Annotated in this window: 98 protein-coding genes and 2 riboswitches (1 of these 100 running past the window's edge); of the genes, 55 read left to right on the top strand and 43 right to left on the bottom strand. The window is 74.5% G+C overall.

Annotation, left to right across the window (positions count from 1 at the left end; translation table 11 throughout):
- Positions 1-236: 236 nt before the first annotated feature.
- Complete coding sequence (locus tag NRO40_RS07560; RefSeq protein ID WP_079047530.1) at positions 237-1,187, bottom strand: TIGR01777 family oxidoreductase; 951 nt, start codon at positions 1,185-1,187, stop codon at positions 237-239.
- 34 nt (positions 1,188-1,221) lie between these two features.
- Here NRO40_RS07560 and NRO40_RS07555 point away from each other — a divergent pair, with 34 nt between their 5' ends.
- Entirely contained in the window at positions 1,222-1,716 is a 495-nt protein-coding gene (locus NRO40_RS07555) for a GNAT family N-acetyltransferase (RefSeq protein WP_058945256.1), read from the top strand.
- 60 nt (positions 1,717-1,776) lie between these two features.
- On the opposite strand, the gene NRO40_RS07550 is transcribed toward NRO40_RS07555, so the two are convergent.
- Positions 1,777-2,295, bottom strand: a complete 519-nt coding sequence (locus tag NRO40_RS07550; RefSeq protein WP_058945254.1) for a DUF4240 domain-containing protein — start codon at positions 2,293-2,295, stop codon at positions 1,777-1,779.
- Positions 2,296-2,515: 220 nt separating this feature from the next.
- On the opposite strand from NRO40_RS07550, the gene NRO40_RS07545 reads away from it, so the two are divergent.
- Complete coding sequence (locus tag NRO40_RS07545) at positions 2,516-3,457, top strand: SDR family oxidoreductase (protein ID WP_058945253.1); 942 nt, start codon at positions 2,516-2,518, stop codon at positions 3,455-3,457.
- Between the two features lie 28 nt (positions 3,458-3,485).
- On the opposite strand, the gene NRO40_RS07540 is transcribed toward NRO40_RS07545, so the two are convergent.
- The 6 genes from NRO40_RS07540 to NRO40_RS07515 form a co-directional block, all read right to left on the bottom strand.
- Entirely contained in the window at positions 3,486-4,451 is a 966-nt protein-coding gene (locus NRO40_RS07540; protein ID WP_058945252.1) for a helix-turn-helix transcriptional regulator, read from the bottom strand.
- Positions 4,452-4,517: 66 nt separating this feature from the next.
- On the bottom strand, positions 4,518-7,211 hold the full coding sequence (aceE, locus tag NRO40_RS07535) for a pyruvate dehydrogenase (acetyl-transferring), homodimeric type (protein ID WP_058945251.1): 2,694 nt from the start codon (positions 7,209-7,211) through the stop codon (positions 4,518-4,520).
- Between the two features lie 613 nt (positions 7,212-7,824).
- Entirely contained in the window at positions 7,825-8,454 is a 630-nt protein-coding gene (locus NRO40_RS07530; RefSeq protein ID WP_058945250.1) for a GntR family transcriptional regulator, read from the bottom strand.
- 143 nt (positions 8,455-8,597) lie between these two features.
- Positions 8,598-10,490, bottom strand: a complete 1,893-nt coding sequence (gene sucB, locus NRO40_RS07525; protein ID WP_257375355.1) for a 2-oxoglutarate dehydrogenase, E2 component, dihydrolipoamide succinyltransferase — start codon at positions 10,488-10,490, stop codon at positions 8,598-8,600.
- A gap of 59 nt (positions 10,491-10,549) precedes the next feature.
- The gene (gene lpdA, locus NRO40_RS07520) at positions 10,550-11,938 is read right to left on the bottom strand and encodes a dihydrolipoyl dehydrogenase (protein WP_058941307.1); all 1,389 of its coding nucleotides are present in this window, start codon (positions 11,936-11,938) and stop codon (positions 10,550-10,552) included.
- A 374-nt stretch (positions 11,939-12,312) separates the two neighbouring features.
- Positions 12,313-13,833, bottom strand: a complete 1,521-nt coding sequence (locus tag NRO40_RS07515) for a leucyl aminopeptidase (RefSeq protein WP_058941308.1) — start codon at positions 13,831-13,833, stop codon at positions 12,313-12,315.
- A gap of 305 nt (positions 13,834-14,138) precedes the next feature.
- Between NRO40_RS07515 and NRO40_RS07510 the strand changes: the two genes are divergently transcribed.
- From NRO40_RS07510 to NRO40_RS07490, 5 genes are all read left to right on the top strand, one after another.
- Positions 14,139-16,190, top strand: coding sequence for a hypothetical protein (locus tag NRO40_RS07510; RefSeq protein ID WP_058941309.1), 2,052 nt, complete (start codon positions 14,139-14,141; stop codon positions 16,188-16,190).
- A 55-nt stretch (positions 16,191-16,245) separates the two neighbouring features.
- Positions 16,246-17,772 (top strand): GT4 family glycosyltransferase PelF, encoded by a 1,527-nt coding sequence (gene pelF, locus NRO40_RS07505; protein WP_058941310.1) that lies wholly within the window; start codon positions 16,246-16,248, stop codon positions 17,770-17,772.
- Positions 17,772-19,352 carry a hypothetical protein gene (locus NRO40_RS07500; RefSeq protein WP_058941311.1) on the top strand — a complete coding sequence of 527 codons (1,581 nt, stop codon included), beginning with the start codon at positions 17,772-17,774 and terminating at the stop codon, positions 19,350-19,352. The genes pelF and NRO40_RS07500 overlap by 1 nt, the downstream gene beginning before the upstream one ends.
- A 231-nt stretch (positions 19,353-19,583) precedes the next feature.
- Positions 19,584-20,201, top strand: coding sequence for a spherulation-specific family 4 protein (locus tag NRO40_RS07495; RefSeq protein ID WP_058941312.1), 618 nt, complete (start codon positions 19,584-19,586; stop codon positions 20,199-20,201).
- Positions 20,198-21,031: an endo alpha-1,4 polygalactosaminidase gene (locus NRO40_RS07490; RefSeq protein WP_058941313.1), complete on the top strand. Its 834-nt coding sequence runs from the start codon at positions 20,198-20,200 to the stop codon at positions 21,029-21,031. Before NRO40_RS07495 ends, NRO40_RS07490 begins: the two co-directional genes overlap by 4 nt.
- 46 nt (positions 21,032-21,077) lie before the next feature.
- Here NRO40_RS07490 and NRO40_RS07485 read toward each other — a convergent pair whose 3' ends face one another.
- Positions 21,078-21,878, bottom strand: coding sequence for an adenosylcobinamide-GDP ribazoletransferase (locus NRO40_RS07485; protein WP_232790999.1), 801 nt, complete (start codon positions 21,876-21,878; stop codon positions 21,078-21,080).
- An 80-nt stretch (positions 21,879-21,958) separates the two neighbouring features.
- Here NRO40_RS07485 and NRO40_RS07480 point away from each other — a divergent pair, with 80 nt between their 5' ends.
- Positions 21,959-22,813: a hypothetical protein gene (locus NRO40_RS07480; RefSeq protein WP_408056980.1), complete on the top strand. Its 855-nt coding sequence runs from the start codon at positions 21,959-21,961 to the stop codon at positions 22,811-22,813.
- An 844-nt stretch (positions 22,814-23,657) separates the two neighbouring features.
- On the opposite strand, the gene cobT is transcribed toward NRO40_RS07480, so the two are convergent.
- Entirely contained in the window at positions 23,658-24,749 is a 1,092-nt protein-coding gene (gene cobT / locus NRO40_RS07470; protein ID WP_058941314.1) for a nicotinate-nucleotide--dimethylbenzimidazole phosphoribosyltransferase, read from the bottom strand.
- Between the two features lie 30 nt (positions 24,750-24,779).
- Positions 24,780-25,979 (bottom strand): bifunctional adenosylcobinamide kinase/adenosylcobinamide-phosphate guanylyltransferase, encoded by a 1,200-nt coding sequence (locus tag NRO40_RS07465; RefSeq protein WP_058941315.1) that lies wholly within the window; start codon positions 25,977-25,979, stop codon positions 24,780-24,782.
- Between the two features lie 92 nt (positions 25,980-26,071).
- Here NRO40_RS07465 and NRO40_RS07460 point away from each other — a divergent pair, with 92 nt between their 5' ends.
- Complete coding sequence (locus NRO40_RS07460) at positions 26,072-26,278, top strand: hypothetical protein (RefSeq protein ID WP_058941316.1); 207 nt, start codon at positions 26,072-26,074, stop codon at positions 26,276-26,278.
- Between the two features lie 218 nt (positions 26,279-26,496).
- Here the strand turns inward: NRO40_RS07460 and NRO40_RS07455 are convergent, their stop codons facing one another.
- The 4 genes from NRO40_RS07455 to NRO40_RS07440 all read right to left on the bottom strand — a co-directional run bounded on the left by NRO40_RS07455 (position 26,497) and on the right by NRO40_RS07440 (position 31,140).
- Complete coding sequence (locus NRO40_RS07455) at positions 26,497-27,597, bottom strand: S1C family serine protease (RefSeq protein WP_058941317.1); 1,101 nt, start codon at positions 27,595-27,597, stop codon at positions 26,497-26,499.
- A 164-nt stretch (positions 27,598-27,761) separates the two neighbouring features.
- Positions 27,762-29,624: an ABC transporter ATP-binding protein gene (locus NRO40_RS07450; RefSeq protein ID WP_232791001.1), complete on the bottom strand. Its 1,863-nt coding sequence runs from the start codon at positions 29,622-29,624 to the stop codon at positions 27,762-27,764.
- A gap of 125 nt (positions 29,625-29,749) precedes the next feature.
- Entirely contained in the window at positions 29,750-30,484 is a 735-nt protein-coding gene (locus NRO40_RS07445; RefSeq protein ID WP_079046921.1) for a class I SAM-dependent methyltransferase, read from the bottom strand.
- Positions 30,485-30,543: 59 nt separating this feature from the next.
- Positions 30,544-31,140, bottom strand: a complete 597-nt coding sequence (locus tag NRO40_RS07440) for a DUF3043 domain-containing protein (RefSeq protein WP_079046915.1) — start codon at positions 31,138-31,140, stop codon at positions 30,544-30,546.
- 265 nt (positions 31,141-31,405) lie between these two features.
- On the opposite strand from NRO40_RS07440, the gene NRO40_RS07435 reads away from it, so the two are divergent.
- The 5 genes from NRO40_RS07435 to NRO40_RS07415 all read left to right on the top strand — a co-directional run bounded on the left by NRO40_RS07435 (position 31,406) and on the right by NRO40_RS07415 (position 38,240).
- A complete protein-coding gene (locus NRO40_RS07435) occupies positions 31,406-32,206 on the top strand; it encodes a PspA/IM30 family protein (RefSeq protein WP_079046916.1) in 801 nt (266 codons plus the stop codon).
- A gap of 13 nt (positions 32,207-32,219) precedes the next feature.
- Entirely contained in the window at positions 32,220-32,501 is a 282-nt protein-coding gene (pspAA, locus tag NRO40_RS07430; RefSeq protein ID WP_058941321.1) for a PspA-associated protein PspAA, read from the top strand.
- Between the two features lie 549 nt (positions 32,502-33,050).
- Positions 33,051-34,301: a sensor histidine kinase gene (locus NRO40_RS07425; RefSeq protein WP_058941322.1), complete on the top strand. Its 1,251-nt coding sequence runs from the start codon at positions 33,051-33,053 to the stop codon at positions 34,299-34,301.
- Complete coding sequence (locus tag NRO40_RS07420; RefSeq protein ID WP_058941323.1) at positions 34,298-34,999, top strand: response regulator; 702 nt, start codon at positions 34,298-34,300, stop codon at positions 34,997-34,999. Before NRO40_RS07425 ends, NRO40_RS07420 begins: the two co-directional genes overlap by 4 nt.
- A gap of 145 nt (positions 35,000-35,144) precedes the next feature.
- Positions 35,145-38,240, top strand: coding sequence for an efflux RND transporter permease subunit (locus NRO40_RS07415; protein ID WP_058941324.1), 3,096 nt, complete (start codon positions 35,145-35,147; stop codon positions 38,238-38,240).
- A gap of 388 nt (positions 38,241-38,628) precedes the next feature.
- On the opposite strand, the gene nadA is transcribed toward NRO40_RS07415, so the two are convergent.
- Positions 38,629-39,807, bottom strand: a complete 1,179-nt coding sequence (gene nadA / locus NRO40_RS07410) for a quinolinate synthase NadA (RefSeq protein WP_079046922.1) — start codon at positions 39,805-39,807, stop codon at positions 38,629-38,631.
- Positions 39,808-40,051: 244 nt separating this feature from the next.
- Between nadA and NRO40_RS07405 the strand changes: the two genes are divergently transcribed.
- Positions 40,052-40,408, top strand: a complete 357-nt coding sequence (locus tag NRO40_RS07405; protein WP_058941326.1) for a HesB/IscA family protein — start codon at positions 40,052-40,054, stop codon at positions 40,406-40,408.
- Positions 40,409-40,524: 116 nt separating this feature from the next.
- Here the strand turns inward: NRO40_RS07405 and NRO40_RS07400 are convergent, their stop codons facing one another.
- Complete coding sequence (locus NRO40_RS07400; RefSeq protein ID WP_058941327.1) at positions 40,525-41,955, bottom strand: hypothetical protein; 1,431 nt, start codon at positions 41,953-41,955, stop codon at positions 40,525-40,527.
- 317 nt (positions 41,956-42,272) lie between these two features.
- On the bottom strand, positions 42,273-42,479 hold the full coding sequence (locus tag NRO40_RS07395; protein WP_058941328.1) for a hypothetical protein: 207 nt from the start codon (positions 42,477-42,479) through the stop codon (positions 42,273-42,275).
- A gap of 134 nt (positions 42,480-42,613) precedes the next feature.
- On the opposite strand from NRO40_RS07395, the gene NRO40_RS07390 reads away from it, so the two are divergent.
- Positions 42,614-43,588 carry a carbohydrate kinase family protein gene (locus tag NRO40_RS07390; protein WP_058941329.1) on the top strand — a complete coding sequence of 325 codons (975 nt, stop codon included), beginning with the start codon at positions 42,614-42,616 and terminating at the stop codon, positions 43,586-43,588.
- Positions 43,589-43,595: 7 nt separating this feature from the next.
- Here the strand turns inward: NRO40_RS07390 and NRO40_RS07385 are convergent, their stop codons facing one another.
- Positions 43,596-44,984, bottom strand: a complete 1,389-nt coding sequence (locus NRO40_RS07385; RefSeq protein ID WP_058941330.1) for a cysteine desulfurase/sulfurtransferase TusA family protein — start codon at positions 44,982-44,984, stop codon at positions 43,596-43,598.
- A 314-nt stretch (positions 44,985-45,298) separates the two neighbouring features.
- Here NRO40_RS07385 and ctaC point away from each other — a divergent pair, with 314 nt between their 5' ends.
- The 4 genes from ctaC (at position 45,299) to NRO40_RS07365 (ending at position 49,770) form a co-directional block, all read left to right on the top strand.
- Positions 45,299-46,267 carry an aa3-type cytochrome oxidase subunit II gene (ctaC, locus tag NRO40_RS07380; protein WP_058941331.1) on the top strand — a complete coding sequence of 323 codons (969 nt, stop codon included), beginning with the start codon at positions 45,299-45,301 and terminating at the stop codon, positions 46,265-46,267.
- Positions 46,264-48,012, top strand: a complete 1,749-nt coding sequence (ctaD, locus tag NRO40_RS07375) for an aa3-type cytochrome oxidase subunit I (RefSeq protein WP_058941332.1) — start codon at positions 46,264-46,266, stop codon at positions 48,010-48,012. The genes ctaC and ctaD overlap by 4 nt, the downstream gene beginning before the upstream one ends.
- Positions 48,009-48,407, top strand: a complete 399-nt coding sequence (locus tag NRO40_RS07370; RefSeq protein ID WP_058941333.1) for a cytochrome c oxidase subunit 4 — start codon at positions 48,009-48,011, stop codon at positions 48,405-48,407. Before ctaD ends, NRO40_RS07370 begins: the two co-directional genes overlap by 4 nt.
- Positions 48,408-48,516: 109 nt before the next feature.
- A complete protein-coding gene (locus NRO40_RS07365; RefSeq protein ID WP_058941334.1) occupies positions 48,517-49,770 on the top strand; it encodes a L,D-transpeptidase in 1,254 nt (417 codons plus the stop codon).
- Positions 49,771-50,024: 254 nt separating this feature from the next.
- Here NRO40_RS07365 and NRO40_RS07360 read toward each other — a convergent pair whose 3' ends face one another.
- Entirely contained in the window at positions 50,025-50,426 is a 402-nt protein-coding gene (locus NRO40_RS07360; RefSeq protein WP_058941335.1) for a response regulator transcription factor, read from the bottom strand.
- Positions 50,427-50,627: 201 nt separating this feature from the next.
- Here NRO40_RS07360 and ctaE point away from each other — a divergent pair, with 201 nt between their 5' ends.
- The 6 genes from ctaE to NRO40_RS07330 all read left to right on the top strand — a co-directional run bounded on the left by ctaE (position 50,628) and on the right by NRO40_RS07330 (position 57,904).
- Complete coding sequence (gene ctaE / locus NRO40_RS07355; RefSeq protein ID WP_058941336.1) at positions 50,628-51,248, top strand: aa3-type cytochrome oxidase subunit III; 621 nt, start codon at positions 50,628-50,630, stop codon at positions 51,246-51,248.
- A gap of 74 nt (positions 51,249-51,322) precedes the next feature.
- Positions 51,323-52,132 carry a cytochrome bc1 complex diheme cytochrome c subunit gene (gene qcrC, locus NRO40_RS07350; RefSeq protein WP_058941337.1) on the top strand — a complete coding sequence of 270 codons (810 nt, stop codon included), beginning with the start codon at positions 51,323-51,325 and terminating at the stop codon, positions 52,130-52,132.
- Positions 52,129-53,178 (top strand): cytochrome bc1 complex Rieske iron-sulfur subunit, encoded by a 1,050-nt coding sequence (gene qcrA / locus NRO40_RS07345; RefSeq protein ID WP_058941338.1) that lies wholly within the window; start codon positions 52,129-52,131, stop codon positions 53,176-53,178. Before qcrC ends, qcrA begins: the two co-directional genes overlap by 4 nt.
- Positions 53,175-54,800 carry a cytochrome bc1 complex cytochrome b subunit gene (gene qcrB, locus NRO40_RS07340; RefSeq protein WP_058941339.1) on the top strand — a complete coding sequence of 542 codons (1,626 nt, stop codon included), beginning with the start codon at positions 53,175-53,177 and terminating at the stop codon, positions 54,798-54,800. The genes qcrA and qcrB overlap by 4 nt, the downstream gene beginning before the upstream one ends.
- Positions 54,801-54,952: 152 nt before the next feature.
- Positions 54,953-56,017 (top strand): anthranilate phosphoribosyltransferase, encoded by a 1,065-nt coding sequence (gene trpD / locus NRO40_RS07335; protein WP_058941340.1) that lies wholly within the window; start codon positions 54,953-54,955, stop codon positions 56,015-56,017.
- Between the two features lie 120 nt (positions 56,018-56,137).
- Positions 56,138-56,255, top strand: a riboswitch (SAM riboswitch).
- Positions 56,256-56,464: 209 nt separating this feature from the next.
- Positions 56,465-57,904 (top strand): aminotransferase class V-fold PLP-dependent enzyme, encoded by a 1,440-nt coding sequence (locus NRO40_RS07330; RefSeq protein ID WP_232791002.1) that lies wholly within the window; start codon positions 56,465-56,467, stop codon positions 57,902-57,904.
- Between the two features lie 32 nt (positions 57,905-57,936).
- Here NRO40_RS07330 and NRO40_RS07325 read toward each other — a convergent pair whose 3' ends face one another.
- Both NRO40_RS07325 and NRO40_RS07320 read right to left on the bottom strand, forming a co-directional pair.
- The gene (locus NRO40_RS07325; protein WP_058941341.1) at positions 57,937-58,218 is read right to left on the bottom strand and encodes an Lrp/AsnC family transcriptional regulator; all 282 of its coding nucleotides are present in this window, start codon (positions 58,216-58,218) and stop codon (positions 57,937-57,939) included.
- Positions 58,215-58,934: a rhomboid family intramembrane serine protease gene (locus tag NRO40_RS07320; protein WP_058941342.1), complete on the bottom strand. Its 720-nt coding sequence runs from the start codon at positions 58,932-58,934 to the stop codon at positions 58,215-58,217. The genes NRO40_RS07325 and NRO40_RS07320 overlap by 4 nt, the downstream gene beginning before the upstream one ends.
- Positions 58,935-59,148: 214 nt before the next feature.
- On the opposite strand from NRO40_RS07320, the gene NRO40_RS07315 reads away from it, so the two are divergent.
- The 5 genes from NRO40_RS07315 to NRO40_RS07295 all read left to right on the top strand — a co-directional run bounded on the left by NRO40_RS07315 (position 59,149) and on the right by NRO40_RS07295 (position 64,804).
- Positions 59,149-59,391 carry a hypothetical protein gene (locus tag NRO40_RS07315; RefSeq protein ID WP_058941343.1) on the top strand — a complete coding sequence of 81 codons (243 nt, stop codon included), beginning with the start codon at positions 59,149-59,151 and terminating at the stop codon, positions 59,389-59,391.
- 62 nt (positions 59,392-59,453) lie between these two features.
- Positions 59,454-60,818 (top strand): NYN domain-containing protein, encoded by a 1,365-nt coding sequence (locus tag NRO40_RS07310; protein ID WP_058941344.1) that lies wholly within the window; start codon positions 59,454-59,456, stop codon positions 60,816-60,818.
- A 314-nt stretch (positions 60,819-61,132) separates the two neighbouring features.
- Positions 61,133-62,158, top strand: coding sequence for a C40 family peptidase (locus NRO40_RS07305; protein ID WP_058941383.1), 1,026 nt, complete (start codon positions 61,133-61,135; stop codon positions 62,156-62,158).
- Between the two features lie 245 nt (positions 62,159-62,403).
- Complete coding sequence (locus NRO40_RS07300) at positions 62,404-63,432, top strand: C40 family peptidase (protein WP_058941345.1); 1,029 nt, start codon at positions 62,404-62,406, stop codon at positions 63,430-63,432.
- An 82-nt stretch (positions 63,433-63,514) separates the two neighbouring features.
- Positions 63,515-64,804, top strand: coding sequence for a hypothetical protein (locus tag NRO40_RS07295; RefSeq protein ID WP_408056979.1), 1,290 nt, complete (start codon positions 63,515-63,517; stop codon positions 64,802-64,804).
- Here the strand turns inward: NRO40_RS07295 and NRO40_RS07290 are convergent.
- Positions 64,777-66,036, bottom strand: a complete 1,260-nt coding sequence (locus NRO40_RS07290) for a glycosyltransferase family 87 protein (protein WP_058941346.1) — start codon at positions 66,034-66,036, stop codon at positions 64,777-64,779. The two genes, NRO40_RS07295 and NRO40_RS07290, sit on opposite strands and share 28 nt — an antisense overlap.
- A 92-nt stretch (positions 66,037-66,128) precedes the next feature.
- On the opposite strand from NRO40_RS07290, the gene NRO40_RS07285 reads away from it, so the two are divergent.
- A complete protein-coding gene (locus tag NRO40_RS07285; RefSeq protein WP_058941385.1) occupies positions 66,129-67,271 on the top strand; it encodes a glycosyltransferase family 4 protein in 1,143 nt (380 codons plus the stop codon).
- Between the two features lie 134 nt (positions 67,272-67,405).
- On the opposite strand, the gene NRO40_RS07280 is transcribed toward NRO40_RS07285, so the two are convergent.
- Positions 67,406-69,202, bottom strand: a complete 1,797-nt coding sequence (locus NRO40_RS07280) for an AMP-dependent synthetase/ligase (protein ID WP_058941347.1) — start codon at positions 69,200-69,202, stop codon at positions 67,406-67,408.
- A 272-nt stretch (positions 69,203-69,474) separates the two neighbouring features.
- On the opposite strand from NRO40_RS07280, the gene NRO40_RS07275 reads away from it, so the two are divergent.
- From NRO40_RS07275 to NRO40_RS07250, 6 genes are all read left to right on the top strand, one after another.
- Positions 69,475-70,251 (top strand): metallophosphoesterase family protein, encoded by a 777-nt coding sequence (locus NRO40_RS07275; RefSeq protein ID WP_058941348.1) that lies wholly within the window; start codon positions 69,475-69,477, stop codon positions 70,249-70,251.
- 58 nt (positions 70,252-70,309) lie between these two features.
- Positions 70,310-70,759 carry an SRPBCC family protein gene (locus NRO40_RS07270; RefSeq protein ID WP_058941349.1) on the top strand — a complete coding sequence of 150 codons (450 nt, stop codon included), beginning with the start codon at positions 70,310-70,312 and terminating at the stop codon, positions 70,757-70,759.
- A 279-nt stretch (positions 70,760-71,038) separates the two neighbouring features.
- Positions 71,039-72,184 (top strand): ArsA family ATPase, encoded by a 1,146-nt coding sequence (locus NRO40_RS07265; protein ID WP_058941350.1) that lies wholly within the window; start codon positions 71,039-71,041, stop codon positions 72,182-72,184.
- Between the two features lie 33 nt (positions 72,185-72,217).
- Positions 72,218-72,721: a DUF5304 domain-containing protein gene (locus NRO40_RS07260; protein WP_058941351.1), complete on the top strand. Its 504-nt coding sequence runs from the start codon at positions 72,218-72,220 to the stop codon at positions 72,719-72,721.
- A gap of 86 nt (positions 72,722-72,807) precedes the next feature.
- Positions 72,808-73,749, top strand: a complete 942-nt coding sequence (locus NRO40_RS07255; protein WP_058941352.1) for an ROK family glucokinase — start codon at positions 72,808-72,810, stop codon at positions 73,747-73,749.
- 79 nt (positions 73,750-73,828) lie between these two features.
- Positions 73,829-74,587 carry an endonuclease/exonuclease/phosphatase family protein gene (locus NRO40_RS07250; RefSeq protein WP_058941353.1) on the top strand — a complete coding sequence of 253 codons (759 nt, stop codon included), beginning with the start codon at positions 73,829-73,831 and terminating at the stop codon, positions 74,585-74,587.
- 78 nt (positions 74,588-74,665) lie between these two features.
- Here the strand turns inward: NRO40_RS07250 and NRO40_RS07245 are convergent, their stop codons facing one another.
- Positions 74,666-75,484 (bottom strand): hypothetical protein, encoded by an 819-nt coding sequence (locus NRO40_RS07245; RefSeq protein ID WP_058941386.1) that lies wholly within the window; start codon positions 75,482-75,484, stop codon positions 74,666-74,668.
- Between the two features lie 208 nt (positions 75,485-75,692).
- A complete protein-coding gene (locus NRO40_RS07240; protein WP_058941354.1) occupies positions 75,693-76,496 on the bottom strand; it encodes an alpha/beta hydrolase in 804 nt (267 codons plus the stop codon).
- A 191-nt stretch (positions 76,497-76,687) separates the two neighbouring features.
- Between NRO40_RS07240 and NRO40_RS07235 the strand changes: the two genes are divergently transcribed.
- From NRO40_RS07235 to NRO40_RS07225, 3 genes are all read left to right on the top strand, one after another.
- Positions 76,688-77,422 carry a lysophospholipid acyltransferase family protein gene (locus NRO40_RS07235; RefSeq protein ID WP_058941355.1) on the top strand — a complete coding sequence of 245 codons (735 nt, stop codon included), beginning with the start codon at positions 76,688-76,690 and terminating at the stop codon, positions 77,420-77,422.
- Between the two features lie 76 nt (positions 77,423-77,498).
- Positions 77,499-78,776 carry a MacS family sensor histidine kinase gene (macS, locus tag NRO40_RS07230; RefSeq protein WP_058941356.1) on the top strand — a complete coding sequence of 426 codons (1,278 nt, stop codon included), beginning with the start codon at positions 77,499-77,501 and terminating at the stop codon, positions 78,774-78,776.
- Positions 78,773-79,450 (top strand): response regulator, encoded by a 678-nt coding sequence (locus NRO40_RS07225; protein ID WP_058941357.1) that lies wholly within the window; start codon positions 78,773-78,775, stop codon positions 79,448-79,450. The genes macS and NRO40_RS07225 overlap by 4 nt, the downstream gene beginning before the upstream one ends.
- A 170-nt stretch (positions 79,451-79,620) precedes the next feature.
- Here NRO40_RS07225 and NRO40_RS07220 read toward each other — a convergent pair whose 3' ends face one another.
- Together NRO40_RS07220 and NRO40_RS30740 are read right to left on the bottom strand one after the other, a co-directional pair.
- Positions 79,621-81,672 carry an anthranilate synthase family protein gene (locus NRO40_RS07220; RefSeq protein WP_079046918.1) on the bottom strand — a complete coding sequence of 684 codons (2,052 nt, stop codon included), beginning with the start codon at positions 81,670-81,672 and terminating at the stop codon, positions 79,621-79,623.
- Between the two features lie 91 nt (positions 81,673-81,763).
- Positions 81,764-81,820 (bottom strand): trp operon leader peptide, encoded by a 57-nt coding sequence (locus NRO40_RS30740; RefSeq protein WP_408057077.1) that lies wholly within the window; start codon positions 81,818-81,820, stop codon positions 81,764-81,766.
- A 327-nt stretch (positions 81,821-82,147) separates the two neighbouring features.
- Here NRO40_RS30740 and NRO40_RS07215 point away from each other — a divergent pair, with 327 nt between their 5' ends.
- Complete coding sequence (locus tag NRO40_RS07215) at positions 82,148-83,503, top strand: class II 3-deoxy-7-phosphoheptulonate synthase (RefSeq protein ID WP_058941358.1); 1,356 nt, start codon at positions 82,148-82,150, stop codon at positions 83,501-83,503.
- Positions 83,504-83,695: 192 nt separating this feature from the next.
- Positions 83,696-83,968, top strand: coding sequence for a (2Fe-2S)-binding protein (locus tag NRO40_RS07210; protein ID WP_058941359.1), 273 nt, complete (start codon positions 83,696-83,698; stop codon positions 83,966-83,968).
- Between the two features lie 10 nt (positions 83,969-83,978).
- On the opposite strand, the gene bfr is transcribed toward NRO40_RS07210, so the two are convergent.
- Positions 83,979-84,458 carry a bacterioferritin gene (bfr, locus tag NRO40_RS07205; RefSeq protein ID WP_058941360.1) on the bottom strand — a complete coding sequence of 160 codons (480 nt, stop codon included), beginning with the start codon at positions 84,456-84,458 and terminating at the stop codon, positions 83,979-83,981.
- Positions 84,459-84,615: 157 nt separating this feature from the next.
- Between bfr and NRO40_RS07200 the strand changes: the two genes are divergently transcribed.
- Positions 84,616-85,248: a sulfite oxidase-like oxidoreductase gene (locus NRO40_RS07200; protein ID WP_058941361.1), complete on the top strand. Its 633-nt coding sequence runs from the start codon at positions 84,616-84,618 to the stop codon at positions 85,246-85,248.
- A 29-nt stretch (positions 85,249-85,277) separates the two neighbouring features.
- Here NRO40_RS07200 and NRO40_RS07195 read toward each other — a convergent pair whose 3' ends face one another.
- From NRO40_RS07195 to thiO, 6 genes are all read right to left on the bottom strand, one after another.
- Positions 85,278-85,769 carry a DUF4396 domain-containing protein gene (locus NRO40_RS07195; RefSeq protein WP_058941362.1) on the bottom strand — a complete coding sequence of 164 codons (492 nt, stop codon included), beginning with the start codon at positions 85,767-85,769 and terminating at the stop codon, positions 85,278-85,280.
- Between the two features lie 195 nt (positions 85,770-85,964).
- Entirely contained in the window at positions 85,965-86,813 is an 849-nt protein-coding gene (locus tag NRO40_RS07190; protein ID WP_058941363.1) for a deoxyribonuclease IV, read from the bottom strand.
- A 9-nt stretch (positions 86,814-86,822) separates the two neighbouring features.
- Complete coding sequence (gene pknB / locus NRO40_RS07185; RefSeq protein ID WP_198549290.1) at positions 86,823-88,811, bottom strand: Stk1 family PASTA domain-containing Ser/Thr kinase; 1,989 nt, start codon at positions 88,809-88,811, stop codon at positions 86,823-86,825.
- Positions 88,812-88,943: 132 nt separating this feature from the next.
- Entirely contained in the window at positions 88,944-89,738 is a 795-nt protein-coding gene (locus tag NRO40_RS07180) for a thiazole synthase (RefSeq protein ID WP_058941364.1), read from the bottom strand.
- Between the two features lie 3 nt (positions 89,739-89,741).
- Entirely contained in the window at positions 89,742-89,966 is a 225-nt protein-coding gene (thiS, locus tag NRO40_RS07175; RefSeq protein WP_058941365.1) for a sulfur carrier protein ThiS, read from the bottom strand.
- Positions 89,963-91,264, bottom strand: a complete 1,302-nt coding sequence (gene thiO, locus NRO40_RS07170; RefSeq protein ID WP_079046925.1) for a glycine oxidase ThiO — start codon at positions 91,262-91,264, stop codon at positions 89,963-89,965. The genes thiS and thiO overlap by 4 nt, the downstream gene beginning before the upstream one ends.
- Positions 91,262-91,373: riboswitch (TPP riboswitch) on the bottom strand. It overlaps the preceding gene by 3 nt.
- Positions 91,374-91,581: 208 nt before the next feature.
- On the opposite strand from thiO, the gene NRO40_RS07165 reads away from it, so the two are divergent.
- From NRO40_RS07165 to NRO40_RS07145, 5 genes are all read left to right on the top strand, one after another.
- Complete coding sequence (locus tag NRO40_RS07165) at positions 91,582-92,835, top strand: NAD(P)/FAD-dependent oxidoreductase (protein WP_058941390.1); 1,254 nt, start codon at positions 91,582-91,584, stop codon at positions 92,833-92,835.
- Between the two features lie 128 nt (positions 92,836-92,963).
- Entirely contained in the window at positions 92,964-93,329 is a 366-nt protein-coding gene (locus NRO40_RS07160; protein WP_058941366.1) for an Rv2175c family DNA-binding protein, read from the top strand.
- A gap of 130 nt (positions 93,330-93,459) precedes the next feature.
- A complete protein-coding gene (gene thiE, locus NRO40_RS07155) occupies positions 93,460-94,155 on the top strand; it encodes a thiamine phosphate synthase (RefSeq protein ID WP_058941367.1) in 696 nt (231 codons plus the stop codon).
- A gap of 355 nt (positions 94,156-94,510) precedes the next feature.
- Complete coding sequence (metF, locus tag NRO40_RS07150; RefSeq protein ID WP_058941368.1) at positions 94,511-95,425, top strand: methylenetetrahydrofolate reductase [NAD(P)H]; 915 nt, start codon at positions 94,511-94,513, stop codon at positions 95,423-95,425.
- Positions 95,426-95,476: 51 nt separating this feature from the next.
- Positions 95,477-96,499 (top strand): hypothetical protein, encoded by a 1,023-nt coding sequence (locus NRO40_RS07145; protein ID WP_058941369.1) that lies wholly within the window; start codon positions 95,477-95,479, stop codon positions 96,497-96,499.
- A 31-nt stretch (positions 96,500-96,530) separates the two neighbouring features.
- Here the strand turns inward: NRO40_RS07145 and NRO40_RS07140 are convergent, their stop codons facing one another.
- The 4 genes from NRO40_RS07140 to NRO40_RS07125 form a co-directional block, all read right to left on the bottom strand.
- A complete protein-coding gene (locus NRO40_RS07140; protein ID WP_232791003.1) occupies positions 96,531-98,054 on the bottom strand; it encodes a phytoene desaturase family protein in 1,524 nt (507 codons plus the stop codon).
- A 530-nt stretch (positions 98,055-98,584) separates the two neighbouring features.
- On the bottom strand, positions 98,585-99,193 hold the full coding sequence (locus NRO40_RS07135) for a TetR/AcrR family transcriptional regulator (protein ID WP_058941371.1): 609 nt from the start codon (positions 99,191-99,193) through the stop codon (positions 98,585-98,587).
- 38 nt (positions 99,194-99,231) lie between these two features.
- Positions 99,232-101,319 carry a YhgE/Pip family protein gene (locus NRO40_RS07130; RefSeq protein ID WP_058941372.1) on the bottom strand — a complete coding sequence of 696 codons (2,088 nt, stop codon included), beginning with the start codon at positions 101,317-101,319 and terminating at the stop codon, positions 99,232-99,234.
- The gene (locus NRO40_RS07125) at positions 101,291-102,358 is read right to left on the bottom strand and encodes an ATP-binding cassette domain-containing protein (RefSeq protein WP_058941373.1); all 1,068 of its coding nucleotides are present in this window, start codon (positions 102,356-102,358) and stop codon (positions 101,291-101,293) included. The genes NRO40_RS07130 and NRO40_RS07125 overlap by 29 nt, the downstream gene beginning before the upstream one ends.
- 356 nt (positions 102,359-102,714) lie before the next feature.
- Between NRO40_RS07125 and NRO40_RS07120 the strand changes: the two genes are divergently transcribed.
- The 3 genes from NRO40_RS07120 to NRO40_RS07110 all read left to right on the top strand — a co-directional run bounded on the left by NRO40_RS07120 (position 102,715) and on the right by NRO40_RS07110 (position 104,626).
- Positions 102,715-103,185, top strand: a complete 471-nt coding sequence (locus tag NRO40_RS07120; RefSeq protein ID WP_107115044.1) for an SAV_6107 family HEPN domain-containing protein — start codon at positions 102,715-102,717, stop codon at positions 103,183-103,185.
- Between the two features lie 23 nt (positions 103,186-103,208).
- On the top strand, positions 103,209-103,985 hold the full coding sequence (locus NRO40_RS07115) for a methyltransferase (protein WP_058941375.1): 777 nt from the start codon (positions 103,209-103,211) through the stop codon (positions 103,983-103,985).
- A 248-nt stretch (positions 103,986-104,233) separates the two neighbouring features.
- The gene (locus NRO40_RS07110; RefSeq protein WP_058941376.1) at positions 104,234-104,626 is read left to right on the top strand and encodes a DUF3040 domain-containing protein; all 393 of its coding nucleotides are present in this window, start codon (positions 104,234-104,236) and stop codon (positions 104,624-104,626) included.
- 936 nt (positions 104,627-105,562) lie between these two features.
- Here the strand turns inward: NRO40_RS07110 and NRO40_RS07100 are convergent.
- The 4 genes from NRO40_RS07100 to NRO40_RS07085 form a co-directional block, all read right to left on the bottom strand.
- Positions 105,563-107,983, bottom strand: a complete 2,421-nt coding sequence (locus NRO40_RS07100; RefSeq protein WP_058941391.1) for a transglutaminase TgpA family protein — start codon at positions 107,981-107,983, stop codon at positions 105,563-105,565.
- Positions 107,980-109,308 carry a DUF58 domain-containing protein gene (locus NRO40_RS07095; protein WP_058941377.1) on the bottom strand — a complete coding sequence of 443 codons (1,329 nt, stop codon included), beginning with the start codon at positions 109,306-109,308 and terminating at the stop codon, positions 107,980-107,982. The genes NRO40_RS07100 and NRO40_RS07095 overlap by 4 nt, the downstream gene beginning before the upstream one ends.
- On the bottom strand, positions 109,308-110,336 hold the full coding sequence (locus NRO40_RS07090) for an AAA family ATPase (protein WP_058941378.1): 1,029 nt from the start codon (positions 110,334-110,336) through the stop codon (positions 109,308-109,310). The genes NRO40_RS07095 and NRO40_RS07090 overlap by 1 nt, the downstream gene beginning before the upstream one ends.
- A 217-nt stretch (positions 110,337-110,553) precedes the next feature.
- Positions 110,554-111,099 (bottom strand): beta-class carbonic anhydrase, encoded by a 546-nt coding sequence (locus NRO40_RS07085; RefSeq protein WP_058941379.1) that lies wholly within the window; start codon positions 111,097-111,099, stop codon positions 110,554-110,556.
- 477 nt (positions 111,100-111,576) lie between these two features.
- On the opposite strand from NRO40_RS07085, the gene rsmH reads away from it, so the two are divergent.
- The 3 genes in view from rsmH to NRO40_RS07070 are tightly spaced (at most 47 nt apart) and all read left to right on the top strand, a layout consistent with a single transcriptional unit that may run on beyond the window.
- Positions 111,577-112,503: a 16S rRNA (cytosine(1402)-N(4))-methyltransferase RsmH gene (rsmH, locus tag NRO40_RS07080; RefSeq protein ID WP_408057076.1), complete on the top strand. Its 927-nt coding sequence runs from the start codon at positions 111,577-111,579 to the stop codon at positions 112,501-112,503.
- 47 nt (positions 112,504-112,550) lie between these two features.
- Entirely contained in the window at positions 112,551-113,126 is a 576-nt protein-coding gene (locus NRO40_RS07075) for an FtsB family cell division protein (protein ID WP_408057075.1), read from the top strand.
- A 3-nt stretch (positions 113,127-113,129) separates the two neighbouring features.
- A protein-coding gene (locus NRO40_RS07070) for a peptidoglycan D,D-transpeptidase FtsI family protein (RefSeq protein ID WP_257375352.1) crosses the window boundary here: on the top strand, positions 113,130-114,765 show its 5' portion. The gene runs 359 nt beyond the window's last position; only the first 1,636 of its 1,995 coding nucleotides appear in the window; it begins with the start codon at positions 113,130-113,132; the stop codon falls past the right edge of the window.

Below are 114,765 nucleotides of genomic sequence, written 5' to 3'. Positions count from 1 at the left end.
TCCCGCCCCGGCGCACGGCCGGATCCCGCCCCCGGGCCCCGGAGGCGGCGTCCTGCCCGTCGGGTGCCGGGGCGCCGGGTGCGCCGGGCACGCCCGCCGGGGTGCCGGGTGCGCCGGCCGGGTGCCGGGTGCGCCGGGCACGCCCGCCGGGTGCCGGGTGCGGCCTCACGCCGCCGGGGTGCCGGGTACGCCAGGGGGCGGGGTCACGCCCGGGCCCGGCACCGGGTGCGCGGGCGTCACGCCGCCGCGCGGATCGCCGCGTCCACCGTCGGGAAGGCGAAGCGGAAGCCCGTCCCCAGCAGGCGCCCCGGCAGCACCCGCTGGCTGCCCAGGACGTCGGCGGCGAAGTCACCGAGGGCGATCCGCAGGGCGGGCGCGGGGACGTGCAGGAACGCCGGGCGGCGCAGGACCCGGCTCATCGCCTCCGTCACCTCGCGGTTCGTCACCGGCTCCGGGGCGGTCAGGTTCACCGGCCCGGCGAGCCCCGGCGTGTCGACGAGGTGCCGCAGCGCCGCCACCTCGTCGTGCAGGGCGATGAAGCTCCAGTACTGGCGCCCGTGCCCGAGGCGGCCCCCGAGGCCCGCGCGGAACAACGGGAACAGCCGCCCCCACGCGCCGCCCTCCCTGGCGACCACCAGGCCGGTCCGGGCGTACGCGACGCGGATCCCGGCCTCCTCGGCCGGCGCGGCCGCCGCCTCCCACTCCACGCACACCGACGGCAGGAACCCGTCGCCCGCCGGCGCTGACTCGTCCACGGCGCGCGCCCCGGTGTCGCCGTAGTAGCCGAGCGCCGACCCGCACACGAGGACCTTCGGCGGTTCGTCCAGCGACGCCACCGCCTCCGCGACGGCGGCCGTGCCGAGCACCCGGCTGTCGCGGATCTCGCGCTTGTACGCCTCCGTCCAGCGCCGCTCGCCCACCCCCGCGCCCGCCAGGTGCACGACGGCGTCGCACCCGGCGAGGCCCGACACGTCGACGTACCGGCGCCGCGGATCCCACGCGACCTCGTCCGCGCCGCGTGCGGGCCCGCGGACCAGCCGGACGACCTCGTGCCCGTCCGCCCGCAGGGAGCGCACCAGGGCGGAACCGATCAGTCCGCCGGCGCCCGTGACGGCGACGCGGGAGCGGGCCGGGGGCGACGCGGGCGGGGGTGGGGCGGGCGAGGGGCCCGGGCGGGAAGGAGACATGACCCCATCCTGCCCGCGTGGCACAGTGACGCCCATGACGCCCTCCCCGATACGCCCCGCGCGCCCCTCGGACGCCGACGCGCTCAGCCGCCTCGACCACGACACGTGGTCCACGCTCCACGCCGTCATGCCACGCCCGCTGCCACCGTTCGACCCCTTCTTCGACGCCGACCACCGCCCGGAGGACTACCTCGTCGCGGACCTCGGCGACGGCCCCGTCGGATACGTCAGGATCGGCTTCGCCACGCGGCTCGCCTGCAACACCCACGTGCGCCAGGTGCAGGGCCTCGTCGTGGCGGAGTCCGCCCGGGGGCGCGGGCTCGCCCGCGGATTGCTGCGCGCCGCCTGCGACGAGGCGCGCCGCCGCGGGGCAACCCGGATCACCCTGCGCGTCCTCGGCCACAACAAGCCCGCCCGCGCCCTGTACGAGTCGGAGGGGTTCGCGGTCGAGGGCGTCCTGCCCGGGGAGTTCCTGTTGGGCGGCGCGTACGTCGACGACGTCTTCATGGGCCGCGCCCTCACCCCCTGACGCCCGGCCGCCGAACCCCCGCAGCCGCGGCCCGGCCGCCGAACCCCCGTGGGGCGCCGGTCAGCCGCCGAAGCGGTCCCACAGCCGCGGCAGCCGTCCCGCCAGCGCCGTGTCGTCGTCCACGTCGAGCGGCTCGCCCGCCGGGTCCGCCGGCTGCGGCGGGATCCCCAGGTCGGGTGCGTCCGTACCGGTGAGCTGCTCGTACGCCTCGTCCGCCGCGTACCCCAGCTCCTCGCCGTCCCCGTCGAGCTCCGGGTCGAAGTCCTCCAGCAGCTCCGCGAGCGCCTCCGCGTCGTGGACCGCGCCCTCGAACACCTCCCGGCCCTGGCCGATCAGCCAGCACCGGAAGTAGTCGAACGCCTCGTCGCCCGCGCCGCCCAGCAGGACCGCCGCGGCGGCCCACAGGTCCCACGTGTACGCGCGGTTGTAGCGGACCTCGAAGTGGCGGGCGAAGTCGAGCACGGAGTCGGGGTCGAGCCGCACCAGCCGCTCCACGAGCAGCTCGGCGTGGTCCTCGGGGTCGCCCTCGGCGGCCTCGCGGGTCGAGTCGACGATCTCCCAGAACTCCGTCTCGTCCATCACGGGACCAGCATCCGGTGTGCCGGGGGACGGCGCACGCCGGGGCGGGCGGAACGGGAGGGTCGGGAACGGGGCGCCGCCGGCGAGCCGCGGGGCCGCCGGGGATCCGCGAGCGGCCGCCGCGGGTCGTCCGGGCCGCCGGGATCCGTCAACGGCCACCGGAGGGAACCGGGGCGAATACCGGACAGGAGATGTCGCCTTTGCGTGCGACGGTCGTCCCATGACCACCAGCGACATCGACCACCAGCAGACGCGCCCGCTCACCGGAACCGTCGCCCTCGTGGCCGGGGCCACGCGGGGCGCGGGACGCGCCATCGCCGTCCAGCTCGGCGCCGCGGGCGCCACCGTCTACGCCACCGGACGCACCACCCGCACCCACGCCAGCGAGGTGGGCCGGCCCACCGAGACCATCGAGGAGACGGCCGAGCTCGTCACCGCCGCGGGCGGCGAGGGCATCGCCGTACCGGTCGACCACCTGCGGCCCGAACAGGTGCGCGCGCTCGTCGCCCGCATCGACGAGGAGCGGGGCCGGCTCGACGTCCTCGTCAACGGCCTGTGGGGCGGCGACCACCTCATCCCGTGGGGCAAGAAGATGTGGGAGACCGACCTCGACCAGGGCCTGCGCATGCTGGACCTCGGCATCCGCAGCCACGCCATCACCAGCAGCTGCGCCCTGCCCCTCCTCATCCGCAACCCGGGCGGGCTCGTCGTGGAGATGACGGACGGGACGGCCGAGTACAACACGCGCTTCCGGGAGAACTTCTACTTCGACCTCGCCAAGTACGCCCCGCTGCGCATGGCGTTCGCGCTGGGCGAGGACCTCAAGGAGGTCGGCGCCACGGCCGTGGCGCTCACCCCCGGCTACCTGCGCTCCGAGGCGATGCTCGACCACTACGGCGTAGGTGAGGAGAATTGGCGCGACGCCCTCGCCGACGAGCCGCACTTCGCCATCGCCGAGTCACCGGTGTACGTCGGCCGGGCGGTCGCCGCGCTCGCCGCCGACCCCGAGCGGCACCGGTGGAACGGCCGGTCCCTCTCCAGCGGCCAGCTCGCCCGCGAGTACGGCTTCACCGACGCCGACGGGTCGCAGCCGGACGGCTGGGCGTACTTCATCGAGGTCGTCCACGGGGGCAAGGACGCCACCGCCGACGACTACCGGTAGGACCGGCGGCGGAGCCCCGACGGCCGCGCTACCGGTAGAGCTCCGCCATCCGGGCCGCCGCGCGGGCGAACAGCTCCCGCAGCGGGGCCGGTTCCAGCACCTCCGCCTCCGCCCCGAGGCGGAGGAGCTGGCCGTACGCGACCTCCTCGGACTCCACCGGGAGCGTCACCGTCACCCGGCCGTCCCCGTCCGGTGGGCCGGCCGCCTCCAGCGCCTCCCGCGCGGCGGCCCGGTCCGTCACGTACGGCAGCTCCCGCGCGCCGGCCTCCGTCAGCCGCACCACCGCCCGCGCGCGCAGGAGCGAGCGGGCGAACCCGGCCGCCCGCTCCTCCCAGAAGGCGGGCAGGTCGAACTCCGCGTCCCGGTCGAACCGCGCCCCGTCGAGCGCCACGGCCGTGAAGCGGTCCACGCGGTACACGCGGAAGTCCGTGCCGACGCGGGCGCACAGGTACCAGACGCCCGCCTTCAGCACGAGCCCGTACGGGGCGAGCTCCCGCTCCACCTCCGTGTCGCCCCGGCGGTAGCGCGCCCGGACCAGCCGGTCGTCCCACACCGCCTCCGCGACCGCCGGCAGCAGTCCGGGCGTCTCCGGCTCCTGGTACCAGCCGGGCGCGTCCAGGTGGAAGCGCTGCGCCACCGCGACCGGCGCGTCCCGCAGCGACGGCAGGAGCGCCGCCGAGACCTTCAGCCGGGCCGCCGACGCCGCGTCGTCCAGCCCCATCTCCCGCAGCGCCCCCGGCACCCCGGAGAGGAACAGCGCCTCCGCCTCGCTGCGCGCCAGGCCGGTCAGCCGGGTCCGGTAGCCGCCGACCAGCCGGTAGCCGCCGGCGCGGCCCCGGTCGGCGTACACGGGCACCCCGGCCTCCGAGAGGGCGAGCGCGTCGCGGGTGACGGTGCGTTCCGACACCTCCAGTTCGGCGGCCAGTTCGGCGGCGGTCATCGACGGCCGGGACTGGAGCAGGAGCACCATCTTGATCAGCCGGGCAGCGCGCATGGGCCCATCCTGCACGAAGCCCCCGCCCGGCTCGGCCGGGCGGGGGCCTCGGGGTCGCGCGTACGCCTACAGGCCGTAGCGCTCCCGGGCGTCCTTCACCGCGGAGGCCGGGACCTCGCCGCGCTTGGCGAGCTGGGCCAGGGCGGCGACCACGATCGAGGGGGCGTCCACGCCGAAGTGGCGGCGGGCGGCCTCACGGGTGTCCGACAGGCCGAAGCCGTCGGCGCCGAGCGAGCTGTAGTCCTGCTCGACCCACTGCGCGATCTGGTCCGGTACCTGGCGCATGTAGTCGCTGACCGCCAGGACCGGGCCCCGGGCGTCGGCCAGCGCCTGGCGCACGTACGGCACCCGCTCCTCGCCGCGCAGCAGGGCCGCGTCGGCCTCCAGCGCGTCGCGCCGCAGCTCCGTCCAGGAGGTCGCGGACCACACGTCGGCGGTCACGCCCCAGTCGGCGGCCAGCGTCTGCTGGGCCTGGAGCGCCCAGTGGATCGCCGTGCCGGAGGACAGCAGCTGGATGCGCGGCGCGTCCTCGGCGCCCGAGCCCTCGCGGAACCGGTACAGGCCCTTGACGATGGCCTCGTCGATGCCCTCGACGGCCGGCTTGGCGGGCTGCGGCATCGGCTCGTTGTACACGGTCAGGTAGTAGAAGACGTTCGGGTCCTCGCCCGGGGCGCCCTCGCCGTACATCCGGCGCAGACCGTCCTTGACGATCACGGCGACCTCGTAGGCGAACGCCGGGTCGTAGCTGAGCGCCGCCGGGTTGGTCGCCGCGATGACGGGGGAGTGGCCGTCGGCGTGCTGGAGGCCCTCACCGGTCAGCGTGGTGCGGCCGGCCGTGGCGCCGACGAGGAAGCCGCGGCCGAGCTGGTCGCCGAGCTGCCACATCTGGTCGGCGGTCCGCTGCCAGCCGAACATCGAGTAGAAGATGTAGAAGGGGATCATCGGCTCGCCGTGCGTCGAGTACGCGGTCGACGCGGCGATGAAGTCGGCCATCGAGCCGGCCTCGGTGATGCCCTCGTTCAGGATCTGGCCGTTGACGGCCTCCTTGTAGTACATCAGCTGGTCGCGGTCGACCGGCTCGTACGTCTGGCCCTTCGGCGAGTAGATGCCGAGCGAGGGGAAGAGCGACTCCATGCCGAACGTGCGGGCCTCGTCCGGGACGATCGGGACCCAGCGGCGGCCGGTCTCCTTGTCGCGGACCAGGTCCTTCACCAGCCGGACGAACGCCATCGTCGTGGCGACCGACTGGGAGCCGGAGCCCTTGTCGAAGGCGGTGAACACCTTCTCCGCCGGGGCCGGCAGCGGCGCGACGGGGTGGACGCGGCGGGCCGGGGCGGGGCCGCCGAGGGCGGCGCGGCGCTCCTGGAGGTAGCGGACCTCGGGGGCGTCGGCGCCCGGGTGGCCGTAGGGCACCTGGCCGTCGGCGAAGGCGCTGTCCGGGATGGGCAGGCCGAGCAGGTCGCGCATGTCCTTGAACTCGTCCACCGAGAGCTTCTTCATCTGGTGGTTGGCGTTCTTGGAGGCGAAGCCGCGGCCGAGGGTGTGGCCCTTCACCGTCTGGGCGAGGATCACCGTCGGCGCGCCCCGGTGGCCGAGCGCGGCCTTGTACGCGGCGAAGACCTTGCGGGCCTCGTGGCCGCCGCGCGAGGTGTGGAAGCACTCGACGATCTTGTCGTCGGACAGCAGCTTCGCCATCTCGACGAGCGCCGGGTCCTTGCCGAAGAAGTCCTCGCGGATGTAGGCGGCGTCACGGGTCTGGTACGTCTGCACCTGCGCGTCCGGCACCTCGCGGAGGCGGCGGACGAGCGCGCCGGTGGTGTCGAGCCGGAACAGCTCGTCCCACGCGGTGCCCCACAGCGACTTCACGACGTTCCAGCCGGCGCCGCGGAACTGGGCCTCCAGCTCCTGCACGATCTTGAAGTTGGCACGGACGGGGCCGTCGAGGCGCTGCAGGTTGCAGTTGATGACGAAGGTGAGGTTGTCGAGGCCCTCACGCGCGGCGAGCGCGAGTGCGGCGGTCGACTCCGGCTCGTCCATCTCGCCGTCGCCGAGGAAGGCCCACACGTGCGAGGCGGAGACGTCCTTGATGCCGCGGTTGGTGAGGTAGCGGTTGAACCGCGCCTGGTAGATCGCGGAGAGGGGGCCCAGGCCCATGGAGACCGTGGGGAACTCCCACAGCCACGGCAGGCGCCGCGGGTGCGGGTAGGAGGGCAGGCCGTTGCCGCCGGACTCCTGACGGAAGTTGTCCAGCTGCGCCTCGGTGAGCCGTCCGTCGAGGAAGGCGCGGGCGTAGATGCCGGGGGAGGCGTGGCCCTGGATGAACAGCTGGTCGCCGGAGCCGTCCCGCTCCTTGCCGTGGAAGAAGTGGTTGAAGCCGGTCTCGTAGAGCCACGCGGCCGACGCGAAGGTGGCGATGTGACCGCCGACGCCGTACTTCGCGCCGCGGGTCACCATGGCGGCGGCGTTCCACCGGTTCCAGGCGGTGATGCGGGCTTCCATCTCCTCGTCGCCGTCGAAGCCGTAGCCGGCCTCGGCGGAGGTGGGGATGGTGTTGACGTAGTCGGTCTCCAGCAGCTTCGGCAGCGCCAGACCGGCGCCCTCCGCCCGCTCCAGGGTGCGGCGCATCAGGTACGCGGCGCGGTGCGGCCCCGCCGCGGCGGTCACGGCGTCGAGGGACGCCTGCCACTCGGCGGTCTCCTCGGGGTCGCGGTCCGGGAGCTGGTCGAGCTCGCTCGGCTGGATGCGGGTCGGGTCGGTCATAGTCGCCGCCTTCCGGAGTCGAAGGGGTGGGGAGCCCTTGGTCTTGGCAGGACAGGGCGAAGGACCTCTGTTGAAGTCCGCCGACGACTGTACGGCCGTGATCGATGATCGATCAAAGGGGGAGGGGCAAAATCTTATGTCAACGGCAAAGTCGGCATCGGGTGCCATGATTGTGGGCACCGGGTGCCGTGTTTTCGCAGGGATGGGCGTACGGGTGAGCGCGGTCACCGCAGGATGAGCGCGAGCCTGCCGGGCCGCCGGCCGGCACCGGTCGTCGGCCGGCACCGGTCCGCCGGGCGGCGCCGGGCGGCGCGGGCGCTGCGGGCGCTGCGGGCGCTGCGGGGGTGCGGCCGATCCGGGGGCGGCGGGCACGGCGGCGGCCCCGCCGGCCTTGACGGGGTGCGTGCGCCGGCCGGGGGGAGCCGGGGGTCGTGGGCCGCCTGCGGGCCGTGTGTGCCGGTGAGGGGGGGTGGGGGCGCCGGGGCGCGGGAAGGCCGCGTGCGGGCCGGTGTGGGGCCCGTACGGCCCCGGTGGGGTCTCCCCGGAGGTTCCCCCCGACCGGGTCACCCGGCCGCGAGGGCCTCGTGGGGGCCGGGGGAGCCGGGTGCCCCGTCTACGCCCGGGGGGCGCAGCCCAGGACGTGGGCCTTTACCAGCCCGCCGATCTCCGGGTCCCGGCGGCGGAAGGCCGCCACGAGGTCCTGGTGCTCCTGCGCGTACTCCTTCTGCACCGTGCCGAGCCAGCGGATCGACAGGGCCGTGAAGACCTCGATCCCCAGCCCCTCCCAGGTGTGCAGCAGGACGGCGTTGTGCGCGGCTCGGACGAGCTCGCGGTGGAAGGCGACCGTGTGCCGCACCTGCGCTGTCCCGTCGCCGTGCGCGTCCGCCTCGTACAGCGCCGCCACGTGCGGTTCCAGCGCCGAGCAGTCCGCCGCCAGGCGCTCCGCCGCCAGCTCCGCGGCGATCTGCTCCAGGCCCGCCCGCACCGGGTAGGACTCCTCCAGGTCGGCGGCCGTGAGGTTGCGTACGCGCACGCCCTTGTTCGGCGCCGACTCGATCAGCCGCAGGCTCTCCAGCTCGCGCAGCGCCTCGCGCACCGGGGTCTGGCTGACCTGGAGCTCCGTCGCGATGCGGCGCTCCACGATCCGCTCGCCCGGCTTCCACCGGCCGCTGACGATCCCCTCCACGATGTGCTCGCGGATCTGTTCGCGCAGCGAGTGCACGACGGGGGGCGGGGTGGTCATGGAGGGGGCTCCTTCGCTGCCGCGGCGGTCGACGCCATCGCGGCCATTATTCCGCCCGGCCCCCGCCCGGACGACGACGGCGCCCCCGCGCCGGCAACTGCCGGGCGGGGGCGCCGTGTTGGACGCGTGTCAGCCGAGGGGGCTCACAGGCCGAGGTCGACCTCGAACTCGCCGGCCTCCAGGATCGCCTTGACGGCCGTCAGGTAGCGGGCCGCGTCGGCGCCGTCCACCAGGCGGTGGTCGTAGGAGAGCGTCAGGTACGTCATGTGGCGCACGGCGATCGTCTCGCCGAGCTCCGGGTGGTCCACGACGACCGGGCGCTTCACCGTGGCGCCGATGCCCAGGATGGCGACCTGGTTCGGCGGGACGATGATGGTGTCGAACAGCGCGCCGCGCGAGCCGGTGTTGCTGATGGTGAAGCTCGCGCCGGCCAGCTCGTCCGGGGTGATCTTGCCGGCCCGGACCTTGCCGGCCAGGTCGGCCGTGGCCTTGGCGACACCCGCGATGTTCAGGTCGCCGGCGCCCTTGATGACCGGCGTCATCAGACCCTTCTCGGAGTCCACGGCGATGCCGATGTTCTCCGAGTCGAAGTACGTGATGGTGCCCTCGTCGTCGTTGATCCGGGCGTTGATGACCGGGTGGGCCTTCAGCGCCTGGGCCGCCGCCTTGACGAAGAACGGCATCGGGGAGAGCTTGACGCCCTCGCGGGCGGCGAAGGCGTCCTTCGCGCGGTTCCGCAGCCGCATCAGCTTGGTGATGTCGACCTCGACGACCGAGGACAGCTGCGCCTGGCCGTGCAGGGCCTTCATCATGTTGTCGCCGATGACCTTGCGCATGCGGGTCATCTTGACCGTCTGACCGCGCAGCGGGGACGCCTCCAGGGCCGGGGCCTTGGCGGCGGGCGCGGCGGCCTGGGCCGGGGCGGCAGGGGCCTTCGCGGCCTCGGCGGCGGCGATGACGTCCTGCTTGCGGATGCGGCCGCCGACCCCGGTGCCCTTGACCGAGCCGAGGTCGACCCCATGCTCGGAGGCGAGCTTGCGGACCAGCGGGGTCACGTACGCGCCCTCGTCCGTCGCCTGGGCGGCGGGAGCGGACGGGGCCGGAGCGGCCTGCGCCGGAGCGGGCTGGGCCGGCGCGGCGGCGGCCGGAGCCGGAGCCGGAGCCTGGGCAGCCGGAGCCGGAGCGGGCTGCGCCGGGGCGGGCTGCGCCGGAGCGGCGGGGGCCGGAGCCGGAGCCGCCGGAGCCTGGGCAGCCGGAGCCGGAGCCGGAGCGGTCTGCGCCGGGGCGGCCGGAGCCTGGGGCGCGGGCTCGGGCTCGGCGGCCGGGGCGGGCGCGGCCTGGGCGGGCTCGGCGGCCGGAGCGGCACCGGCCTCACCGATGACGCCCAGCTTGGCGCCGACCTCGGCCGTCTCGTCCTCACCCACGACGATCTCCAGCAGCACGCCGGACGTCGGGGCGGGGATCTCCGTGTCCACCTTGTCGGTGGAGACCTCCAGCAGCGGCTCGTCGGCCTCGACCGACTCGCCGACCTGCTTCAGCCAGCGCGTCACGGTGCCCTCGGTCACCGACTCGCCCAGCGCGGGCAGGACGACCTCGGTGCCCTGCGCGCCACCGGCCGGGGCGGCGGGCGCCTCGGCCTGCGCGGGGGCGGCGGGGGCCTCCTCCGCCTGGGCGGGGGCGGCCGGGGCCTCGGCCTGGGCCGGGGCGGGCTCCGGCGCGGACTCCTGGGCGGGAGCGGCGGCCGGCGCCTCGGCGGCAGGGGCCTCGGCAGGGGCCTCGGCCTGGGCGGGGGCGCCCGAGCCGTCGTCGATGACGGCCAGCTCGGCGCCGACCTCGACGGTCTCGTCCTCGGCGACCTTGATGGAGGACAGGACGCCGGAAGCGGGGGCGGGGATCTCGGTGTCGACCTTGTCGGTGGAGACCTCGAGCAGCGGCTCGTCGGCCTCGACGCGCTCACCCTCGGCCTTCAGCCAACGGGTGACGGTGCCCTCGGTGACGCTCTCGCCGAGCGCCGGCAGGGTTACGGAAACCGGCATGGTTTCACTTGCTCCTAACGAACTTGTGCGGTGTGTGGTCGCGCCCGGTGACTGGTGCGTCAGTCGTGGGAGTGGAGGGGCTTGCCGGCCAGGGCCAGGTGGGCCTCGCCGAGCGCCTCGTTCTGCGTCGGGTGGGCGTGGACGAGCTGGGCGACCTCGGCCGGCAGCGCCTCCCAGTTGTAGATCAGCTGGGCCTCGCCGACCTGCTCGCCCATGCGGTCGCCGACCATGTGGACGCCGACCACCGCACCGTCCTTGACCTGCACGAGCTTGATCTCGCCCGCGGTCTTGAGGATCTTGCTCTTGCCGTTGCCGGCGAGGTTGTACTTCAGGGCGACGACCTTGTCCGCGCCGTACAGCTCCTTGGCCTTCGCCTCGGTGATGCCCACGGAGGCGACCTCGGGGTGGCAGTACGTCACCCGGGGCACACCGTCGTAGTCGATCGGGACCGGCTTCAGACCGGCCAGCCGCTCCGCCACCAGGATGCCCTCGGCGAAGCCGACGTGCGCCAGCTGCAGGGTGGGGACGAGGTCGCCCACGGCCGAGATCGTCGGCACGTTGGTGCGCATGTACTCGTCGACCAAGACGTAACCGCGGTCCATGGCGACGCCCTGCTCCTCGTAGCCCAGGCCCTGCGAGACCGGGCCGCGGCCGATCGCGACGAGCAGCACCTCGGCCTCGAAGGTCTTGCCGTCCGCGAGGGTGACCTTGACTCCGGCGTCGGTGTACTCGGCGCTCTGGAAGAAGGTGCCCAGGTTGAACTTGATGCCGCGCTTGCGGAAGGCGCGCTCCAGCAGCTTGGAGCTGTTCTCGTCCTCGACCGGGACCAGGTGCTTGAGGCCCTCGATGATCGTGACGTCGGCCCCGAAGGACTTCCACGCCGAGGCGAACTCGACGCCGATGACGCCGCCGCCCAGGATGATGGCCGACTCGGGGACCCGGTCGAGGGTCAGCGCGTGGTCCGAGGAGAGGACGCGGTTGCCGTCGATCTCCAGGCCCGGCAGCGACTTCGGCACGGAGCCGGTCGCCAGCAGCACGTGGCGGCCCTCGACGCGCCGGCCGTTCACGTCCACCGAGGTCGGGGAGGAGAGGCGGCCCTCGCCCTCGATGTAGGTCACCTTGCGGGAGGCGACCAGGCCCTGCAGGCCCTTGTACAGGCCGGCGATCACGTCGTCCTTGTACTTGTGGACGCCCTTGATGTCGATGCCCTCGAAGGAGGCCCTCACACCGAACTGGTCCGCCTCGCGGGCCTGGTCGGCGATCTCACCGGCGTGGAGCAGGGCCTTGGTGGGGATGCAGCCGTTGTGCAGGCAGGTGCCGCCGAGCTTGTTCTTCTCGATCAGTGCGACGTCCAGGCCCAGCTGCGCACCTCGCAGGGCCGCGGCGTAACCGCCACTACCACCGCCGAGGATCACTAGGTCGAAAACGGTGCTGGCGTCGTTCGCCACGTCACGTCCTCCATGCATGTGCGCCGGTCGCCGGAACCGTGTCCCCTCGGCGGGGATGACCGGTCGGTCGGCTGGTGTGCGGCCGCTGTCTCTTCGGCCCTGTGGTGGGGGCCCTGTCCTGCCGGGAACCCATCTTCGCACTTGTCGCGGACGTGCGGGACGCGGGGCCGGTTCCCGGGACGGGCCGCGCGTCCGGAAGCGGAGGTCGCCGCCGCGTACGCGCGTGCGGATTTCGTCGTGGGCGAACGGGGACGGCGACGGCCCCGGACGGGTGACGTCCGGGGCCGTGTGCGGTGACCGCCCGCCGGGCGGCCGGTTCCGTGGTCCCGTACCGCCGGCCCTCGAGGCCCGGCGGCCCTCCCCGGGACCCGGCGTCAGCCCAGGTCGCCCGCGGCGGTGCGCTCGGCCAGCCGCACCAGGGTCCGCACGGCCGAGCCGGTGCCGCCCTTGGGGGTGTAGCCGTAGGGACCGGACTCGTTGAACGCCGGGCCGGCGATGTCCAGGTGCGCCCAGGTGATGCCCTCGCCGACGAACTCCTTCAGGAACAGGCCGGCCACGAGGCCGCCGCCCATGCGCTCGCCCATGTTGGCGATGTCGGCGGTGGGGGAGTCCATGCCCTTGCGCAGCTCCGCCGGGAGCGGCATCGGCCAGGACTGCTCGCCGGCCTCCTCCGCGATCTCGTGGACGGCGGTGCGGAACGCGTCGTCGTTCGCCATGATCCCGAACGTGCGGTTGCCGAGCGCCAGCACCATCGCGCCGGTCAGCGTCGCCACGTCCACGATCGCGTCCGGCTCCTCCTCCGAGGCGCGGGTGAGGGCGTCCGCGAGGACGAGGCGGCCCTCCGCGTCGGTGTTGAGCACCTCGACGGTCTTGCCGCTGTACATGCGCAGCACGTCACCCGGGCGGGTGGCGGAGCCGGAGGGCATGTTCTCGGCGAGCGCGAGCCAGCCGGTGACGTTGACCGGCAGGCCGAGGCGGGCGACGGAGACGACCGCGGCGAAGACGGCGGCGGCGCCGGCCATGTCGCACTTCATGGTCTCGTTGTGGCCGGCCGGCTTCAGGGAGATGCCGCCCGAGTCGTAGGTGATGCCCTTGCCGACCAGGGCGAGGGTCTTCTCCGCCTTCGGGTGGGTGTAGGCGAGCCTCACCAGGCGCGGGGGGTTCTGCGAGCCGGCGCCGACGCCGAGGATGCCGCCGTAGCCACCCTTGGCCAGGGCCTTCTCGTCGAGGACCTGGACCTTGACGCCGTTCTCCTTGCCGGCCGCGGTGGCGACGGCGGCGAACGCCTCGGGGGTGAGGTCGTTGGGCGGGGTGTTGACGAGGTCACGGGCGCGGTTGACCTCCTCGGCCACGGCCAGCGCGCGCTCGGCGGCCGCCTTGTACGCCTTGTCGCGGGGCTTCCCGCCGAGCAGGACGACCTCGGCGAGCGGGCGGCGGGCGTCCTCGCCCTGCTCCTGGTAGGCGGTGAAGGCGTACGCGCCGAGGAGCGCGCCCTCGGCGACGGCCTCCGCGTCCTCGACCGCCTCGACGGGCAGGGCGAAGGCGGCCTTCTTCGTACCGGTCAGGGCGCGGGCGGCCGCACCGGCGGCGCGGCGCAGGGCCTCGGTGCCGTACGCCTCCTCCTTCGACGGGGCGCGGCCGAGGCCGACCGCGAGGACGAGGGGTGCCTTCAGGCCGCCGGACGTCGGCACCTTGGTCACCTCTCCCTCGGCACCCGAGGCGCCGAGGGTCTCCAGGACGGCGGCGAGCTTTCCGTCGAACGCCGCGTCCACGGCCTCGGCGCCCGGCGCGGCGACGAGCCCCTTGCCGCCGTCCGCGGGCTTGGCGACACCGACCACGAGGGCGTCGACGCGCAGCGTCGCGGCACCGGCGGTGCTGAGAGTGAGAGCAGTCACGGTGGTGAAATCTCGCTTCCGTTGAGTTCTTTCGCGGTCGAGGGGTGGGCCGACCGTGCCCGCCGCATGGTAGTTCGGCCCGTTGGAGCGTCACGCACGAGCCTACGCGCGCGCGTGGTTTTCGCTCACGAGGGCGGGAGTTCACTCTTCCGAGGCGTCTCTTTCATTTTTTGCGGATCACCGCATGAGAGCTGCGTCACACTCCGAGCATTCATGCAAGGCGACCACGTACCCGTTTGCATCATCTCCACAGATCCTCCCGGTGCGGGCACGTCGCTCGGGAGCACCCGTCAGGGGGAAATCCCATGCACCACCACCGAGTCCGGGCCCGCGCGACGGCCGGCGCCCTGCTCGCCGCCGCCCTGCTCACCACCCTCCCGCCGGCCGCGCCGGCCGGCGCGGCCACCACCGTCGCCCCCCGCGTGGACCTCACCGTCCTCGTCGTCGACGACGGCGGCGGCGGCGTCGCGGCCCTCACATCCGAACTGCGCGCCTCCGGCGTCCCCCACCGGCGGATCGCGCTCGACGACCCCGGACGGCCCGTCATCGACGCGGCGTTCCTCGCCGACCCCCGCGACCCCGCCACCGGCCGGCCCCGGGCCCGCTTCCAGGGCGTGATCCTGCCGAACGAGGCCCCCGCCGGCCTCGGCGCCGCCGAGCGGGCCGCCCTCGCCGACTACCGGCGCGCCTACGCCATCCCGCAGGTCGACGCGTACACCTGGGCGCACCCCGGCGTCGGCCTCGACCACACCGACCAGGGCGGCTACGCCGGCACCCTCGACGGCACGGCCGCCGCGGTGACCGCGGCCGGGCGCACGGGCCCCTTCCGCTACCTCGACGGGCCCGTCGTCTTCGAGGACAACGACCCGGCCGTCCCCGAGAGCCACGGCTACGCCGGCCGGCCCCGCGAGGGGTACACCAGCCTCCTCGACGTGCCCGTCGCCGGCGGCGGCCGCGCCAGCCTCATCGGCGAGTACGTCCGCGACGGCCGCCGCGACCTGGTCGTCACCTTCGCCTACAACGAGCACCAGCGGCAGTTCCGCGCGGTCGCCCGGGGCATCGTCGAATGGCTCACCGGCGGGGTCCACCTCGGCCTCAGCCGCTACCACTTCGCCGTCCACGTCGACGACGTCTTCGCCCCCGACTCCCGCTGGAACACCGAACGCAACTGCACCCCCGGCGACTTCGACTGCCCCGGCGGGGACGGCGAGGACGCCTCGACCATCCGCATGACGGCCGACGACGCCCGGTACGCCGCCGCGTGGCAGCGCACCGCGGGCCTCACCCTCGACATGGTCTACAACGCCGGCGCCGGCGAGGAGTGGAAGGCCGCCCACGGCGGTGACCCGCTCACCGACCAGCTCCTCGCCGACCGCGCCCGCCACCGCTGGGTCAACCACACCTACACCCACCCCTTCCTCGGGTGCGTGCAGGACACCTCCACCGTCCCCTGGCGGTGCGCCACCGACGCCACCGGCGCCACCCGCTGGGTGAGCCGGGCCGAGATCGCCGCCCAGATCCGCGACAACCACGCCTGGGCCGTCGCCAAGGGGCTGCCCGTCGACCGGACGGAGCTCGTCACCGGCGAGCACTCCGGCCTCGCCACCCTGCCCCAGCAGCCCCGGGACAACCCGAACCTCGCCGGGGCGCTCGCCGACACCGGCGTGAAGTGGATCGCCTCCGACAACTCCCGCGAGCCCGCGCAGCGTCCCGTCGGCACCGCCCTCACCGTGCCGCGCCACCCCATGAACGTGTACTACAACGTCGGCACCGCCGCCGAGATGACCGACGAGTACAACTGGATCTACACCCGCCGCTCCGACGGCGGCAGCGGCGTCTGCGAGACGAACCCCGCCTCCACCTGCCTCGACGCCCCCCTCGACCCGGCCACCGGGTACGCGGAGCACATCGTCCCGCAGGAGGCCCGCACCGCGCTGCGCCACGTCCTGGCCGGCGACCCGCGGCCGCACTACGCCCACCAGTCCAACCTCGCCGAGGAGCGCCTCCTCTACCCCGTCCTCGACCGGGTCCTCGCCGACTACCGGGCCCTCTTCGCCGACAACACCCCCCTCGTCACGCCCCGCCACCGCGACGTCGGCGTGGAGCTGGCGCGCCGCGCCGCCTGGGACCGGGCGCTCGCCGGGGGCCGGATCATCGCGTACCGCGTCGGCGGTACCGTGACCGTGCAGGCGCCGACCGGCGTGGCCGTCCCCGTGACGGCGCCCGAGGGCACGCGCAAGCGCGCCCTGCTCGGTTCGAGCGCCTTCGGCGCCCCCTACGCGGGCGCCCGCTCCGCCTGGGAGACTCCCGGCACGTTGCAGACCGCCCTCACCCTCACGCTGCCGACGACCACCTGACCACACCGGACGGGACCCTCCGCACCGGCCGGACCGTCCACACCGGGGGAACACCATGCCCAGCAGCGGCCGTCACGTCACCCTGCTCACCGAAGGCACCTACCCGCACGTTCACGGCGGCGTGAGCACCTGGTGCGACCAGCTCGTCCGCGGCATGCCCGAGGTCGACTTCCAGGTCCTCGCCCTCACCGGCAGCGGCCGCGAACCCGTCACCTGGCAGCTGCCGCCCAACGTCCGCCGGCACACCTCCTTCCCCCTGTGGGGGCCGGCCCCCGGCCGCTCCCGGCCCCTCCTGGGCCGGGAGCGGCGGCGCTTCGTCGACACCTACGAGCGGTTCCTGCTCGCGATCCTCGACCCGGCGGCGCCCCGCAGCCACTTCGCCGAGGGCCTCTTCGGCCTCGCCGAACTGGCCCGCCGCGGACGGCTCTCGGCGGCCCTGCGCTCCGAGGCCGCCCTGCGCTCCCTGATATGGATCTGGACCATGCCGCACCTGGACACCGCGGCGGCCCGGCCCACCGTCCACGACGCCCTGACCGCCACCGACCTGCTGGAGCACGCCCTGCGCCCGCTCGGCGCCCGGATACCCGACGACTGCGTCGCCCACGCGGTCTCCAGCGGCCTCGCCACCCTCCCCGCCCTCGTCGCCCAGCACGTCGACGGCGTACCGTTCCTCCTCACCGAGCACGGCATCTACCTGCGCGAGCGGTACCTCGGCTACCGCACCGAGGCCCAGCGCTGGCCCGTCAAGGCCCTCGTCCTCGGCTTCTACCGCGAGCTGAACTGCCTCGGGTACCGCAAGGCCGACCTCATCACCCCCTGCAACCGGTACAACCGGCGCTGGGAGGAGCGCGGCGGTGCCCCCGCCGACCGCATCCGCACCGTCTACAACGGAGTCGACCCGCACGCGTTCCCGCTCGCCGGACCCGAGCCGCGGACCCCCACCCTCAGCTGGTGCGGCCGGATCGACCCCATCAAGGACCTGGAGACCCTCGTCCGGGCCTACGCCATCGCCCGCGCCGAGGTCCCCGCCCTGCGCCTGCGCCTCTTCGGCCCCGTCCCCGCCGGCAACGAGGACTACCGCACCCGCCTGGAGAAGCTCGCCGCCGAACTCGGCGTGGGCGACGGCATCAGCTACGAGGGCCGCGTCGAGGACGTCGCCGGCGCCTACGCCGCCGGCACCCTCGTGATGCTCTCCTCCATCAGCGAGGGCTTCCCCTTCTCCCTCATCGAGGCCATGTCCTGCGGCCGCGCCACCGTCTCCACCGACGTCGGCGGCGTGCGCGAGGCGGTGGGGGACACCGGCCTCGTCGTCCCGCCCCGCGAACCCGCCGTCATGGCCGAGGCCGTCCTCACCCTCCTGCGCGACGACGCGCGCCGCGCCGAACTGGGCCGCCGCGCCCGGCAGCGGGTCCTCGACCGGTTCACCCTGCGCCGCTCCGTCGACCGGTTCCGGCGCATCTACCGCGAGCTGGCCGGCTTCCCCGAACCCGAGCCCGCCACCGTCGAGTCCGGCGACTGGACGCTCCAGCTCCGTATCACCGACCCCTGGTACCGGGAGCTCGCCACGGAGGGGACGGTCTGATGAGCGGTTCCCTCTGGCTCACCCCGCCCGGCGCCGCCGGCCCCGGCGCGCCCGTCGACACCCTGCCGCGCATACCGCGCGCCCCCCGGCAACGCCCCGCCTGGGCCGCCGCCGACCCCCTCGACGAGCTGACCACCCGGCTGGAGGACCTGATAGCGCGGGCGGTCCACCCGGACGAGATAGCGGCCATCCTGGAGTCCGACGGGATGACGGACGACCACATACGGCTCACCTACGGCCGCGAGGACTCCTTCGCCCTCGCCGAGGAGCTCTACGCCCGCGTGGAGCGCCGCCACCCCGAACCGGCCGGGACGCCCACCACCCCCGGCTCCGCCGGGGGGACCCCCGGGCACCTCCTGAGGGACTGCGTCCTGCGCGGCCTCGTCTTCGCCCTGCCCGGCCTGGCCTACGTCCTGGGCGCACCCCTGCTCGCCGGCCCGCCCGGCGCCCTGGGACTGCCCGCCGGCACGGTGCCGCTGCTCGCGGGCGCCGTCACCGGATGGGTGTGGAACCAGGCGCTCTCGCACCGCGCGTACGCCTGGCTCGGCCTCGGCGACCGGCCCGCGGCCGCCCGCACGCTCCTCGTGGGCGCCCCGCTCGGCGGACTCCTGGGGGCCCTCGTCGCCGTGGCGGCGGCCCGGCCGGGCGAGTGGGGAGCCGTCGTGTTCGCCGCCGGGCAGGCCCTGTACCTGGCGGCCGCCACGGTGCTCCTCGTCCTGGGCCGGGAGAGGTCCTTGTTCGGCGCCCTGCTGCCGCTCGCCGGCGGCGCCCTCGCCGTGCCGGTCACGGCACTCCCGGCGGCCGCGCGGACCGCGCTGATCCTGGCGTCGCTGCTCGCGGCCGTCGCCCTGGCCGCCCGCGCCCTGGCCGTCGAGACCGCGCCCGGCGCACCCGAGGGCCGTACCGGCCGGTCCGGGGGCCGGGGTCGTACCGGTGCGGGCGCCGGCGGGCCCGCGGGCCGTACCGGTGCGAACGTGGGGAGCCGTGCGGCGCCCCGGTTCGCCGCCTCCCTCCCGTACGGGCTGTTCGGTCTCGGTACCGGCCTGCTGGTGCTGTACACCGCGATCGGCGACGTCCTCGCGTACGGCCCGTCCGCCGCGGTGGCCGCGCCGTCCGCCGTCGCCCTGACCCTGTCCATGGGACCCGCCGAGTGGCTGCTGCACCGCTTCCGCGGCGAGAGCCTCGCGGGGCTGCGCGCCTCCACCAGTCCGGCCGCCTTCCGCCGGGCCGCGGGCGGCGTCCTCGCGCTCTGCCTCGCCGCGTACCTGACGGTGCTGCTGGTCCTGGCCGCCGCCGGGACGGCACTCGTACCGGGCGCGCCGGAGCTCGGGGGCGTACGGCTGGTGACGCTGCTGCTCATCGGCGCCGTGCTGTGGACCGCGCTGCTGCTCCAGTCGTTCGGCTCGGTGCTCAGCGCGGCCGTCGTCTGCGCGGCGGCGGCCGGCGTCCAGACCGCGGCGCTGGTCACCGGGGCCGGCGAACCACGGGCCGTGGGCGCGGCGGTGGCGGGCGCCGCGGCTCTTGTCCTGGCCGCGCTCTGCGGGATCCTCCTCGGCCGCGCGACCGCCCACCGCCACTGACCCCGACCGGGGCCTCCGCCCCCCGGCCCCCGTGACCGCCCCCGACCGACCGCCCCCCGCCCCGTGACCGCCCCCGTCGTGACCGCCCCCGGCCCGTGACCGCCCCCGACCGACCGCCCCCCGCCCCGTGACCGCCCCCGTCGTGACCGCCCCCGACCCCGACCGACCGCCGCTCCCGCCACGCCCGCCCCAGGACCACCAGCCCGTCCCGAACCACCCCGAGGCCCGCGCATGAACCTCCTCGTGCCGTACTACGAGCACCCCGCCGACCGCCCGGCCGAATGGGACGCCCTCATCGCCGCCGCCCCACTGCTGTACGGCGTCGTCCTCAACCCGGCCAGCGGCGCCGGCACCGCCCCCGACCCCGCCTTCGCGGACGTGGCCGTGCGGCTGCGCGCCGCCGGCGTGCGCGTCCTCGGCTACGCCGACACCGACTACGGCCGCCGCCCCCACGCCGACGTCGTACGGGACCTGCTGCACCACCGCGACTGGTACGGCACGGACGGCGCCTTCCTCGACCAGGTCGCCGCCGACCCCGCGCCGCTCCCGCACTACCGGCGCCTCGCCGTCGCGGCCCGCGCCGCCGGGGCCACGACGCTGGTCCTCAACCACGGCACCCCGCCCGACCCGGCGTACGCCGCCCTCGCCGACCTCCTGGTCACGTTCGAAGGCCCGTGGGAGACCTACCGGGCCGGCGAACGCGACCGGCCCGTCGCCGACCACCACTGCCACCTCGTGTACGCGGCGCCACCGGACGCCCGGCTCACCGCGCCCGTCCGGTGCGCCGTGCCCGGTGACGGGGCACATCCCTGGGGAACCCTCCCGCACGTACTGGAGCACCGCCGATGAGACGCCCGCCCCTCCTCCTGGTCGCCGCGGCCGCCCTGGCCCTCCTCCTCGCCGGGTGCACCGACGCCCCCGACGACGACCCCGAACCGCCGCCCCGCTCCAGCGCCGCCCCCACCCCGGGTGCGACGGGCGGCGTGTGGCGCCCCCGGCAGGGCGCGGCGTGGCAGTGGCAGCTCAGCGGCCGGCTCGACCCGCGGGTGGACGTGCCGGTGTACGACATCGACGGCTTCGACCACCCCGCGTCCGCCGTCGCCGACCTCCACGCGCGCGGCCGCAAGGTCATCTGCTACCTGTCCACCGGTGCCTGGGAGGACTTCCGCCCCGACGCGGCGAAGTTCCCGAAGGCCGTGCTCGGCAAGGGCAACGGCTGGGAGGGCGAGCGCTGGCTCGACATCCGCCGCACCGACGTGCTGGAACCGCTGATGGCGGCGCGGATCGACATGTGCCGCGACAAGGGCTTCGACGCCGTCGAACCGGACAACATGGACGGCTACGACAACGACACCGGTTTCCCGCTGACCGCCGCCGACCAGCTCCGCTACAACCGCCTCATCGCCCGCCTCGCCCACCAGCGCGGCCTGTCCGTCGGGTTGAAGAACGACCTGGACCAGATCCCGCAGCTGGTACGGGACTTCGACTTCGCCGTCAACGAGCAGTGCGCCCAGTACGACGAGTGCGACGCCCTCGCGCCCTTCCTCGACGCGGGAAAGGCGGTCTTCCACGTCGAGTACGAGCTGCCCACCCGCGCCTTCTGCCCGCTGGCCGAGCGGACCGGGATGAGCTCGATGCTGAAGAAGTACGACCTGGGGGTCTGGCGCCGAGCCTGCTGACCGCTCCTCGTGCGCCGGCCCCGCCGCATGCCCGCCCGCCGGGACCTCAGCCGAGGGTGAGGGCCACCAGCGCGGCCGTCGCGGCCGTCTCCGCCACCGCGCCGAAGACGTCGCCCGTCACCCCGCCGAGGCGGCCGACGCAGCGGCGCAGCAGCACCTCCGCCGCCCCCAGGGCGACCAGCGCGGCCAGGGCGTGGCGCACGGCGCCGTACGGCCCCGCCACCGTCCCGGCCGCCGCGCAGGCGGCCACGGCGAGCAGCGCGGCGGCGAGCGCGGCGCGCGGCGGGACGGTCCCGGCGACCACCGCGCCCAGACCCTCGGGGCGGGCCGCGGGGACGGTGGCGCGGGAGGCGAGGGTGAGCGCGACCCGGGCGACCGTGCCGGCCAGCACGGCCGCGACGGCGCCGCGCCCCCAGCCCTCCGCGTACAGCTGGTGGAGCGCCGCCACCTGGGCGAGCAGCGCGAACAGCAGGGTGACGACGCCGAACGGGCCGATGTCCGACCGCTTCATGATCCGCAGCGCGTCCTCGGCGGGCCGGCCGCTGCCCAGCCCGTCGGCCGTGTCGGCGAGCCCGTCGAGGTGCAGCCCCCGGGTGAGCAGCGCCGGTACCGCCGTGGAGGCGACCGCGGCGAGCAGCGGACCCGCGCCGAGCAGCAGGAGCAGGGTGCCGGCGGCGGCCGCGCACACCCCGACGACGAGCCCGGCGACGGGCGCGGACAGCATCCCGGACCGGGCGGCGTCGCGGTCCCAGCGCGCGACGCGCGCGGGCAGCACCGTGAGCGTGCCGAAGGCGAAGCGCAGTCCGTGCAGGGGAGGGAGCGGGTCGGTGGTGGTCACCGCGCGCACACTAGTCGCCGCTGCCGCGCCCCGCCGCGCCCCCTCCGGCGTTACCTTGCACATGACGGTGCATACCGGACGGAGGTGGCATGGACTGGTTCACCCGCAACGTCGTCGAGCCGGGCAAGCTCCCGCTCCTCGTGGCGCTCGCGTCCTTCGTGCTGACCTTCCTGATCACCCGGACCGTCACCCGGCTCATCCGGGCCGGCCGCGGACCCTTCCGCAACGTCACCACCGGCGGGGTGCACATCCACCACGTCGTCCCGGGCGTCGTCCTCACCCTGGTGGGCGGCTTCGGCGCGCTGGGCGCGCTGGGCGCGGGCCGCCACACGGCGGCCGGCCTCGTCTGCGCGGTCGCGTTCGGGGCCGGCGCCGGGCTCGTCCTGGACGAGTTCGCCCTGATCCTGCACCTCGACGACGTCTACTGGACCGAGCAGGGCCGCAAGAGCGTGGAGGCCGTCGTCCTCACCGCCGCCCTCGTCGGCCTCGTCCTCGGCGGCTTCTCACCGCTCGGCGTGGACGCGCTCACCCCCGAGGAGCGGCAGGACCGGGCGAACCTGCTCGCCACCCTGGGGCTGAACGTCCTGTTCGTGGCGGTCGCCCTGCTCAAGGGCAAGTTCCGCATGGCCGTCCTCGGCACACTCCTGCCGTTCGTCGCCGTCGTCGGCGCCCTGCGGCTGGCCCGCCCCGGCTCCCCGTGGTCCCGGCGTGCCTACCGCAACCGGCCGCGCGCCCGGGCCAGGGCGGGGCTGCGGGCCTACCGTCACGACCGCCGCTGGGTCCGGCTCGCCCGCAGGTTCCAGGACGTGGTCGCGGGCTTCCCCGACCGGCTGCCGTCCGTGACCCGCGACGGCGACGGGCCGGGCACCAGTGGCGGCGACGGCGACGGGCGGGGGACCGGTGACGGCGGCCGGCGGGTGACCGGTGACGGTGACCGGCGCTGACGCCAGAGCACCACCCCGTACCCGGCGACGACCACCGCGATGGCCACGAGGTGCTCCTTGCCCGCCAGATTCGGCTTCACGACCACCTCGACCACCATGGCGGCGATCACCAGCCAGCCCGTCAGCCGGGCCCGGTACCGCCAGCACACGAAGACGGCGAGTCCCACCACGGCCGCCGAGGGGCCGGTGTCGACGACCCGGGCGTCCGACGCCGGCAGGCCGAGCCCCAGTGGGGCGTCGGGCCCCAGCGCGATCCCCACCCGCGCGTATGTCGTCCCCGCCAGCGTCGCCGTGTACGCGATGAGCAGCGTGCGCGCCCGGCCCAGGCAGACCTCCGCGATGCCGAACACCACCAGCACCTGGGCGAGCGCCCCCCACACCGGCAGGTCGAGCGCGGGCACGAAGAGCGACAGCGGGGTGCGCAGCAGCGCCTGCCACAGGGGGTCCTCGGCCCGCACCGAGCCGACGGCCTGCACCGGCCCGTACCCCCACGGCTGGTTCTGCACCAGCTGGAACAGCGACGTCAGGCACACCGCGCCGAGCGTGAGGGCCACCGCCCGCCAGCCGCGGTCGCGCAGGGCCGCCCGAACCGTGCCGAACAACGGGCCCCACTCCCGGCGGGCGAACCCCTCCAGGGCCGGTCTCACCGCACGCCCCCCGCGCAGCCGTCGCCGCGGAGCCCCGTCCGGCGTCCCCCTCGCCCGCCGGCGGTGTGCCGCGGGCCTCGTCGTTCGGTGCTCACACCGGGCCTCTCCGTGAAACGTGCGCCGTCGCGGGGCGTCGCGTTCCACGGCCGGTCCCCGGTGCGGCCGTCCCCGCTCCGCGAGGGGCCGCACCGGTGACGTCAGTCCGAGCCGCCCTCCGGGCCCGCGTCCGGCCCGGCGGGCTGGTCAGGCCGTACCGGCAGCTCCGCCGCGAGCGCCGCGGCGGCCTGGACGAGGGGGAGGGCGAGCAACGCCCCGGTTCCTTCCCCCACAGTGACGCCGTGGTCCAGCAGGGGGTTGAGCGCCATCCGGTCCAGCGCCTTCGCCTGCGCCGGCTCCCCGCTGACCTGGCCCGCGAGCCACCAGTCCGGTGCCCGGAACGCGGCCCGCTGGCCCACCAGCGCGCACGCCGCCGACACCACGCCGTCCAGGATCACCGGCGTCCGCCGCACCGCCGACTGGAGCAGGAAGCCGGTCATCGCCGCGACGTCCGCGCCGCCCACCGCGGCCAGCAGCTCCAGCTGGTCGCCCAGGACCGGCCGCGCCCGGCGCAGCGCGTCGCGGACGGCGGCGCACTTGCGCATCCACGCGAGGTCGTCGATGCCCGCGCCACCGCGTCCGGTCACCACCGAGGCGTCCGTGCCGCACAGCGCGGCGATCAGGGTGGCGGCGACCGTCGTCCCGCCGACGCTGAGGTCGCCCAGGACGATCAGGTCGGTCCCCGCGTCGGCCTCCTCGTCGGCGACGGCCATGCCGAGCCGCACGGCCCGCTCGGCCTCCTCCGCCGTGAGGGCGTCCTCGACGTCGATCCGCCCGCTGCCGCGCCGCACCCGGTGCCGCACGACCTCCTCGGGCAGCAGCTCCGGGGCGCAGTCCAGGCCCGCGTCGACCACGCGCACCGGCACGCCGGCCCGCCGCGCCAGCACGGCGACGGGGCTGGAGCCGTCCAGCACGGCGCGCACCAGCGTGTGCGCCGTCCCGGCGGACCGGCCGGAGACGTCGAGCTCCGCCACGCCGTGGTCGGCGGCGAACAGCACCACCCGCGGCCGCTCCACCGCCCGTACCGGAACGGCGCCCTGGGCGGCGGCCAGCCACTCGCCGAGCTCGTCGAGCCGGCCCAGCGCGCCGGGTGGGACGCCCAGCCGCTCCCGGCGTTCCTCGGCGTCCCGGCGGACGCCGCTGTCGGGACGCTCGATCAGTTCGGAGAAGTCGTCGAGATTCAGCCTGCTCATTCGCGGAACAGTACCGGGCGCGGACGACGCTCATCCGCGCAGCACGAGCACCTGCCCGGAGACGGCCAGCAGCACCTGCTCGCACTCGTCGGCGAAGGCCGCGTTGAGCCGCCCGAGCTCGTCGCGGAACCGCCGTCCCGCGGCCGTCGCGGGCACGACGCCGGCGCCCACCTCGTTGGTGACCGCGACCACCGTGCGGGTCGTGGCGCGGACCGCGGCGACGAGTTCGTCGACCCGCTCGCGCAGCGCCTTCTCGCCCGTGCGCCTCCACGTCTCGTCGTCCCACGCGCCCACCCGGTCCATCGCGTCGGTGAGCCACAGGGAGAGGCAGTCGACCAGCAGTGGGGGCCCGTCCGCGGCGAGCAGCGGCGCCACCTCGCAGGTCTCCTCGGTGCGCCAGGAGCCGGGCCGGCGGTCGCGGTGGGCGCCCACGCGCGCGGCCCACTCCTGGTCGCCGTCGCGCGTCCCGCCCGTCGCGACGTACACGACGTCGGGGTGGGACTCCAGACGCCGCTCCGCCTCCAGGGACTTCCCGGACCGCGCGCCGCCGGTGACCAGCGTGCGGCGGGGGAGCGGCGGCGCCTCCCGGTACGCGCCGACGGTCACCGTCGTCCCGTCGGTGAGGGCCCGCGCGCCCGCCGCGGCGAGCCGCCGGTCCAGCTCGCGCCCCTGCGGCACGTCGTGGTCGAGGTGGACGGCGACCACGTCCGTGTCCCGCCCCACCGCGCCCGTGGCCCGCAGCCGGGCGAGCGCGCCGGGCCGCCCGGTGACGTCGGCGGCGACGAGGTCGTACGGGCGCCGCTGCTCCACCGCCCCGGCCGGGGCGCCGCCCGGCGGCAGGTACAGCAGACGGGGGCCCTCGGGGGAGGTCACCTCGTACCCGGTGCCCGGGGCGTCGATCGCCACGGCGCGGACCCGGTGCCCGCTGATGAGCGTCAGCTCGCGGCCGTCGGGGACGCGGCCCGCCGCCGGCAGCCCGGCCGGCAGCTCAAGGGGCGGACCGTCGTGGGGGTGGGTCAGCAGCACCTGCCGCACCCCCGACAGGGTGTGCCCCGAGCGGGCGGCGGCCAGGGCGGCGCCCGGGGTGAGGTCGAGGAGCAGGGCGCCGTCCACGAGGAGGGACGTCGCGGCGCGCGCGTACGGTCCCCGGGCCGTGGCGCACACGGCGCAGGGGCAGCCGGGTCGGGGCAGTCCGGCGGGGGCGCCGGTGCCGAGCAGGGTCAGTTCCACGGTACCGATCCTCCCGCGACCCCCGCGCGGCTGCTCGCCCGGCTACGCTGCGGGCAGGAAAGACCACAGGTGGCTGTGATCGGGAGGCGCACATGGCGTGGACGTGGCGGTTCGAGAAGTCCGACGGCACGGAGGTCGAGCCGGCGGTCAGGCCGGAGGAGTTCACCACCCAGGGCGACGCCGAGTCGTGGATCGGCGAGCAGTGGAGGGACCTGCTGGAGGGCGGCGCGGACCAGGTCACCCTCTTCGACGACGGCACGAAGATCTACGGCCCCATGCCCCTGGACGCCGAGGGCTGACCGCGGGGCCCCCGGGGCGGTCGGCCCCGCGCCCGGGGCCGACCGCCCCGCGCCCGCGCCCGGGGTGACCCGCCCGACACCCGGGGCCGATCGCCCGCTCCTCGGAACCGATCGCCCGGCACTCGTGGCCGGCCACCGTTCCGCCGGGAGCCGCCGTTCCGCCGGGAGCCGCCGTCCCGCTCCGGCGGGGCGCGTGCCCGCGGCGCGGGAGGGCACCGTCACACCTCGCCCAGCGTCGCCGTGGCCGTGCGGCTGCGGCCCTCCCGCAGGTAGCGGACCTGCACCCGCTGCCCGGGTTCGAGCGCGGCGAGCGCCTCCAGCAGCGACGTGATCGTCGTGATCTCCGCGTCGCCCAGTCGGGTGATGATGTCGCCCACGCGCAACCCGGCCGCCTGCGCCGCCCCGTCCTCCATCAGCCGCTCCACCGCGACGCCCGTCGGACGGTAGTCGTCGTCGAGGACCGTGCGCCCGGAGATGCCGAGCGCCGCCCGCCCCGAGTCCCGCACGCTGCCGAACCGCACGATCTGGTCGGCGATCGTGCGCACCGTCGACACCGGGATCGCGAAGCCGATGCCGGCCGCCGGGCCGCCGCCCACCTCCGGGTCGACCGCCGCGAGGGTGGGGATGCCGATGACCTCGCCGTCGAGGTTGGCCAGCGCGCCCCCGCTGTTGCCGGGGTTGATCGGCGCGGACGTCTGCACCATGTTGGCGATCGTCGCGCCCGTACCGCCCCCGGAGCGGCTCTCGCTGACGGTCCGTCCGATCGCCGAGACGATGCCCTGGGTGACGCTCCCGGTGAGCCCGAGCGGTGACCCCATGGCGAGGACGATCTGCCCCACCTCGACCTTCGACGAGTCGCCGAACCGCGCGGGCCGGACGCCCTGGGGCGGGGGGCCCTCCAGCTTGATCACGGCGAGGTCCTGCTCGGGGTAGCTGGAGACGAGCCGCGCGGTGAGCGGCTGCTCGCGCGTGGCGACGGTCACCCGGAAGGTGCGCCCCCCACCGACCACGTGCGCGTTGGTCACGATGTGACCCTGGGTGTCGTAGACCACCCCCGAGCCGAGGCCCTCGCCCGCCTCGATGGTGACGACGGACGGCAGCACGTCCCGGATCACGGTCTGGTACTCGCTCTGCAGGTCGGCCGCCTGCCGCGGCGCCGCGGTCCGGGCCGTCGCCGGCGCCGGCGCCGTCGCCCGCGGGCCCGCGGCGGCCGGTCCGGCGGGCGGTGGGGTCGAGCAGCCGCCGAGCAGGGCGGCCGCGCACCCCGCTGCGACGAGGGACGGCACCAGCGCGCGGACGCGGGGAACGAGGGCTTCCATGTCCGGAGTATCCCTTTCGCCCCTCGACTCCTGCCCGCGCAGCGCATCCGATAGGGGCTCGCCCGCCGTGCGGCGGCATCCGGCCGGGTACCGCCGCCCCCGGCCGGAGCCCGTGCTCCCCGGAGGCGTCCGGGAAGCCCCGCCCGGCCGGCGGGCGGACGCCGCTACGTTCCGGACACCCCCTGGCCCCGCGACGCCAGGAACTGGGTCGCGGCCAACTCCCCGTACAGCGGGTCCCCGGCCACCAGCTCCTCGTGGGTGCCCACCGCCCGTACCCGGCCCCCGTCCATGACCACGATCCGGTCCGCCAGCGTCACCGTCGACAGCCGGTGCGCCACCACCAGGACGGTCACCTCCCGCGCCACCTCGGCGACCACGTCCCGCAGGGCCTGCTCGTTCACCGCGTCCAGCTGCGACGTCGCCTCGTCGAGCAGCAGCAGCCGCGGCCCGCGCAACAGCGCCCGCGCGACGGCCACCCGCTGCCGCTCGCCACCCGACAGCTTCGACCCCCGGTGCCCCACCACGGTGTCCAGGCCGTCCGGCAGCCGCTCCACCAGCCCGTCCAGCCGCGCCCGCACCAGCACCGCCCGGACCTGCTCCTCCGTGGCGTCCGGCGCCGCGAACAGCAGGTTCTCGCGGAGCGTCCCGGCCAGCACCGGGGCGTCCTGCTCGACGTACCCGATGGCCCCGCGCAGCTCGGCGACCGGCCACCGGCGCACGTCCCGGCCGTCCACCAGGACACGGCCGCCGGTGGCCTCGTAGAACCGCTCGACCAGCCCGAACACCGTCGTCTTGCCCGCGCCCGAAGGCCCCACGAACGCCGTCATACCGGGACCGGGCACCTCGAACGACACACCGCGGTGCACGTACGGCAAGTCGTCGCGGTAGCGGAAGGAGACGTCCTCGAAGACGACGGACGCCGGCCCCCGCCCGCCCCCCGCCACGCCCCGCGCGGCCCCTGCCGCGGTCCCCGCGACCGCCGCCGCGGCGCCCGTCGGCCCGGGGGCGGCGTCCTCGACCTCCAGCCGCTCCGCCTCCTCGATCCGGGCGATGGCCGCCGACCCCACCTGGTACTGCGTCACCGCCTGCACCAGCGCCGAGACCGGCTCGATCAGGTAGAAGAGGTACAGCAGGAACGCGATCAGCTCCGCGACGGTGATCGTCCCCGCGGCGACCCGCGCCCCGCCGATGCCGAGCACGGCCAGGAACGACACCTGCACCGCCAGACCCACCGAGGACCCGGCGACGGCCTGCCACTTCGCGGCCTTCACCCCGTGCCGCCACGCCTCCCGCGCCGCCGCCTCCACGACCGCCGTCTCACGCGCCTCCGCGCCCGACGCCTTGACCGTGCGGAACGCGCCGAAGACCCGCTCCAGACGGCTGGAGATCTCGCCGACCGCGGCCTGCGAGCGCCGCGTGGCCTCGGCGATCCGCGGCATGGCGAACGCGAACGCGCCACCGATCAGGACGATCACGCCCAGCGTGGTGCCGAGCAGCACGGGGTCCATCAGCGCCATCATCACCAGGGTGGCGACGAAGCCGAGCCCGCCGGTGACGGCGGAGACGACCGACTCGGTCGTGACCGCCCGCAGCAGTGTCGTGTCCGAGGTGATCCGGGACATCAGGTCGCCGGGCTGGGTCCGCTCCACCTCGGGCAGCCGCAGCCGCAGCAGCCGGCCGACGAGGGAGCGGCGGGCGGAGAGGACCACCGACTCGGCGGTGCGCTCCAGCAGGTACGAGCCGGCCGCCTGGATCGCCGTCCCGGCGACCACGAGCGCGGTGAGGCCCAGCAGGATTCCGGTGATCGGCTCGTCCCGGCCCAGCCGTTCGACGAGCGCCTTCGCGGCGAGCGGCTGCGCCAGCCCCGCCACGGTCCCGAAGAGGGCGAGCAGGGTGCCGAGGGCGACGACCGCGCGGTGCGGCCGGAAGTGCCGGTAGAGGGCCCGCCAGGTCTCCCGGGCGGGCAGCCGCGGGGTGGTGTCGGTGTCGGGCGGGACGGCGGCGGGTGCGGTGTCGGTGATGCTCACGCCGACAAAGACGCGGAAACGCGGCCCCCGCCTGCCCGGTGACCGGCATCAGGCCGGATCACACCCCCACGCGCCCCTCACGGCCGCCCCCGCGCCCCCGTGCGTCCGTCCGCGTCGCGCGCCCGTCAGCCGCGCACACCGCACAGGTGCAGCAGCGCCGCGACCCGGCGGTACGGCTCGGTACGGCCCGCCCGGTCCTCGGCCGCCAGCAGCCGCTCCAGCTCGTCGGCGGCGGGCAGTCCCCGGTCCGGCGGCACGGACTCGGTGAAGACCCGCACCCCGTACCACTCGTGCAGTGGCGCCGCGATGCCCGCGAGCGTCGCGGTGAGCGTCTCCAGCCGGTCGGCCCGCACCCGCGGCCCGGGGCCGCCCGCGTCGGTGTCGGAGTCGAACGCCGCCAGGGCGCCCGGCCAGTCCCCGGCCAGCCCGGGCCGCATGGCCAGGGCGTCGGCGTTCCGTACGAGCAGGGAGAGCAGACCGCCCGGCGCCAGCATCCGGGCGAGACCGGCCAGGACGGCGTCGGGTTCGTCCACGTACATGAGGACGCCGTGGCACAGCACCACGTCGAAGCTGCCCGGCAGGAAGTGGACGCCCGTCTCCCGGCCGTCCGCCTCGATCGTCCGGAACCGCTCGCGGATCCCGGCCGGCTCGGTCGCCAGCGCCTCGCGGACGGCGCCCAGCATCTCCGGGTCGGACTCCAGGCCGGTCACCGTGTGCCCGGCCCGCGCCAGGCGCAGGGCCTGTGTGCCGCGGCCCATGCCGACGTCGAGGATCCGCAGCCGCTGCCCCACCGGGTAGCGGGCGCCTATCTGCTCGTCCAGCTGGCGCGCCACGAGCTCCTGGCGGACCGTGTCGCGCAGCCCCCCGACCCCGTCCAGCCACCCGGCCGACGCGCCCCCGGGTTCCGACAGCGTGGTACTCAGGGTCGCTCTCCCCGTTTGACCTGCGGCTTCGGCAGCCGCAGCCGGCGCATCTGGAGCGAGCGCATCAGCGCGTACGCCACGGCGCCACGCTTCGGCTCGTTCGGGAAGCGCTGCTTGAGCTGCTTCTTCAACCGGATCGACAGACCGATCGAGTCGACGACGATCAGCACGATCACGCCCAGCCACAGCATGGTGGCGATCGTCTGCATCTGCCCGGCCTGGATCAGCGACAGGACGAGGATGACCACGGCGAGCGGGAGGAACATCTCGGCGACGAAGAACCGCGAGTCGACGAAGTCACGGACGAAGCGGCGCACGGGGCCGCGGTCACGGGCGGGCAGGAAACGCTCGTCGCCGGTGGCGAGTGCCTGCCGCTGGCGGGCCATGTCGGCGCGGCGCGCCTCGCGCTGGCGGCGCATCGCCTCCTTGCGGTCGAGGGTCGGCGTCGACGCACGGCGGCGCTGGGACTGGGCCTCACTCCGCTTCGGGGTAGGTCGGCCCTTGGGGGCCTGCGGGTCGCGGGGCTGCGTGGAGAGGTCCGCCGTCACCTTGCCGGTGGGGGCCTTCTCTTCCTTCGAACGGCTACGGAACACAAACCCCAAGGGTACGGGGTGCCGGGTGTGGACCCCACCCCCGTGGGGAACGATCCGGCAACGGCCCGCGTCCTCCATCCGGTACGTGCCCGCACCGGATCCCGGGGCCGTCTACTCCCCGGGCCGGAGACGGGTCGCCCCGCACTCGTCCTTGGGGAGGAGCCCATCGGCCCCCGAACAGTGCGGTAATGGATGCGGGGCCCGTACTGTGGGTTCTGTCGGAGTGCTGCAGCCGAAGTCGGTCAGAAGGGGGCGCGCGAAGCCCATGAGCGGTGTCATGAAGCGTATGGGGATGATCTTCCGCGCGAAGGCGAACAAGGCCCTGGACCGGGCCGAGGACCCGCGCGAGACCCTCGATTACTCGTACCAGAAGCAGCTGGAGCTCCTCCAGAAGGTCCGGCGCGGCGTGGCGGACGTGGCGACGTCCCGCAAGCGCCTCGAACTCCAGCTCAACCAGCTGCAGGGCCAGTCCGCCAAGCTGGAGGACCAGGGCCGCAAGGCGCTGGCCCTCGGCCGTGAGGACCTCGCCCGCGAGGCGCTGTCCCGGCGGGCCGCGCTCCAGCAGCAGGTCACCGACCTGGAGACGCAGCACCAGACGCTGCAGGGCGAGGAGGAGAAGCTCACGCTCGCCGCGCAGCGGCTGCAGGCCAAGGTCGACGCCTTCCGCACCAAGAAGGAGACGATCAAGGCCACGTACACGGCGGCGCAGGCCCAGACGCGCATCGCCGAGTCCTTCTCCGGGATCAGCGAGGAGATGAGCGACGTCGGCGTCGCCATCCAGCGCGCCGAGGACAAGACCGCGCAGCTCCAGGCGCGCGCCGGCGCCATCGACGAACTGCTCGCCTCCGGCGCCCTCGACGACCGGTCGGGACTGGCGAAGGACGACATCCAGGCCGAGCTGGACCGCCTGTCGGGCGGGACGGACGTGGAGCTGGAGCTGCAGCGCATGAAGGCCGAGCTCGCGGGCGGCACGACGCCGCAGCAGGCCATCGAGGGCGCCGACGGCACGCAGCAGGACCAGGGTCAGGGCCGGCCGGAGGCGCGGCCGAGGTTCGACAAGCAGTGAGGACGGGCGCGTCATGATCGTTCGGATCATGGGGGAGGGCCAGGTGAGGTTGGCCGACGGCCACTTCGCCGAACTGGACCGGCTCGACGACGAACTGCTCGCCGAGATGGAGACCGGTGACGACACCGGTTTCCGCCGGACCCTGCTTGCGCTGCTGGGCAGGGTCCGCGAGCTGGGCGAGCCACTGCCGGACGACTCCCTGGAGCCGTCCGAGCTCATCCTCCCGGCACCCGACGCGTCCCTGGAGGACGTGCGGTCCCTTCTCACGGAGGACGGCCTGATCCCCCCGGCGTGAGCCCCTGACGCCCCGGGCCCCGCGCCCGCACCACGGCGTGACCCCGGGCGGCGGGCCCCCGGGCGTCCGCCGCCTCGACCCGCGCCCTCGTGCCCGCCACGCTCCCGTACGCCACGGGACCGCGCCCACCGCACCGGCCACCGCACGGCATGGGCCGCCGCCGCCCACCGGGACCGCACGGGCCACCGCCGGCCCAGGGCACCGCACCAGCGCCGTCAGGCCACCGCGCGCCCCACCGCCTGCCCAGCGCACCGCATGGTCCGCCCACCGGGCCGCACCGGTCGCCGACCCGCCGGACCCACCGTCGCCCATCGCACGGCACCGGCCACCGCCGACCCGCCGGACCCACCGCCCCGGCCGCCGGTCCTCCGGGGCCCACCCGCCTCCACCGGCCCTCCGGACCGCGCCTGCCTCCGCCGGCCCACCAGACCCCACCCCCACCCCCACCCTCGCCTCCGCCGGGCCACGAGACCCCGCCCCACCCCGCCCCCGCCGGGCCAGGCGTACCGGCCCGGCGGCTATCGGAGCCGACTGGCTTACCCTCTCGGTGTGCCGGCACAAGGAAACGCCCTCACCCGCGCCCGCGACCGGCTGCGCGCCCACCCGGTGGCCTGTGACGCCCTGCTCGCCGCCGCCGTCCTCGCGGCGATGGTCCTCGGCTCCTTCGTCGACCCGCACGGTGACGGCACCGGCCCGACGTTCGGCATCCGCACCCCCGGCCCGGCCGGCGTCGTCCTCATGATGCTCGGCGCGGCCGCCCTCGTGGCCCGGCGCCGGGCGCCCCTGCGGGCGCTGGCGGTCACGGGCGCCGTGACCGTCGCCGAGTTCGTCGCGGGCGACCCGCCCGCGCCCGTCGCGATGAGCGCCGTCGTGGCCCTGTACACGGTCGCCTCCCGCACCGACCGCCCCACCACCTGGCGCGTCGGCCTGGCGACGATGACCGTGCTGACGGCCGTCGCCATGTCCTTCGGCTCGTCCCCCTGGTACGCCCAGCAGAACCTCGGCGTCTTCGCGTGGACGGGCATGGCGGCCGCCGCGGGCGACGCCGTCCGCAGCCGCCGCGCCTTCATCGACGCGATACGGGAGCGCGCCGACCGCGCCGAGCGGACCCGCGAGGAGGAGGCCCGGCGCCGCGTCGCGGAGGAGCGCCTGCGCATCGCCCGCGACCTCCACGACGTCGTCGCCCACCACATCGCCCTGGTCAACGTCCAGGCCGGGGTGGCCGCGCACGTCATGGACAAGCGCCCGGACCAGGCGAAGGAGGCGCTGGCGCACGTCCGGGAGGCCAGCCGGTCCGCGCTGGACGAGCTGCGCGCCACCGTCGGCCTGCTTCGCCAGTCCGGGGACCCGGAGGCGCCCACCGAGCCGGCGCCCGGCCTCGCCGTCCTGGACGACCTGCTGGACACCTTCCGCAACGCCGGCCTCCCGGTGCGGCTCGCCCGCACCGACCAGGACACCCACCTGCCCTCCGCCGTCGACCTCGCCGCGTACCGGATCATCCAGGAGGCCCTGACCAACGTCCGCAAGCACGCGGGCCAGGGCGCCACCGCCGAGGTGAGCGTCCTGCGGGTGGGCCGTACCGTCGAGGTCACCGTCCTGGACGACGGCACCGCCCCGGTGCAGGCCGTCGGCGCGCCGGGGGCCGCCGGGGCTCCGGGCGGGCACGGCCTCGTCGGCATGCGCGAGCGGGTCGGCGCGCTGGGCGGCGCGCTCACCGCGGGACCCCGCTACGGGGGCGGCTTCCGCGTCCAGGCGATACTGCCCCTCACCACGCGCGGCGGGGAGGACGGAGCCACATGACGACCACCGGGCCGATCAGGGTGCTGCTCGCCGACGACCAGGCGCTGCTCCGCAGCGCCTTCCGGGTGCTCGTCGAGTCGGAGCCGGACATGGAGGTCGTGGGGGAGGCGTCCGACGGCGCCGAGGCCGTGGCCCTGGCCCGCGCGACCGGACCGGACGTCGTCCTCATGGACATCCGCATGCCGGGCAGCGACGGACTCGCCGCCACCCGGGAGATCACCTCCGACCCGGCCCTCGACCACGTCCGCGTCGTCATGCTGACCACCTTCGAGGTCGACGAGTACGTCGTGCAGTCGCTGCGCGCCGGCGCCTCCGGCTTCCTCGGCAAGGGCGCGGAGCCCGACGAGCTGCTCAGCGCGATCCGGATCGCCGCCGCCGGCGAGGCGCTGCTGTCGCCCGCCGCGACCAAGGGCCTCATCGCCCGGTTCCTCGCCCAGGGCGGCGGCGAACCGGGCGGCGCCGGCGGGACGGGCGGCCGCGCCGAACGGCTCTCCGCGCTGACCGGCCGCGAGCGCGAGGTCCTCGTCCACGTCGCCGCCGGACTCCCCAACGACGGGATCGCCGAGCGCCTGGAGGTCAGTCCGCTCACCGTCAAGACCCACGTGAACCGCGCCATGGCGAAGGTCGGGGCCCGCGACCGCGCCCAGCTGGTCGTCTTCGCGTACGAGTCGGGGTTGGTACGTCCAAGGGTGGAGTGACCGCCCGGCCCGCGTACTCCGGGCGCGGTACGCGCGGCGCCAGGAATGGACCTGGGGGCGAGGGATCGCCCCTCCGCGATGGCCGATGGTGTGGGGGAGCACCCACCACGTCGAGCCACACCGCGGAAGAGAGACACGAGACGCCATGTCCTGGCTGTCCAGACTCAGCCTCGCCCAGCGGGCCCTGACAGGCCTGATGTCGATCGTCGCGATCGTCTTCGGCACGATCGCCATCCCCCAGCTCAAGCAGCAGCTGCTGCCCTCCATCGAACTGCCCATGGTGTCGGTCCTCGCGCCGTACCCCGGCGCCTCCCCCGACGTGGTCGAGAAGCAGGTCGTCGAACCGCTGGAGGCGTCCCTGGAGGCCGTCGACGGCATCAAGGGCGTCACGGCGACGGCGAGTGAGGGCAACGCCCTGGTCATGGCGACGTTCGACTACGGCGACGAGGGCACCAAGCAGCTCGTCGCCGACGTCCAGCAGGCCGTGAACCGGGCCCGCGCCCAGCTGCCGGAGGACGTCGAGCCGCAGGTGATCGCCGGCTCGACCGACGACATCCCGACGGTCGTCCTCGCCGTCACGTCGAACAAGGACCAGCAGGCCCTCGCCGACCAGCTGGAGCGGACCGTCGTGCCGGCGCTGGAGGACATCGACGGCGTCGGCCAGGTCTCGATCGACGGTGTCCAGGACCTCCAGGTCTCCGTCACCCCCGACGTCCGGAAGCTCGGCGCGGCCGGCCTCACCACCGTCCAGCTGGCCGACGCGCTGCGCGCCGGCGGCGCGACGGTGCCCGCCGGCTCCTTCTCCGAGGCCGGCGAGAGCCGCACCGTCCAGGTCGGCGGCGGCTTCACCTCGCTGCGGCAGATCGAGGACCTGCGGATCAAGCCCGCGAAGGGCGCCGCGGTCCGCCTCGGCGACGTCGCGACCGTGCGGCAGGAGGAGTCCCGGCGGGTCTCCCTCACGCGCACGAACGGCAAGCCGAGCCTCGCCGTCATGGCCACCATGGACAACGACGGCAGTGCCGTCGCCATCTCCGAGGCCGTCGAGGACAAGCTGCCCGGACTGCGCGCCGACCTCGGCGCGGGCGCCGAGCTGACGGTCGTCTCCGACCAGGGCCCGGCCGTCTCGAAGTCCATCTCCGGCCTGACCACGGAGGGCGCGCTCGGTCTGGTCTTCGCCGTCCTCGTCATCCTGGTGTTCCTGGCCTCGATCCGCTCGACGCTGGTCACCGCGGTCTCCATCCCGCTCTCCGTCGTGCTCGCCCTGATCGTGCTGTGGACGCGGGACCTGTCCCTGAACATGCTGACGCTCGGCGCGCTCACCATCGCCATCGGCCGGGTCGTCGACGACTCGATCGTGGTCCTGGAGAACATCAAGCGGCACCTCGGCTACGGCGAGGAGCGCCAGGCGGCGATCCTCACGGCGGTGCGCGAGGTGGCGGGCGCCGTCACCTCCTCCACCCTCACCACCGTGGCGGTGTTCCTGCCGATCGGCCTGGTCGGCGGCATGGTGGGCGAGCTGTTCGGCTCGTTCTCCCTCACCGTCACCGCGGCCCTGCTCGCCTCCCTCCTCGTCTCGCTGACGGTCGTGCCGGTCCTGTCGTACTGGTTCCTGCGCGCCCCCAAGGGCACCTCCGCCGACCCGGACGAGGCCCGGCGCGCGGCGGAGGAGAAGGAGAGCCGCAGCGTCCTGCAGCGCGCGTACGTCCCCGTGCTGCGCTTCGCGACGCGCCGCCGCCTCACCAGCGTCCTGATCGCCGTCGTCGTCTTCGCCGGCACCCTCGGCATGGCCCCGCTGCTGAAGACCAACTTCTTCGACCAGGGCGACCAGGAGGTCCTCTCCATCAGGCAGGAGCTGCCCGCCGGCACCAGCCTGGAGGCGGCGGACGCCGCCGCCAGGAAGGTGGAGGCGGTCCTCGCCTCGACCGACGAGGTGAAGGACTACCAGGTCACCGTGGGCTCGTCCGGCTTCATGGCGGCCTTCGGCGGCGGTACGGGCGCCAACCAGGCGTCCTACCAGGTGACGCTGACGGACTCCGCCTCGTACGAGCGGGCCCGCGACCGCATCGACGCCGAGCTGGGCAAGCTGGGCGGCATCGGCGACACGACGATCGCGGCGGGCGACGGCTTCGGCAACCAGGACCTGAGCGTCGTGGTGAAGGCCGCGGACGCCGCCACCCTGAAGAAGGCGTCCGAGCAGGTGCGGGCCGAGGTGGCCGAACTCGACGACGTCACCGACGTGCAGAGCGACCTGTCGCAGTCCGTGCCGCGGGTCTCGGTGCGGGCCGACGCACGCGCGGCCGAGGCGGGCCTCAACGACGCCGCGCTGGGGATGGCGGTCGCCGAGGCCGTGCGCGGCACCCCCGTCGGCAAGGCGGTCCTCGACGACACCGAGCGCGACGTCGTCATCACCTCCGCCGCCCCGGCGCGGACCCTGGCCGAGCTGCGGCGGCTGCCGCTGGGCCCGGTGAAGCTGGGTGACGTCGCGGACGTGAGGCTGGTGCCGGGCCCGGTGTCGATGACCCGCATCGACGGCTCCCGCGCCGCGACCATCACGGCCAAGCCGACCGGCGACAACACGGGCGCGGTCAGCGCCGACCTCCAGGCGAAGATCAACGCACTGGACCTGCCGGAGGGCGCCACGGCCTCCATCGGCGGGGTGTCGGAGGACCAGGAGGAGGCGTTCGCCAACCTGGGCCTGGCGATGCTGGCGGCCATCGCGATCGTCTTCATGCTGCTGGTGGCGACGTTCCGCTCGCTGGTCCAGCCGCTGATCCTGCTGGTCTCCATCCCCTTCGCGGCGACCGGCGCCATCGGTCTGCTGATCGCCACCGGCACGGCGATGGGCGTCCCCGCGATGATCGGCATGCTGATGCTGATCGGCATCGTCGTCACCAACGCGATCGTGCTGATCGACCTCATCAACCAGTACCGGGCCCAGGGGCTCGGGGTGATCGAGTCGGTCGTCGAGGGAGGCCGCCACCGCCTCCGCCCGATCCTCATGACGGCCCTGGCGACGATCTTCGCCCTGCTCCCGATGGCCCTCGGCATCACGGGCGAGGGCGGCTTCATCGCGCAGCCGCTGGCGGTCGTGGTGATCGGCGGCCTGATCACCTCCACGCTCCTCACGCTGCTGCTGGTGCCGACGCTGTACGCGATGGTCGAGCTGCGCAAGGAACGCCGCCGCGCGAAGCGCGAGGCGAAGGCGACCCCCACGGAGGACAAGACCCTCGTCAACGCCTGACCCCCACCCGACATCCGACCGGGAGGGGGACCCCCGGGAAACGACGACCGGCAGACGGCGTCCGGCCGGGGTGGGGCCGTGCAGGGGGCGTCCCCGGGGTCCGCGGCGACGGGTGGGCTCCCTGGCCGGGACCCGAGGCCGCCGACCCCGAGGAGACGACCCCGGAGGCCCCCACCCCCGACGGGCAGCGGCGACCATGACGGGCGCCGGCCACCGCGACGGGCGCCGGCCACCGGCAGGCGCCGACCCCCAGGGGCCCGGCCACCCCGGCCACCCCGGCAGCCCGGCCGGCCGCGAACGCCCCGCAAAGAGCCCGAGGGGCGCCCCGCAGTACGCGGGGCGCCCCTCGGGCGTCGTCGTGCGGGCGTATCGCCGACCGCACCACCGGTTACGGCAGCGCCAGCATCCGCTCCAGCGCCAGCTTCGCGAAGCTCTCGGTCTCGGGGTCGACCTGGATGCGGTTGACGAGGTTGCCCTCGGCCAGCGACTCCAGCGCCCAGACCAGGTGGGGCAGGTCGATGCGGTTCATGGTCGAGCAGAAGCAGACGGTCCGGTCGAGGAAGACGATCTCCTTGCCCTCACCGGCGAAACGATTCGCCAGACGCTGGACCAGGTTCAGCTCCGTGCCGATCGCCCACTTCGAGCCGGCCGGGGCCGCCTCCAGGGTCTTGATGATGTACTCCGTCGACCCCACGTAGTCCGCCGCCGCCACGACCTCATGCCGGCACTCCGGGTGGACGAGCACGTTCACGCCGGGGATGCGCGCGCGGACGTCCTCGACCGAGTCCAGCGAGAAGCGGCCGTGCACGGAGCAGTGCCCGCGCCACAGGATCATCTTCGCGGCACGCAGCTCCTCGACGGTCAGCCCGCCGTTCGGCTTGTGCGGGTTGTACAGCACGCAGTCGTCCAGGGACATGCCCATGTCGCGGACCGCGGTGTTCCGGCCCAGGTGCTGGTCGGGCAGGAAGAGGACCTTCTCGCCCTGCTCGAAGGCCCAGTCCAGGGCGCGCCGGGCGTTCGACGAGGTGCAGATCGTGCCGCCGTGCTTGCCGGTGAAGGCCTTGATGTCGGCGGAGGAGTTCATGTAGGAGACCGGGACGGTCGCCTCGGCGACGCCGGCCTCCGTCAGGACGTCCCAGCACTCCGCGACCTGCTCTGCGGTGGCCATGTCGGCCATCGAGCAGCCGGCGGCCAGGTCCGGCAGGACGACCTTCTGGTCGTCGCCGGTCAGGATGTCCGCCGACTCGGCCATGAAGTGCACACCGCAGAAGACGATGTACTCCGCCTCGGGCCTGGCCGCCGCGTCACGGGCAAGCTTGAAGGAGTCGCCGGTGACGTCCGCGAACTGGATGACCTCGTCGCGCTGGTAGTGGTGGCCGAGGACGAAGACCTTGTCCCCGAGCTTCTCCTTGGCCGCACGGGCGCGCTCCACCAGGTCCGGGTCGGACGGCGAGGGGAGGTCGCCGGGGCACTCCACGCCCCGCTCGCTCTTGGGGTCGGCCTCGCGGCCGAGGAGCAGCAGGGCGAGCGGCGTCGGCTGGACATCCAGGGGCTGGGCGGTGGTCACGTCACGCACCCTTTCTACTGAGCCTTTTCGTCTAATTGACGCTATCTATCATAACCGCTTCACGTCACTTTGACGATGTCCATAGTGTCGATGTGACGCATTCGCCCTCGACGGCTCGGTGCCCCGTTCACGGCCCGTGTGCGAGCATGAAGGGGAAGAACCGGGCGCGGCCCGGAATGAATCGGCGACCCCGCCGGTTGCACCCGTCGGCAAGCAGTCTCCGAACAACCCGGGAGAAAAGCAGATGTCCGTATCGGACGAGAAGACCACTGTCAGTGACGGCATCATCCTGTCGGACGCCGCCGCGGCCAAGGTCAAGGCCCTGCTCGACCAGGAAGGCCGCGACGACCTGGCGCTCCGCGTCGCCGTTCAGCCGGGTGGCTGCTCCGGTCTGCGCTACCAGCTCTTCTTCGACGAGCGCTCGCTCGACGGTGACGTCGTGAAGGACTTCGACGGCGTCAAGGTCGTCACCGACCGCATGAGCGCCCCGTACCTCGGCGGTGCCTCCATCGACTTCGTCGACACCATCGAGAAGCAGGGCTTCACGATCGACAACCCGAACGCCACGGGCTCCTGCGCCTGCGGCGACTCCTTCAGCTGACCGGTCGACGGCCCGCCGGCCGTCCCGTCACGCCGTCGGCCCCCGGACCTGCAGGTCCGGGGCCGACGGCGTACGTGCACCGGTTCGCCCGCACCGGTTCGCCCGCACCGGTCCTGTCAGCGCCGGGCGGCGACCTTGCGGAGCGGTTCGCCGCTTGCCGCGTCCACCACGGCCCGGCCGCCGACCGGTGCGTCCAGCGCCACGGTGACGTGCACCGACACCGCCATGCTGATGCACGCCCCGCCCCTGTCGTTCGGCACCTCGAACAGCCGCAGCCCCACCTCCGCGGCGCTCTCCTCCGCCCGCACGACGTACCTGCTGCACGGGCTGCCCTCGAACGACACCCGCAGCTCCCGTGCCCCGGCCCTGGGACCCTCCAGCGTCAGACCCGCCGCCGGCGGGTGCTCGCCGAGCCGCTCCAGCGGCACCGCCGGGTGGCTGAACCGGACCGTCCGCCCGTTCTCCTCGGCCACGAACAGCCACGCGGGCACGAGCGTCGCCCCGCTCCCGAGGGGGTAGGCCGCCAGGCCCAGGACGACCTCGCGGATCGTCACGACGTCCCCCGCGCGCTTGGGTGTGCCGGACTGCGGATCGCACGGCCCGGTCGGGACGACCGCACCTGCACCCGTCGCGGCGCGCGCGCCACCGTCCTCCAGCGGTACGGGCGAAGCGCAGTCGCCGGCCCCGGACCCCCCCTCCCGCGAGTCGCGGCCGCCCTGGCCGGAGGCGTTGAGGTCCCGTACGGCCTGCTCGGCGTCGGTCACCGGAAGCGCCTCGCCCCGCACCAGGGTGGCCAGCCTGCCCTCCGCCGCCACGATCCCGCCGCCGCCGTCCACGGTGAACTCGGCCGCGTACCAGCGGGTCGGCAGCCCGCCGACCCGCGGGTGGGCGACCACCCGGCCCGCCTCGACGTACAGGGCGGCGTCCGCGTGGCCGAGCGCCTTCAGCATCGGGGCGACCGCCCGCTTCGCGGCCTCCTCGCCCACCCGCCCGTCCGTCGGGTCCCCGGGGCAGCGCTCGCCCTTCGGGCAGTCGTCGGACCGCGGCCCCTGCGCCACGTACCGCCAGTGGCCCGACTCGTCCAGCGACAGCTCCGGCCCCGAACCGTCCTTCTGCGGGCCGACGCGCCACTGCCCCTGCGCCTTCACCGGCGTCGCCGCGAACCCGAGCGCCCGCGCCAGCCGCGCCGCGTCCGCCTCCGTGACCTTCCGCGCGTCCCGGTACGCGTGCGCCCGCTCGGGCGCCTCCGGCAGGGAACCCGCCACCCGGTACCGCCCACCGCCGTTCGGGTCGGGCTCACCCGGCGCGATGCCCGGGGGAGTGCCCGGCGACGGGCTCGCCCCCGGGGCGGCGGGCGTCCCGGCCGGGCCGCCGCGCGGGTCGGTGACGACCGTCCGGCCGGCGGCCTCCCCGCGGTCGTCGCCGGCCGCGGCGACGGCGAGGTACGTGCCGCCCCCGCCCACCAGCACCGCCGCCGCCACCAGGGCGGCGGCGAACGGCGGGCGCCGTCGGCCGGTACGTGCGTCAGTGCTCTGCGTCTCGCTCACCGCAACGCTCCTTCGTCGGTCTCGTCCCCTTGCGTATCCCCTCCGGACGGGAGACACGGGTGGGACGGGGCGGACGAGTGAGCGGTTCCCCTGCGGGGCGGCGGCATCCGGCGGAACGCGTCACGACCCGGACGCCCGAGACGTCAGCCGATCCCGGGACCCCGCCGGGCGGCCTCCCCATCAGGCAGCCTCCAGCCTCCCCGCCGGGCAGCCTCCCCGCCGGCCTCCCCGCCGGGGAGCCCCGCCGGGCGCCCAGCCGGGCGGCCTCGTGGGAGTGGGGCGGCCCGCCGGGCACTTCCCCTCGGGGCCGGGCGGGGTCAGCCGCCGTACTCCGCCGTGGCGTCGATCAGCCGGGCGGACGCGGGCTCGACGACGACCCCGTGGATGTGTGACGGCGGCACGGGCGCGGGGGCCGGCTCCCGGGGGGCGGACCAGTGCGGCGCCATCCTCGCGGACGCCCCGCGCAGCTCCGCCAGGGTGGACTCGGACTCCGGACGCTCGCGCGACACGATGTGGTTCGACATACCGGCACCGTACGCACAGCCCGACACGACCGAGAAGACCTACTATCGGGTAGTTTCCCCTGTTCGCCGCCGCCGTCGGAGCCGGTAGCGTGAACCGTCAACGCCGTCTCCCCGCCCCGCAGGAGCATCCCGCCGTGCGTATCGCAGTCACCGGCTCCATCGCCACCGACCACCTGATGACCTTCCCCGGCCGCTTCGCCGACCAGTTGGTCGCCGACCAGCTGCACACGGTCTCCCTCTCCTTCCTCGTCGACAACCTCGACGTGCGCAGGGGAGGCGTCGGCGCGAACATCTGCTTCGGCATGGGCCAGCTGGGCACCCGTCCGATCCTCGTCGGCGCGGCCGGCTCCGACTTCGACGAGTACCGCGCGTGGCTCGACCGGCACGGCGTGGACACCGACTCCGTGCGGATCTCCGAGGTCCTGCACACCGCGCGCTTCGTCTGCACCACCGACGCCGACCACAACCAGATCGGCTCCTTCTACACCGGCGCCATGAGCGAGGCCCGGCTCATCGAGCTGAAGGCCGTCGCCGACCGCGTCGGCGGCCTCGACCTGGTCCTCATCGGCGCCGACGACCCCGAGGCGATGCTCCGCCACACCGAGGAGTGCCGGACCCGCGGCATCCCCTTCGCCGCGGACTTCTCGCAGCAGATCGCCCGGATGAACGGCGACGAGATCCGCACCCTCCTCGACGGTGCCACGTACCTCTTCTCCAACGAGTACGAGAAGGGCCTCATCGAGTCCAAGACCGGCTGGAGCGACGAGGAGATCCTCGGCCGCGTCGGCCACCGCGTCACCACCCTCGGCGCCCGCGGCGTGCGCATCGAGCGGACCGGCGAGCCCACCATCGAGGTCGGCTGCCCCGACGAGGAGGCCAAGGTCGACCCGACCGGCGTCGGTGACGCCTTCCGCGCCGGTTTCCTCTCCGGCCTCTCCTGGGGCGTCGGCCACGAGCGCGCCGCCCAGGTCGGCTGCATGCTCGCCACGCTCGTGATCGAGACCCTCGGCACGCAGGAGTACACCCTGCGCCGCGCCCACTTCATGGAGCGCTTCACCAAGACCTACGGTGAGGACGCCGCCGCCGAGGTCCGCGCCCGCCTCGGCTGACCGGGCGTCACACCAGCCGGCGGACCGTGAAGGCCGCGCCCCGGTCCGCCGGCTCCTCGCCCACGTACTCCTGCCCCCGCATGGCGCACCACGCCGGGATGTCCAGCCGCGCCGCCGCGTCGTCGGCGAGCACCCGCACCGTCCCGCCCACCGGCACCTCGCCGATCACCTTCGCCAGCTCGATCACCGGGACGGGGCACCGCTTCCCGAGGGCGTCCACCACGAGCCCGCCGCCGTCACCCCCCGCGGCCGCCGCCTGCGCGGACACCGGCGCCCCGAGCCGCTGCCGCACGCCCGCCACCACGCCCGGCAGCAGCCGGAGGAACCGCTCCACGTCCGCCTCCGCCACGTCGAGCGGCAGGGAGACGCGGACGTTCCCCTCCGACAGCACCCCCATGGCCCGCAGGACGTGGCTGGGGGTCAGCGTCGAACTCGTGCACGACGAACCGGACGAGACGGAGAAACCGGCCCGGTCCAGCTCGTGCAGCAGCGCCTCCCCGTCCACGTAGAGGCACGAGAACGTGACCAGGTGCGGCAGCCGCCGCTCCGGATCGCCCACGACCTCCACGTCCGGTACCGACTCCGCCACCCCGGCCCGGATCCGCTCCACCAGTCCCCGCAGCCGCGCCGCCCCGGCCGTGGCCTCCTCCCGCACGGCCCGCAGCGAGGCCGCGGCCGCCACGACGGCCGGGAGGTTCGGGAACCCGGCGGACCGCCCCGCCTCCCGCTCGTCCGCCGGGCCCGCCGCCGCGAACCGCACCCCCTTGCGCACGGCCAGCAGCCCCACGCCCGCGGGCCCGCCCCACTTGTGGGCGCTCGCCGCCAGCAGCGACCACCCGGCCTCCACCGGCCCCCACGCCAGCGACTGCGCCGCGTCCACCAGCAGCGGCACCCCGGCCCCCCGGCACGCTTCCGCCACCCGTGCCACCGGCTGCTCGGTCCCCACCTCGTGGTTGGCCGACTGGAGGCACGCCAGCGCCGTGTCCGCCCGCAACGCCCGCGCGTACGCCTCCGGGGCGACCGCCCCGGACCGCCCCACCGGCACCCGGGTCACCGTCCCGCCGGCCGCCTCGTGCGCGGCCGCCGCGTGCAGCACCGACGAGTGCTCCACCTCCGACACCACCAGGTGCCCGCCCACCCGGCGCCGCCCCGCGAGGGCGCCCGCGACGCCGGAGTGGACCGCGTGCGTCCCCGAAGGGGTGAACGTCAGCTCGTCGGGGCGGCACCCCACCGCCTCCGCGGCGGCCTCCCGCGCGGCGTCCAGCAGGAGCCGGGCGCGCCGCCCCTCGCGGTACAGCCGGGCGGGATCGGCCCACCCCTCGTCCAGCGAAGCCTGCAGCGCCTGCCGGGCGACGGGGTGGAGGGGGGCGGAGGAAGCGACATCGAAGTAGGCCACGTGGCAACGCTAACCCCGACCGCCCCGGCGGTGAGGCACTCCTTCCGCTCCCCGCGCCGGGCGGCCCCCACCGGGGGCCGCTGGGACGCCGCGCCCGGGCCTCCGCACGGGATCCACCAGGCCCGCGACCTGCGCACACAACCCGAAAGAGGGGTCCGGCGGCGCGTTGGGCACCCTCCCCGCGCGACGCCAAATAGCGTCCAGTAGGGTTTGGTCCGCATAAACATCCAAACCCCTGCCCGCGTCAGGGCCGGCGACCGACCAGCGAGACGGCCGCAGCCGACCCGCGGGCGAGACTCTCGGGAAGGCGCTACGTGAGTCCCAACGGCTCCGACCGCTCGTCGCGGCGCCCGATGCGGCGGAAGCTGCCGCAGGTGCTGACTGCGGGCCTGATCCTGGCTACCGCCTCCGGTTGTTCCTACAACTGGGAGGACTTCCCCCGCCTCGGAATGCCCACCCCGGTGACGGAGGAGGCCCCGCGGATCCTCTCCCTCTGGCAGGGCTCGTGGGCGGCTGCGCTCGCCACGGGCGTGCTGGTGTGGGGGCTGATCCTGTGGAGCGTCATCTTCCACCGGCGTAGCCGCACCAAGGTCGAGGTTCCTCCGCAGACCCGGTACAACATGCCCATCGAGGCCCTGTACACGGTGACCCCGCTCATCATCGTCTCGGTGCTCTTCTACTTCACCGCGCGTGACGAGTCCAAGCTCCTGGCCCTCTCGGAGAAGCCGGCCCACACCATCAACGTGGTCGGCTACCAGTGGAGCTGGGGCTTCAACTACATCGAGAACGTGGACGGCGACGCCGCCACGGGCGCCGAGGTCTCCAAGGAGCTCGGTGCCATTCCGGACAAGTGGCAGAAGCAGTTCCCCGCGGGCGCCGAAGGCGTCCACGACGAGGGCGTCCCCGGCACGCGCAACCCGCAGACCGGCAACCCGGGTCCGACCCTGTGGCTGCCGAAGGGTGAGAAGGTCCGGTTCGTCCTGACCTCGCGTGACGTGATCCACTCCTTCTGGGTCGTCCCCTTCCTGATGAAGCAGGACGTCATCCCGGGCCACACCAACGCCTTCGAGGTGACCCCCACGCAGGAGGGCACCTTCCTCGGCAAGTGCGCCGAGCTCTGCGGCGTCGACCACTCCCGGATGCTCTTCAACGTCAAGGTCGTCTCCCCCGAGCGCTACCAGCAGCACCTCAAGGAGCTGGCCGAGAAGGGGCAGACCGGCTACATCCCGTCGGGCATTCAGCAGACGGACCCGGCCAGGAATGCGGAGAAGAACCAACTGTGAGCATCCTCAACGAACCTCAGGGTGCCGCCACGGCAGCTGACGGCTCGAAGGAGCCGTACGAGAACGAGCTGCCCGTCCGGCGCAAGCAGCCCGGCAACGTCGTCGTGAAGTGGCTGACCACCACCGACCACAAGACGATCGGCACGCTCTACCTGGTCACCTCGTTCGCCTTCTTCTGCATCGGCGGTCTGCTCGCGCTCTTCATGCGCGCCGAGCTGGCCCGTCCGGGTACGCAGATCATGTCGAACGAGCAGTTCAACCAGGCGTTCACGATGCACGGCACGATCATGCTGCTGATGTTCGCGACGCCGCTGTTCGCCGGTTTCGCGAACTGGATCATGCCGCTGCAGATCGGCGCGCCCGACGTGGCGTTCCCGCGGCTGAACATGTTCGCCTACTGGCTGTACCTCTTCGGCTCGATCATCGCCGTGGCCGGCTTCCTCACCCCCCAGGGCGCGGCCGACTTCGGCTGGTTCGCCTACACCCCGCTGTCGGACGCCGTCCGCTCGCCGGGCGTCGGCGCCGACATGTGGATCATGGGTCTGGCCTTCTCCGGCTTCGGCACGATCCTCGGCTCGGTCAACTTCATCACCACGATCATCTGCATGCGCGCACCCGGCATGACGATGTTCCGCATGCCGATCTTCACCTGGAACGTGCTGCTGACCGGTGTCCTGGTCCTGCTCGCCTTCCCGGTGCTGGCCGCCGCGCTCTTCGCGCTGGAGGCCGACCGCAAGTTCGGCGCGCACATCTTCGACCCGTCCAACGGCGGCGCCCTGCTGTGGCAGCACCTCTTCTGGTTCTTCGGCCACCCAGAGGTGTACATCATCGCCCTGCCGTTCTTCGGCATCGTCTCGGAGGTCATCCCGGTCTTCAGCCGCAAGCCGATGTTCGGTTACATCGGTCTGGTGGCCGCGACCATCGCGATCGCCGGCCTGTCCGTGACGGTGTGGGCGCACCACATGTACGTCACCGGCGGTGTGCTGCTGCCGTTCTTCTCCTTCATGACCTTCCTGATCGCGGTCCCGACCGGTGTGAAGTTCTTCAACTGGATCGGCACCATGTGGAAGGGCTCGCTGTCCTTCGAGACGCCGATGCTCTGGACGATCGGCTTCCTGGTCACCTTCACCTTCGGTGGCCTGACCGGTGTCATCCTGGCCTCGCCGCCGATGGACTTCCACGTGTCCGACTCGTACTTCGTGGTGGCGCACTTCCACTACGTCGTCTTCGGCACCGTCGTGTTCGCGATGTTCGCCGGCTTCCACTTCTGGTGGCCGAAGTTCACCGGCAAGATGCTGGACGAGCGCCTCGGCAAGATCACCTTCTGGACGCTCTTCATCGGCTTCCACGGCACGTTCCTCGTCCAGCACTGGCTGGGCGCCGAGGGCATGCCGCGCCGCTACGCGGACTACCTGGCCGCGGACGGCTTCACCGCGCTGAACACCATCTCCACGATCAGCTCGTTCCTGCTCGGCCTGTCGATCCTGCCGTTCTTCTACAACGTCTGGAAGACCGCCAAGTACGGCGAGAAGATCGAGGTCGACGACCCGTGGGGCTACGGCCGGTCGCTCGAGTGGGCCACGTCCTGCCCGCCGCCGCGCCACAACTTCCTCACGCTGCCGCGCATCCGCTCGGAATCGCCGGCCTTCGACCTGCACCACCCTGAGATCGCCGCCCTGAGCCAGCTCGAGAACGACGGGCAGAAGGACACCGCGCTGTTCGGTGGCAAGGAGGTCGGCAAGTGAAGATCCAGGGCAAGATGTTCATCTGGCTGAGCTTCTTCATCCTCGCCATGGCCATCCTGTACGGCCTGTGGTCGAAGGAGCCGGTCGGCACCACGGCGCTGTTCATGGCCTTCGGCCTGGCGATCATGGTCGGCTACTACCTGGCCTTCACGGCCCGGCGAGTGGACGCCATGGCCCAGGACGACAAGGAGGCGGACGTCGCGGACGAGGCCGGCGAGCTCGGCTTCTTCTCCCCGCACAGCTGGCAGCCGCTCTCCCTCGCGATCGGTGGCGCGTTCGCCTTCCTCGGCGTCGCCCTCGGCTGGTGGCTCATGTTCTTCGCCCTGCCGCTCATCCTGATCGGCATCTGGGGCTGGGTCTTCGAGTACTACCGCGGTGAGAACCAGAACCAGTAGGCACCCGCACGGGTGAAAGGGCCCGGCGGTCTCCGGACGGAGACCGCCGGGCCCCTCTTTTGCAGTCGCCCGGCGTGCCGCGCCGGGCGGCTCTTCCTACCGTGTGCTTATGAGCCACACGCCGAGCCTCCGCATCGCCCTCAGCTGCTCCCTGCTGGTCGCCGCCGCAGGCGCCGGCGCTGCCGGCTGCGGGGGACCGGACGGCCACCCGCTCTCCGCGCGGCCCTACGACGCGGCGCGGCAGGTCACCTTCGACGGCTTCGCCGAAGGCCGTGAGGCGGCGCTCGACAAGCCGCTCGCGGTGTCCGCCAAGGACGGCGGCACCCGCATCACCGACGTGACCGCGGTCGACGAGGCCGGCCACCACTTGGCGGGCCGCCTCTCCGCCGACGGCAGCCGCTGGCGCTCCACCGGCCCGCTGGCCGCGGGCGCCCGCTACACGGTCAGGGTCGCCACGGAGAACGACGAGGGCGCCCCAGGCGTCCGTACGCTGACGTTCCGCACCGCCCCGGCCCGCAACCTCCTGGCGGTGGAGTTCGGCCCCGAGGCGGGCGAGTACGGCGTCGGACAGCCCCTCACCGCCAAGCTCAGCGCCCCGGTCACCGACCGCGCGGGCCGCACCGCGGTCGAGCGCGCCCTGCGGGTCCGCTCCACCCCGAGCGTCACGGGCGCCTGGCACTGGGTCAACGACAAGGAACTGCACTTCCGGCCCAAGGAGTACTGGCCGGCCGGCACCGAGGTCACCCTCACGAGCAACCTCGCGGGCGTGCCCGTCGGCAGCGGCCTCTACGGCACCGCCACCGACCCGCTGAAGCTCACCATCGGCGACCGCGTCGAGGCCGTCGCCGACGCCGCGGGGCACTACATGACCGTCCGGCGCAACGGAGAAGTGATCAACACCATTCCGGTGACCACCGGCAAACCGGGCTTCTCCACCCGGAACGGCGTCAAGGTCGTGCTGGAGAAGCAGTACTTCGTCCGCATGCGCAGCACCACGGTCGGGATCGCGGCCGGCAGCAGCGAGTCCTACGACCTGCCCGTGTACTACGCCACCCGGGTCACCTGGAGCGGCGAGTACGTCCACGCCGCGCCGTGGTCGGTCGGCTCCCAGGGGTCCGCCAACGTCAGCCACGGCTGCGTGGGCATGTCCACCGGCAACGCCGCGTGGTTCTACGAGACCGTCCAGCGCGGCGACATCGTCCGGGTCGTCAACAGCGCGGGTGAGGAGATGTCCCCCTTCGGCAACGGCTTCGGCGACTGGAACCTGCCGTGGGAGAAGTGGCGGCAGGGCAGCGCGGTCCTGGCGGGCACCCGCGACGGGGCCACCCCCGCCGACGACGCCCGGCTGAGGCCCGGCCTCTGATGCCTCTGACACCCGGGCACGCCCCCCCCCGCGCTCGTGCCCGGCCCGCCGGCCCAGGGCGGTCGGCGCGGGGCGTCACGGGCGCGGTGCGGGGCCGGCGGGCCGACGGGCCCGTGACCCCGTCGACGGGGCCGGCGGGCCCACGGGCCGACCTGGCGCGACCGCACGGGCCCACGGGCGGACCGGACCCGGCGCGACCGCACGGTGTCCACGGGTGGGCCCGCGCGGCCGTGCGGCGCGCGCGGGCGGGTGGCTCAGGCCTCCACGGCCAGTCGGCTGCGCACCAGGGCCGCCAGCGCCTCCGCCAGCTCCACCGGCTCCACCGGCAGCGCCACGGCCGCGTCCGCGCGGCTCCAGGTGGCCAGCCAGGCGTCCTGCGGCCGCGCGATCAGCAGCAGCACCGGCGGACAGCGGAACACCTCGTCCTTGATCTGCCGGCACACGCCCATCCCGCCGGCCGGGACGGCCTCGCCGTCCAGGACGCAGACGTCGATGCCGCCCTCCTCCAGCCGCTCCAGGACGGCCGGGAGCGTCGCGCACTCGACGTACTCGACCGGGGGAACGTCGGCCGCGGGCCTCCGCCCGGCCGCCAGCCGCACCTGCGCGCGGGTGTTCGCGTCGTCGCTGTAGACCAGTACGGTGGCGCTGGACTGCATGGTTCCTCCGAGTTCGTACGCGGGAGTGCTCGGTAACCGATGCGCGGATGCTACTCCGTCCCACCGCCCGTCAACACCGCTCCGACACCCCTCCGGAGGCCGTCCCGATGGGCCGTTCGGGTCGGGTCGGGCCGCCCGCCGGAGGTGGGGACACTCCGAACGGCACCCCCCGGAGTGAGGGCGGGATAAGCGACCGACATAATGTCGGTCGTGGCGACAGCAACGACAGTAGATACCGGGCACGCGCACCCGTCGGTCAATCGACCGAACCTCACCAGCGTCGGAACCATCATCTGGCTGAGTTCCGAGCTGATGTTCTTCGCGGCCCTCTTCGCGATGTACTTCACCCTGCGATCGGTAACGGGTGCCGAATACTGGTCCGAGCAGGCGGGCCACCTGAACTTCCCGTTCTCGGCGACCAACACCACGATCCTGGTGCTCTCCTCCCTCACCTGCCAGCTCGGCGTCTTCGCCGCCGAGCGCGGCGACGTGAAGAAGTTGCGCGCCTGGTTCATCGTGACGTTCGTCATGGGCGCGATCTTCATCGGCGGTCAGGTCCTCGAGTACACCGAGCTGGTCAAGGAGGCGGGCATGTCCCTGTCCTCCGGGCCCTACGGCTCGGTGTTCTACCTGACCACCGGCTTCCACGGCCTGCACGTGACGGGCGGCCTCATCGCGTTCCTCCTGGTCCTCGGCCGGACGTACGCCGCGAGGCGCTTCACCCACGAGCAGGCAACCGCCGCCATCGTCGTGTCCTACTACTGGCACTTCGTCGATGTCGTCTGGATCGGCCTCTTCGCCACGATCTACATGATCAAGTAATCGGGCCGCCGCCTGGCGGACCGAGACACTTCCAGCAAGCATCGACGCAGAAGATCCTGACACCGGGGTAATCCGTGAAAAAGCTCTCCGCACGACGACGCCATCCGCTGGCGGCGGTCGTCGTCCTACTCCTCGCGCTGGCGGCCACTGGGGGGCTCTACGCCGCGTTCGCGCCCGCGAGCACGGCCCAGGCCGACGAGACCGCCCAGTCCCTCGCCATCGAGGAGGGCAAGAAGCTCTACACCGTCGGCTGCGCCAGCTGCCACGGCACCGGCGGTCAGGGCACCTCCGACGGCCCGTCCCTGGTGGGCGTCGGCTCGGCCGCCGTCGACTTCCAGGTCGGTACCGGCCGCATGCCCGCGCAGCAGCCGGGCGCCCAGGTCCCGCGGAAGAAGAACATCTACACGCAGGCCCAGATCGACCAGCTCGCGGCGTACATCGCGTCGCTCGGCGCCGGCCCGATCACCCCCACCGAGAAGCAGTACAGCGTGGAGGGCGCGGACGTCGCCAAGGGCGGCGAGCTGTTCCGCAACAACTGCGCCCAGTGCCACAACTTCACCGGTGAGGGTGGCGCGCTCACCAAGGGCAAGTACGCACCGAGCCTCGACGGCGTCAGCGAGAAGCACATCTACGAGGCCATGCAGACCGGCCCGCAGAACATGCCCACCTTCCCCGACACCACCATGCCGGAGAAGGAGAAGAAGGAAATCATCGCGTACATCAAGGCCGTGAACGGTGACGAGACGCCGACCCCCGGCGGCTTCGGCCTGGGCAGCCTCGGACCGGTCAGCGAGGGTCTGTTCGGCTGGATCTTCGGTCTCGGTACGCTGATCGCCGTCGCCGTCTGGGTCGCGGCCCACACCGCTAAGGCCAAGAAGTCATGAGTAGCCAAGAGATCTCCGATGAGAGCCTGCCGCAGAAGCAGGACACCGCGCACGGCTCGGCAGTAGTCGAGAGCCCGTTCGCCGACCCGGGGCTCCCGCCCCACAAGCCCCGCGTCCAGGACATCGACGAGCGGGCCGCCAAGCGGTCCGAGCGGACGGTCGCCCTGCTGTTCACGATCTCGATGCTGGCCACCGTCGGCTTCATCGCCTCGTTCGTGGCCTTCCCCGTCGACAAGATCGTGTACGTGTGGCCCCTCGGCCACGTCAGCGCGACCAACCTGTCGCTCGGTCTGACGCTGGGCATCGCCCTGTTCTGCATCGGCGCCGGCGCGGTCCACTGGGCCCGCACGCTGATGTCGGACGAGGAGATGGCCGACGACCGCCACCCGATCGAGGCGGCCCCCGAGCTCAAGGCCAAGGTGATGGCCGACTTCGCCCAGGGTGCGGCGGAGTCCGGTCTGGGACGGCGCAAGCTGATCCGCAACACGATGTTCGGCGCGCTCGCGATGGTGCCGCTCTCCGGTCTCGTGCTCCTGCGCGAGCTCGGCCCGATGCCCGAGAAGAAGCTCTTCCACACCTCGTGGGCCAAGGGCAAGCGGCTGATCAACATGAACACCTTCGAGCCCCTGCGGCCCGAGGACGTCTCGGTCGGTTCGCTCACCTTCGCCATGCCGGAGGGTCTGAGCGAGGAGGACCACGACTTCAACAACAAGATCGCCAAGGACGCCCTGATGATCGTCCGGATCCAGCCGGCCGACATCAAGGACAAGCGCGAGCTCGAGTGGTCGCACGACGGCATCGTGGCCTTCTCCAAGATCTGCACCCACGTGGGCTGTCCGGTGTCCCTGTACGAGCAGCAGACCCACCACGTGCTCTGCCCGTGCCACCAGTCCACCTTCGACCTGTCCGACGGCGCCCGCGTCATCTTCGGCCCTGCCGGCCACGCCCTTCCGCAGCTGCGGATCGGTGTCGATGACAAGGGCTTCCTCGAGGCGCTCGGCGACTTCGAAGAGCCGGTCGGTCCTGCATTCTGGGAGCGCGGATGAGTACCGCCAACGACACGACGCGCAAGGCGCCCGCCGGTGAGCGGGTCGCCGACTGGGCGGACGGACGGCTGGGGATCTACTCCCTGGCCAAGTCCAACATGCGGAAGATCTTCCCGGACCACTGGTCCTTCATGTTGGGCGAGGTCTGCCTCTACACCTTCATCATCATCATCCTCACGGGCGTGTACCTGACGCTCTTCTTCCACCCGAGCATGAACGAGATCGTGTACCACGGCTCGTACGTGCCGATGCAGGGCGTGAGGATGACCGAGGCGTACGCCTCGACCCTGGACATCAGCTTCGACGTCCGCGGCGGTCTGCTGATCCGGCAGATCCACCACTGGGCGGCGCTGATCTTCATCGCCGGCATGTTCGTGCACATGATGCGCGTCTTCTTCACCGGCGCGTTCCGCAAGCCGCGCGAGGTCAACTGGCTGTTCGGCTTCCTGCTGTTCGTCCTCGGCATGTTCACCGGCTTCACCGGTTACTCGCTCCCGGACGACCTGCTCTCCGGCACCGGTGTCCGCTTCACGCAGGGTGCGATCCTGTCCGTGCCGATCGTGGGCACGTACCTGTCGATGTTCATCTTCGGCGGGGAGTTCCCCGGCCACGACATGGTCGCCCGGTTCTACTCGATCCACATCCTGCTGCTGCCGGGCATCATGCTCGGCCTCGTGGTGGCCCACCTGATCCTGGTCTTCTACCACAAGCACACGCAGTTCGCGGGCCCCGGCCGGACGAACAAGAACGTCGTCGGCATGCCGCTGCTGCCGGTGTACATGGCGAAGGCCGGCGGCTTCTTCTTCCTGGTCTTCGGCGTCATCGCGGTCATCGCCGGCGCGTTCACCATCAACCCCGTGTGGGCCCTCGGCCCCTACCGGCCGGACCAGGTGTCCACCGGTGCGCAGCCCGACTGGTACATGGGCTTCGCCGAGGGTCTGATCCGCGCCATGCCCGGCTGGGAGATCAACCTGTGGGGCCACACGCTCGTCCTGGGCGTGTTCATCCCGCTGGTCCTGTTCGGCGTGATGCTGGCCGCCATCGCGGCGTACCCGTTCATCGAGTCGTGGATCACCGGGGACAAGCGCGAGCACCACATCCTGGACCGGCCGCGCAACGCCCCGACCCGCACGGGCCTCGGCGTCGCGTGGGTCACCGGTTACATGATCATGCTGATCGGTGGTGGCAACGACATCGTCGCCACGCACTTCCACATGTCGATCAACGCGGTCACCTGGTTCGTCCGGATCGCCTTCTTCGTCGGGCCGGTCATCGCCTTCGTCGTCACGAAGCGGATCTGCCTGGGCCTCCAGCGCCGCGACCGCGACAAGGTGCTGCACGGCCGTGAGACGGGCATCATCAAGCGGCTGCCGCACGGTGAGTTCGTCGAGGTCCACGAGCCGCTCAGCCAGGCCCAGCTGCACGCGCTCACCGCGCACGAGCAGTACGCGCCCGCCGAGCTCGGCCCGACGGTCGACGAGAACGGCGTCGAGCGCAAGCCCACCCGTTCGGCGAAGCTCCGCGCGAAGCTGAGCAAGGGCTACTTCGGTGAGGGGAACCAGGTCCCCAAGGCCACGGCCGAGGAGTACAAGGAGATCAGCGCGGGCCACGGCCACCACTGATCACCCTTCCCCCGGGGCTTGGCCCCGGGGGACCCCGGACACCGAGAAGGTCGCCACGGCAGGAGCCCCGTCCAATCGTCGGACGGGGCTCTTCGCCGTCCCCGGCGGTGGATAGGCTGGTGCCCTCATCCGTCACGGACCCAGGAGCGACCATGAGCGCTGTGCAACCCGCTGGAGGACCGACCACGGCGGGCCGCTCCTGGCCCGTGGTCCTCGACACCCTCCTCGCCGGCCGGGACCTCGACGCGGACACCACCGCCTGGGCGATGGAGCGCGTCCTCAGCGGTGAGGCCACCGACGCGCAGATCGCCGGCTTCGCGGTCGCCCTGCGCGCGAAGGGGGAGACGGTCGAGGAGATCACCGGCCTCGTCCGCACCATGTACGCGCACGCCCGCACCATCGACGTGCCCGGCCCGTCCGTCGACATCGTCGGCACCGGCGGCGACGGCGCGAAGACCGTCAACATCTCCACCATGTCGGCGGTCGTCGTGGCCGGTACGGGCGCGAAGGTCGTCAAGCACGGCAACCGCGCCGCCTCCTCCGCCTCCGGCGCCTCGGACGTCCTGGAGAAGCTCGGCGTCAACCTCGAACTGACCCCGGAGCGGGTCGCCGAGGTCGCCGACGAGGCGGGCATCACCTTCTGCTTCGCCGTCAAGTTCCACCCCGCCCTGCGCCACGTCGCCGCGGCCCGCAAGGAGCTGGGCATCCGCACGACGTTCAACTTCCTCGGGCCGCTGACCAACCCGGCCCGGGTACGGGCCCAGGCGACCGGCGTCGCGGACGCCCGCATGGCTCCCATCCTCGCCGGCGTGCTCGCCGAGCGCGGCTCGTCGGCGCTCGTCTTCCGCGGCGACGACGGCCTCGACGAGCTGACCACCACCGCGACGTCCCGCGTGTGGACCGTCCGCGACGGGGCCGTGCGCGAGGAGGCGTTCGACCCGCGCGACGTGGGCCTCGACCTGGTGCCCGTGGAGGCCCTGCGCGGCGCGGACGCCTCGTACAACGCCGACGTCGCCCGCCGGCTGCTCGCCGGCGAGCGGGGCCCGGTGCGGGACGCCGTGCTGCTCAACTCGGCTGCGGCCCTCGTGGCCCTGACCCCGACCGACGCGCCGCTGGCCGAGCAGATCCGGGCGGGCATGGAGAAGGCCGCGGAGTCCATCGACTCGGGCGCCGCCCGCGCGACCCTGGACCGCTGGGTCCGCGCCAGCAACCGCTAGGGCCCTCAGGGCGTGGGTGACGGGGCGGGGCCGCGCGGTTCCGCCCCGCTACCGTCCGCGTCGTCCGCCATGCGAACCCGGGCTTGCGTGCCCGCCGTCGTGTGGCAAGATGCTCCCCAAGGTCATGAGTGACAGCGACCACGGCCCCGGCCCGCTGTCCGGCAACCCTCCGTCCGTGGCGGGGTGCCCCGGGTGAAGACCAGGCCGCAGGCAGCGAGGTCTGCGGCAAGCGCGGACCCCTGCACACCCTGGGGTCCTGGTCCCGAGGGAGCAGTCTCGTGAGCAAGCGAATGCGCTAGGGCCTTCGGCCCTCCTCCCCCTCCGCACGGCCACCGTCGTCACCGTCGGGCCGTGCGTCGAGGCAGTCACCCGTACGCGGCACGGCCCTGCCGTCGCCCTGCGGGTTCCGCACGCCCCCATTCGCCGCGCCCGTTGGGAGAGTCCGCCATGCCCGCGTACCCGAACGCCACCGTTTCCCCCCGCACCGAGGCCGCCCCCGCCGCCCCCGCCGCCGTGCCCGCGCCGACCACCGGCCCCGCCTCCGCCGCCCCCGCCGCCGACGGTCCGCTGCCCGTCCTCGGGCGGGACGTGACCGTGCCGCTCGTCACCGGCGGCCACGTCACGTACGCCGCGCTGGACTACGCGGCCAGCGCGCCCGCGCTGCAGCGCGTCTGGGACGACGTCGCCGCCTACGCGCCGTACTACGGCAGCGTCCACCGCGGCGCCGGGTACCTCTCGCAGCTCTCGACCGACCTGTTCGAGAGCAGCCGCGCGACCGTCGCCGCCTTCCTCGGCTGCCGCCCCGACGACCAGGTGGTGTTCACCCGCTCCACGACCGACTCGCTGAACCTCCTCGCGCATGTGCTGCCCGAGGGGTGCGAGGTGTTCGTCTTCGAGACCGAGCACCACGCGTCGCTGCTGCCGTGGCGGGGCGCGCGGGTCACCTACCTGGACGCGCCGCGCACGCCCGGTCAGGCCGTGCGGACGCTGGAGCGGGCCCTCGCCGACCGGGAGCCGTACGGCCCCGCCCTCGTGTGCGTGACCGGCGCCTCCAACGTGACGGGAGAGCTGTGGCCCGTGCGCGAACTGGCCGCCGCCGCGCACGCGCACGGGGCGCGCGTCGTCCTCGACGCCGCCCAGCTGGCGCCGCACCACCCGGTGGACGTCGGCGACCTGGACGTGGACTGGGTGGCCTTCTCGGGGCACAAGCTGTACGCGCCGTTCGGCACCGGGGTGCTGGCCGGCCGGGCGGACTGGCTGCGGGAGGCCGAGCCGTACCTGGCGGGCGGGGGCGCCTCGCGGCGCGTGGCCCGGCGGGCGGACGGCGGCGTGGACGTCGACTGGCACACCACGGCCGCCCGGCACGAGGCCGGCTCGCCCAACGTGATCGGCGCCTACGCGATCGCGTCGGCGTGCACCGCGCTGACCGAGGCCGGGTTCGACGCGCTCGTGGCCCGAGAGCGCGAGCTGATCACGCGCGTGCGGGAGGGGCTGGCCGACGTGCCGGAGGTGCGCGTGCTGTCGCTGTTCGGCGACGACGCGCCGCGCGTCGGCGTCCTCTCCTTCGTCGTGGAGGGGTGGAACAGCTCGCACTTCGCCGCCGCGCTCTCCGCCGAGTACGGCATCGGCGTGCGCGACGGCCTGTTCTGCGCCCACCCGCTCGTGCGCACGCTGCTGGGCGGGGCCCCGCAGGAGCCCGGCGCGTGCGGCGCGCCGGAGGCCGGACCGGGCGAGCGGTCCCTCAACGCGATCCGGGTCAGCTTCGGCGCGGGGACGCCCGACGAGCACGTCGAGCGCTTCGTCCGGGCCGTGCGCGAGCTGGTCCGCGACGGCGCCCGCTGGAACTACCGCACCGAGGACGGGCGCTGCGTGCCGGACCGTGGCTGAATCCGCTTCACCCGTACGGGTGATTCGCTGGGTTACGCGTCGAGGCCGATCGCGAAGGCCGCCTCCAGGTCGTGCTGGGAGTACGTGCGGAAGGCGACGTGGGTGTCGGTCGCGACAACTCCGGGGATCTTGCTGATGCTGCCCGGGATGACGTCGGCCAGGTCGTCGTGCCTGGCCACGCGGACCATCGCGACGAGGTCGTAGGTGCCGGTGACGGAGAAGACCTCGCTCACGTTGTCGAGAGCGGCGATCGCCTCCGCGATCTCCGGAATGCGGTCCACGCTGGTCTTGATGAGCACGATCGCGGTGATCACGGCTGTCCCTCTCCCTCGGTGGCCGCTGCTGGGGCCTTCACTCTAATGCCCCGGTAGCGCGTCCACGCGTGGAGGAAGCCCAGCCCGAAGCCGATCAGGTGCGCGAGGTAGGCGACGCCCGGACCGCTGCCGGCGCCGCGCGCCGCCACCCACTGCAGGGCGAACCAGAAGACCAGCACGATCCACGCGGGGAAGCGCAGCGGCAGGAAGAAGAGGAACGGGAAGAGGCTCGTGACCCGGGCGCGCGGGAAGAGGTAGAGGAACGCCCCGAGCACCCCCGAGATCGCCCCCGACGCCCCCACGAGCGTCTGCCCGCTGTCCGCGTGCGCCAGCGCGTACCCCGCGAGCGCCAGACAGCCGCAGACCACGTAGAAGACGCCGAAGCGCAGGTGCCCCATGCGCTCCTCGGCCATCGCGCCGAAGACGAAGAGGAAGAGCATGTTGCCGAGCAGGTGCAGCCAGTTGCCGTGCACGAACAGGGCGCTCAGCGGGGTGAGCAGTGCCGCGGCCGAGCCGCTCAGCAGGTCCGCCGGAATCACGCCCCAGCGCCGGAAGTAGTCGCTCTGGGCCAGGACGAGGGCGTCCCCCGTCCCGTACGACGGATTGAGCCCCGAGGCCGGCCCCAGGGCGAACACCACCGCGCACACGCCGATGACGGCGTAGGTCACCGAGGGCCCGGTGACCACACGCCGGAACGTTCCGCGCCAATCCCTCACGCACAGATCATGACGTACGGGGAGCGAGCCGGACAGAGCGCCTCGCCGGGCCGGTGGTCGCCCCCGGCCGGTCCCGCCCTCCGCCCGAGCAGGGGGGACCGTCGAGGCCGTAGGGTTACGGACGTGCCCGGGGCCGCTCCCGGGGCACCCGCAGTCCGACGGCGCACCGCGGGTCGATTACTGGAACGACCGGACCATGACAAGGACGGCCACCATGACGACGGTTCCCCAGCCGACCGCCGAGACCCGCTGGCGCTGCACCCTCTGCGGCAACCTGACACGTTTCGACGTGACGCGCTCCTCGAAGGTCGTGGAGTACGTCCATCTGGACCTGGCGGGGGAGCCCACGGTGGAGGAGCGCGAGGTGGTCAGTGAGACCATCGAGTCGGTCCGCTGCCGCTGGTGCAACGCCGTGGACCGGATCGAGCTGGTGGACAGGCCGGGCGCCGGCTCCTGAGCGGCGCGCCCGGTGCGGCGGGCGGCCCGGCGAAGAGAGAACGACGGTAGGGGTGACGGATCGTGGCGCAGCCCGAAAGCGGCGCTGAGTCGGCCGATGCGGCCGGTGACGCCGCCGAGGCGCTCGACCGCCCGCTGCCCGAGCCGGTGCGGCGCCGGGTCGTGGCGCTCGTGTCCGAGGTGTTCGGCGGCCTGACCGTCGCCGAGCTGCCGGCCCAGCTGCGGCAGTACGCGCGGTTCACCGCCTCGCGCCGGGCCAGGTTCGCGGGCAACGCCATGGCGGCCGCGCTGGAGGGTGACGCGCTCTTCCGGCAGCGGATCGGCGAGCGGCTGCGGGGAACCCAGCCCGAGCTGACCCGGGCCGTCGAGTCCGGCGCGCCGCCCGCGGCCGCCGACCCCGTCGACGTGGCCGCCGCCGCGTACGTGCTCCGCCCTGCCGGCTGGGTCAAGCTGGTCGCCGCCGCCGGCGAGGAGGTGCAGCGCGCCGACGCCGAGCGGGCCGACGAGGCCGGCCGGCGGGAGCTGGAGCGGCTGCGCGAGGAGCTCGCCGAGGCCCGTGCCCAGACCCGGTCGGAGACCGAGCGGCTGCGCACCGAGCTGGAGGCGGCCCGCAAGGAAGCCGAATCGCTTCAGCGCAAGCTGCGCAGCGCCCAGAGCGACGTGAAGCGCGGCGAGGCGGCCCTGCGCCGCACGCGGGCGGAGGTCGACGCCGCGAAGGCGGACGCCACCGCCCGGGTCTCCGCCGCGGAGAGCGAGAGCCGCCGCCTCAAGGCGCGGCTCGGCGAGACCGAGGCGGCCCTGGAGGCCAGCCGCCGGGCGGTCAGGGAGGGCCGTTCGGTGGAGGACGTACGGCTGCGGCTGCTGCTCGACACCGTGCTGGAGGCCGCGCAGGGGCTGCGCCGCGAACTGGCCCTGCCGCCCGTCGCGGTGCGCCCCGCCGACTCCGTGGACGCGGTGGAGCCGGGCCGGATGTCACCCAAGGACATCGCGGCCCGGGCGCTCTCCGAGACGGACCCCGCCCTCCTCGACCAGCTGCTCGCCCTCCCGCAGGCCCATCTGGTCGTCGACGGGTACAACGTCACCAAGACCGGCTATCCGACGATGCCGTTGGAGAAGCAGCGGCTCCGGCTGCTCGGCGGGCTCGCCGGGCTGGCCGCCCGCACCGGTGCCGAGGTCACCTGCGTCTTCGACGGGGCCGAGCTGGCCGCCCCGGTGCTGCTGGCACCGCCGCGCGGCGTGCGGGTGCTCTTCTCCAAGCCGGGGGTCACCGCCGACGAGCTGATCCGCCAGTTGGTGCGGGCCGAGCCCGTCGGCCGGCCCGTCGTCGTGGTCTCCAGCGACCGCGAGGTCGCGGACGGCGTCGCCAAGTCCGGTGCCCGGCCGGTCGCGTCCGTCATGCTGCTCAAGCGGCTTTCGCGGCTCTCGTGACTCCTGTGCCGCATGCCCCATGTGAGGGCGCGTGACGGAACCTACCGTCAACCGCCCATGACACAGCGTGGGACGGGGGTGGGGAATGTGGCCGGCGGGCGAGATTTTTCTCATGAGGATTTGAACTGATCACAAGTTGGTCACTAGGGTCTGGGCTCGAACCTTCGCGCGGTTGGTCGTCCATCGGGGACGACAGCGAAGGAACCGCCTAAATCGTGCAGTTCGGACGTATTCACGGGGTGTCCGGGTGCGCGATGCCGGGGCACCGACCGTCCACCGGCAGGCGGCTCACGAGGAAGAAGGAGCTCGCCTCCGTGGCGTCCCACCGTCGACCCAAGCAGCCGAGCCGCACCCGTGTGACCGTGCTCACCGCCACCGCGGCCGCTGCCGTCGCCCTGACCTCGCAGACCGCTTCGGCCACGCCGCAGCCGACCAAGGACCAGGTCAAGGAGAAGGTCGACAAGCTCCACCACGAGGCCGAAGAGGCCACGGAGCAGTTCAACCTCGCCGACGAGCGGCGCGAGAAGCTCCAGAAGGAGATCACCGCCCTCCAGGACCAGGTCGCCCGCGGCCAGGAGGAGCTCAACGCCCTCCGCGACGGCATCGGTTCGGTCGCCAGCGCCCAGTACCGCAACGGCGGCATGGACCCGTCCCTCCAGCTCTTCCTCTCCTCCGACCCGGACGACTACCTCGACAAGGCGTCCGCCGTCGACCAGCTCTCCGCCAAGCAGGCCGAGACGCTCCGCACCATCCAGGCCAAGCAGCGCACGCTCGCGCAGCAGCGCGCCGAGGCGACGGCGAAGCTCGGCGACCTGGAGGACGTCCGCAAGTCGCTCGGCGACAAGAAGAAGAAGTACCAGGCCAAGCTGGCCGAGGCGCAGAAGCTGCTCAACACGCTCACCGCCGAGGAGCGGCGGAAGATGCAGCAGGAGGAGCAGCGCGCCAGCCGGGACGCCGGCGAGCGCGTCGAGCTCGGCAACGAGGTCCCGGCCTCCCAGCGCGGCGCCGCCGCGCTCAACGCGGCCGCCACGCAGATCGGCAAGCCGTACGTCTCCGGCGCCGAGGGCCCCAACTCCTACGACTGCTCCGGCCTGACGCAGTGGGCCTACCGCCAGGCGGGCGTGAGCATCACGCGCACCACGTACACGCAGCAGAACGACGGCGTGAAGATCGGCCGCAGCGAGCTCAAGCCGGGCGACCTCGTCTTCTTCAACAGCCTTGCCCACGTCGGCCTGTACGCCGGCAACAACACCGTGCTGCACGCCCCGAAGCCGGGCGCCTCGGTCCGCTACGAGTCGATGGACTACCTGGGTTCGTTCCAGTTCGGCGTCCGCATCTGACTTGTGCGCCCGCAGTCGGGCAGCTGATATGCGCGGCACGCCCGGCGTGCCGGCGAACCGCCCGCCATGCGCGCCCGATCGGGGGATTTCCCGACCCCCGCACTGACGCCCCGCCCCGCCGGTGACCTGTGGTTCCCGGTGGGGCGCCACCATGTGCGCCCCCGAAGGTCTTTGGCCGCGGCGTGACCACCCGGCTACTGTCTGGCGCGCACCACCCTGCGTCACAGCTGAAGGGAGCGCGGTCCGTGGCGTCCCATCGCCGTCCCCCCCACCCGGGCCTCCACCGGAGCGCCAAGGCCACCGTCCTGTCCGCCGCCGCGGCCACGGCGGCCGCCGCCCTCGGTGCCACCCCCGTGCACGCCGACCCGGCCGAACCGGCCGACACCGCCCGCGCCCGCGTCGACCGGCTCTACTCCGAGGCGGAGCGGGCCACGGAGAGCTTCAACGCGGCCGACGAGCGCGCCGACCGGCTGCGCGAGGCCGTCGACACGGCCCGCGACAGCGTGGCGCGCGGCCAGGAGCGCATCAACCGCATGCGCGGCGCGCTCGGCGCGGTCGCCGGCGCCCAGTACCGCTCGGGCGGCATCGACCCGGCCCTGGCACTGATGCTCTCCGAGGACCCCGACACCTACCTCGACAAGGCCGCCGTCCTCGACCGGATCAGCGAGCGGCAGGCCGGTGCGCTGGCCGAACTCCGGCGCGCCGGGCAGCGGCTGGCGCAGGAGCGCGCCGAGGCCACCCGCGCCCTGGCCGAACTGGAGCGCAGCCGCGCGGCCGTGGCCCGGCACAAGCAACAGGTCGAGCGGAAGCTCGCCGAGGCGCGGGCGCTGCTCCACTCCCTGCCGTCCGAGGAGCGCGACGCCCTCGACCGGGCGTCCCGCTCGGGCCGCGACGAGGGCTCCCTCCCGCCTCCCACCGGCGCGGCGTCGTCCCGCGCGGCGCTCGCCGTCCAGGCGGCCCGCTCGGCGGTCGGCAAGCCGTACGTGTGGGGCGCCAACGGCCCCGACGGATTCGACTGCTCCGGCCTGATGCAGTGGTCGTACGCCCAGGCCGGCGTCGGTCTGCCCCGCACCTCGCAGGCGCAGCGCGGCGCGGGCCGCCACGTGCCCCTCTCCGAGGCGCGCCCCGGCGACCTCGTGACCTACCGCTCCGACGCCAGCCACGTGGCCATGTACATGGGCAACGGCCAGGTCGTCCACGCCCCCTACCCGGGCGCCCCCGTCCGGTACGACCCGGTCGGCATGATGCCCGTCTCGGCGGTCACCCGCGTCTGACGGCCGCCGCCACCCCGCGCACCGCCCGCGCACCGCCCGCCGCGTGGCGCGCCCCGCGGGGTGGTGCGCCTACGATCGGGGCGTGGCAGGACCGGGACGGCGACGCGTGGCGGCGGTGCTCGGCGCGCTCGCGCTTGTCGCGGGGTGCGCCGCACCGGCGTCGACCCCCGCCTCCGTCACCGCTCCCTCTCCCGCTTCCGGGTCCGACGCGTCCGCCCGCCCGTCGCCCGCCGGTACCGGGCTCTCCGGGACGCCCCCCGCGGGGACGTCGGCCACCGGCCCGGCGTCCGCGGCCGAGCGGGGCATCCGCGAGGCCCTCGACCGGCGGGCCGCCGCCGTGCTGCGCCACGACGTACCGCCGGACGACCCGGCCGCGCGCACCCTGGGTCACCTCGCCGCCGTTCCGCTGGCGACCTGGGCGTACCGGGTCCTCGGCGTCGACCGGGACGGGCCCCGGGCCGTGGTGCGGGCCGAGCTGGCGTACACCCTCGACGGGCACGACGCGGGCCCGGTCACCACCGGACGCGTCCTGGAGCTGGCCGAGCGGGACGGGCGGTGGCGGGTGACGGCGGACCGCCCCGCCGACGGGGCCGCCGCCCGTATCTGGGAGCAGGGGCCCGTGCAGGTCGTACGCGGCGCCCGTGCCCTCGTCCTCGGCGTGGGGCAGGACCGGGCGCTGCTGCGGGAGGTCGCCGCCACCGCCGACCGGGCGCTCCCCGCCGTCACGGCCGCCTGGTCCGGGAGGTGGAGCGGGCGGGTCGTCGTCCTGGTCCCCGGCTCCCTCGACGCCATGGCCGCCCTGCTGGGCGAGCCGGTCGACGCGTACCGGGGGACCGCCGCCGTCACCACCGGCCGTCCCGGCGGCGGCGCGGGCGCCCCCGCCGACCGCGTGGTCGTCAACCCGGAGGCGTACCGGGAACTCTCCGGGTTCGGGCGGCGCTTCGTCCTCACCCACGAGGCCGTCCACGTCGCCACCCGCACCGCCACCACCGCCGCGACACCCCTGTGGCTCTCCGAGGGCCTCGCCGACCGGATCGCCTACCGGGGCACGGGCCGCTCCGCCGCCGACGCGGCGCCCGAACTGGCCCGGGCGGTGCGCGCGGGCGACGTCCCGGCCGCGCTGCCCGCCGACGGCGACTTCTCCTTCGGCGGCGACGCCGGGCGGGTCGCCCGCGCCTACGAGGGCGGCTGGCTCGCCTGCGAGCTGATCGCCCGGCGGTGGGGCGGGGAGCGGCTGGCCGCGTTCTACCGCGCGGCGGGCGAGCGCGGCCAGGACCGGGCCTTCCGCGACGTCCTCGCCACGGACCGGGCGGCGTTCACCCGCGCCTGGCGCGACCACCTGCGTCAGGAGCTGAGCAGCGCCCCGTCGTGATGATCGGCCTGGGTGGGCACCCGCGCGGTCCCGGCGTCGCGCAGCCGCGGCTCCGTCACCGTCCGGCGCCACAGCACCCGCGCCGCCGACAGCGACGCCGCGACGAGCAGCCCGTTGCGGACGAAGAGCAGCGCCAGGCCCAGCGCGTCGCTCGCCACCACGTGCGAGAACCACAGCGGGAACTCCAGCAGCGTCACCCCGGTCGCCACGAGCACGAGCAGGACCGGGCGCCGCATGCGGCTGCCGCGCCACACCAGGCACACGGCGGCCAGCCCGACCAGCCACAGCATGTACTGGGGGCTGATGACCCGGCTCGTGGTGGTGAAGAGCAGCACCGCCACGAACGCCGCGTCGCACAGCGTCGTCGCGTCGAACTCCCGCGCCCGCACCCGCCACACCAGCAGCCAGCCGAACGCCAGCGCCGTCAGCCCCAGCGCCGCGCCGCTGACGAGCGGCACGTACGGGCCGAGGAACTCCACCGACCCGTAGTTCAGCCGCACCTCGCCGTCCCACGCGCCGAAGAACCGCGCCACGTGGAAGACGAGCGAGCCCAGCGACTCCACCTCGGTGCCCCGGTCCCGCTGGAACGTCAGGAACGCCAGCGCCCCCGGGGCCGCGAGGACGCACGCCCCCAGCACCGCCGCGCCCGACACGGCGGCGGCCACCCACGAGCGACGCGTCACGCGGCCCCGCGCCGTACCGAGCAGCAGCAGCGCGGGCCACACCTTCAGCAGCGCGCCCACCCCGACGAGGACGCCCATGGTCCGCGGGTGGCGCACCCCGGCCAGCAGGGCGGTGACGGCGACGGCGGTGACCATGATGTCGAAGCGGGCGTACGCGGTCGGCCCGAGCAGCGGGACGCCCGCGAGCCACACCCAGGCACCCGCGCGGCTCTTGCCGGGCCGCCCGCCCGCGTACACCAGCAGCCCGAAGACCACCGCGTCGCAGACGAGGGCGAGCACGAAGAAGGCGTGCGCGTACTCCAGGAACGGCAGCAGGCCGGGGGAGAGGATCGCGAAGGCGGCGGCCGGCGGGTACTGCCAGGTGACGTCGTCCAGCGGGTACGTGCCGCCGAGCAGCACCTCGTACCACTGGAAGTAGATCACCGAGACGTCGGTCGTCACGTCCGGGCCCGGCACGAAGACGACCCTGAAGGTGTAGAGCAGGAGGACGGCCCTGCTGAGCAGCCAGAAGGCGGCCAGGGACCACCGCGGTCCGCTCGGGAGCTTCATCGGTACCTCGTCCGGTTTCGTGATGGTCTGCGGGTGGGGGGCGGTACGGTGCGCGAGCGGTGCGGCCGGGCCGTTCGGTACTGTCGGCCCCGATGCACAAGACGCTGATCGTAACGAACGACTTCCCGCCGCGGCCCGGTGGGATCCAGGCGTTCCTGCACAACATGGCGCTGCGCCTGGACCCCGAGCAGGTCGTCGTCTACGCCTCCACCTGGAAGCGCGGCCGCGAGGGGGCCGAGGCCACCGCCCGGTTCGACGCGGAGCAGCCCTTCCGGGTGGTGCGGGACCGCACGACGATGCTGCTGCCCACGCCGCGGGTGACCGCGCGCGCGTCGGCGCTGCTGCGCGAGCACGGCTGCACCTCGGTGTGGTTCGGGGCCGCGGCGCCGCTCGGGCTGATGGCGCCCGCGCTGCGCAGGGCCGGCGCCCGCCGCCTCGTCGCCACGACCCACGGCCACGAGGCCGGCTGGGCCCAGCTGCCCGGGGCGCGCGCGCTGCTGCGCCGCATCGGCGAGGGCACCGACACGATCACGTACCTGGGCGAGTACACGCGGTCGCGGATCGCCGCCGCGCTCACCCCGCAGGCCGCCGCGCGCATGGTGCAGCTGACGCCGGGCGTCGACGAGAAGACCTTCCACCCCGACTCGGGCGGTGACGCGCTCCGCGCCCGGCTGGGGCTGGCCGACCGGCCCGTCGTGGTCTGCGTCTCCCGGCTGGTGCCGCGCAAGGGCCAGGACACCCTCGTACGGGCCATGCCGGCCGTCCTCGCCGCCGTGCCGGACGCCGTGCTGCTGGTCGTCGGCGGCGGCCCGTACGAGGCCGAGCTGCGCCGCCTCGCCCGCGAGAGCGGCGTGGCCGGTTCGGTGCGCTTCACCGGCTCCGTGCCGTGGGAGGAGCTGCCCGCGCACTACGGGGCCGGCGACGTCTTCGCGATGCCGTGCCGCACCCGGCGCGGGGGCCTGGACGTCGAGGGCCTCGGCATCGTCTACCTGGAGGCGTCGGCGACGGGCCTCCCGGTCGTCGCAGGGGACTCCGGCGGCGCCCCGGACGCCGTCCTGGACGGCGAGACCGGCTGGGTCGTGCGGGGCGGCTCCCCGCAGGACGCCGCCGAGCGGATCGTCCCCCTCCTCCAGGACCCCGACCTGCGCCGCCGCATGGGCGAGCGCGGCCGCGCCTGGGTCGAGGAGAAGTGGCGCTGGGACCTCCTGGCGGAGCGCCTCGAAGCCCTCCTGTAGCCCGGCCCCGCGCCGCCGGGCGTCGGTGGTGCGCGGGCCGGCGGTACGGGGTGTCGGTGGGCGTGGGCCCGCGGACGGCGCGGCGCCCGTCAGACGGGGTCTGACGGGCGCCGGGGCGTACGGGGGAGGCGGGGTCAGCCGCGGTAGATCGCCTCGATCTCGTCGGCGAAGTCCTTCGCCACCACGTTCCGCTTCAGCTTCAGCGACGGGGTGATGTGACCCGCCTCCTCCGTGAACTGGGCGGACAGGATGCGGAACTTGCGGACAGACTCCGCCTTGGAGACGGCGCAGTTGCCGTCGTCCACGGCCCGCTGCACCTCCGCCAGCAGCTCCGGGTCGTCGCGCAGCGACGCCGCGGTCGAGCCGGCCGGCTTGCCCCGGTCGGCGGCCCAGCGGGTGAGGAACTCCTCGTCCAGGGTGACGAGCGCGCCCACGAACGGCCGGCCGTCGCCGACGACCATGCACTCCGCGACCAGGGCGTGGCCGCGGATGCGGTCCTCGATCACGGCGGGGGCGACGTTCTTGCCGCCCGCGGTCACGAGGATCTCCTTCTTGCGGCCCGTGATGGCCAGGTAGCCGTCCTCGTCGAGGGTGCCGATGTCACCGGTGTGGAACCAGCCGTCGGCCAGGGCCTCGGCCGTCGCCGACTCGTTCTGCCAGTAGCCGGTGAAGACGTGCTCGCCGTGGAGCAGTACCTCACCGTCGTCGGCGATCCGCACCTTGGAGCCGGGCAGGGGCTGGCCGACCGTGCCGATCTTCTGCCGGTCCCAGGGGTTGAAGGCCGTCGCCGCGCAGGACTCCGTCAGGCCGTACCCCTCCAGCACGGTGAAGCCGATGCCGCTGAAGAAGTGACCGAGCCGCTCGCCCAGCGGGGCCCCGCCCGAGATGGCGAACTCGCACCGCCCGCCGAGCACCGCGCGGAGCTTGCTGTAGACCAGCACGTCGAACAGCTTGTGCTTCAGCCGCAGGCCGAGCGGGGCGCCGCCCGGCGTCGCCTTCGCCCGGCTGTAGGCGATGGCCGTCTGCGCGGCCCGGTCGAAGATCTTGCCCTTGCCGTCCGCCTGGGCCTTCGCCCGCGCCGAGTTGTACACCTTCTCGAAGACGCGGGGCACACCCAGGATGAGCGTGGGCCGGAACGAGGCCAGGTCGTCCGTGAGGTTCTTGATGTCGGGCACGCAGCCGAGCCGGATCGGCGCCAGGACCGAGGCGACCTCCACCATCCGCCCGAAGACGTGCGCCGCGGGCAGGAACAGCAGCACCGACGAGCGGCCCGTCTGGAACAGCGGCTTGAGGCGCTCGACGACGTTGCCGCACTCGGCGAAGAAGTTGCGGTGGGTCAGCACGCAGCCCTTGGGGCGGCCCGTGGTGCCGGAGGTGTAGACGATGGTCGCCGTGTCGTCCGCCCGCGCGGTGCCGCCGCGCTCGTCCAGCGTCGCGTCGGACACCTCGCGGCCGGCCTCGGTCAGCTCCTCGACGGCGCCGCCGTCGATCCGCCACACGTGCCGCAGCTCCGGCAGGGCGTCCCGCACGGACTCCACCGCGTCGGCGTGGGCCTGGCTCTCCACGACGGCCGCCACCGCGCCCGAGTCGCCGAGGATCCACTGGATCTGCTCCGGCGAGCTCGTCTCGTACACCGGTACGGTCACCGCGCCCGCGCTCCACACCGCGAAGTCCAGCTGCACCCACTCGTACCGGGTGCGCGAGATCAGCGCGACCCGGTCGCCCGGCCGGACGCCCCGGGCCACCAGGCCCTTGGCCGCGGCCCGTACCTCGGCGAGGAACCGCGCGGCGGTGACGTCCTCCCACCCGCCGGCGACCTTGCGGGCCATCACGGCCACGTCTGGGTGCTGCGCGGCGTTGCGGCGGACCAGATCCGTCAGGTTGCCGTCCGCGGGGACCTCGTACAGGGCCGGAAGGCTGAACTCGCGCAAGACTGCTGCTCCTCATCGGGCGCCGACGCCACGGCTCTGTGTGATGCGCCGGTTTCGCGGTCCACTACGGACTACGCACTCAGTGGGGGTGAGCACGACTGGACTGCCCGGACGTTACCCACCAGTACTGGGTTCCCGATAGGGGGTCCTGGTCAGATGTTCCCTGCGTCACACGTCGGCGGCTCTCCTTCGCGCACAGTAGTCCACTTCGGTCACGACGTGGAAGTAACCGCAGGTCCGGCCCGCTCCGCCGGGCCGTAAGCTGGTGTGCCATGCGCATCCATGTGGTCAGTGACGTACACGGGAACGCGCGGGACCTGGCCAGGGCGGGGGAGGGCGCCGACGCACTCGTCTGCCTCGGCGACCTGGTGCTCTTCCTCGACTACGCCGACCACTCCCGCGGCATCTTCCCCGACCTCTTCGGCACGGAGAACGCCCACCGCATCGTCGCCCTGCGCACGGCCCGGCGCTTCGGCGAGGCCCGAGAGTTCACCCGCGGCCTGTGGGCCGGGCTCGCGGAGCGCGGCGTCGACAAGGCCACCGCCGTCGAGTCGGCCGTCCGCGCCCAGTACGCCGAGCTCTTCGCCGCCTTCCCCGCGCCCACCTACGCCACGTACGGCAACGTCGACGTGCCGCGCCTGTGGCCCGAGTACGCCCGCGCCGGCACCACCGTGCTCGACGGCGAGCGCGTCGAGATCGGCGGCCGCGTCTTCGGCTTCGTCGGTGGCGGCCTGCCCAGCCCGATGCGCACCCCGTACGAGGTCCCGGAGGAGGAGTACGCGGCGAAGGTCGAGGCGCTCGGCGAGGTGGACGTGCTGTGCTCGCACATCCCCCCGGACGTCCCCGAGCTGACGTACGACACGGTGGCCCGGCGCTTCGAGCGCGGCTCGGGCGCCCTGCTCGACGCGATCCACCGCGTCCGCCCCCGCTACGCCCTCTTCGGCCACGTCCACCAGCCCCTCGCGCGGCGCATGCGCGTCGGGGCCACGGAGTGCGTGAACGTGGGCCACTTCGCCTCCTCCGGCAGGCCCTGGGCCCTGGAGTGGTGAGGGGCGGGCACGCGATAGCCTTCCCCCACGTACCGAGCCCCCTGGAGGAGCCACAGCGATGGCGGAACACACCAGTTCGAGCATCACGATCGAGGCGGCCCCTGCCGAGGTCATGGGAGTGATCGCCGACTTCGCCCGCTATCCGGAGTGGACGGGCGAGGTCAAGGAGGCCGAGGTCCTCTCGCGGGACGCGGCCGGCCGCGCCGAGCAGGTCCGCCTGCTGCTGGACGCCGGGGCGATCAAGGACGACCACACCCTGGCGTACACCTGGACCGGCGGGCACGAGGTGAGCTGGACGCTCGTGAAGTCGCAGATGCTCCGCGGGCTCGACGGCTCCTACACGCTCGCCCCGCTCGACGGCGGCGCCCGCACCGAGGTGACGTACCGGCTCACCGTCGACGTCAAGATCCCCATGCTCGGCATGATCAAGCGCAAGGCCGAGAAGGTCATCATCGACCGCGCCCTGGCGGGCTTGAAGAAGCGCGTCGAGTCCACCACGCAGGCGTAGCCCCGGGCCCGCGCCGGCCCCCGCACCGCAGCGCCCGCACCGCAGTCGGGGCCTGGGCCGCAGGACGCCGGGCTGATCGGGGCGGGCCACGGTGTCACGCGGGCCACGTCCGGCCCTGTGGCCGAGCGGGACCGCGCCCGGCGGGCCCGCGGCCGGGTGGCCCGGTAGCCGGCAGTCCCGCGGCTCGGCCGCCCTTGCCCGCGGCCCGGCGGCCCCACGGCTCGGGGGCCCGCGGTCGGGCGGGACGGGGGCGGGGGCGCCCCCCGGTACCGTTCCCCCATGCGTACGCTCCTCGTCACCGGCCCCGGCGGATCCGGCCGGACCACCGTCGCCGCGGCGACCGCCCTCGCCGCCGCCCGCGACGGCCGCAGGGTGCTCCTGCTGACCGGTGACCCGCTCGACGGCCTCACGGACGCCGACGCGCGCCTCACCGTCCGCCGCCTGGACCCCGCCGCCCACTTCCGCGCCGAACTCCTCGCCCTGCAGGAGCGGGCCGCCGCGGCCCTGGAAGTCCTCGGCGCGGCCCGCCTCGACGAGGACGAGCTCACCGAACTGCCCGGCAGCGACCGCTTCGCCTACCTCGCGGCCCTGCGCGACGCCGCCCGCGCCGACCACGACCTCCTCGTCGCCGACCTCCCGCCCCTGCGCGACGCCGTCGCCCTGCTCGCCCTCCCCGGACAGCTCCGCCGCTACCTGCGCCGCCTCCTGCCGCCCGAGCGCCAGGCCGCCCGCGCCCTGCGGCCCGTCCTCGCCCAGCTCGCCGGGGTCCCCATGCCCGCCGACGCGCTGTACCGCGCCGCCGCCGAGCGGGACGCCGAGCTGGCCGTCGTACAGGAGCTGATCGAGGCGCCCACCACCAGCGTCCGCCTCGTCGTGGAACCCGGCCCGTCCGCCACCGGGGCCCTGCGCACCGCCCGCGCCGGGCTCGCCCTGCACGGCCTCGCCCTCGACCAGGTCGTCGCCAACCGGCTCCTGCCCGCCACCTCGCCCGACCCGTGGCTCGCCGCGCTCGCCGACCGGCAGCGCGGTCACCTGAAGGAGCTGTACGAGGACGGCGTCCCCGCCGTCCGCGAGCTGCCCCACCTGGGGCGCGACCCGCACGGCGCCGACGACCTGGCCGACCTCGCCCGCCTCGGCGACCTCACCCCCGGCGCGCCCGTCCCCGCCCCCCGGTGGCCGGTCGAGGACCGGCGCGACACCGACGGCGTCCTGGTCTGGCGCATACCGCTGCCCGGGGCGACCAAGCCCGGCCTCGTCCTCGTCCGCCGCGGCGACGAACTGGTCCTCACCGTCGGACCGTTCCGCCGCGTCGCCCCGCTCCCGTCCGCGCTGCGCCGCTGCACCGTCGCCGGCGCCGCCCTGCGCGACGGCGAGCTGCTGGTCCGCTTCCGCCCCGACCCGGGACTGTGGCCCCGCACCCCCTGAACCACCACCCGCCGGTCGGGTACCGTCGATGGCATGAGCGATGCCACGCAGCGGCCCGGCCCCCCGGAGGACGACGCCTGGGCGCGGGCCTGCGCCGAGGACCTGGCGGCCGAGCGCGCCCGCCGCGCCGGCCGCGGCACCCCGCCGCCCGGCTCCGCCGCCGAGGAACTGCGCAAGCTCGTCGACGCGGTCGCCGACAAGGTCTCCTCGCTCGGCGGCCCACTGCTGGGCACGGGCGCGCAGAGCGCGGTCCGGCAGGCCGTCGCCCAGGCCAGGTCCGCGATCGAACCGGTCATCGAGCGCAACCCGCAGGTCTTCGACCACCTCGCCGCCGCGGGGGGCGAGCTGCTCGCCGCCTACCGCTCCGCCGTCAGCGGCCAGGAGCACCGCTGGACCGCCGGACCACAGGGGAAGGCCGCGTCCGACGGCCCGGGTCCCACGGCCGAGCGCCGGGGCGACGCGGAGCGGAACGACAAGGGCGACGACAAGGGGAACGGCGAGGGGCCGGACGGCAACCAGCGCATCGACCTCGACTGAACCGGACCCCGCCGGACCGGGCGGTCCGGCGCCCGCCCTCGGGTACGGTTGGGCCTAGCGGGGCTCGACCGAAAACTGAGGGACACATGGGACTCACCATCGGCGTCGACATCGGCGGCACGAAGATCGCGGCCGGCGTGGTCGACGAAGAGGGCACCATTCTCGACACCCACAAGGTGCCGACCCCGTCGACGCCCGAGGGCATCGTCGACGCGATCTGCGCGGCCGTCTCCGAGGCGGGCAAGGGCCATGACGTCGAGGCCGTCGGCATCGGCGCCGCCGGATACGTCGACGACAAGCGCGCGACCGTCCTGTTCGCGCCCAACATCGACTGGCGGCACGAGCCGCTGAAGGACAAGGTCGAGCAGCGCGTCGGGCTCCCCGTCGTCGTCGAGAACGACGCCAACGCCGCCGCCTGGGGCGAGTACCGGTTCGGCGCCGGCCAGGGCCACGACGACGTCATCTGCATCACGCTCGGCACCGGCCTCGGCGGTGGCATCATCATCGGCAACAAGCTGCGCCGCGGACGCTTCGGCGTCGCCGCCGAGTTCGGTCACATCCGGGTCGTCCCGGACGGTCTGATGTGCGGCTGCGGCAGCCAGGGCTGCTGGGAGCAGTACGCCTCCGGGCGCGCCCTGGTCCGGTACGCCAAGCAGCGCGCCAACGCCACCCCGGAGAACGCCGGGATCCTGCTGTCGCTGGGGGACGGCACCGCCGAGGGCATCGAGGGCAAGCACATCAGCGACGCCGCCCGCCAGGGCGACAAGGTGGCGGTCGACTCCTTCCGCGAGCTGGCCCGCTGGGCCGGCGCCGGCCTCGCCGACCTGGCGTCCCTCTTCGACCCGTCCGCGTTCATCGTCGGCGGCGGCGTCTCCGACGAGGGCGACCTGGTCCTGGACCCGATCCGCAAGTCCTTCCGCCGCTGGCTCGTCGGCGGCAACTACCGGCCGCACGCCCAGGTCCTCGCCGCGCAGCTCGGCGGCAAGGCCGGCCTGGTCGGCGCCGCGGACCTGGCCCGCCAGGGCTGACCCGCCCTCCTCGCCAGACACGTCACCCGCCCGCCGCGTCCCCACCGGGACGCGGCGGGCGGTGTCGTACGGTGCCCCCATGGAGCTCACCGCACTGCCCGACTCCCGTACCGAGGCGGACGGTTCGGCCGTCGTCCGTGTGCTCGGCTACAACATCCGGTCGCTGCGCGACGACGAGGACGCCCTGGCCCGGGTCGTCCGCGCCTGCGCCCCCGACGTGGTGCTCGTCCAGGAGGCGCCGCGCTTCTTCCGCTGGCGCAAGCACGCGGCGCGCCTCGCCGCCAAGAGCGGCCTCGTCGTGGTGGGCGGCGGCGCCACCGCGGCCGGACCCCTGTTGCTCTGCTCCCTGCGCGTCACCGTCGAACGCACCCGGGACGTGCTGCTGCCCCTCACGCCGGGCCTGCACCGACGCGGCTTCGCCACCGCCGTGGTGCGCGTCGGCGGCGCCCGGCTCGGGCTGCTCAGCTGTCACCTGAGCCTGCGGGCCGACGAGCGGTACGCGCAGGCGGGGATGGTGCTGGAGCAACTGGCCGCGCTCGGCGTGCCGCACGCGGTCGTCGGGGGCGACGTCAACGAACGGCCCGACGGGCGGGCCTTCCGGCGGCTCGCCACCGCGCTCCAGGACTGCCGGGCCGTGCGGCCGTGGGGCGGCGAGCACACCCACCCGCCGGGCGACCCGCACCAGCGGATCGACGCGCTCTTCGCCACCGGCGGCGTCGAGGTCCTGGGCTGCGGGGTGCCCATCGGGCTGCCCGGCGTGACGGAGGCGGACCTGAGGGCGGCGACGGACCATCTGCCCGTGCTCGCCGCCCTCCGCGTACCGGCGGCCGCGCCCTGAGCGGAGCGGCCCCGGAGAGCGGGTGGCGCCCTGGGCGGAGCGCCCCCGCAGGCGTCCCCCGCGCGGTGCGCGGGTGGTTCAGACGACGGCGCCGCGCCCCGGGTCGTCGTCCCCGTCCTCGTCCTCGTCCCGCATGCGGGACACCAGCGTCGCGAAGCCGCCGAGGAACCCGCCGACGCAGAGCGTGGTGAGCCACCACGTCATGTCCCACTGGAGCAGCACGGCGAGCAGCATCAGCACCGGTCCGCCGAGCACGCCCAGCCAGCCGAACTTCGCCGCCGAATCGGCCTCCGGCAGCGGCGGCGGCTCCGGCGGTACGAAGTGGCCCTCGTCGTCGTCGGCGGCCTCCGCCGGGGTGGCGGCGCCCTCCCCGCCCGCGGGGGCGTCGGGATCGGCGAGCCGGTAGTCGCGCGGGCCGACGCCCGGCGCGAACACGACGGAACCGCCCAGCGCGGGCCGCGCCGCCGCGGCGGGCCCGTCGTCCTCCGGGGTGTCCCCGGCCGCGGCGCCCCCGTCCTCGGTCCGGGCCTGCGCCGTCCCGTCGCCCGTGTCCGGGCCCTCCACCGTGCGGTCACCGCTCGTGCGGTCGCCCGTCGTGCCGTCGTCGGTCGTACGGTCCTCGGCCGTCCGGCTGTCGACCTTCCCACCGTCGGCCTTGCGCCGGTCGTCCGCCGACGCCCCCCGGGCCGGCCGGTCGCCGTCCGCGCGGGCGTCGAACTCGGGCAGCGCCAGGTCCTCCACCGAGCGGAACGGCCGCGCGCCCGGCGGGTCCGGCGGCTCCTCCCCGTACCCGGCGACGATCGCGGCCCACGCCGCCTCCTCGTCCAGCCGCCCGCCGGTCCCTGCCGCGGCCCCGGCGGCCGCGCCGCCCGCGGCCGAGGCCCCGGTGCCGGCCACGGGCTCGACGGTCGCCTCGGCCCCGGGTTCGGCGGTCGGCTCGGCGACCGGCTGCCCGGCGGCACCCGCCGGACCGGGCTGCCCGGTCGCACCGGCCGTCCCGTCGGCGCCGGTCACCGCGCCCGGGCCGTCGGGCAGCGGCAGGGCGTGCCGCTCCTCCAGGCCGTCCTGCCGGTCCCGGCCCTCCCCGTGCTCCGCGTCGTGCTGTTCAGCCACCGGACGAACTCCCCTCCTTGTCCCTGTCCCGGGCGGCGCCTGCGCCGGTCCCGGGAGCGAGGCGGCCGATGAACGCGTGGCTCTCCTCGAAGATCCGCTCCGCGTCGTGGTCCAACGTCGCGACGTGGTAGCTCTGTTCCAGCAGGACCTCGGTGACGTCCGTGGAGGAGATGCGGCCGAGGATGCGCGCCGAGTCGGCGGGCGGCACGACGTGGTCCTGGGGGGAGCGCAGCAGCAGGACGGGCTGCGTCACCTGCGGCAGGTCGCGGTCCACCACGTGCAGGAAGCGGCGCAGGGCGTGCGCGGCGTGCAGCGGCACCCGGTCGTAGGCGACCTCGTCCATGCCGTCCTTGGCGATGTCGTTGGCGAGGCCGGCCTTCGACGGCACGAGGTGCCGGACGACGGGCAGCGCGTGCGCCATGACGCCGTGGACGCGGTTCGCCGGGTTCACCAGGACGATGCCGGAGACCGCGTCGCCGTGCCGGGCGGCCAGCCGCAGCGTCAGGGCCCCGCCCATGGAGAGCCCGAACACGAAGACCCGCTCGCACCGGCGCGACAGGGCCCGCAGCTCCCGGTCGACCTCCGCGTACCAGTCCTCCCCGCCGGTGACCTGCATGTCCTGCCACCGCGTGCCGTGCCCGGGCAGCAGCGGCAGCGACACGGTCAGTCCGCGGGCCGCGAGGTACTCGCCCCAGGGCCGCAACGACCCCGGGGAACCGGTGAAGCCGTGGCAGAGCAGGACGCCGACGTCCCCGCCCTCGTGGCGGTACGGCTCGGCTCCGGGAAGGACCGGCACGGGGTCTCCTGTTCGCGTCGGTGGAGGTTCGGACGTGTGTACTTCACCGTACGCGACCGCGCTGACACCGACCAGGGCCGTCACGCCCGTGACGCGGGCCGGGGGCTGGCCGGGAGAGGGGGGCCCGGCCCCGCTCGGGTTATGGTCTGATCGACGGAACACAGGAGGAACACGAGTTGATCTACGGCGCTATGAAGTTCTCCATCGGAGGGCCGCTGAAGTTCGCCTTCAGGCCCTGGGTGGAGGGCCTCGAGAACATCCCCGCCGAGGGGCCGGCGATCCTCGCGAGCAACCACCTGTCGTTCTCCGACTCCTTCTTCCTGCCGGCGGTCCTCGACCGCAAGGTCACCTTCATCGCCAAGGCCGAGTACTTCACCTCGCCGGGCGTGAAGGGCAAGCTCACCGCCGCGTTCTTCAAGGGCGTCGGCCAGCTGCCCGTGGACCGATCCGGCGCCCGCGGCGCCGGTGACGCCGCCGTGCGCAGCGGCATCGACGTCATCAAGCGGGGCGAGCTGTTCGGCATCTACCCGGAGGGCACCCGGTCGCCCGACGGCCGGCTGTACCGGGGCAGGACCGGCGGCCTCGCGCGCGTGGCGCTGGCCACGGGCGCCCCGGTCATCCCGATCGCCATGATCGACACCGAGAAGATCCAGCCGCCCGGCAAGATCCTCCCGAAGCTGATGCGCCCGGGCATCCGCATCGGCGAACCCCTGGACTTCAGCCGCTACCACGGTATGGAGAGCGACCGCTTCATCCTGCGCTCGGTCACCGACGAGGTGATGTACGAGATCATGAAGCTGTCCGGTCAGGAGTACGTCGACGTCTACGCCACGGCCGCCAAGCGGCGCATCGCCGACGCGGAGAAGGCCGCCAGGCAGGCGGGCCGGGACGGCGCCGCCGCGGGGCCCGACGGCAAGGCCGAGTAGGGCCGGTGGCGACGCGCGCGCCGGCGCGCGCGTGGAGGACGCGTGCCCGCGGGCGCGCGGGGGGTGGGGGAGAGAGATGGCCAGGCGCGAGCGGGTGGTCCGCATGTCCGTGGAGCAGCCGCTGTGGCGCGCGCTCACGGCCTACCGGGTCCTCACCATGGTCTACGCGGACCTCCTCTTCGTCGTCACCCGTGACGACTTCGAACGGCCCTGGGTCGCCGCGGCGTTCCTCGCCGTGCTGACGGTCTGGACCCTCGCGTCCCTGCCGAAGGTGGCCGGCGCCGCCCGCTGCACCCGCCGCTTCCTCGCCGTCGACCTGACCGTCGCGCTCGTCGGGATCCTGCTGACCCCGGTCGCCGACGCGCACGCGCAGCTCCAGGACGGGCCCACGCTGCCGTCGATCTGGACGGCCGGTGCGGTCCTCGCGTACGCCATCAAGGGCGGCTGGCGCTGGGCCGGGTTCGCGTCCTCGCTGGTCGCGGTCGCCAACATCGTCGAGCGCGGCGAGCCCAGCCGCGACACCTTCCACAACGTGCTGCTCGTGTGGGTCGCCTCCATCGCCATCGGATACGTCGTCGAGGTCGCCCGGGCGTCCGAGCGGACCCTGGCCCGCGCCCTGGAGATCGAGGCCACCACCCGCGAGCGGGAGCGCCTGGCCCGCGACATCCACGACTCGGTCCTCCAGGTGCTGGCCATGGTGCAGCGCCGCGGCACCGCCCTGGGCGGTGAGGCCGCGGAACTGGGGCGGATGGCCGGGGAGCAGGAGGTCGCGCTGCGTACCCTCGTCGCGGGCGGGCTCGTCCGCCCCTCGCACGTCTGCGAGGACGCCTCCCAGGGCGCGGTCGTCCGCCTGGTCGACGAACCGGACGGGCCGGAAGGGACGGGCGGGCCGGACGGGACGCAGGGGCCGGGCGGGACGGACGAACCGGGCGGGGCGGGGTCCGCCGGCACCGGCGAGCGGGACCTGCGCACCCTGCTCGCCCCGCACGCCGGGGCGCGCGTGACGTTCGCCGAGCCGGGGGCGCCGGTGTGGCTGCCGCGCCGGGCCGCCGCCGAACTGGCGGCCGCCGTGGGCGCCGCCCTGGACAACGTACGCCGGCACGCCGGGCCGGACGCCCGGGCGTGGATCCTCGTCGAGGACTGGGTGGACGAGGTGGTCGTGACGGTGCGCGACGACGGACCGGGCATACCGGAAGGGCGCCTGGCCCAGGCGGAGAGCGAGGGGCGCCTCGGCGTGGCCCAGTCCATCCGCGGCAGGCTCCGTGACCTGGGCGGGACGGCGGAGCTGGTGACCGTCCCCGGCCAGGGCACGGAGGTGGAGTTGAAGGTCCCACGGGGGAAGGCGAGACGATGACGGAACAGCCGATCAAGGTGATGGTGGTCGACGACCACCCGATGTGGCGCGACGCCGTCGCCCGGGACCTGGCCGAGGCCGGGTTCGACGTGGTCGCGACGGCCGGCGACGGCGACCAGGCCGTGCGCCGCGCCCGCGCCACCGCGCCCGACGTCCTGGTCCTGGATCTGAACCTGCCCGCCAAGCCGGGCGTCCAGGTCTGCAAGGAACTGGTCGGGGCGGGCGAGGAGCCGCGCCCGCGGGTCCTCGTGCTCTCCGCGAGCGGCGAGCACGCCGACGTCCTGGAGGCCGTGAAGTCCGGCGCCACCGGCTACCTGCTGAAGTCGGCCAGTACCGGAGAACTGCTCGACGCGGTGCGGCGCACGGCTGCGGGCGACCCGGTCTTCACGCCGGGCCTGGCCGGGCTGGTGCTCGGCGAGTACCGCCGCCTCGCCGCGGAGCCCGCCCCCGCCCGGGGCGCCGCCGAACCCGGCGCCCCCCGCCTCACCGACCGCGAGACCGAGGTCCTGCGTCTCGTGGCCAAGGGCCTCAGCTACAAGCAGATCGCCGAGCGTCTGGTGATCTCCCACCGCACGGTGCAGAACCACGTCCAGAACACGCTGGGCAAGCTCCAGCTGCACAACCGCGTCGAGCTCGTCCGGTACGCCATCGAGCGCGGCCTCGACGACGCCTGACCGCACCCGCCCCGACGCACCCGCCTGACCGCCCGGCCGCGCCCCACGGGTCGCACCGCCCGCCCGGCCGCCCGGGCCCGCACGGCACGGACGCCGCCCGGTCCGGGCCCGCACGGCGTGGCGCCCGTCGCCCGCGCCGTGCGGTCACCCCGTGGCGTCCTCCCGTGAGGTCAGGCCGAGGGCCGCCGCAGCGGGAGGGCCGCCGTACCGGCCCCGACCACCTGTCCCAGCAGCTCGCGCACGACCTCCGGCCCGTCGAGGGTGAGCACCGACTCGGGGTGGAACTGCACCCCCGCGAAGCCCGGCCCGCGCAGCGCGTGCACCTCGCCGCCGGCCGGATCCCGGCTCACCTCCACGCCGCGCGCGGCGAGCCGGTCCGCCGCCGCGTCGTCGCAGCGGGCCGTATGGCTGTTGTAGAAGCCGACGGTGCGGCGCGCCCCGAACAGGTCCACCTCCACCTGGGCGCCCTGGAACGGCGTGCGCTTGCGCACGATGTCCAGGCCGAGGTGCGCGGCGACCAGTTCGTGCCCGAGGCAGACGCCCAGGACGAACGGACGGTCCGCCGGTCCGCCCGTGCCCAGCAGGGCGGCGGTCAGCGCCCGCAGGGTCCGCATCTTCGGGTCGTCCGGGTCGGACGGGTCACCGGGCCCCGGCCCGAGGACGACCGGCCCGGCGTGGCCCAGCACGGCCTCGCGCAGGCCCGGCTCGTCGAAGCGCCGCACGGTCACCTCCAGCCCCGACGAGCCGAGCAGGTGCGCCAGCATCGAGGTGAAGGTGTCCTCGCCGTCCACGACCAGGGCGTGCCCCCGCAGCGCGGTGGAGCGCTCCTGCATGCGCAGCCAGAACGGCGCCAGGTCCGCGCGCCGGGCGTCCAGCGCCGCCCGCACGCGGGGGTCGTCGGCGAGCCGCGGCGCCCGCGCGGCCTCGCGGGCCCGGCCCGGTCGCACCCCGAGCGCGGCGAGGACGCCCGCCGCCTTGGCGTGGGTCTCCGCGACCTCGCCCTCCGGGTCGGAGTGGCGCACCAGCGTCGCTCCGACGGGTACCCGCAGCCGGCCGTCGGCGGCGATGTCGGCGGTGCGGATGAGGATGGGGGAGTCGAGGGTCTGCGCGCCGCCCGCGTCCGTGCCGAGCAGCGCCAGGGCGCCCGCGTAGTAGCCCCGCCCGCCGTGCTCGTGGCGCTCGATCACCCGGCAGGCGTTCTGCACCGGCGAGCCGGTGACGGTCGCCGCGAACATCGTCTCGCGCAGCACCTCCCGCACGTCCAGCGACGAGCGGCCCCGCAGCTCGTACTCGGTGTGCGCCAGGTGCGCCATCTCCTTCAGCCGGGGCCCGACCACGACACCGCCCATGTCGCCGACGGCGCACATCATCTTCAGTTCCTCGTCGACGACCATGGACAGCTCGTCGGTCTCCTTGCGGCTGGCGAGGAAGGTCAGCAGGCCCTCCGGCGTGGGGTCGCCGGCCGGGTAGCGGTAGGTGCCGCTGATCGGGTTCATCACGACGGTGCCGCCGGACATCCGGACGTGGACCTCGGGGCTGGCCCCGACCAGGGTGCGGTCGCCGGTGTGCACGACGAAGGTCCAGTACGCGCCGCGCTCCTGCGCGAGCAGCCGGCGGAACAGGGCCAGCGCGTCGGCCCGGCCGAAGTCGGGGATCCGTCCGGTGTAGGTGCGGCGGATGACGAAGTTCGCGCCCTCGCCGCTCCCGATCTCGTCCTCCACGACCCGCCGGACCGTCCGCGCGTACTCCTCGTCCGGTACGTCGAAACCGCCGTCCTCGACCCGGACCGCGTGGGTGGGGAGCCGGTCCAGGGCGTCGGCGAGCGTCAGCTCGTACGACGCGTCGGCGACCAGCACGGACAGGGGCGTGCCGTCGTCGCGGACGTCGAAGCCGCGCTCGCGCAGCTGCCGGAAGGGGACGAGGGCCAGCGTGGGGCGGTCACCGACGGGCAGGTCGGCCAGCCGCCGCGCCTCGTGGACGGGGCCGACGAGGACCTCGACGGTGTCGTGGTCGCGGCCGGGGGTGCGCCGGCGGAGCAGCGCGAAGGGCGGGCCGTGCGGATCCAGCAGCGCGCCGAGGTCGGCGTCGGTCCCGGTGCCGACGGCGGTGCCGCTGTCGGTGCCCGCTTCGGTGCGGGAGTCCGTGCCGGTGTGCGTGCGGGCGTGCGTGCCGGTGTGCGGGGAGGTGTCCGTGCCGGGGCCGGACGTGGTGCCGAGGTCCATCCGTGGTGTTCCTTCCGTGGTGGGAGGAACGGCCCGGTAACGCAGGAAGGCCGCCCCTCGGGCGGCCTTCGCGTGTCGTGTGCGCGCGTCGTCAGTGGGCCGCCGATTGAGCGGTCCACCACCAGTTCCGGGTCGTCTGCGCGAACATGGCGCCGACCCTAGCGCATCCGCGCGCGGCCACGCGGGCCGTCCTGGTGGACGGGCCGGTCCGCGCGCCGCGGACGGAGCCGCCGGCCCCGGCGGGGGCCGGCCGGTCAGGCGGTCGGACGAAGAGGTTGTGGATCCGCCGGCCTCCGCCGACCGCCGTGCGGGCGCGAACCGCGCGGTGGCGCTGCCGGTGCCCTGGTACAGCCGGAGCGCGCCGGAGGTGTCGCGCGCGCCGGTCCCGCCTACGGCATCCGGGTGAGTGGAAGGTCTCGTCTCACTTCCTGAGCCGGGACGTGGACGGCCGCGCGAACCGCGTAATGTTGTCGAGGTGACCGTGAACGCTGACACCCACGCCGTCGCCGCCAAGGCGACCTGGCGAGACCTGCCCGCGGCGCAGCAGCCCGAGTACCCGGATGCCGAGGCTCTGCGCGATGTGATCGCCGACCTCGAGTCCTATCCGCCGCTCGTCTTCGCCGGCGAGTGCGACCAGCTGCGCGCCCGGCTGGGAGCCGTCGCCAGGGGCGAGGCGTTCCTCCTCCAGGGTGGCGACTGCGCCGAGTCCTTCGACGCGGTCGGGGCCGAGGACATCCGGGCGAAGCTGAAGACGCTGCTGCAGATGGGCGCCGTCCTGACGTACGCCGCCTCCGTACCCGTCGTGAAGGTCGGGCGGATCGCCGGCCAGTACTCCAAGCCGCGCTCCAAGCCCACCGAGACCCGCGACGGCGTGACCCTGCCGACCTACCGCGGCGACTCGGTGAACGGCTTCGACTTCACCGAGGAGTCGCGCGTCCCGGACCCGCAGCGGCTGAAGCGGATGTACCAGGCGTCCGCCTCGACGCTGAACCTGGTCCGCGCCTTCACCACCGGCGGCTACGCCGACCTGCGCCAGGTGCACGCCTGGAACCAGGACTTCGTCAAGTCCTCCCCGTCCGGTCAGCGCTATGAGCAGCTGGCCCGGGAGATCGACGACGCCCTGAACTTCATGAAGGCGTGCGGCACGGACCCGGCCGAGTTCCGCACGGTCGAGTTCTACGCCTCCCACGAGGCGCTGCTCCTCGACTACGAGTCGGCCCTGACCCGGGTGGACTCGCGCACCGGCGAGCTGTACGACACGTCCGGCCACATGGTGTGGATCGGTGAGCGCACCCGCCAGCTCGACCACGCGCACATCGAGTTCGCCTCCAAGGTCCGCAACCCCGTCGGCGTCAAGCTGGGCCCGACCACGACGGTCGACGAGGCGCTGACCTACATCGACCGCCTGGACCCGGAGCGCGAGCCCGGTCGGCTGACCTTCATCGTCCGCATGGGCGCCGACAAGGTCCGCGACCGGCTCCCCGAGCTCGTCGAGAAGGTCACCGCGTCGGGCGCCTCCGTCGTGTGGGTCACCGACCCGATGCACGGCAACACCTTCGAGGCCGCCTCCGGCCACAAGACGCGCCGCTTCGACGACGTCCTGGACGAGGTCAAGGGCTTCTTCGAGGTCCACAAGGCGCTGGGCACGCACCCGGGCGGCATCCACGTCGAGCTGACCGGCGACGACGTCACCGAGTGCGTGGGCGGCGGCGACGAGATCTTCGTCGACGACCTGCACCAGCGGTACGAGACGGCCTGCGACCCGCGGCTCAACCGCAGCCAGTCGCTGGACCTGGCCTTCCTGGTGGCGGAGATGTACCGCGCCCAGTGAGTGAAGGTCGCTGATCATGGCCGGAAACGGCCTTGACGGCATGGTGGGGCGCGGATCCATGTGATCCGCGCCCCATCGCGTTTTCCGGGGTCTCCCGGACTTTCGCGGCCCCTGCCCTATGGGTAAGGTTAGGTTTGCCTCACCGACCGGGCGGGGCGTTTTCGACGGCCGAGGCCCCGAACCTGCAGGGAGGTGACCCGCGTGTACGTCTGCTCGTGCTTCGGTATCACCGAGAAGCAGGTCAAGGAACACGCGGACGCCGGCGCCTGCACGCCGCGCCAGATCGCCTCGGCCTGCAAGGCCGGCACCGACTGCGGTTCCTGCGTACGTCGCATCCAGGCCATCCTCGGCCGGGGTGCCTGCCCCCGACGCGACCTGCTGGACCAGGGCGAGCCGGCGCTGTCCGGGCTCGCCGCCGCCCCCACCGCGACCGGATCCCCGGTCCCGGTGTCCGAGGCGGCCTGAGCCGTACGGGCTAGCCCTCGGGCTGCTCGATGGCCTGGGCCAGGTAGAGCGCCTCGCCGAGCTTGCTCACCAGCTCCAGCTGCGTGTCGAGGTAGTCGATGTGGTGCTCCTCGTCGGCGAGGATCGACTCGAAGATGTTGGCCGAGGTGATGTCGCCCTTGCTGCGCATCACGTCGATGCCGCGCTTCAGGCGGTCGATCGCCTCGACCTCCACCTCGCGGTCCGCCTGGAACATCTCCGTCACCGACTGGCCCACGCGGACGTGGAACAGCCGCTGGTAGTTCGGCAGGCCCTCCAGGAAGAGGATCCGGTCGGTGAGCACCTCCGCGTGCTTCATCTCGTCGAAGGACTCCGCGCGGGTGTACTTCGCCAGCTTCGTCCACCCGAAGTTCTCCTGCATCTTGGCGTGCAGGAAGTACTGGTTGATCGCCGTCAGTTCGGCCGTCAGCTGCTCGTTCAGGAACTCGATGACCTCGGGGTCGCCCTGCATCGCAGAGGCTCCTTCCACGCGTGTGAACGGGGGCGGGATGCGCGCATCCTCGCACCGTGGAGGAGGGCAGTCCAGTAAGTGGAGGCTTAGTGGGACTTGTCCGGATCGCCCCGGCCGCTGGTCGTGACCACCCCTCCCGGTCTGTCACCATTGAGCCATGGGTCAGCCGGAGAGCGAGGAACACCGGGCGGCAAGGGAGTCCGCGCTTCCCCCCGGGCAGCGCCTGCAGCGCGGCTGGCCGGTCACCCACTACGGGCCCGTCCCACGGTTCCGCCCCGAGCGCTGGGAGTTCCGCGTCTTCGGCGCCACCGCGGGCGGCGGCAAGCACTGCTGGAGCCACGAGGAGTTCTCCGCGCTCCCCTTCTCCACCGTCGTGGCCGATCTGCACTGCGTCACGAAGTTCAGCATGGTGGGGGCCGAATGGGGGGGCGTTCCCGCGCGGACCGTCCTGGAGCTCGCCCCGCCGGCCCCCGACGCGACCCACGTGATGGTGTGGGCCGAGTACGGCTTCAGCGCCAACATGCGGCTGTCCGACTTCGCCTCGGAGCGGACCATCTTCGCCACGCACAAGGACGGTGAGCTCCTCACCGCGGAGCACGGCTTCCCGCTGCGGCTGATCGTGCCCCACCTGTACGCGTGGAAGGGCCCCAAGTGGGTCCGCGGCGTCGAGTACATGACCGCCGACCGCCGCGGCTTCTGGGAGGAGCGCGGCTACCACAACGTCGGCGACCCCTGGGCGGAGCAGCGCTACTCCTACCAGGAGGAGCCGGGCGACGGCCCCGAGCTCTGACGCCCGCCGGGCGCGGCGGGCCGAGCCCGTCAGCCGTGGTAGCGGTGCACCACCGCGTGGCCCCTGCCGCGACCGATCAGCCACCTGTTGACCGGCGTGGTGACCGCGAACGCGACGGCGAACGCGAAGGCCAGCGCCGCCCAGAACAGCCCGTCCGACAGGTGCGCGTCCATCGCCCCCGGGACCAGCAGCAGCACGCCGTTGTCCACGACCTCCATGACGGTGATCGACAGCGTGTCCGCGGCGAGCGCGACGCCGACGGCGGCCCGCAGGCCGAGCCCGGCCCGCAGGACCGCCCCGAGCGTCAACGAGTAGCCGAAGAAGAACGCCAGGACGATCGCGAGGGCCATGGTCGGCGCGTTGCCCCAGCCCAGGGCGGTGCCGATGACCATGCCGAGGACCTCGCCGAAGGCACAGCCGGTGAGGCAGTGCAGGGTGGCCCGGGTCGCCGTCGCCCAGTCGGCCGGGCCGTCGGAGGGGGCGTGCTGTCCGCGGTGCGCCGCGGGGTGCGTGTGGTCCATGGTGTGCCCCGTGCCGGGTGGCGGGTGGCGGGTGGCGGGTGGCGGGTGGCGGGTGGCGGGTGGCGGGTGCGGATGGCGGTCGGGCGGTCGGGCCGTCGCACGTGGGACGTGCCCGTACACGACACCGTATGCCTCCCAGGCCGGAGCCGCCCCTCGGGAAGGGGGCGGGTGCCGGGGCGGGGCCGCGCCGGGTGCTCAGTCGCGCAGGGACTTCAGCAGGGCCACGTCCCGCGCGTGCTGCTCCCTGGGGCCCGGCGTTTCGATGACCAGCGGTACGCCCTCGGTCGCCGGGTGGCGCATCAGCTCCCGGAAGGGCTCGTCGCCGATGTGCCCGGCGCCGATGTTGGCGTGCCGGTCCTTGTGCGCGCCGGCGACGTCCTTGGAGTCGTTGGCGTGGATCAGCTTCAGCCTCCCCTCACCGACCGTCTCCACCAGCAGGTCCAGGGTCTTGTGCATGCCGGTCCCGGTCAGGTCGTGGCCCGCGGCGAAGGCGTGGCAGGTGTCCAGGCACACGCCCAGCCGGGGATGGGCGTCGAGCGCCTCGAAGTACGGGCCGAAGTCCCAGGTCATGGAGCACAGCGACGACCCCTGCCCGGCGGTCGACTCCAGCAGCAGGAACGGGTCGTCGTCGTGCGTCAGCTCGTCCAGCAGCGGCAGCACGTGCTCCCGCACCTGGGCGAGCGCCTCCTCCCGGGGCCGTCCGCCGGTCGCCGAGCCGGTGTGCACGACGACGCCCCGGGCGCCGATCGCGCGGCCCCGGCGCAGCGAGTGGCGCAGGGACTCCACCGACCGCTCCACGGTCGCCGCGGTGTGCGAGCCGAAGTTGATCAGGTACGGGGCGTGGACGTACACCGGTATGCCCTCGGCGGCGCAGTGCTCGCGGAACGCGGCGTCCTGCGCCGGGTTGCCGGCGGGCGTCGCCCAGCCGCGCGGGTTGGCGACGAAGACCTGCACGGTCTCGGCGCCCATCTCACGGGCGGCGGCGAGGCCGGTGGCGGCCAGACCGCCGGCCACGGGGACGTGGCCCCCGACGGGGTTGCGCATGGGGTGCCTCTAGATTCCCTTGGTCTTGAGCGTGATCGTGCTGCCCTCCGGTGCGGTGGCCCCGCCGCGCACGGACTGGGAGGCCACGGTGTCGCCGAGGAACGGGAAGCTCCGCTCCACCGTGACCTCGAACCCCGCCTCCTCCAGCCGGCGCTCGGCCTCGTCGACGTCGTCCCCGGTCACGTCGGGCACCTCGACCGCCCGCGGGCCCTTGGAGGGGGTGAGCGTGACGGTGTCGCCCTCGGCCGCCCGGGCGCCCTCCGGCAGGGACTGCGCGGCGACGGACCCGGCGGGCTGGGCGGAGTGGACGGCCTCCTTGGCGAGCACCACCTCGAACCCGGTCTCCACGAGCGTGTCGCGGGCCTTGGCGAGCGGCTGCCCGACCACGCCGGGGACCTCGACCGGGGCGCCCTTGCTGACGACCAGCGCGACGGCCGCGTCCGGGGACTTCTCCGTCCCGGCCGGCGGGTCGCTGCTGATCACCGAGCCGCGCGCGACGCCCGCGTCGAACGCCTCGGTCACCACGCCCGCGGCCAGCCCGGCCGCACGCAGCTTCTCCTTGGCGGCGGCGAGCGGCTCGCCCGCCAGCTCCGGCACCTTGACGATCCTCGGACCGCGGGAGATGACGAGGGTGACCGAGCCGCTGCCGCGGATCCGCTCGCCGGGCGCCGGGTCGGTGGCCATGACGGTGCCGCGCTCGAAGGCGCCGCTGAAGTCCTCGCGGGTCGAGCCGACGTCGAGGCCCTCGTCCGAGAGTCGCCGCTCGGCCTCCGCGCGGGTCTTGCCGAGCACGCCGGTGGTGGGCACGCGCGTGAACTGGCCGGAGTTGATGTACCAGACGCCCGCGCCGACCCCGAGGACCAGCAGCACGGCCGCCAGGGCCGCGACGAGGCCGCGCCGGGGCCCGGCGAGGGCCGCGGCCAGGGCGCCGCGCCGCGCGACGGGCGGCGCGGGGCGCGGCAGCCGGCCCGTACCCGTGCCCGGCGGCACCTCCAGACGGCTGGTGTGGCGGACGTCGTCGCCGGTGGGGAACGGCCGGGCGATGACGCTCGTGACGTCGTCCGGGCCGGTGCCCGCGTCCGGCGCCCCGTCCGGGCCCGTGCCGGCGCCGTCCGCCGTGCGCGCCGCGGGCGGTACGAGGTCGAGCTGCGCCTCGCCGAGCGCGGCGCGGGCCCCGCGGGCCAGCGCCAGGAGCGCCACGGCGTCGTCCGGGCGCTGCCCCGCGTCCCGCACCGTGGCGGCGGCCACCAGCGCGTCCAGCTTTGGCGCGAGGCCGGGGACGGCGGCCGAGGGGGCGGGGACGTCGTTGTTCAGGTGCTGGTAGAGGACCTGGGCGGGGGTGTCCCCGCCGTGCGGCTTGCCGCCGGTCAGCATCTCGTACAGCACGACGCCGCACGCGTACACGTCGGCGCGGGTGTCGGCGGTGCCGTGCTCGATCTGCTCGGGGGCGAGGTACGAGACGGTGCCGAGGACGGAGCCGGTGGTGTTCGTGGCCGTGCCGACGGCCCGGACGAGGCCGAAGTCCGCCACCTTGACCCGGCCGTCGTCACCTATGAGGACGTTCTCCGGCTTCATGTCGCGGTGCACGAACCCGGCGCGGTGCGCCGCCCCGAGCGCGGCGAGCACCGGCTCCAGGATGTCCAGCGCCGCGCGCGGTGGCAGCGCTCCGCGCTCGCGCAGCACGTCGCGCAGGGTGCAGCCGGCGACGTACTCCATCGCCAGGTAGACGTACTCCCCGTCGGCGCCCTGGTCGAAGACGCCGACGACGTTCGGGTGCGAGAGCCGCGCCACGGACTTGGCCTCGCGGATGAACCGCTCCACGAACGTCGCGTCGGTCGCCAGGTCCGGGTGCATCACCTTGAGGGCGAGCACCCGGTCGAGGCGGGTGTCGACGGCCCGGTACACCGTGGCCATGCCGCCGACGGCGACGCGCGCGTCGACCCGGTAGCGGCCGTCGAGCAGCCGGCCGGCGAGCGGGTCGTGAAGGGTCGTATCCACGGGCCCGAGTCTACGAGCCCCCCGGGACCCCTCCCGTCGCCCTGTACATGACCGGCGCCGTCGTGCAGCCGACTTGTGACACGCCGCACGTCGGAGGGGGTCTGGGCGGGGGAGCGGTACCCCTCCGGCGGCTCAGAACGCGGGCCGCTCCGGGTCCAGGACGGCCCGGCCGCCCACGGGGGAGGACGCCCGCGCGAAGTGGCGGCGCGGGATCCGGCCGGCGCGGTGCGCCAGCCGGCCGGCCTCCACGGCGTGCCGCATCGCCTCGGCCATCAGCACCGGCTCCTGCGCCCGCGTCACCGCGGACGCCAGCATCACCGCCGCGCAGCCGAGCTCCATCGCCAGCGCCGCGTCCGACGCCGTACCGGCGCCCGCGTCCAGGATCACCGGCACGCGCGCGTGCTCCACGATCAGCTGGAAGTTGTGCGGGTTGCGGATGCCGAGCCCGGACCCGATCGGCGAGCCCAGCGGCATGATCGCCGCACAGCCGGCGTCCTCCAGCCGCCGTGCCAGGACCGGGTCGTCATTGGTGTACGGCAGTACCGTGAAGCCGTCGTCGACCAGCGTCTCCGCCGCCTCCAGCAGCTCGATCGGGTCCGGCAGAAGCGTCCGCTCGTCCGCCACGACCTCCAGCTTCACCCAGTCCGTGCCGAGCGCCTCGCGCGCGAGGCGGGCCGTCAGCACGGCCTCGCCCGCCGTGAAGCAGCCCGCGGTGTTCGGCAGCACCCGGATGCCCAGCCGGGTCAGCACCGACAGCACCGAGCCGTGCACGGTGGGGTCGATGCGGCGCATCGCCACGGTCGTGAGCTGCGTACCGCTGGCCACGAGGGCCCGTTCGAGCACGTCGAGGCTGGGAGCCCCGCCGGTGCCCATGATCAGCCGGGAGTCGAAGGGGGTCCCGGCGATGGTGAGACGGTCGTCGGCCATGGCTCAGCCCCCCTGCACGGCGGTGAGGACCTCGACCCGGTCGCCGTCGGCGAGCGCCGTCGCCGCCCAGGCGCCGCGCGGGACGACGGTCTCGTTGACCGCGGCCGCCACCCCCGAGGGGGCGGCCGTGAGCGTGGCGACCAGGGCGTCGAGGGTGAGGGGGGCGGCCAGCTCGCGCGGCTCGCCGTTCACCGACACGGTGACGGCGCCGCCTGCCTGGTGGCTCATGACACTCCTACGGGGGCGGGGGCGGGGGCGAAGCGGGCGGGGGTGAACGCGCGGGCGACCTCGGGCAGCTCCCCGGTGGCCAGCAGCGCGCCCATCACGTCGCCGGTGACCGGGGTCAGCAGGACCCCGTTGCGGTAGTGCCCGGTCGCCAGGTGCAGACCGGGCAGCGCGGACGGGCCCAGTAGCGGCGCGTTGTCGGGCGATCCGGGCCGCAGTCCGGCGCACGTCTCGGTGAGCGGCAGCTCGGTGATGCCCGGCACCAGCTCGTGGGCGTCGCGCAGCAGCTCGTACACGCCGCCCGCCGTGACCGTCGTGTCCCACCCCAGCTCCTCGCTGGTCGCGCCCACGACGAGTTCGCCGTCGGCGCGGGGCACGAGGTAGACGTGGCTGCCGCGCACGACGGCCCGCACCGACCGGTTCAGGAACGGCGCGTACGCCGGGGGCACCGTCAGCCGCAGCACCTGGCCCTTCACCGGCCGCACCGGCGGGAGCGCCGCCTCCGGCACGCCGTCGAGCCGCCCGCTGAGGCTGCCCGCCGCGAGCACCACCTGCTCCGCGACCACGTCCGTGCCGTCCGCGAGGACCGCGCCCGCGGCCCGCCCGCGCGCCGTGGACAGCCGTACCGCGCGGGTGCGGTGGAAGACCACCCCGGCCCGCTCGCAGGCGGTCACCAGCGCGGCGGACAGCCGGCGGGGATCGACCTGGTGGTCACCGTCCACCCGCAGCCCGCCGCGCACGGCGGGCGCCAGCATGGGCTCCAGGCGCCGGCACTCGCGGCCGGTCAGCCACTCGGACGCGAGTCCGCACCGCTGCTGGAGCGCGTGCAGCTCCCGCAGGTGGGCGCGGTCGTCGGCGTCCAGCGCGACGGCGAGCGTGCCGCACGTGCGGAAGCCGACCTCCAGCCCCGAGGCTGCCTCCAGCTCGGCGACGAAGTCCGGGTACCGCCCGGCCGAGGCGAGGTTGAGGCCGAGCAGCGTCTCCTCGCCGTAGTGCAGCTCCGTGACGGCGGCGAGCATCCCGGCCGCCACCTGCGCGGCCCCGCCGCCGGGCCGCGGGTCGGCCACGGCGGTGCGCAGGCCCCGCTGCGCGGCCCGCCAGGCCGTGACCAGGCCGATGATCCCGCCCCCGATGACGAGGACGTCCGACGCACTGCGCGAAGCCGTACCGGGGACGGGCGCGCTGCGGGCGGACGTGGTGCCCGAAGGCGTACCGGGTGCGGGTGGTGTGCCGTGTGGCGGCGTACCGCCCGAAGGCGTGCTGCCCGGCGGCGTACCGCCTGAAGGCGTGCTGCGTGACATGGGCGTCCAGCCCCTCCCTTCGCCGGCATGACCCGGATCAGGTTCGTACGGTCGGAGGCCGCTCAGCCTCCCTCTCAGCCCGGTGCGCCGGGCTCCCGCGATGTTCTGGCGGGGCCAGGGTAACCCCCCGTCCCGGGCGGCGGTAAGGGAGTCCGTGGCCGACGGGTCGGCGTGAGCGCCTTCCTGACGGTGGGCCCGCTGCGTAAGGTGATCGCGTGAGCGAGCAGCAGCGGGAGCAGCAGGGGCACGCGACGGACACGGCCGGCACGGACCCGGCCGGCACCGACACGGCGGGGGCCGGCCCGGCCGGCACCGTCATGGCGGGCAGCGACCCGGCGGCCGCCGCGGGCGTGGCCGGTACGGGCGCGACGGGCGGTCGGCGCGTGGTCGTGGTCGGCGCCGGGATGGCCGGGGTGCAGACCGCGGTCGCGCTGCGGGACCAGGGGCACACCGGACCGGTGGTCCTCATCGGCGCCGAGCCCCACCAGCCCTACGACCGGCCGCCGCTCTCCAAGGCCCTCCTCCTCGGCACCGCCGAGGGCTCGGCCTTCGAGGTGGACTTCGAGGCGCTCGACGTCGAACTGCGCCTCGGCGTCGAGGTCAGCGGTCTGCGCCCCGCCGACCGGGAACTCGACACGGAGGCCGGCCCGGTCCCGTACGACGTGCTGGTCATCGCCACCGGCGCCGTGCCCGTCACGCTGCCCGGCTCCGAGGGCGTCCCCGGCGTCCACCTGCTGCGCACCCTCGACGACGCGGAGCGGCTGCGCCCCGTCCTCGCCGACCAGCACGACGTGGTGGTCGTCGGCGCCGGCTGGATCGGCGCGGAGTTCGCCACGGCGGCCCGCGGGGCGGGGTGCGCCGTCACCGTCGTGGAGGCGGCCGACCGCCCGCTGGCGGGCGCGCTCCCGGCCGAGGCGGCGGAGCCGATGGCCGAGTGGTACGAGGAGAGCGGCGCCCAGCTGCTGACCGGCGCGCGCGTGGACCGGGTCGAGCCCGGCCAGGTCGTCCTGGAGGACGGCCGCGTCCTGCCCGCCGGGGCCGTCGTCGTCGGCATCGGCGCCCGGCCGGCCACGGGCTGGCTCGCCGGTTCGGGCGTCGACCTCGGACCCGACGGCGCCGTCCTCGCCGACGACCACCTGCGCACCTCCGTGCCGGACGTGTACGCCGTCGGCGACTGCGCCTCCTTCCCGTCGGCCCGGTACGGGACGCGGCTGCTCGTGCACCACTGGGACAACGCCCTCCAGGGGCCCCGCACGGTCGCCGCGGCCGTCGCCGGCGCGCAGGCGCGGCCGTACGACCCTGTGCCGTACTTCTGGTCGGAGCAGTTCGGGCGCTTCGTCCAGTACGCCGGCCACCACGCGTCCGCCGACACGACGGTCCACCGCGGCGACCCCGCCGACGCGGGCTGGGCGGTGGCCTGGCTGCGCGACGGCGCGCTCGTCGCGCTGCTCGCCGTGGGCCGGCCGCGCGACCTGGCGCAGGGGCGCAGGCTCATCGAGTCCGGCGAGCCGCTCGACCCGGCGCTGGTCGCGGACGCCTCCGTCCCGCTGAAGTCGGCGGTACTGACCTAGGGGTGGCACTCCGGCGCCGGGTCCGAGCGCGTGGCGACGGCCCGCGCGCCGCACCGGTTCGGCGGCGCGCGTCCCCGGACGGCCGGACCCGGGTACCGGCTGTCAGCGCGGGATGGCAGGCTTGTCGTGTGACCGAGATTGACGCGAAGACCGATGCGCTCGTCCCCGACTGGCTGTACCTGCCCGACATCGCCGAGCTCCTCGGCATCCAGGTGACACGGGTGCGGCAGCTCGTCAACGAGGGCCAGCTGATCGCCGTACGCCGCGGGGAGAACCGGGCGCTGCAGGTGCCGGCCGCCTTCATCCAGGACGGCAAGGTCGTCAAGGGCCTGTCCGGGACCCTGACGCTCCTGAGGGACGACGGCTTCACCGACGAGGAGATGCTGGAGTGGCTCTTCACGCCGGACCCCTCCCTGCCGGGCACGCCGGCCCAGGCCCTGGCGGAGAATCGCGGCACGGAGGTGAAGCGCCGCGCCCAGGCGCTCGCCGTCTGAGCCCGTAGCCACCACCATCGACACCCGGCGGTGCGCCGGCCCGGCCCCTGGGTCCGGGGCGGCCCCCGGGCCCGCCAGGCCCTCGGGCCCGGCGGTGGCGCACCGCCGCACCCACTGGGGGGAGCACCTCATGTCCACCACCGCCCGCGCCGCGCTGTCCGCCGCCCGGTTGTACCTCTGCACGGACGCCCGCAAGCGGCAGGGGGACCTCCCCGAGTTCCTCGACGCCGTCCTCGCCGCCGGGGTGGACGTCGTGCAGCTGCGCGACAAGGGCATGGAGGCGGGGGAGGAGCTGGAGCACCTCGCCGTCTTCGCCGACGCCTGCCGCCGCCACGGCCGGCTCCTCGCCGTGAACGACCGCGCCGACGTCGCGCACGCGGCCGGCTCCGCCGTGCTGCACCTGGGCCAGGGGGACCTGCCGGTGCCCGCCGCCCGCGCCCTCCTCGGCGACGACGTGCTGATCGGCCGGTCCACGCACGCGGAGGCGGAGGTCGACGCGGCCGTCGCCGAGCCCGGCGTGGACTACTTCTGCACCGGCCCGTGCTGGCCGACGCCGACGAAGCCCGGCCGGTACGCGCCCGGTCTCGGCCTCGTGCGGTACGCCGCCTCCCTCGGCCAGGACCGGCCGTGGTTCGCGATCGGCGGCATCGACGCCGGGAACCTCGACGAGGTCCTGGACGCGGGGGCCCGCCGGATCGTGGTCGTCCGCGCCGTCACCGAGGCAGACGACCCGGCGGAGGCCACCGCCGCGCTCGCCCGCCGCATCCGCGAGCGCGTCGCCGCGGACCCCCGGCACGCCGACGCCCGGCACACCGCCGACGCCTAGCGCGCCGCCGACAGCCCGGGCCGCCGCCGGAGCCCCGTACGCCACCGACCGCGCAGGCCGCCGCGGAGCCCCCGCAGGTCACCCGACCGCGGGGCCGCCGGCGGAGCCCGACAGGCCGTCGACGCCGCGACTCCCGGGGGGTCTCCGGGGTCCGTCACGGCGTGCTCCGCGCCCCCCGCGGACGTGGGCTGGCCGGTTCCCGGCGAAGCGCACTGTCCAGCATGCGAGACGCAACCCCTGCCAAACAGGGCTTTTGCCATCACGGCTGTCCGAGGCGTGGACGGTAATCCGACAAAACAGGCCAAACGTACTGGCTCGGTTGGGTGAGGGTGATCCCGGTGGCTAACCTGCCCGTATGGCCCTTGGCACACCCTCCACCAGGACGGATCGCGCACGCACCGTGCGCGATCTCCTCGCGGGCGGCACCACGTACTCCTTCGAGTTCTGGGCGCCCAAGACCGAGAAGGGCGAGCGGAACCTCTGGAACGCGCTGCGCCGGGTCGAGGCGGTGGCCCCCAGCTTCGTCTCCGTGACGTACGGAGCCGGCGGTTCCACCCGTGCCGGGACGGTGAAGGCGACCCAGGAGATCGCCGCCGACACCACGCTCACGCCCGTCGCCCACCTCACGGCCGTCGGCCACTCGGTGGCGGAACTGCGCAACATGGTCGGCCAGTTCGCCGACGCCGGGATCCGCAACATCCTCGCCCTGCGCGGCGACCCGCCCGGCGATCCGATGGGGGAGTGGGTGCCGCACCCCGAGGGACTGGACTACGCGGCCGACCTCGTCCGGCTCATCCGCGAGGCCGGCGACTTCTGCGTGGGCGTCGCGGCGTTCCCCGAGATGCACCCCCGGTCCACGGACTGGGACACCGACGTCCGCCACTTCGTGGACAAGTGCCGGGCCGGCGCCGACTACGCCATCACCCAGATGTTCTTCGACCCGGAGGCGTATCTGCGTCTGCGCGACCGGGTCGCCGCAGCCGGCTGCGACACGCCGATCATCCCCGAGGTCATGCCGGTCACGGCCGTCCGGCAGCTCGCCCGGCTGCCCCAGCTCAGCAACGCCCACTTCCCGCCCGCCGTCGAAGAACGGATCCTCGCGGTCAAGGACGACGCGGCCGCTGTACGCTCCTTGGGCATCGAGTTCGCGACGGAGTTCTGTGCGCGGCTGCTGTCCGAAGGTGTGCCCGGACTGCACTTCATCACGCTGAACAACTCCACGGCGACACTCGAGATCTACGAGAATCTCGGACTGCACCCGCAGTCCTGACCGGCCGTACCCGTCACGTCCCGAGGCGGCGGCCGAAGGAGAGGGGCGGGCATGGACTCGACCTGGTGGACGGTCCTCTACATCGCGTTCGGCGTTGTCGCGCTCTGGCTCCTGGGCGAAGTGCTCCTGCAGTACAAGGCCCGGCTGAGGTGGCGCCTGCTGGCCTTCTTCGGCTTCCTCGGGGTCGTCGCGGGCGTGCTGGTGTCCTCGATCGTGGTGATCGTCGCCGGAGCGGTGGCCTTCGGCGTCGGCCAGACGTACGTCACGCTCTCCTTCCTGCGCGGCTTCTCCACCGGGTGGGCGCTCGGCGGCCGGCCCGGCGCGAGCCGCCGCCGCAGGACCGGGGCGGCGGCCCGGGACCAGGGCCCCACGCTGGAGGTCAGCGACCTGTCGTACGAGGAGGCGCAGGTGCCGCCCGTCCCGCAGGCGCCGCCGGTGCACGAGCTGCGGCCGCTGCCCGACGACACCGGCGAGTACGGGGTGTACGACGTGGACAACCCCCACGCCCACGCACACGAGGCGCCGCCCACCACCGGCGGGACCGACCAGGGTGACCACACCGGCTACACCGGCCACACGGACCAGGGTGACCACACCGGCTACACCGGCCACACGGACCAGGGTGACCACACCGGCTACACCGGCCACACGGACCAGGGCGACCACACCGGCTACACCGGCCACGACAACCACGTGGGCCACGACAACCACGCGGGCCATAGCGACCACGCGGGTCACGGCGACCACGCCAGTCCCACCGGCCAGGCCGGTTACGGCACGGGCGGCTACGCCCACGCCTACGACTACGGCACGGGCGACCAGCAGCAGTACGCCGCCTACTCCGACCCGTACATCGGCACCACCACCGCCCCCGTGGGACAGCCGTACGGCGGCTACGACGGATACGGGGACCGGCAGCCCTACGCCGACCCCTACGCCGCCCAGTACGGCATGGACACCCCGCCCGGTGGCGTCTGGGTCCCGCCGCAGCGCGAGGGCGAGCAGCCGCCGCCCCCGCAGGAGCCCCCGTCGCCGTACGGCTACGACCAGGGCGGCCAGCAGTACCGCTACTGAACGGCCACCGCCCGCCCGCCCCCGACACGGGCTACCGCGAGCCGCGGAAGTCCGCGCCCTCCACGATCAGGCCCGCCACGAGGGCGCCGGACATCCCGGCGTGCGCGAGCCCGCCGCCCGGGTGCGACCAGCCACCGGCGAAGTACAGGCCGGGCAGCGGCGCCGGGTTGGCGGCGGGCAGGAACGCGCCGCCGACCCCCGCCAGCGCGGGCCCCGGCACACAGGCCGCGCCGGTCTCCGTCGCCGTGTCGGCGGGGGTGCGCACCTCGCGCCACAGCAGCCGCTCGCGCAGCCCCGGTACGGCGGCCCCGGCCGCCTCCACCATCCGGTCGGCGAACGCCGCGACGGCCTCCTCGCCGCCGCCCCACGCGCCCGCGCCGCCCGGTCCGCCGGGCCCGTCGACGCCGCCCGCCGGGACCGTCGCCGTGACGGTGACCGCCTCGTGCCCGTCGGGCCGCAGCAGGTCGTCGTCCGGACGCAGCACCACCACCGTCGGCCGCGCGCCCGGCGCCCCGCCGGCCAGGGCGGCCCGCTCCCCGGCCGGGTCGGCGGAGTGCACCACCGTGCGGTGCGCCGCACCCGCCTCCCGCGCCCCGCGCAGCGCCAGACACACGGTCACCCGCCCGGTCGCGGCACCGGTCTGGTACCGCGGCCACTCGTCCTGCCGCTGCCACGTCACGACCTGGTCCCGGTAGAGCGCCGGCACCGGAGCGCCCGCGACGACGTGGTCGGCCTCCACGGCACGGCCGTCCGCCAGCGCCACGCCCGCGGCCCGGCCGCCCTCCTCCACCACTTCGGTCACCTCGGCGTCGAACACGAACGCGACCCGCCGCGCCAGGCACCGCTCGTACACGGCGTCGGCCAGCGCCCGCATCCCGCCGCGCGCGTACCAGCTCCCGAAGGTCTGCTCCATGTACGGTAGGACCGCCGCCGACGCCGGCGCCGACGCCGGGTCGAGGCCGTACGCCAGCGCGTAGCCGTCCAGCAGGGCGGCCAACCGCTCGTCGCGCAGCTCCCGCCGCCCCACCTCGGCGACCGTCGTCGCGCCGCGACGCAGCAGCCCGGTCCTGGGCGCCGGGTACGGGTCCCGGGTCAGGGGCGACACGTCGGCGGGCAGCGGCTCCTCCAGCAGCGGCCGCCGCGAGCGGTCCCAGGCGTCGCGGGCCCGGTTCAGGAACGCCGCCCACCTGTCGCCCGAGCCCGGTCCCAGCGCGCCGTCGAGGGCCTCGACGGTGCCGGACCGCGAGGCGTTCGGCAGGGACACCGCCGTACCGTCCGGGAACACGTGCCGGCTCGCCGGGTCCACCTGGGTCAGTTCGACGCAGCGCTCCAGCGGCTCCTTGCCCGTCTTGAGGAACAGGTCCCGGTAGACGGCGGGCAGGTGCAGCAGACCCGGCCCCGTGTCGAAACCGAACCCGTCGCGGGCGAACCGGCGCACCGCTCCGCCGTACGTCCCCGTCCGCTCGTACACCGTCACCCGGTGGCCTGCCACGGCCAGCCGGGCGGCCGCCGCCATGGCGCCCATCCCGGCGCCGATCACCGCAATCCGTGCCATGCCAGGGACTCTATAAGCACCCTCCGCGAGCCCTGCCGGGCGGCCACCGGCCGTACGGCGGTGAGGGCGGGGGAGTACGGACGCGGACGCGATCGTCGCAAGGCGGCAGGGGAGCCGAGTGGGCCCGGGGGCGGAGGGCTGAGTACCCGTACTCAGGGCGCCGGATGAGTAGGCGCGCGGATGGGCGCGGACCCGCCCGGACGGAAGAGTGGGGACCACGGAGGGCGCGCGGCGCCGGCACCGCCGACACGGGGCGGCGGAACCGGCGCCGCGCACCCACCCGCACGGACCCGAGGACGACCGGGGTCCGTGGAAGCACGGGGCCCACGGGGGAAGGACCGGGCCCCACGGGGGAAGCAAGCGGGGCCCACGGGGGAAGGACCGGGCCCCACGGGGGAAGTACGGGGGAACGCGTCGGTCCGGCGGGGCTCGGGGGGATCGAGCCTCGCCGGACCGGCGCTCCCGTACGTCCGAACGCCCCCGCGGCCGCGAACGCCCCGGCTACCTCCGGGCGTTCCCGCGCCCGAGCGTCAGCGGCCGCTCACGCGGCCGTGCAGCAGCCGCGACAGCGCCGCGTGCACGTCGTCGATGGACCGCTCCCGCTGGAACGCCTGCCAGTCGAGCGCCGCCACAAGGACCATGCCCACCAGCGCGGCCGCCGTCAGCGGGATGTCGATGTCCTCGCTCAGCTCGCCGTTCTCGACGCCCTCCCGCAGCACCGTCTCCACCACCGCCACCGCCTCCTGGCGCACCACGAGGAGCGTGGACTGCCACGCCCGGTTGGTGCGCCAGAGCTCGGCGACGTACAGCTGCGTGAAGGCCGGGTAGCGGTCGATGAAGACCAGACCGGCGCGGACCATCGCGTCCAGCGCCTCGACCCGCGTCCCGCCGCGCGCCGCCGTCTCGTCGGCGGCGGTGCGCAGCGAGGCGGTGAGGAGTCCGACGCCGTGCCGCAGCAGCTCCTCGAAGAGCTCGGTCTTGCTCTTGAAGTTGTAGTAGACCGTGCCCTTGGCCACCCCTGCGCGCTCCGCGATCTCGTCGACGGTCGTCGCCGAGAAGCCCTGCTCGGCGATGAGGGTCACGGCGGCCTCGTACAGCTTGGTGCGGGTGGCCTGCCGGCGCGTGCTCTGGGTGTCCATGGCGTCGATTCTCACAGGTCTCGGCGTTCCTTCCGGCCCTACAGGCTCAGCTCGGGGTGCAGACGGTCGAACGTCCACACCTGCTTGCGGCGGGCGGAGAGCGCCGTCAGCGCCAGCGCCCCCAGCGTGAACGCGGCGAGGACCCCGCAGCCCTGCCAGACCGGGTCCAGCCCGCCACCGGTGATGAGCCGGCGCAGCGCCTCGACGACGTAGGTCATCGGCAGGAACGGGTGGATCGCGTTGAAGAACCCGGGACTGGTCTGTACGGGGTACGTACCGCCGGCCGAGGTCAGCTGGAGCATCAGCAGCGCCAGGACCAGGATCCGACCCGCCGCCCCGAACCGGGCGTTCAGCCACTGGATGATCGCCGCGAAACAGCACGTCACCAGGGCGAGGAAGGCGACCGTCCCGGCGGCGCGCGCCATCCGCAGGCCGAGCCCCCAGTGCAGCACCGCCATGAGCGCGCCCACCTGGAGCAGCCCGATCGCGGCGACGGGCAGCCAGCCGGCGAACGCGATCCGCCAGGCGGAGGCGCCCGCGGCGAGGGCCCGCCGGTTCATCGGCTGGATCAGCATGTACGCCACCATGGCGCCCACCCACAGCGAGAGCGGGATGAAGTAGGGGGCGAAGCCGGTGCCGTAGTTGGCCGCCTTGTGCATCGACTGCGACGCCAGCTTGACCGGGTCGGCCATGACCTCGGTCCGGCGGTCGCGGTCCTGCTTGTCGTAGTCGGGGATCTGCGCGACGCCCTTGTCGAGGCCGCTGGCGAGTTCGGTGGAACCGTCGGCGATCTTGAACAGGCCGCCGTCGAGGTCGTTGGCGCCCTTCTTGAGCTTGCCGGTGCCCGCGTCGATCGCGACGGCGCCGTCCTTGCTCTTGGTGATGCCGGCGTGCAGCTGCGCCATGCCCGAGGCGACGCGGTGGGCGCCGCTGTTCAGCTCGTTGATGCGGGCGATGGCGTAGTCCACGTCGCCGCTGAGCGTCGGCGCGCGCCGGGCGAGGGCCTCGGCCTTCTTCTGGAGGTCGGCGAGGTGGGCGTCCAGCTTCTTCAGGTCGCCGCCGCTGTCCTCCGCGAGCACGGCGAGGTCGTCGGCGATCACGGACACGTCGGTGGAGGCGACCTTCGCCTTCTTCAGCTCCGCGCAGAGCGTCTCGTCCACGACCGGCTCGCCCTCGCACCGCTTGGCGTACAGCGCGGTCAGGCCGTCGGCGGCCTTGTGGGCGCCGGTGCGGGCCCCGGGGCCGAGCTTGACGATGGTGTCCAGGCTGTTGCGGGCGCCCTTGGAGGAGTCGGCGACCAGCCGGGCGGCGTCGCCGATCTGCTTGCCGTTGTCGCGCAGGTACGGCCGGACCTTCGGCGCCACTCCGTTGACCCGGTCGGCGAGCTGCTGCGTGCCGTCGGCGACCTTGCGGCTGCCGGTGGTCAGCTTCCCCGCCGCGGCGTCGATCTTCTTCAGACCGGCGGCGAGCTCGGCGGTGCCGTCCTTCGCCTTCGTGAGGTTGTCGGCGAGGCTCCTGGAGCCCTTCTTCGCCTCGCCCACGCCGTCCTTGAGGTCGTTGGCGCCCTTGGCGGCCTTCTCCGTGGCGTCGTGGATGTCGGAGAAGGAGATGAAGATCTTGTCGAGGAAGGTGCGGGAGGACTTCGTCGACGCGGCGGTGCGGACCTCGGAGAAGACGGTCCGCGAGATCTGGCCGACGATGTAGTTGTTCGCGTCGTTGGTCCGTACCCGCAGGGCGCCGGTCTCCGGCGTGTTCCCCGAACTGGAGGCGATGCGGGCGCTGAAGTCCTCCGGCATCGTCAGCGACAGGTAGTACCGGCCGTCCTCGACGCCCCGGCGGGCCTCGGCGTCGCTGACCTCGTGCCACTCGAAGACCGCGCTCTCGCGCAGCCCCTTGGTGAGGTCGTCGCCGGCCTCGATCCTCTTGCCGTCCGCGGTGGCGCCCTTGTCCTCGTTGACGAGCGCCACGGGGAGCCGGTCGAGCCTGCTGTACGGGTCCCAGAAGGACCACAGGTACAGCGCGCCGTACAGCAGCGGCAGCAGCAGGATCGCGACGAGCGCGGCACGCGGCAGCTTGCCCCGGCCGAACCGCCTCAGCTCAAGCGCGGCCAGTTTCGGCGAGCGCATCGGCCGCCCCCTCCTCGTTGTCGTCGGTGTCCTTGCTCGTGCCCTCGCCCGGGGCCCCGTCCTCCGCGGGGGCCTCGTCCGCACCCGTGGCGGCTTCCGGAGCCTCGGCGTCCGGGCCCGAAGCTGTGGGGCCCGTCGCTTCCGTGCGCTCGGGTTCCGTGCGCTCGGGTTCCGTGCGCTCGGCTTCCGTGCGCTCGGGTTTCCCGAGGGCGGTTTCCGGGCTCTCGGGTACTGCGCGCCCGGTTCCCGGGCCCGCAGCTGCGGGACCCGTCGCTTCCGTGCGTCCGGCTTCCGTGCGCTCGGCTCCCGGACCCTCCGCGGTGGGCCTCGTGCCCGTGGCGGTGCCGCCGGCGGCGGTCTGGGCGCTGCCGTCCGTACGGACCACGACGTCCGCTTCCCGGGGCGTCTCGGTGCACACGGCCAGCACGGTGACGCCGCTGTCGGCGACCGAGCGGAGCATCGCCCAGGCCGCCGCCTCGTCGGCGTCGCCCAGCTTCAGGTCGGCGTCGTCCACCGCGAGGAGCCGGGGCTCGCTCAGCAGCGCCAGCGCCACGGAGAGCCGCAGCGCCTCCAGGCGCTCCAGGTCCCGCACGGAGGTCCGCTCGCCCTTGGGCAGCGTCTCCGGGTCCAGGGCGACCGCCTCCAGGGCGGCCTCCACCCGGCGCCGGTTCTCGGCCGCGCGCTCGGCGCGCGGGCGGAACAGCGCGAGCGGCGAGCCGCCGAAGCGGCGGCGCAGCAGCGCGGCCTCCCGCAGGTGCTCGACGACGGTGAACGCCGGGTCGAGCTCGCTGACGCCCGGCACGTGCGCCAGGGCGCTGATCTTCCGTACGGCGGCCATCTTCCGCGGCAGGCGCACCCCGTCGACGTCGGCGTGCCCCTCGCTCGCCTTCATCCGGCCGGTGAGGGCGAGCAGCAGGCAGGTGCGGCCGGACCCGGAGGGTCCCGCCAGCGCGACGAGGCTGCCGGGCGCGGCGTCCACGCCGACGCCCCGGAACGCCCAGCCGCGCGGGCCCTTGAGCCCGAACCCCTCGGCTCTCACGGCCGCCCCCGACCGGGTGGTGGGCGTACCCGGCCGGGTGGTGGACGCCCCCGACCCCGGCGCGGACGCCCCCGGTCGTGACGTGGGCTTCACCCGCCCCGACGTGGGCTTCCGCGACCCTGGCACGGGCTTCCTCTTCCTCGCCGGGCGGCCCCCGGGCCTCGTCCCAGCGGAACCGGCCTCGTTGTCCGGGCTCTCCACGAACCTCCCCCAACCTCTTTGAACTGACCAGTCAGTTCAAAAGCTACAAGGGTCCGCCACCCGAGGCAAAACCGCCCCCGACCCACTGTCAGTGCCGCCCCGCACCATGGGAACCACACGGCCGCAGCGCCGTCCACGACGACAGGAGGTCCGTCATGGCGAGCGACGTCCACCCCGTCCCGCGCCGCTCCCCGGCCCCACCCGCCGCCCTCGACCTGCTCGCCCAGGCCCACGCCGGCCTCGCCGAGGCCCGCACCCTCGCCGACCCCAACGAGCGCTACGCCACGGCCCACCTGGCCGCCCTGCGCACCGCCGCCGCGGTCCTCGCCGTGCGCGGCCGCCCCGAGACCGACCCGCGCCGGCGCCGCCCGATCCGCACCGCCTGGGAGATCCTGACCGAGACGGCGCCCGAGCTCGCCGAGTGGAGCGCCCTGTTCGCCTCCGGTGCCGACCGCAGGGCCCGCGCCGAGGCGGGCATACGCGGCGCGGCCACCGCGCGGGACGCCGACGACCTCGTGCGCGACGTCGGGATGTTCCTGCGCCTGGTCGAGCGGCTGCTCGGGCTGCGACCGCCGACACCGCGGCCGAGGACCGCCCCCGAGGCCATAGGCTGGGACCGTTCGTAACAGTCACCGAGGAGTCAACTGCCGTGTCGGACCCGCAGCGCCCCCGTGCCTCCCTCCGTACCGCCGTGGTGTGGGATGTCCTGGAGGAGGCTCTCGACCGCAGGGTCAAAGCGACCGGCAAGGAGAGCCTCGACGTCCTGGACACCGGCGGCGGCAGCGGCAACTTCGCCGTGCCCGTCGCACGCCTCGGCCACCGCGTCACGGTCGTGGACCCGAGCCCCAACGCCCTCTTCGCGCTGGAGCGCCGCATCTCCGAGGCGGGCGTCGCCGACCGGGTGAGCGGCGTCCAGGGCGACATCCACGACCTGTTCGACGTCGTCCCGCGCGCCGGGTTCGACGCGGTCCTGTGCCACGGCGTGCTGGAGTACGTCGACGACCCCGCCGAAGGGGTGCGCAACGCCGTCGCGGCCCTCCGCCCCGGCGGCGCGCTGAGCCTGCTCGCGGCCGGGCTCGGCGGCGCCGTCCTGGCGCGCGCCCTCGCCGGGCACTTCACCGAGGCCCTCCGGGCGCTCACCGACCCGTCCGGCCGCTGGGGCGAGGGCGACCCGGTGCCGCGCCGTTTCACGGCCGAGCAGATCACCGCGGCCGTGGAGGCCGCCGGAGTCGAGGTCGGCGCCGTGCACGGGGTGCGGGTCTTCGCCGACCTCGTCCCGGGCGTCCTGGTCGACACCGAGCCCGGCGCCATCGACGCCCTGAACCGGCTGGAAGCGGCCGCCGCGGAACTCCCCGCGTTCCATTCGGTCGCCACCCAGCTGCACGTCCTGGGAGAAAAGCGGGACCGGTCCGACGAGGGGGCCTGATCAGGGGCGCAGCGGCGGATGGAGTAGGCCACAGCCGCCCCGATCGCGCCAGGATCCCCGTATGATCGAGGGACACCATCCGGCATGACGGTTCGGAGGTTGGGGAATCAACGCCTCACCAGCCGAACCGGCATGGCGGCCCGATCGGCGAATTGGCATTGAGGGCGGGTTTCACGGGGACGATTCCCTGCCTATCCTGGAAGGGTCGCATACCGGTCGCCCCCGCGACCGACGATGAGGAGGACTCCGTGCCGCTCTCGGAGCACGAGCAGCGAATGCTCGAGCAGATGGAGCGAGCGCTGTACGCCGAAGATCCCAAGTTCGCGACAGCGCTCGAGGGAAGCGGGCTGCGTACGTACACCCGACGACGGGTCTACCAGGCGGTCGCAGGATTCCTGGTGGGTATCGCGCTCCTCATGGCCGGAATGGTCGCCCAGCAGATCTGGATCAGCGTGGTGGGGTTCCTCGTCATGCTCGGCTGCGCGGTCCTGGCGGTCACTGGTTGGCGCAAGGCACCCAAGCCGGGTGAGCAGCCCACCGCCGGAGCCGCGGTCCACGGCCGCGGGAACCGGCAGCGCCGCTCGATGATGGACCGGATCGAGCAGCGCTGGCAGCAACGGCGCGACGAACAGGGACACTGACGGGCGCACAGCAGCACACGACCTGACCGAGGGGTGACCGCGACGCGGTCACCCCTCGTCGTGCACTCCGGCTCCGCGACGGCGGGCCCCGTCCGGTCCCACGGCCGGACGAGGCGCGCCACCACGGCGCCACGGTGCCCGTTCCGGGCCGGCGGAGGGTGTGAAGGCCGTCCGACCCCTGCCCGCCGGGCCGCGACCACCCGCGTTCGGTCCTGGTACGTCCGGGTACGGGGCATGCCGCCCCTACCGGCCCCGCCCGGCCGGCCACCCGAGCCCTTGCCCCGGCTCCCGTCAGCTCCGCCGCCCGGCGGGACACGCGGCCCGCGCCCCTCGGGTCCGGCAGGTCGCGGCACCCGCTCCAACGCCCGGGCCGGCACCCGGGCCCGGCAGCCGGCGTCACCGAGCCACCCGGTCGCCGCGCACCGACCCCCGGCCCGCCAGGCCACGCCGTCCGGCCGCCACCCGGCCCCGCACCGCCGCGCCAAGCCAAGCCCCGGGGCGTGCCCTCTGGACCCGGCGGCGCGGGCCCTCCGGCCCGGTGGCACGCCCGCCGCACCCGGCGCGCCGGGCCCCAGCTCGGGTGTCGCTCTTCCTGCATCCGGCGGCACGCCTGTGAGCCGGCGGCGCGTCTCCAAGCCCTCGCCCCCGCGCCCTCCGGCTCGCTCCAGCGGCGGGAGCCCGGCGCCGCGCCCCCAGCCCCGGGGTCCCCGCTTCCCGGGGTCGACGGCGCGTCTCCAAGCCCGGCCGCGCCTCAAAGCCCGGCGTCGCACATCTCCGAGGCCGGCGGCAAGTCCTTCGGCCCCAGCGGCGCGCCCTCCGGCCCGGGGCCGTGCCCTCGGCCGGGCTCGTGCTTCCCGAGGCCCGGCGCAGGTGCTACGAGCCCGCCGCCGAGTCTCTCCGGCCCGGCGGCGCCCCAGCGGCACGCCGCCGGCCCGGCTAGCCGCGCTGGCGGGACGGGCGGCGGAGCGAGGCGGCCACGCGGGTCGCGAGCCGTTCGCGGTGGGTCGAGCAGCGCCGGGCGATCGCCGTGCGGCGCGCCGACAGCGCCCAGGCCACCCGGGCCGCCGACCGCGGCGCGAGCGTCGCCCGCAGCCGGCCGCCGCGCGTACCGGCCGCCTGCAGGCCCGCGTGGATCCGCCCGGCGTCCTCCACCAGGCCGTCCGCGGCGCGCGGCGCCGGGGCGTACAGCACCTGCTCGACCGCGCCCGCGATCCGGTGGACCGCCTGGGCCGCCTCGCCCTCCAGCCCGCCCTCGCGCACCAGCCGCGCGGCCGTACCGCGCGCGGTGAGCGAGTCGTCCGGAGGGACGCCGTGGTCCCAGGCGGTGTCCACGACCTCCTGCCACACGGCGAGCGTCCGGACCGCCGGGTCGGCGCCCGCCCGGCCGCCGAGGCCGAGCCGCCGGGCCCGCACCCGCCGCCGCCACAGCAGCGGCGTCAGCGGCAGCAGGACGACCGCCGCGGCCGCCCCCACCGCCAGCAGCACCGGCCCCAGCGGGAAACCCGAGCCGGACGAGGGCTGCGCGCCCTGCGGCACCGGCCCGGGGCACCCCTCGGCGCCCGTCACGCCCGGCGCGCAGCTGTCCAGCGGCGACGGCACCGCCGACGGGGCCGCCGACGGGCGCTGTGCCGTCTCCTGCGGGCCCGGCCGGTCGCCCACGGGGTCCTCCGACATCGCGTACTCCGGGACGGAGCCGCGCGACGGCGTGGGCTCGAACCGGGTCCAGCCCACCCCCTCGAAGTACAGCTCCGGCCAGGCGTGCGCGTCCCTGATGCCCACCGACACCGTGCCGTCGGCGGACGGTGTCCCCGGCATGAAGCCGACCGCCACCCGCGCGGGCACGTTCAGCGTGCGGGCCATCGCCGCCATCGTGAACGAGTAGTGGACGCAGAAGCCCTTCCTGTCCTTCAGGAACCGGGATATCGCGCCGACGCCCGTGCCCGACGTGACCGTCGTGTCGTACTGGAAGCCGCCCTCGGTCGCGAACCAGTCCTGGAGCCGCACGGCACGCTCGTAGTCGGTCCGCGCACCCGCGGTGACCTCCAGGGCCGTGGCCTTGACGTCCCGCGGCAGTGAGTCCGGGACCTGCGTGTACTCGCGCAGCAGCGTGCCCGGCGCGGGCGGAGCCGCCGCCAGCTGCGCGGCGGTCGGCCGCAGGACGAGGCTGCTCACCGAGTACCGCACGCCGCTCGTCGTCTGCCCGTCGTCGCCGACGAGCATCCGGCCGACCGGCTCGTACCGCCAGCGTCCCTCGACGTCCACGGTGGTCGCGGGGTACGGCATCGGGAGCCACTTCTGCTCGTAGCCGCCCGCCGCCGAGATGTTCGTGCGGATCTCCGTCGTGCCCGTCCGGTCGCTCAGACCGGTCGGCTGCGGCAGTCGCGGCGGCACGTCCTCCACGGCGCGCACGGACGTCTTCCACGACGTGCCGTCGAACCGGTCGAGCGAGACCAGCCGCAGGTACAGCCCCGAGCCGTCCGGGGCGTTGGTGCGGTACCGCAGGACCTCGCGGTCCTTCGGTTGGTTCAGGTCGTTCTGCAGCGACACCAGGGGATTGACCGCGGAGATCGTCCCGCCGTCCGCCCCCTCGCCGGCGCCGTCCGGGTGGAGCAGCCCGCCGCCCAGCGAGGGCAGCACCGCCGGGACGGCCAGCGCGATGCCGAGGGTCAGCACGCCGATGCGCCGCCCCGTGCGCAGCGGGGCCGGCGCGGAACCGTCCGCCGTCCCGAAAGCCGCCGGGCCGCCCGGCCGGGCCTTGGGACCGCCGAACACCCGGCCCCACTGGGCGAGCCGGTCCCGGCCCTCGGCGAGCAGCAGCACCAGGTACCCGGAGGCCGCCAGCAGGAACCACAGCCAGCTCGCCCCGCCGCCGCCCGACAGGCCGGCCGCGACCGAGTACAGCGCGAGGAGGGGCAGCCCCGCCGGGGCCGCGCTGCGGAAGGTCACCGCCAACGCGTCCACCGCCAGGCCGATCACCAGGACACCGCCGACCAGCATCAGCCGGATGCCGTCCGTCGCCGGGGCCGGGGTCGCGTACTGGCCGACGTCCTGGACGCCCGCCTCCAGCAGCGCATGGAAACGCTGGAACACGGCCGGCGACGGCAGCACCCCCGCCAGCGCCTGCTCCCGGGCGAACACCACCGTCAGCAGCACCAGGCCCGCCGCGAACTGCGCGGCCACCGTCAGCGGACGCGCCACCGGCACCCGCCGGGCCACCGCGCCCACACCGCCGACCACCGCCAGCATCAGCGCCGCCTGGACGAACCAGCCGACCTCGCCCACCAGCGGCAGCAGCGCGCACGCCGCCGTCACCGTCGCGATCAGGGCACACACGGTGAGACGCACGCCACCGCTCATGACCAACCCCCCGAGAAGCCCGTCGTCCCACCGCCGGCGGCCGCCGCGGCGCCCCGCCCGGCCTGCCGCCACAGCGCGGCGAGCGAGTCGCCCGGCCGTACGGCCGACGCCGACCAGCCGGCCTCCCGCAGCAGCCGTACCGCGTCCCGCGACCCCGCGCCGTCGTCCCGGACGAAGGCGACGGCCGCCCGGCTGCGCCGTCTCATCCGGCCGACCAGCTCGGCCTGCGCCTCGTCCAGCTCCCCGAGGAACGCGATCAGCAGCCCCTCGCCGCCGGCCCGCAGCACGTCGTGGGCGCCGTCCAGGCCCGTCCCGGCCGAGTGGTCGACGACGGCCAGGGCGTCCATCATCAGACCCGCCGAATCCGCCGCGTCGTGCCCCGGAGCGGCGTACCCGTCGGAGCCGTCGCCCGGCAGCGCTTCACCGGAGTCCGTCAGCAGCCGCACCGCGTAGCCGCGCTCCAGCAGGTGCGTGACGGCCGACGCCGCGCCCGACACCGCCCACTCGAACGCCGAGTCCGGCCCGGCGCTGTCGTACGCCCCGGCCCGCGTGTCCAGCAGCACCGTGCAGCGGGCCTGCTGCGGCTGCTCCTCGCGCCGCACCATCAGCTCGCCGTAGCGGGCCGTGGAGCGCCAGTGCACCCGGCGCAGGTCGTCGCCGTAGCGGTACTCGCGCGGCAGCACGTCGTCCTCGCCGACCTGCGCCAGCGAGCTGTGCCGTCCGTCGCCGTACCCCGGCGCCTCGCCGGCCAGGCGCACGGGCGGCAGCGGCTCCGAGCGCGGCACGACCGTCAGCAGGTCGTACGAGCTGAACGACCGCGTCAGCTCGCACATCCCGAACGGGTCGCTCAGCCGCAGCTGGAGCGGGCCCAGGGGGTAGCGGCCGCGCAGGTCGGAGCGGACCCGGTAGGAGACCTCGCGCTTGCCGCCCGGCTCCACCCGGTCCAGGACGAACCGCGGCCGCGGACCCAGCACGTACGGCACCTGGTCCTGGAGCATGAGCAGCCCGGTCGGCAGCCGCGAGACGTTGTCCATCCGCAGCCGCACCCGCGCCTCGGCGCCCGCGGGCACCCGCTGCGGGCTGAGCCGCCGGCTGCCCGTCACCCGGTACCGCGTGCGGTACAGCACGGTCACGCACACCAGCGGCAGCGCCGCCAGCAGCAGCCCCACCCGCAGCAGGTCCGGCTGGCCCAGCACGTACGCGCAGGCCGCCGCCGCCAGCCCGGCCGCCAGGAACGACCGGCCGCGCGTGGTCAGCCCACCGAGGGCGCCCCGCAGACCGCCCCCGACCGCGCCGTCCGGTGCGGCGGGCCCCCCGGCCGCCATCACAGCCGCCGCAGGCCGGGCTGGCGCTGACCGCCGAAGAAGGCGTCGCCGACGGGCTGCTGCGCGACCGCCGGCACCGGCGTGCGCTGGAGTATGTCGAGGACGACCTGCTCGGCCGTCCGCCGGTTGAGCTGGGCCTGCGCCGTCGGCAGCAGCCGGTGCGCGAGCACGGGCACGGCCAGCGCCTGCAGGTCGTCCGGCAGCGCGTACTCGCGGCCGTCCAGCGCGGCGGTCGCCTTCGCGGCGCGCAGCAGGTGCAGCGTCGCGCGCGGGGAGGCGCCCAGCCGCAGGTCCGGGTGGACGCGTGTGGCGCCGACCAGGTCCACCGCGTACCGCCGGACCGCGTCCGACACGTGCACGCCGCGGACCGTGTCGATCAGCTGCAGGACGTCGTGCGCGTGCGCGACCGGCCGGAGGTCGTCGAGCGGCGACACGGCGCCGTGCGTGTCGAGCATCCGCAGCTCCGCCTCGGCGCTCGGGTAGCCGATGGAGACGCGCGCCATGAAGCGGTCCCGCTGCGCCTCCGGCAGCGGATACGTTCCTTCCATCTCCACGGGGTTCTGCGTGGCCACCACCATGAACGGGCTCGGCAGCTCGTACGAGTGCCCGTCGACGGTGACCTGGCGCTCCTCCAGCGACTCCAGCAGCGCGGACTGCGTCTTCGGCGAGGCGCGGTTGATCTCGTCGCCGATCACGATCTGCGCGAAGATCGCGCCCGGCTTGAACTCGAACTCGCGCCGCTGCTGGTCGTAGACGGACACGCCCGTGATGTCCGACGGCAGCAGGTCGGGCGTGAACTGTACGCGCCGCACCGAGCAGTCGATGGACCGCGCCAGCGCCTTCGCGAGCATCGTCTTCCCGACGCCCGGCACATCCTCGATCAGGAGGTGCCCCTCGGCCAGCAGTACGGTCAGCGAGAGCCGTACGACCTCCGGCTTGCCCTCGATCACACCCTCCACCGACCGGCGGACACGCTCCGCTGTGGTGGTCAGATCCGCGAGGCTCGCTCGATCGTCATAGGTCGTCACCCGGCCCTCCTCGGCCCTTCGTTCATGGGCCGGTGCATGACGGAACGGCACGGCCCACCCAGAGACACGGACACCGCCCACGGAGCCTTTCCGGCGGTCCGGAGCAGGTGGTCACCCCCGCATTCTTGTTGGCGTACAGCGCGGTGTCACTCGGCTGTGGACAACGGCAGGTGATATGTCCGGTGTTCCGCCTCTTGGTCCGCTGCTCGCGGCCCGGTCAGGCCGGGTCGATCTCCCGCAGCAGGCCGGTCGTCACGTCGAAGACGAAACCCCGCACGTCGCCGGTGTGCTGGAGGAACGGCGAGGTGCGCACCCGCTGCATCGACTGCCGCACGTCCTGGTCGACGTCGCGGAAGGCCTCCACCGCCCAGGTCGGACGCTGCCCGACCTCCTGCTCCAGCTCGTCGCGGAAGCCCTCGGTGATCTTCTCCAGGCCGCACCCGGTGTGGTGCACGAGCACGACGCTCCTGGTGCCCAGTGCCCGCTGGCTGATCGTGAGCGAGCGGATGACGTCGTCGGTGACGACACCGCCCGCGTTGCGGATGGTGTGGCAGTCGCCCAGGTGGAGGCCGAGCGCGGCGTGCAGGTCGAGGCGGGCGTCCATGCAGGCCACCACGGCCACCTTCAGCACGGGGCGCGCGTCCATGCCCGGGTCGGTGAACTGCTCGGCGTACCGCCGGTTCGATTCGACGAGGCGGTCCGTGACTCCTTCACCCGCGGGGACGGAGCCGGAGTCGGTCGAGAGGTGCGCGGAAGTCGACATGGCTACGACGTTAATGGTCACCGCCCTGGGGGGCGCGCGGTGAGAGCGGACAAAGGTCGTCAATGAGGCGTGCTGTGAGCTACTCCACAGGTGCCCGGCCCCGGACGGCCGTACGAGTGATTCGTCCCGGTTGCTCCACCCGCGCACACCCCCCGGGCGACGCGCAGGCCGGTTGATTGACCGCGCGGGGGAGTGGACTAGAGTGGCGCGGAGTTCACGGAGACATTGAGCGATTTCCGAGCGATATCCGCAGATTCTCCTCCGCGTGTGCGGTGGCATGTACGGCTCGGCCTCCTCCGCCCGCCGGTCGGCCGAGGCCCTCTCCGGCGCCGGTGGCCCGGCGGTACGTACGCCGCGCCGGACCTGAGAGGGCAGATGACAGGGCGCGATGGGGGTACCGCCGGTACCGATCCGGTGGAGCTCCCCGACAAGGACGGCGGCGAAGGGCCGGACGGCAACACCCGGCACGTCCCCGTGATGCTCCGGCAGTGCCTCGACCTGCTCGCCCCCGCGCTGGAGCGGCCCGGCGCGGTCGTCGTCGACTGCACCCTCGGCCTCGGCGGCCACAGCGAGGCCCTGCTGACCCGGTTCCCCGGGGCGCGGCTCGTCGCCCTCGACCGGGACACCGAGGCCCTGCGCCTCTCCGGCGAGCGCCTCGCCCGCTTCGGTGACCGCGCCACCCTCGTCCACGCCGTCTACGACGAGCTGCCGGACGTGCTCGACGAGCTCGGCCTGCCGCGCGTCCAGGGCGTCCTGTTCGACCTGGGCGTGTCCTCCATGCAGCTCGACGAGGCGGACCGCGGCTTCGCCTACGCGCAGGACGCCCCCCTCGACATGCGCATGGACCAGACGACCGGCGTCAGCGCCGCCGAGGTCCTCAACACCTACCCGCCCGGCGAGCTGGTGCGGATCCTGCGCGCGTACGGCGAGGAGAAGCAGGCCAAACGCATCGTCGCCGCCGTCGTGCGCGAGCGCGAGAAGGAGCCGTTCACCCGCAGCGCCCGTCTGGTCGAACTCATCCGCGACGCGCTGCCCCAGGCCGCCAAGCGGACCGGCGGCAACCCGGCCAAGCGGACCTTCCAGGCCCTGCGTATCGAGGTCAACGGTGAGCTGGCGGTGCTGGAGCGGGCGGTCCCCGCCGCGGTGGGGGCCCTCGCGGTGGGCGGCCGCGTCGCCGTCCTGTCGTACCACTCGCTGGAGGACCGGCTGGTGAAGCAGGTCTTCGCCGCGGGCGCCGCCAACACGGCCCCGCCCGGCCTGCCGGTCGTCCCCGAGCGGTACCAGCCGCGGCTCAAGCTCCTGACCCGGGGCGCCGAACTTCCCAGCGAGGAGGAGGTGGCCCGCAACCGCAGGGCCGCGCCGGCCCGGCTGCGCGGCGCGGAACGGATCAGGGAGGACGTGTGACGAAGGCAGGACCCCTGAAGGGGCGCGCGGCCCGGCTCGCCCGGTTCATGCCGTCCGGGCCGAACACCGCCGCCCGCACCCCCTTCGTCCTGCTCGTCGTCGTGCTCCTCGGCGGTGGGCTGATCGGGCTCCTGCTCCTCAACACCTCCCTCAGCCAGGGCTCCTTCCGCCTCTCCGAGCTGCGGCGTCAGACCACCGAACTCACCGACGAGGAGCAGGCGCTCCAGCGGGACGTCGACGAGCGCTCCGCGCCCGACGCGCTGGAGCGCCGGGCCCGCGAGCTCGGCATGGTGCCCGGCGGCGGTCCCGTCTTCCTGGAGCCGGACGGCACGGTGCGCGGCGTGCCGAGCCCGGCCCCCACCCCCGGGCCGGACACGGGCCCGTCCCCGGCGGGCGCCGCCGCCCCGGTCCCCGTGCTCGCGCCCCCCGACGCCGCCGCACCCGATGCCGCCCCGGACGCCGGCGCCCCGGCCCCGACGGCGGAGCCGGCCCCCGACACGGCGACGTCCGCGCCCCCCGCGCCGACAGACCCCGCGACGGCCACCCCGGCGCCGACGCCGACCCCCGCGACGACCACCCCGCCGCCCCCCGCGGCCCCGGCCCCGACGCCCCCCGGCAGGTGAGCAGTGCCCTCCCAGGAACCTCCGCGCCGCCGCGTCCCCCGCCCCTCGGGCGCCCGGCGCCCCACCGGGCGCGGCGACGGCCGCCCCCAGCGCTCCGGCGCCCGCCCCGCCGCGCGCCGGCCCGGCCCGGCGGCCCCCCGGCCCGGCGGACCGGCGCGACCGCTCCGGCTCGGCAACCCGCGCCCCCGTCTGCGCCTGGTCAGCCTCGGCCTCACCCTCGTCATGCTGGCCTTCGTCGTACGGCTCCTCCAGGTCCAGGCCGTCGACGCCTCCGCCTACGCCGCCAAGGCCGAGAAGAACCGCTACCTCAGCCACAAGCTGGCCGCCGAGCGCGGCGAGATCACCGACCGCTCCGGCGTGCCCCTCGCCACCAGCGTCGACGCGTACGACATCACCGCCGACCCCAAGATGTTCACCCCGCAGGAGAGCAAGGTCCCCGACGCGCCCGAACAGGCCGCCGCCCTCCTCGCGCCCATCCTTGGCAAGGACCCCGCCGAGCTCGTCCGCACCCTGAAGTCCCCGCCCTCGCCCCGCTACGCCGTCCTGGCCCGCAAGCAGACGCCGCAGGTGTGGAACCAGATCAAGGACCTGCGGACCCTCTTCGCCAAGAAGGCCCGCGAGGACAAGGCGCGCGGCGGCCCGGGCGTCAGCGTCCTGGCCGGGGTCCTCAGCGAGCGCAGCAGCAAGCGGGTCTACCCCAACGGCACGCTCGGCGCGGGGATACTGGGCTACGTCAACGCCGACGGCCGCGGCGCGGGCGGCCTGGAGTCCATGCTCGACGAGGAACTCGCCGGCCGGGACGGCAAGATCACCTACGCCCACTCCGGCGGCCGCCGCGTCCCCACCGCCGGCGCCCGCGAGACGCCCGCCGTGCCCGGCTCGGACATCGAACTGACCATCGACCGCGACATCCAGTGGGCCGCCCAGAAGGCCATCTCCGAACAGGTCGCCGCCTCCCGCGCCGACCGCGGCTACGTCGTCGTCCAGAACACCAGGACGGGCGAGGTCCTCGCGATGGCCAACGCCCCCGGCTTCGACCCCAACGACCTGTCCCAGGCCGACTCCACCGCCATGGGCAACGCCGCCCTCCAGGACGCCTACGAGCCCGGCTCCACCGCCAAGGTGATGTCGATGGCCGCCGTCCTGGAGGAGGGCGTCGCCACGCCCGGCACCCACGTCGTCGTGCCCAACCGGCTCCACCGCGGCGACCGGCTGTTCAAGGACGACATCGACCACCCCACCTGGTACCTGACGCTGAACGGCGTCCTCGCCAAGTCGTCCAACATCGGCACCATCCTCGCCACCGGACAGCTCGGCCCCGACCAGGCGGCGGCCAACCGCGTCCTCCACTCGTACCTGCGCAAGTTCGGCATGGGCAGCCCCACCGGCCTCGGTTACCCCGGTGAGACCTCCGGGATCCTCGCCGCGCCGAAGGACTGGAACACCTCGCAGCAGTACACGATCCCCTTCGGCCAGGGCCTCTCCCTGAACGCGATGCAGGCCGCGTCCGTGTACTCCACCATCGCCAACGGCGGCGTACGCGTCGCTCCGACCCTCGTCCGCGGCACCAGGGGCCCCGACGGCCGCTTCACCCCCGCCCCGGCGCCCGGCACCACGCGTGTCGTCAGCGAGAAGACGG

This window comes from Streptomyces changanensis (assembly GCF_024600715.1).
Classification (GTDB): domain Bacteria; phylum Actinomycetota; class Actinomycetes; order Streptomycetales; family Streptomycetaceae; genus Streptomyces; species Streptomyces changanensis.
Note: the sequence above shows the minus strand (reverse complement) of the source record. Positions and strands in the feature narration are given on the sequence as shown.

Bases quoted from the DNA above. Each gene is read 5' to 3' on its own strand.
- NRO40_RS07560 (WP_079047530.1), bottom strand. From the start codon at position 1,187: ATGTCTCCTTCCCGCCCGGGCCCCTCGCCCGCCCCACCCCCGCCCGCG.
- NRO40_RS07555 (WP_058945256.1), top strand. From the start codon at position 1,222: ATGACGCCCTCCCCGATACGCCCCGCGCGCCCCTCGGACGCCGACGCG.
- NRO40_RS07550 (WP_058945254.1), bottom strand. From the start codon at position 2,295: ATGGACGAGACGGAGTTCTGGGAGATCGTCGACTCGACCCGCGAGGCC.
- NRO40_RS07545 (WP_058945253.1), top strand. From the start codon at position 2,516: ATGACCACCAGCGACATCGACCACCAGCAGACGCGCCCGCTCACCGGA.
- NRO40_RS07540 (WP_058945252.1), bottom strand. From the start codon at position 4,451: ATGCGCGCTGCCCGGCTGATCAAGATGGTGCTCCTGCTCCAGTCCCGG.
- aceE (WP_058945251.1), bottom strand. From the start codon at position 7,211: ATGACCGACCCGACCCGCATCCAGCCGAGCGAGCTCGACCAGCTCCCG.
- NRO40_RS07530 (WP_058945250.1), bottom strand. From the start codon at position 8,454: ATGACCACCCCGCCCCCCGTCGTGCACTCGCTGCGCGAACAGATCCGC.
- sucB (WP_257375355.1), bottom strand. From the start codon at position 10,490: ATGCCGGTTTCCGTAACCCTGCCGGCGCTCGGCGAGAGCGTCACCGAG.
- NRO40_RS07510 (WP_058941309.1), top strand. From the start codon at position 14,139: ATGCACCACCACCGAGTCCGGGCCCGCGCGACGGCCGGCGCCCTGCTC.
- pelF (WP_058941310.1), top strand. From the start codon at position 16,246: ATGCCCAGCAGCGGCCGTCACGTCACCCTGCTCACCGAAGGCACCTAC.
- NRO40_RS07500 (WP_058941311.1), top strand. From the start codon at position 17,772: ATGAGCGGTTCCCTCTGGCTCACCCCGCCCGGCGCCGCCGGCCCCGGC.
- NRO40_RS07495 (WP_058941312.1), top strand. From the start codon at position 19,584: ATGAACCTCCTCGTGCCGTACTACGAGCACCCCGCCGACCGCCCGGCC.
- NRO40_RS07490 (WP_058941313.1), top strand. From the start codon at position 20,198: ATGAGACGCCCGCCCCTCCTCCTGGTCGCCGCGGCCGCCCTGGCCCTC.
- NRO40_RS07480 (WP_408056980.1), top strand. From the start codon at position 21,959: ATGGACTGGTTCACCCGCAACGTCGTCGAGCCGGGCAAGCTCCCGCTC.
- cobT (WP_058941314.1), bottom strand. From the start codon at position 24,749: ATGAGCAGGCTGAATCTCGACGACTTCTCCGAACTGATCGAGCGTCCC.
- NRO40_RS07460 (WP_058941316.1), top strand. From the start codon at position 26,072: ATGGCGTGGACGTGGCGGTTCGAGAAGTCCGACGGCACGGAGGTCGAG.
- NRO40_RS07455 (WP_058941317.1), bottom strand. From the start codon at position 27,597: ATGGAAGCCCTCGTTCCCCGCGTCCGCGCGCTGGTGCCGTCCCTCGTC.
- NRO40_RS07435 (WP_079046916.1), top strand. From the start codon at position 31,406: ATGAGCGGTGTCATGAAGCGTATGGGGATGATCTTCCGCGCGAAGGCG.
- pspAA (WP_058941321.1), top strand. From the start codon at position 32,220: ATGATCGTTCGGATCATGGGGGAGGGCCAGGTGAGGTTGGCCGACGGC.
- NRO40_RS07420 (WP_058941323.1), top strand. From the start codon at position 34,298: ATGACGACCACCGGGCCGATCAGGGTGCTGCTCGCCGACGACCAGGCG.
- NRO40_RS07415 (WP_058941324.1), top strand. From the start codon at position 35,145: ATGTCCTGGCTGTCCAGACTCAGCCTCGCCCAGCGGGCCCTGACAGGC.
- NRO40_RS07405 (WP_058941326.1), top strand. From the start codon at position 40,052: ATGTCCGTATCGGACGAGAAGACCACTGTCAGTGACGGCATCATCCTG.
- NRO40_RS07395 (WP_058941328.1), bottom strand. From the start codon at position 42,479: ATGTCGAACCACATCGTGTCGCGCGAGCGTCCGGAGTCCGAGTCCACC.
- NRO40_RS07365 (WP_058941334.1), top strand. From the start codon at position 48,517: ATGAGCCACACGCCGAGCCTCCGCATCGCCCTCAGCTGCTCCCTGCTG.
- NRO40_RS07360 (WP_058941335.1), bottom strand. From the start codon at position 50,426: ATGCAGTCCAGCGCCACCGTACTGGTCTACAGCGACGACGCGAACACC.
- ctaE (WP_058941336.1), top strand. From the start codon at position 50,628: ATGTCGGTCGTGGCGACAGCAACGACAGTAGATACCGGGCACGCGCAC.
- qcrA (WP_058941338.1), top strand. From the start codon at position 52,129: ATGAGTAGCCAAGAGATCTCCGATGAGAGCCTGCCGCAGAAGCAGGAC.
- qcrB (WP_058941339.1), top strand. From the start codon at position 53,175: ATGAGTACCGCCAACGACACGACGCGCAAGGCGCCCGCCGGTGAGCGG.
- trpD (WP_058941340.1), top strand. From the start codon at position 54,953: ATGAGCGCTGTGCAACCCGCTGGAGGACCGACCACGGCGGGCCGCTCC.
- NRO40_RS07330 (WP_232791002.1), top strand. From the start codon at position 56,465: ATGCCCGCGTACCCGAACGCCACCGTTTCCCCCCGCACCGAGGCCGCC.
- NRO40_RS07315 (WP_058941343.1), top strand. From the start codon at position 59,149: ATGACGACGGTTCCCCAGCCGACCGCCGAGACCCGCTGGCGCTGCACC.
- NRO40_RS07290 (WP_058941346.1), bottom strand. From the start codon at position 66,036: ATGAAGCTCCCGAGCGGACCGCGGTGGTCCCTGGCCGCCTTCTGGCTG.
- NRO40_RS07285 (WP_058941385.1), top strand. From the start codon at position 66,129: ATGCACAAGACGCTGATCGTAACGAACGACTTCCCGCCGCGGCCCGGT.
- NRO40_RS07275 (WP_058941348.1), top strand. From the start codon at position 69,475: ATGCGCATCCATGTGGTCAGTGACGTACACGGGAACGCGCGGGACCTG.
- NRO40_RS07270 (WP_058941349.1), top strand. From the start codon at position 70,310: ATGGCGGAACACACCAGTTCGAGCATCACGATCGAGGCGGCCCCTGCC.
- NRO40_RS07265 (WP_058941350.1), top strand. From the start codon at position 71,039: ATGCGTACGCTCCTCGTCACCGGCCCCGGCGGATCCGGCCGGACCACC.
- NRO40_RS07260 (WP_058941351.1), top strand. From the start codon at position 72,218: ATGAGCGATGCCACGCAGCGGCCCGGCCCCCCGGAGGACGACGCCTGG.
- NRO40_RS07255 (WP_058941352.1), top strand. From the start codon at position 72,808: ATGGGACTCACCATCGGCGTCGACATCGGCGGCACGAAGATCGCGGCC.
- NRO40_RS07250 (WP_058941353.1), top strand. From the start codon at position 73,829: ATGGAGCTCACCGCACTGCCCGACTCCCGTACCGAGGCGGACGGTTCG.
- NRO40_RS07235 (WP_058941355.1), top strand. From the start codon at position 76,688: ATGAAGTTCTCCATCGGAGGGCCGCTGAAGTTCGCCTTCAGGCCCTGG.
- macS (WP_058941356.1), top strand. From the start codon at position 77,499: ATGGCCAGGCGCGAGCGGGTGGTCCGCATGTCCGTGGAGCAGCCGCTG.
- NRO40_RS07225 (WP_058941357.1), top strand. From the start codon at position 78,773: ATGACGGAACAGCCGATCAAGGTGATGGTGGTCGACGACCACCCGATG.
- NRO40_RS07220 (WP_079046918.1), bottom strand. From the start codon at position 81,672: ATGGACCTCGGCACCACGTCCGGCCCCGGCACGGACACCTCCCCGCAC.
- bfr (WP_058941360.1), bottom strand. From the start codon at position 84,458: ATGCAGGGCGACCCCGAGGTCATCGAGTTCCTGAACGAGCAGCTGACG.
- NRO40_RS07200 (WP_058941361.1), top strand. From the start codon at position 84,616: ATGGGTCAGCCGGAGAGCGAGGAACACCGGGCGGCAAGGGAGTCCGCG.
- NRO40_RS07195 (WP_058941362.1), bottom strand. From the start codon at position 85,769: ATGGACCACACGCACCCCGCGGCGCACCGCGGACAGCACGCCCCCTCC.
- NRO40_RS07190 (WP_058941363.1), bottom strand. From the start codon at position 86,813: ATGCGCAACCCCGTCGGGGGCCACGTCCCCGTGGCCGGCGGTCTGGCC.
- NRO40_RS07180 (WP_058941364.1), bottom strand. From the start codon at position 89,738: ATGGCCGACGACCGTCTCACCATCGCCGGGACCCCCTTCGACTCCCGG.
- thiS (WP_058941365.1), bottom strand. From the start codon at position 89,966: ATGAGCCACCAGGCAGGCGGCGCCGTCACCGTGTCGGTGAACGGCGAG.
- thiO (WP_079046925.1), bottom strand. From the start codon at position 91,264: ATGTCACGCAGCACGCCTTCAGGCGGTACGCCGCCGGGCAGCACGCCT.
- NRO40_RS07165 (WP_058941390.1), top strand. From the start codon at position 91,582: ATGGCGGGCAGCGACCCGGCGGCCGCCGCGGGCGTGGCCGGTACGGGC.
- thiE (WP_058941367.1), top strand. From the start codon at position 93,460: ATGTCCACCACCGCCCGCGCCGCGCTGTCCGCCGCCCGGTTGTACCTC.
- metF (WP_058941368.1), top strand. From the start codon at position 94,511: ATGGCCCTTGGCACACCCTCCACCAGGACGGATCGCGCACGCACCGTG.
- NRO40_RS07145 (WP_058941369.1), top strand. From the start codon at position 95,477: ATGGACTCGACCTGGTGGACGGTCCTCTACATCGCGTTCGGCGTTGTC.
- NRO40_RS07140 (WP_232791003.1), bottom strand. From the start codon at position 98,054: ATGGCACGGATTGCGGTGATCGGCGCCGGGATGGGCGCCATGGCGGCG.
- NRO40_RS07135 (WP_058941371.1), bottom strand. From the start codon at position 99,193: ATGGACACCCAGAGCACGCGCCGGCAGGCCACCCGCACCAAGCTGTAC.
- NRO40_RS07130 (WP_058941372.1), bottom strand. From the start codon at position 101,319: ATGCGCTCGCCGAAACTGGCCGCGCTTGAGCTGAGGCGGTTCGGCCGG.
- NRO40_RS07120 (WP_107115044.1), top strand. From the start codon at position 102,715: ATGGCGAGCGACGTCCACCCCGTCCCGCGCCGCTCCCCGGCCCCACCC.
- NRO40_RS07100 (WP_058941391.1), bottom strand. From the start codon at position 107,983: ATGAGCGGTGGCGTGCGTCTCACCGTGTGTGCCCTGATCGCGACGGTG.
- NRO40_RS07095 (WP_058941377.1), bottom strand. From the start codon at position 109,308: ATGGCGGCCGGGGGGCCCGCCGCACCGGACGGCGCGGTCGGGGGCGGT.
- NRO40_RS07085 (WP_058941379.1), bottom strand. From the start codon at position 111,099: ATGTCGACTTCCGCGCACCTCTCGACCGACTCCGGCTCCGTCCCCGCG.
- rsmH (WP_408057076.1), top strand. From the start codon at position 111,577: ATGCTCCGGCAGTGCCTCGACCTGCTCGCCCCCGCGCTGGAGCGGCCC.
- NRO40_RS07075 (WP_408057075.1), top strand. From the start codon at position 112,551: ATGCCGTCCGGGCCGAACACCGCCGCCCGCACCCCCTTCGTCCTGCTC.